Genomic DNA, 113,061 nt, shown 5'->3' on the forward strand with positions numbered 1-113,061 from the left:
CGACATTCGGCACCGCGCAGGGTGAGCCGTCTCCAAACCCTTGAAGGCCGCAGCGGCAGAACAAAGCGAATTCCCGTGGGACCGTGTCATGGCCATGGGTTTCGGCCTGCTGCGGCTTTCACCAAAGACATTCTGGTCGATGACGCCGCGAGAATTTGAACGCGCCTTGAGCGCGCTGTCTCCGGGTAGGAGCGACGCGCCGCGGCGCAACGATCTCGCTTCACTCATGCGCGCCTTTCCCGACAAAACCTTACAGGAGGAAGCATGGCCGAAGACGTGATCGTCTCGATAAATGCCGACACGGCGCCATTCCAGACGGCACTCGAGAATCTGGAGAAAATGTCGGATCGCTTCGGCACCCAGCTTACCGGTGCGCTGAAAAACGCCGCGATCAATGGCCGGGAGCTCGACGATGTGCTGCGGCGCGTCGGGTTGAACCTGGCGGGGATGGCGCTTGAGCAAGGACTGAAACCGCTTCAATCGCTGGCCGGATCGCTCTTTTCGGGATTGCTCGGCGGACTTGGCGGGATTTTGCCCTTCGCCAAGGGCGGTGTTACCGGTCATGTGGTGCCGTTCGCCAGCGGCGGCGTGGTTTCCACGCCCAGCTATTTTCCCATGGGTCGTAACATCGGCCTGATGGGAGAGGCGGGATCGGAAGCGATCCTGCCGCTGCAAAGATCGGCCGATGGCAGGTTGGGTGTCGCGGCTTCGGGAGGCGGCTCACCGGTCAACGTCGTGTTCAACGTCACCGCTCAGGACGCGGCCTCGTTCCGCAAATCCGAAGCGCAGATAACCGGCATGCTGGCGCGTGCCGTATCGCGCGGCACAAGAACCTTTTGAGGACGAGCATGACGGAACTTTCCGGTTTTCATGACGTGCGGTTTCCGCTTGCGATCTCCTTCGGTGCGACCGGCGGGCCCGAAAGACGAAACGAGATCGTCGCACTGACCTCCGGGCGCGAAAAACGCAATTCCCGGTTCTCGCAGTCACGGCATCACTATGACGCCGGGACCGGCGTAAGATCGCTGGAGGACCTTCACGACGTACTGGTGTTCTTCGAGGCCAGACGCGGGTCGCTGCATGGTTTTCGCTTTCGCGATCCCTTCGATATGAAGTCCTGCCGCCCGGCCGATACACCCTCAGTGCTGGACCAGGCGCTGGGAAGCGGCGACGGCGCGACGGCTCGATATGCGCTGGTAAAGCGATATGGGACCGGCAGCGAAGCTTATCTTCGCTTCGTGCGAAAGCCCGCGCCGGGCACGTTGAAGGTTGCCGTCGGTGGCGTCGAGGTATCGGCCGGATCCTTTATCTTCGATGACGAGACAGGCGAGATCGTCTTTGCTGCCAATGCAATACCGCCATTGGGTGCTACCGTTACAGCCGGCTACGAATTCGACGTTCCCGTGCGGTTCGACACGGAGCGCATGTCGATGAGCCTGACCGCCTTCAAGGCCGGGCAGATACCGTCCATTCCGTTGGTCGAGGTGCAGCTTTGAGCGCCTATCCGCAGGCTCTTGCCGAGCATCTGTCGCGTGATGTCACCACGGTCTGCAACTGCTGGCGGATGACGCGGGTCGACGGGCAGGTCACCGGCTATACGGATCATGACCGCACTCTGCGTTTCGATGGAACCTCGTTTGAACCGGAATCGGGCTTCAGCGCGAGCGAAGCGAGAAAGACGATCGGGCTGGCCGTCGACACCGTCGACATCGAGGGTGCGCTGTCGTCCGCGCTTATCAGCGATGATGATGTTGCCGCCGGGCTCTACGATCGTGCGAAAGTCGAGACTTTTCTTGTCGATTGGCGCGAGCCTGGCAATTTTGCCTGGTTGCGCACGGCGACGATCGGGAAGATCACGCGAAGCGACCAGCGTTTTGTCGCCGAGCTGGAAAGCATGACGCATGCACTGGATCAGCCGAACGGGCGCTACGTGACCCGTTCCTGCGACGCCGAGCTGGGCGATGCGCGCTGCAAATTTCTGCTCACCCGCCCCGGATACGGCGGAACAGGCACGGTGATGACCCTGGATGGTGCCGACACGATTGTCGTTTCCGGGCTTGAAGCATTCGAGGCCGGTTGGTTCTCCCATGGCGTCCTGACCTGGACGGGTGGCGCGCGAGCCGGACGAACCGATCGGGTGGACGATCATCGATGCGACATGCGCGGTATCGTGTTGATGCTACGCCCCGGAAACGGCGTTGCCATCGGTTCGGGTGACAGCTTTTCGATCAAGGCCGGCTGCGACAAGACCTTCGCGACCTGCAAGGCAAAGTTCTCGAATTCTCTGAATTTCCGTGGATTTCCGCATCTTCCTGGAAACGACGCCGCCTATGGCTATGTCACGGAGGGCGGCCAGTTCGATGGACGTCCAGTCGTACCATGAGCGCCGAAGAGATATCGGCGGCGATTTTGGCCGAGGCGCGAAGCTGGCTTGGTACGCCCTATCGCCATCAGGGCAGCCGCAAAGGCGTCGGTTGCGATTGCCTCGGCCTAGTGCTCGGGGTCTGGCGCGAGATTTATGGAACGGAGCCGGAATTGCCTGGTCCCTATGCTCCGGACTGGGCTGAGGCGGGCGAACAAGACCTGCTGCTCTCCGCGGCACGGCGGCATTGCTTCGAAAGAGCAGCGGATGAGCTTACGGCAGGCGACCTGATCCTGTTTCGCTGGCGTCCACACCTGCCGGCAAAGCATGCGGGAATTCTGCTCGAGCAGGATCGTTTCATTCACGCTTATCAAGGCAGCGCGGTGGTCGTTTCGGCACTGGTGCCGCAGTGGAGACGCCGCATCGCGGGCGTGTTCGCCTTCCCCGAGTATTCCAAGAAAAACTGACCTCCGGAGGCCTTTATGGCGACCATTCTGCTGCAAGCCGCCGGGGCGTTTCTTGGCGGTGTGCTCGGTCCTGTTGGAAGCGCGATTGGGTCGGCCGCCGGCGCTCTGGCCGGCTATGCCATCGACCGGGCCTTGATCGGCAGCACCCGCAACGTGGAAGGACCGCGCATGACGGGCGCTCGCCCCTTCACGGCGGAGGAGGGGGCTTCGATCCCGCGCGTCTATGGTGCGGCGCGCCTGGGCGGTACCTTGATCTGGGCAACCCATTTCGAGGAAACCCGCACCACGAAACGGCAAGGCTCCAAGGGCGGGGCACGCGTCACCGAGTACGCCTATTTCGCCAATGTCGCCTTTGCGCTGTGCGAAGGTGAAATCGCTGGCGTTCGCCGTATCTGGGCGGATGGCCGCGAAATCGACCGGAGCAATTTCGAGATCAGGATCTATCGCGGAACCGAAGATCAGCCTGTCGATCCGCTGATAGAAGCCAAGCAGGGCAGCGGCAATGCGCCGGCCTATCGCGGTCTTGCTTATGTCGTGATCGATCGCTTTGCGCTTGGCGAATACGGGAACCGGATACCGCAGTTCCAATTCGAAATCCTGCGGCCGGTTGGGAATACGACCAGAAACGTTCGGGCGATCTCGCTCATTCCCGGGGCAACCGAATACGGCCTTTCAGCGGAACTGGTGACGCGTCAGAAACGACCCGGTGAGACTGCGGCCGAGAACCGCCATGTTCTTCATGCCGGAACGGATCTGACGGCATCGCTCGATGAACTCCAGATGCTTTGCCCCAATCTCGAGCGCGTGGCTCTCGTCGCCACCTGGTATGGCGATGACCTGCGGGCCGGGAACTGCAAGGTTCGTCCGGGCGTAACCAGCAGGCTTTCTTCAGGCTTTTCGCAAAGCTGGAGAGCTTCGGGCGTCAGTCGCGACGCTGCGATGCTTGTGTCGTCGGTTGACGGGAGTGCTGCCTATGGCGGTACGCCATCCGACCGAAGCATCATCTCCGCGATCCGCGAGATCAAGGCGCGTGGCCTGAAAGTGACGCTCTATCCATTCATCATGATGGACATTGCGGCCGGAAACACCTTGCCGGACCCTTATGGAGGGACCTCGCAGGCCAGCTACCCATGGCGCGGCAGGATTACGGCCTACCCGGCGGCGATGCAGCCGGAGACCGCCGACAAGACAACGGCGGCGCGAACGCAGGTGTCGGCATTCTGCGGCAGCGCGCAAGGAAATCAGTTCACGGCTTCAGATGGGACGATCCTGTTTTCGGGATCGGCGGATGACTGGGGATATCGACGGTTCGTGCTTCACTTCGCGCATCTGGCACAGGCTGCCGGCGGGGTCGATGCCTTCCTGGTCGGAACCGAACTGCGCGGACTGACCGCGCTGCGCGACGGAGACGACCAATTCCCGTTCGTCGAGGCGCTGTGCGCGCTGGCCGCCGATACGCGCGAAATCCTGGGCCCTGATACCGCCATCACCTACGGCGCCGATTGGAGCGAATATTTTGGCCATCACCCGGCCGACGGCAGCGGTGACGTCTGCTTTCACCTCGACGCTCTGTGGGCGCATCCGGCCATCGATGCAATCGGCATAGACAACTATATGCCGCTCTCGGACTGGCATGATTCAGATTATTCTTCGCAAAATCCTGACAATTTTTCAGGACCTTACGACGTGGGCGGCATGAGTGGCGCGATAGCCGGCGGCGAAGGTTACGACTGGCATTATGCATCTGATGAGGCACGAAAGCTGCGCGCCCGCTCGCCGATCACCGACGGAGCTCATGGAAAGCCCTGGGTGTATCGATACAAGGATCTCGTAAACTGGTGGGGCAATCCGCATTACGGCCGCCTGGCCGGACAGGAGGTCCCGGCGCCGACCGATTGGGTGCCGTGTTCCAAGCCGATCTGGTTCACCGAACTCGGTTGCCCCGCAGTGGACAAGGGGCCGAACCAGCCAAATGTCTTTCCGGATCCGAAATCGGCTGAAACCGCGGAACCGTATTTTTCAAATGGCGGCCGTTCGGATATGGCGCAGCAACGGTTTCTGGACGCTCACTTTCAGCATTGGGACCCGGCGGGACCGGATTTCAATAATGACAGGAATCCTGTCTCTCCGGTCTATGGCGGGCGCATGGTCGATCCGTCGCGCATGTATCTATGGGCGTGGGATGCGCGGCCATTCCCGGCGTTCCCGCTTCGCACCGATATCTGGTCAGATGGCGACAACTGGCAGCGTGGCCATTGGCTGAACGGGCGGCTTCAAAGCCCCGGCGTTGGCGCTCTGGTGAACCAGATACTTAGGGATCATGGTCTCCCGCCTGCCGAAGTCTCAAATGCCGATGGCACTATTCACGGCTATGTCATCTCCGACCCGACTACGGCGCGTTCGGTGCTGGAGCCAATCGTCGAACTCTTTGATCTTTCCGTCAGCGAGGAGCCCGATCGGCTCGTCTTTCGCAATGCCGGCTCGCAGGCTTCCGAGCCGGTCGAGATCGAAGAATTGGTCTGGAACGACGGGGATGCCGTGGTTGAAACCGTTCGCGTGCCCGACCATGAACTGCCGGTAGAAGGCATCCTCGCGTTTCGAGATCCGCTGACGGAATACCAGGCGGCATCCGTCAGAACCACTCGCTTCGGGGCGCCGGGCAGCCGGCAGCAGACCGTTTCGTTTCCGGGCGTGCTGGAAAAGGGGCAGGGCCACGCGCTTCTGGCAGACTGGATGCGGCGTGTCTGGTGCGAACGTGAGACCGTGACTTTCGCGGTTGCCGCGCAGACGGTCGGCATTGTTCCCGGTGCGATCGTGCGTCTGCCGACGCTCGCCGGCGGTTCTGAATTTCTGGTCACCGGAATAGAGGAGGGGTTGGTCCGCAAGGTCGCTGCCCGGCAGATAGTGCGCTCGGTTCCAGCGCCATGGCAGTCAAGCAGGATCGAGGCGAAACCGGTGGCGGCGCAACTCGTCGGCCTGCCATATGTGGAATTTCTCGACTTGCCTGCCTTGTCCGGCGGCGGTCTGCCTCAAGATCAGTTCAAGGTCGCGATCTGGCAAAAGCCTTGGAAGAGCCAGTTACTCTTCGTATCCCCGGAAGAGACCGGCTTCGTGCAACGCGCATCGGTTTCCCGCCTGGCCGATGTCGGCCGTTTGGTCGAAGCACTAGCGCCGGGATTTGAGGGGCGCGTTGATCAGGTAGGCTCCATCGTCGTTGAATTGTTCGATGCGGAAGTGGCCAGCGTCAGCCGCCTTCAATATCTGAACGGCGCGAACGCGGCGGCAATCAGATCGATGACCGGCATCTGGGAAATCGTACAGTTCCGGACGGCAGAGGAGATAGCTCCCGATGTCTGGCGGCTTGGCGATCTGTTGCGTGGTCAGCTGGGAACGAACGACGCGATGAAAGCCGGCGCCGCTGCCGGCGCCAGTTTCGTCATGCTGGACGATGCGGTTCACGTAGCGGGTCTGTTGGCCAGCGAAATCGGCCTTCCTCTCAACTGGCGCGCCGGGCCCGTGGGAGCGGATTTTTCTAGTGCCAGTTTTGTAACGCAATCAGCAAGCGGAGGATTGCGCGCGCAGTTGCCGTTGTCGCCAGTCCATCTGCGAGCGACAAGACAGACGAACGGCGACCTCTCGATTTCCTGGGTGCGGCGGGGTCGCATCGATGCCGATAGCTGGTCGCCGAGCGAAATTCCGCTCGGCGAAGAACGCGAGGAGTATCAGATCGAGATCGCCCGGCCGAACGGGGTTGCGCTTCGCGCCGTGACCGTTTCCGAGCCGAGGTGGCTTTATCAGGCAACTTCCATCGCGTCGGATCTGGGTGCCGCGGTCGGAGAGATCGACGTCACCGTGAGGCAACTCAGCGTGGCCGTCGGTTGGGGCATCCCGGCCAGCCGGCGGTTTGCGCTGAACTAGAATTCCGTTTCTCCTGAAAAGAAAGAGGCAACTATGAACGAAAGCAAACCCTGGTATCTCTCGCGCACGATCTGGGCGTCGGTGATAACCGTCATGGCCGCAACGGCCGGACTGATTGGCCTTTCGGTCGACGATGCCGATCAGGTTGTCCTGACGGACACGATACTTCAGGTTGTTACAGGGCTGGCGGGCATTGTTGCCATTATTGCACGACTGTCGGCTAGGGACCGGATTGGCTGAAACGACAGGGATAGTCGCAGGCTTGCCAGCCTGCTCCAATACTGCTGATCTATCGTTCATTTCACGTTCAGCAGTCATTGGGTAGAACGACACGCATGAAAACGCTTCGCTCAAAATTCCGGTCTGCTGCCCTGGCGCTCAGCGCCTCAGGCGTATTGTTGTCGGCGGTTTCCTCGCTCCCGGCAAGAGCGGACGAAATTTCCGGCGATCAGCCGCTGATCGTGGCTGCTGCCGACTGCTATTCGATCGGCCAGCAGGTGGCGGCCCAGAATGGCGGCACGCTTGCCAAGGCAAGCTCGGCAACCCGTGGCGGTCAGGCCGTCTGCGTGATCGTTGTGCTGGTGCCCGGCAAGGATGGCGAGCGGCCGCGACGCTCCGAGTTCGTCGTTCCGCAGAACTGAGTTCCGGTTTGCGTTGTTTCCCCACAACTTGGAATCGGCCTATATCTGACCTCGGTTGCGGTAACAGGCGAATAAAATCATGCGCATACTGGTCGTAGAAGATGACAAGGACCTGAACCGACAGGTCTCCGAGGCGCTCAGTGACGCCGGATATGTCGTTGACACGGCATTCGACGGTGAGGAAGGGCATTTCCTCGGTGATACCGAACCCTACGACGCCGTCGTGCTCGATATCGGTCTGCCGCAGATGGATGGGATCAGCGTGGTCGAACGCTGGCGGCGCAATGGCCGCAAGATGCCTGTGCTCATTCTCACCGCGCGTGATCGCTGGAGCGACAAGGTTTCCGGCATCGATGCAGGCGCCGACGACTATGTGACGAAGCCCTTCCATATCGAGGAAATCCTGGCGCGTGTGCGTGCGCTCATTCGCAGGGCCGCGGGCCATGCTTCCTCGGAATTGACATGCGGCCCGTTGCGGCTCGATACGAAGGCCTCGAAAGCGGATGTGAACGGCGTGCCGCTCAAACTGACCTCCCACGAGTTCAGGCTGCTTGCCTATCTCATGCATCATATGGGCGAGGTCGTTTCTCGCACCGAACTGGTGGAGCATCTCTACGATCAGGATTTCGATCGGGATTCCAATACGATCGAGGTCTTCGTCGGCCGGCTTCGCAAGAAGATGGGCATCGACATGATCGAGACGGTGCGCGGTATGGGCTATCGCATGCGTGAGCCCAGCGTGTGAGGCCCGAACGTCTCCAGACATCGATTTTGTCCGGCGGACATATTAGATGACCGTCGGACCTCGCTCGCTGGCATTTCGCGTCGTCGCCTTTTCAACCATCTGGGCGGTTCTTGCTCTCATTGCCATCTACACGGTGATCGCCACGCTCTATCAGCAGACGAGCGAACGGGGTTTCGAGAGCCTTCTGTCTGCGCATCTCTTCAATCTGATCGGGTCTGTTGGCGTGTCGGAGCCCGGCGTTCTGACCGGTGGCCCTGATCTCGGCGATCTCCGGTTTTCCGAGCCGAATTCGGGCTGGTACTGGGTGGTCGAGCCAGCCTCGCCCGGCCTGAGCGGTTCGCTTCGTTCGCTGTCGATGACGGAGCCGATTCCGTCGCCGACGGCCGAAGAGGTTCCGTTCAATTCCAGCTTCCAGCGCAACTACGAAACCCAGGGCATCGCCGGCGAAGACCTCGAAGTGTTTGAAAGTGAGTTCGTGCTCGATGCGAAAAATCGGATTGCGCGCTTTCGAGTCATGGGTAACCGGACGGAACTGGAAAATGAAATCGGCGTCTTCGAACGGCGGCTCGTTACCTATCTCTCGGTATTTGGCGTGGGGATGATCGCCATCAATGCGATCGCAATTCTGTTGGGTCTGAGACCGCTTGGCCGTGTTCGCGAGGCGCTGGCTATGGTGCGCGAGGGGACCGCCCAAAGACTGGACGGCAAGTTCCCCGCCGAGATCGAACCGCTGGCCAACGAAACCAACGCGCTCATCGATAACAATAGGCGTATCGTCGAGCGATCGCGCACGCAGGTCGGAAACCTGGCGCATTCGCTGAAAACGCCACTTGCCGTGTTGATAAACGAGGGGCGTGCCCTTGGCGGCAAGAAGGGAAAGCTCATCTCCGACCAGGCAACAGCCATGCAAAGCCAGGTCGATCACTATCTCCAGCGCGCACGCGTGGCCGCGCAGCGCGATAGTGTCGTCTACCGGACGCCCATTTCCCCAGTTCTGCATCGGTTGGTGCGGGTGATGGAGAAGCTGAAGCCGGAAAACCAGCTTACGCTCGTCGAACCGCCATCCGAGATAGTATTCGGTGGCGAACGGGAAGACCTGGAGGAAATCGTCGGCAATCTGCTGGAAAATGCCATGAAATGGGCAAATAGCACTGTGCGCGTTTCGGTTGACCAGGCAGTCCACGGCGAGGATGCGGCGGGCATGTTCTCGATAACGATCGAGGACGATGGACCGGGTATACCCGAGGAAAAGGCACGCGAAGCGCTAAAACGCGGTCGGCGTCTCGACGAAACCAAGCCGGGCTCGGGTTTGGGCCTTGCGATCGTTGCGGATCTCGTCAACGAATACAGTGGCAAGCTCATGCTCGAACGGTCTGACATGGGTGGTCTTTGTGCCATTGTTCAACTTCGCAGTGTGCAATAGGAAGAATGCGCCATTCGGCCATAGGCAAGCGGCCAAATTTCGGCCAAATATCAACACTAACGCAACGTCCAAGCCCTTGATCATGGTTGCAAATTCGGAGCTGGTGGTAAGCATGAAATTTCGCGTGACACTGGTTGCCGGACTGCTTGCCGTCTCAGGGTGTACGACGACCGGTTTGTCCGACACGAAAGTGGGCGCTGCCGCCGGCGCCATCGTGGGCGGTGTAACCGGAAATCAAGCCAGTTCGGCAAATGGAAAAGTCGCCTCGACGATCCTCGCTGCGATGGGCAATGGGCTGATTGGCGGCTCGGCTGGCGCCGGTATGGACGACCGGGACCGTCGAAGCGCGCTCGAAGCCGAGTATAAGGCTCTCGAATATACGCAAAGCGGACAGCCCGTTTCATGGAAAAGCGAGCGGTCAGGTTTCTCCGGCCAGGTGGTCGCGGCGCAACCTTACCGCGTCGGATCCCAGGATTGCCGCCAGTATACCCATACCGTTTACGCTTCCGGGCAGACCCGAACCGCGCGTGGGACGGCCTGCCGAAACACCGACGGCAGCTGGACTCCGCTGACCTGACGCCCTTTCAGCGTGTTGGCATAAGGTAGGGTTGGACGCTAATCCGCCGCAGGCGGATGATGTTGGCATGGAATCTGGTGGCGTCTATTAAGAGTGCATGATGTTCTGGATCGTTGCAGCCCTGCTCACGCTCGGTGCGAGCCTCGCGGTTTTATTGCCGCTGGCCGGCCGGTCGAAAGGCGATTCCGCGGGTAACGAACATGATCTCGAAGTTTACCGGGATCAGCTCTCGGAACTTGACCGGGATATGGCGCGGGGTCTGATCGCGCCCTCGGATGCGGAACAGGCTCGCGCCGAGATTGCGCGCAGGATTATCCGGGCCGGCAGCAGTGATGACAGAAGCGTCTCCGGTTTGCGCTTTGCAGCGAGCGGTCGGATACTCGGTGGCATGGCCGTCCTTGCCATTCCATTGATAAGCTGGGGGCTCTATGCGGTTATCGGGTCGCCGGATCTCCCTTCTCAACCGCTTCGGGAAAGATTGGCGCAAAGCCCGGCCGACAGTTCGGTCGATGAGCTGATTGCTCGGGCGGAGGGCCATCTCGCTGCCAACCCACAGGACGGGCGTGGCTGGGATGTGCTGGCGCCGGTGTACCTGAGGCTGGGTCGTTTCGACGAAGCCGCCACGGCCTATCGCAATGCCATTCGGCTGGAGGGCTCCACCGCCGCGCGTGAAGCAGGCTTGGGCGAAGCGATTACCGATGCCGGTGAAGGAATTGTGTCTTCAGACGCACAGCGTGCTTTCGAAAGGGCGCTGAAGCTCGAGCCTATGCAACCGAAAGCAAGCTTTTATCTGGCCACTGCGCTGGTTCAGGATGGCAAGATGACCGAGGCCGCCAAGGCTTGGGAGGCCATGCTTGCGCTCCTTCCCGGTGATTCACCTTGGCGGGGCCCGACAGAACAGGCGCTGGCCGAGACCAGGAAGCGCCTTGCGGAAGTTGGCCCGCAAAAGCCCTCCGTCGGCCCTACCCAGACCGAGATCGATGCCGCGGCTTCAATGTCGCAGACGGACCGGAACGCCATGATTGAAACCATGGTGGCAGGGCTGGACGAAAAGCTGCGCGAGAATCCAAATGATCCGGAAGGCTGGATGCGGCTTGTTCGTTCATATCTCGTACTCGGCAAAAAGGACGATGCGCGCGCAGCGTTCAATCGCGGCCTGGCCGCTTTGGGCGCTTCGAGCGAGGACGGTCGGAAATTCGCCGGATTTGCGGCCACCCTTGGCCTTTCGGCCACGGAGTAGCTGGCATGACGCGCAAACAGAAGAGATTGTCGATCATCGCAGCGGGTGCCGGATTTCTGATCGCGGCGACCGGCCTGACATTCTATGCGCTCGGCCAGAAGGCATCCTATTTCTACATGCCCGCCGACCTTCAGACGGCCACACTTGAACCCGGTCAGCGTATTCGCCTCGGCGGCCTTGTCGAAAAAGGCACGATCATTCGAGGGCAGGGTACACAGGTCAGCTTTGGCGTAACCGACAAGGAAAATTCGGTTAAAGTGACCTACACCGGAATTCTTCCCGATCTCTTTCGGGAAGATCAGGGCGTGATCACCGAAGGTACCTTTGGCGCCGACGGCGTCTTTGTCGCCGACAGCGTGCTTGCCAAGCATGACGAGAACTACATGCCGAAGGAAGTCGCCGACAGCCTGAAAGCCAAGGGCGTCTGGCAGGATGAACAGGCAGGGGGCGGTTCGTAATGGTTGAAACCGGTCACTTTGCGCTCGTTCTGGCCTTCGCACTGGCCCTGGTCCAGTCGCTGGTTCCATTGTTTGGCGCGCGCACCGGCAATGAGCGGTTGATGGCTGTAGGCGGCCCGGTCGCGGTTACCGGTTTTGCACTGACGGCGCTTTCGTTCGCCGCTCTCACCATGGCCTATGTGCAATCAGATTTCTCGGTCGCCAATGTCTGGGAGAACTCGCATTCGCTCAAACCCATGCTGTTCAAGATCACCGGCACATGGGGCAACCACGAAGGCTCGATGCTGCTCTGGGTGCTGATTCTGACATTCTTCGGCGCGCTGGTCGCAGTGTTTGGCACCAACCTTCCAAACACGCTGCGTGCCAATGTTTTGGCCGTTCAGGGCTGGATCGGCGCGGCCTTCTTCCTGTTCATCTTGGCGACGTCCAATCCTTTTGCACGGCTGGTACCGGCGCCGATCGAAGGCCGGGACCTCAACCCGATACTGCAGGATATCGGCCTGGCCATACACCCGCCGCTCCTCTATCTCGGCTATGTCGGGTTCTCCGTCTGCTTTTCTTTCGCAGTTGCGGCCTTGATCGAAGGCAAGATCGACGCTGCATGGGCGCGATGGGTGCGTCCATGGACGCTGGCGGCGTGGCTGTTCCTGACCGGCGGCATCGCGATGGGATCGTATTGGGCTTATTACGAGCTCGGCTGGGGCGGCTTCTGGTTTTGGGACCCAGTCGAGAATGCGTCCTTCATGCCGTGGCTCGCCGGAACGGCGCTACTCCATTCGGCAATCGTCATGGAAAAGCGCTCGGCCCTGAAAATTTGGACGCTGCTTCTGGCGATCCTCACATTCTCGCTTTCGCTGCTGGGAACCTTCCTTGTTAGATCGGGGGTGCTGACTTCGGTTCATGCATTCGCCACCGATCCGAGCCGTGGTGTTTTCATCCTTTGCATCCTGATGCTGTTTATCGGTGGCTCGTTGGCGCTCTTTGCCCTGCGCGCCGGCAGCCTGACCACAGGCGGGATGTTCCAGCCGGTTTCCCGCGAAGGCGCTCTCGTCCTCAATAACCTTTTCCTGACGACGGCCGCTGCCACCGTGCTGATCGGAACGCTCTATCCGCTGGTCATTGAAGCGATCACCGGCGACAAGATTTCGGTCGGCGCGCCGTTCTTCAACCTTACCTTCGGCTCGCTGATGGTACCGTTGCTGATGCTTGTACCCTTCGGGCCGCTCCTGGCGTGGAAGCGCGGTGATATCTTCGGCGCGGCTCAAAGGCTGATGTTTGCCTTCGGCGGCGCGTTGCTGGCCGTGCTGGTCACGATGCTCGCTGTCGAAGGGGAAACGGTTTTCGCCGCCCTTGGCATCGGGCTGGCTTTCTGGCTCATTCTTGGTGCGCTCACGGACATTGTCCTGAAGTCCGGCTTCGGCAACGTTTCAGCGCGCGTTATGTTGAGCCGCTTTGTCGGCCTGCCGCGATCGGTGTTCGGCACCACTCTTGCCCATCTCGGTGTAGGGCTTTCGGTGCTTGGGATCGTCGGTGTCGTCTCGTTCGAGACTGAAAAGATACTGACCATGCGCGCTGGCGAGACCGTCGAGCTTTCCGGTCATACGGTGCGTTTCGAAGGCCTGCATCCGTTCCAGGGACCGAACTACACGGAAGATCAGGGGCGCTTCGTGCTTCTGGGTGCGAGCGGAAATTCAACGGGCGAAATCATCTCGGCCAAGCGCTTCTATCCTGCCCGCCGTATGCCGACGACGGAGGCCGGCATCAAGACGATGGGCTTCAGCCAGCTCTACATTTCCCTGGGCGACGAGACGACCGACGGTGCAGTTGTCGTGCGCATGTGGTGGAAGCCGATGGTCACGCTGATCTGGCTTGGCGGGCTGGTGATGATGATAGCGGGCGCCATATCGTTGACCGACCGGCGGCTGCGCGTAGGCGCACCGGCACGGCGGGCGAAACCTGCCAGGCCGAGCCCTGCAACCTCATGAAGCGCGCATCGCCTTTCGCCGCTGTCGCGCTGCTGCTGGCCATGGTCTGGAGCGGCGCGGCCTATGCCGTGCTGCCCAATGAAGTACTGCAGGACCCCGCGCTTGAGGCGCGTGCGCGCCTGCTTTCCGAAGAACTGCGCTGCATGGTCTGCCAGAACCAGTCCATAGATATGTCGGATGCCGAGCTTGCCCATGATCTGCGGGTGCTGGTGAGGGAACGCCTGGTTGCCGGCGACAACGACGTGCAGGTTCTGGATTATGTCGTTGCCCGCTATGGTGAGTTCGTCCTGCTGAAGCCGCGTTTCAGTTTGCGCAATGCGCTGCTGTGGGGCGCGCCGCTGATCCTTCTTCTGTGTGGCGGCCTGGTGATGTTTTACGCCGCCAGAAACCGGCGTGTTTCCGATGTGCCGGCGCTTTCGGCCAAGGAAAATGAAACGCTCGAAGAAATCCTGCGCAAGGACTGAAAGCCGTTGCGCTTCGACGAAACATTACGAAAGTTTCATCCGGCGGAAAGAGCGTTGTAATGTAGGTTTCTCTATCCATCTCTTGGAGGATGCGGTTCAGACGCATCCCTTTGAAGAGGATAGTTTCATGACCAACTCCCCCAAGCCCGTTTCGAAGACCCGCAGCCGGCTGTTGGCCGCCGCTGCTTCGCTCGCCATAGCCGGCGCGATCGGCATTGGCGCGGTCACCTCCGGCACCGCTCCGGTTTTTGCCGAAGCTGTGCGCGTCGATGCCCCCCAGGCCCCCGGTTTTGCTGATGTGGTCGAGCGTGTAACGCCCGCGGTCGTCAGCGTTCGCGTGAAGGCCAAAATCCAGCCAACCTTAGATGACGGCGGCGATTTTACCCCCGGTCAGCGCGGTTTCGACGATCTCCCTAACGATCATCCGATGAAGCGCTTCTTCCGCCAGTTCCGTGGCGATGGCGAAGGCGAGCAGCGTGGGCAGAGGCGCTTCAACCGCCCCGACCGTGAGCGTGGTCCGCGCCCGGTTTCGCAGGGATCAGGCTTCTTCATTTCCGAAGACGGCTATCTCGTCACCAACAATCACGTTGTCGACGGAGGTTCATCCTTCACCGTTGTCATGGATGACGGCAAGGAACTCGATGCCAAACTGATCGGCTCCGATCAGCGTACCGACCTTGCCGTTCTGAAGGTCGAAGGCGATGGCAAGTTCACCTATGTCGATTTTGCTGACGACTCCAAGGTTCGCGTTGGTGACTGGGTCGTGGCGATCGGCAATCCCTTCGGCCTGGGCGGCACGGTTACGGCAGGCATCGTCTCGGCGCGTGGCCGTGATATCGGCGCCGGCCCCTACGATGATTTCATCCAGATCGACGCGGCGGTGAACCGCGGCAATTCCGGCGGCCCAGCCTTCAATCTCAGCGGTCAGGTCGTCGGCATTAATACGGCCATCTTCTCGCCTTCGGGCGGCAATGTCGGTATCGCCTTTGCAATTCCCGCCTCCACCGCCAAGGTCGTGGTTCAGGATCTGATGAAGAACGGCTCCGTGCAGCGCGGTTGGCTTGGTGTCCAGATCCAACCGGTCAGCGCGGAAATCGCCGAGTCTCTCGGCCTGAGCGGCGCCAAGGGTGCGTTGGTCTCCGAGGCGCAGGACGACGGCCCTGCCAAGAAGGTGGGCATCGTAGCGGGCGACGTGATCACCCAGATCAACGGCAAGGATGTAGCTTCGCCCCGCGAGCTCGCCCGTCTCATCGGCGGCTTTGCGCCCGGCAGTTCGGTCGACGTTACGCTCTGGCGCAACGGCAAGTCGGACACCGTCAAGCTCGACCTTGGCGAATTGCCCGGCTCCGACAGGCAGGCGTCGAACGACCAGCAGTCCGCGCCTGAAGTGCCGGCGGATGCGCTTGCCGATCTCGGCCTGACCGTCACCGGTGCGGATAACGGCAAGGGTCTGGTCGTGACCGCCGTCGAACCGGACAGCGACGCTGCCGAGCGCGGCATCCAGGCTGGCGACGTCATCATGGCGGTGAATTCGATCGAGGTGAAGAGCGCCGACGATGTCACCAAGGCTATGTCCGATGCCTCCAAGGCCGGCCGCAAGGCGGTGCTGGTGCAGGTCTCTCGCGACGATGCCAATCGCTTCGTTACACTGCCGGTAGCAAAGGGCTGACCCGCAGATAGAGTTCCTTCGGCGCGGCGATTTCAACACCCCCCGGGCGCTGCGCCGGAGAAAAAGGGGCAGGCGCGATTTGTCAGTCCGCATCGGCTCCAGCGGCAACAGGCTCCCATCGGCCTGTTGCCGCGAACTTCCGGAGATCGCGAATGAACGCTAACATCATGGAACAGGCAGAAATCGCGTATAGTGGTGCGATGAAGATTCTCGTTATCGAAGACGACCGCGAGGCGGCGGAGTATCTGGAAAAGGCGCTTGCCGAGGCAGGGCACACGGCCCATGTCGCCGGCGATGGCGAAACAGGCTTCGCGCTGGCCGATTCCGGTGACTACGATGCCATGATCGTAGACCGCATGCTGCCGCGCCGTGACGGGCTTTCCGTGATCGCCGGGCTTAGATCGCGCGGCAACACCACGCCAGTGCTTATCCTATCAGCGCTGGGCGAAGTCGACGATCGGGTCACGGGCCTGCGCGCCGGCGGTGACGACTACCTGACAAAGCCTTACGCATTCTCCGAGTTGCTGGCGCGGATCGAAGTCCTCAACCGCCGCGCTGCCTCCCGCGAGGCGGAGACGGTCTATCGGACCGGCGATCTGGAGCTCGACCGTCTCTCCCACACCGTTCGCCGCGCTTCGCAGGACATTACGCTTCAACCGCGCGAATTCAGGTTGCTCGAATACCTCATGCGCCACGCCGGCCAAGTGGTTACGCGCACCATGCTGCTGGAAAATGTCTGGGACTATCACTTCGATCCGCAGACAAATGTCATCGACGTGCACGTCTCGCGATTACGCGGCAAGATCGAGAAGGGCTTCGACAGTCCGATACTGCATACGGTTCGTGGTGCGGGCTACATGCTCAAGGCCGGATAACACATGGCCTTGCGACTGCCTGCCATCATGAAGACGACGGCAGCCCGGCTGTCGGCACTTTATCTGATCCTTTTCACGTTATGTGCGGTTCTTCTGGTCTTCTACATGACATCCCTGTCTGCGCGCATGCTGACGGGGCAGACCATGGAGACGATCAACGAGGAAGTGCAGGGCCTTGGCAGCGCCTATCAACGCGGCGGGCTGCCGCTGCTGGTGCGCACGATCGAGAGGCGCTCGCGCCAGCCGGGCGCCAATCTCTATTTGATTGCCGACGCCAACGGCCGCATCCTCTCCGGCAATGTCCAGAGCCTGCAGCCGGGCGTGCTCAACACCGACGGCTGGACCGAGATACCGTTTTCCTATCAGCGGTTCGGCGAAGGTGCCGACCGGCGCAACACCAACTCGGCCGATCCCGAACCGGCCCAGATGGACGTTGAAGCCCGGCACAACGCGATCGCCGTCGTGCTCAGATTGCCCAACCAGATGATCGTGATGGTCGGCCGCGACCTTGGCGAACCGGAGCGCTTCCGGGCCGTCGTGCGTCGCGCCTTGATGGTCGCGCTCGGCATGATGGGACTTGGTGCGGCACTCATCTGGTATTTCGTTGGTCGCACCGCGCTGAGGCATATCGACAATGTCTCGGAGGCAAGCCGTCGCATCATGGGCGGCGATCTGTCGGGCCGTCTGCCAGTGACTGGCGCGGGCGATGAGTTCGATCGTCTGTCCGAAAACCTCAACACCATGCTGGCTCGCATCGCGAATCTGAACGAAGGGCTGAAACAGGTTTCGGACAATATCGCCCACGACCTGAAGACGCCACTGACCCGCCTGCGCAATCGCGCGGAGGCGGCGTTGTCCGGCCAGCAGAAGCCGGCCGAGTATCGTGCCGCGCTTGAAGGCACGATCGCCGAATCCGATCAGTTGATCCGAACCTTCAACGCCATCCTGATGATTTCGCGGCTGGAAGCGGGGTATTCAGCCGAGGCGGTTTCGAAAGTCGATCTTGCCGCCGCCGTCCGCGACGTGGTCGAGCTTTACGAACCGGTGGCCGAAGAAGCAGGCGTCGGGTTGGAAACAGCGGCCGCTGGTTCGTTCATTGTCGATGGAAACCGGGAATTGGTTGCGCAGGCGCTGTCCAACATCGTCGACAATGCTATGAAATATTCGGTGGATTCGACCGAAAAGCCCATGGTTCGGGTAACGCTTGAAAGAGTGGCCGGCGAAATCAGGCTCAGCGTCATCGACAACGGCCAGGGCATTCCCGACGATGGCGACCGCAAACGCGTCACCGAACGTTTCGTGCGGCTGGAAAAGAGCCGCTCGCAACCGGGCTCCGGCTTGGGGCTCAGCCTCGCCAAGGCAATCATGAAATTTCACCATGGCCGGCTCGAACTTTCGTCAGCCAATCCGGGATTATCTGTCATTATGACCTTCCCAGAGAGGGAGGCGGGTAAATGACGGCAGGTTCGGCGGCGAAGACGGTGAAAGCGGAAACCGGGAACTGGTTCAAAGGACCGGTTGCAAACTTGACGCCGTTGGATCGCGCGCGGGCCAGACGCGAACTTTCCGAGATTGCCTCTGCCGCCGAGGATGAAGGTTTTCCGCGGGTCGCAGAATTGCTGGCCGGGAAAAGCAAGCTGGCCTCATTCTTGGAAGCTGTGTTCGATCTTTCCAGTTTCATGCGCGATTGCGCCCGAAAGCGGCCGGACATCCTCGATGCGTTGTTCGACCAGACCATCGATGAGCGGTTGATCTCGATCCGCGCCTCTATCGCCGCCGCGGCGCGCGCCGAGGATGTCTCGGAAAAGACGCTGATGATGGCGCTGCGCAAGCTCAAGCTGGAAGCGCATTTCCTGATTGCGCTCGCCGATCTTGCGGTTGAAGCCGACACCGCGACCACCGTTCGTCGCCTGAGTGACCTTGCGGATGCGTGCACGAGCGCTGCTGTGGATTTTCTGCTTCGCGAGGCGCATTTCCAGGGCAAGCTGAAGCTGACTGATCCGGAAAACCCGTCCGAAGGGTCAGGCTGGATATTGCTCGGCATGGGCAAGCTCGGTGCGCACGAGCTGAATTTTTCATCCGATATCGATCTGGTCGTGTTCTTCGAGCCTGAGGCTCCGGCGGTCATCGATCCGCTCGACGCGTCCGAGCTTTTTGCGCGGCTTACGCGGCGTCTCGTGCGCATTCTTCAGGACCGAACCGAGCATGGTTATGTCTTCCGCACCGATTTGCGGCTGCGGCCGGACCCCGGCTCGACGCCGCTCGCAATCCCGGTTCAGGCGGCGCTGCTCTACTATGAGAGCCGCGGCCAGAACTGGGAGCGGGCCGCCATGATCAAGGCCCGCCCGGTCGCCGGCGATTTGAAAGCGGGTGCTGCCTTCCTTAGGGAATTGCAGCCCTATGTCTGGCGCAAATATATGGACTACGCCGCGATCGCCGATGTTCATTCAATCAAGCGTCAGATCCACGCCCACAAGGGTCACGGCGAAATCGCGGTGAAGGGGCACAACGTCAAACTCGGACGCGGCGGCATTCGCGAGATCGAATTTTTCGTCCAGACCCAGCAATTGATCGCGGGTGGGCGTTTTCCGGAACTGCGCGGGCGCGAGACTGTTCCCATGCTCGGCCAGCTTGCCGCGCGCGGCTGGATCACCGCCGAGGCAAGGGATGCGCTGACGCTCCAATACTGGTTCCTGCGCCGTGTCGAGCACGCGATCCAGATGGTGGCCGACGAGCAGTCGCATACCTTGCCCGAGGACAACGAAGGCCTGGAGCGCATCGCCCATATGCTGGGGTTTGCCGACGCCGAAGCGTTCTCAAAGGAGTTTCGGGCGTCACTTCAACAGGTCGAGCAGCACTATGCGGCTCTTTTCGAAACTGCCCCGGAATTGTCTTCGGGCATCGGCAATCTCGTCTTCACCGGAGATGTCGACGATCCAGACACGTTGCAAACCTTGCATCGGCTCGGCTTCGAGCGGCCCAGCGACATTTGCCGGGTGATCCGCACGTGGCATTTCGGGCGATATCGCGCCACGCAGTCTGCCGAAGCGCGCGAAAGGTTGACCGAGTTGACGCCAGCCCTGCTCGAAGCCTTCGGCAAGACTCGGCGCGCGGACGAAGCGTTGTTGCGCTTCAACGATTTTCTCGCCGGTTTGCCTGCCGGCATTCAGCTTTTCTCGCTATTGCAATCCAATCCGGCACTTTTGAAGCTGCTGGCGACGATCATGGGTGCTGCGCCTCGGCTGGCGGGCATCATAACGCGGCGGCCCCATGTTTTCGACGGTCTACTCGATCCGGCTCTTCTATCCGAATTGCCCGACAGGGCCTATCTGGCCGGTCGGCTTGCCGCTTTCCTGGAAGCCGCAAAAACCTATGAAGAAACACTCGACCGACTGCGCATCTTTGCCGCCGAGCAGAAATTCCTGATCGGCGTGCGCCTGCTGGCAGGTTCCATCGATGCCGGGAGGGCGGGCAAGGCCTTTTCTGATCTCGCCGATCTGACCATAGGCGCAGCACTCGATGCGGTGATCGAGGAGTTTTCGTCGCGTCATGGCAAGGTGAAAGGTGGTAAGACCGCAATTCTCGGCATGGGCAAGCTTGGCAGCCGCGAGCTGACCGCCGGATCGGACGTCGATCTCATCCTGCTCTATGACCATGATGCCGATGCGGAGGAATCCGACGGCGAAAAGCCGCTTGCACCCTCGCATTACTATACGCGCCTGACGCAAAGGCTGATTGCCGCCGTCTCCGCACCCACTGCCGAGGGCGTTCTTTACGAACTCGATCTGCGCCTGCGGCCTTCGGGCAATAAGGGGCCCGTGGCGACGTATATCGATGCATTCCGCAAGTATCAGCGCGGCGAGGCCTGGATCTGGGAACATATGGCCTTGACGCGCGCTCGTGCGGTCGCGGGCGACGAGACTCTTTGCTACGCGGCCGAAGCCGAGGTTGCCGAAATCATCGCCTTGCCGCGCGATGCAGCGAAAGTCGCCAAGGAAGCGGGCGACATGCGCAAGATGATCGAGGAGGAAAAGCCGCCACGAGACCTATGGGACATCAAGCTTATTCCCGGTGGGCTGATCGACCTTGAATTCATCGCGCAGGTCGCCGTTCTGACCGGTCAGGCGGAAGCCGGGGAACGCACCACCGGCACCGGGGAAATTCTTGCCCGGCTTGCGCCCGGCTTTGCCGACGCGCAGGTCCGGCAGGAACTCGGCGAGGCCTTTTCGCTCTATGTATCGCTGACGCAGATGATCCGGCTTTGCCTGACCGGCCATTTCGAGCGGCAGGATGTGCCGCCGGGCCTTTCGGACATGCTCTTGGCTATTACCGATCTTCCGGATTTCGGTGTGCTTGAAGCGCACGTCAGGGAGACGTCGCAGAGGGTCAGGAAACACTTCGACCTTCTGCTGCGGGCGAAACGAAAATGACGGCGATGGGAAGAGGACCGTTGCGGAAATCGAGCGCGAGGCGCAGCGCATCCGCGGCCTGATGTTTTAACGCTGTCAGGCGGCTTCCTTCATCACCTTCGGCTTGCGCATCGGAATGCGCACCGAAACGATGGTGCCGACGCCCTCGTTGGAGCGGATTTTCAGCGCGCCGCCGTGAAGCTCGGCGAGCGAGCGCGAAATGGCGAGCCCGAGACCTGACCCCGTGTGGTTCTTGGAAAACTGGTTCTGCACCTGCTCGAACGGCCGCCCGAGCTTGCTCAGTGCGCCCTTCGGAATGCCGCAGCCGGTGTCTTCGATGGTGATCATCAGAGCGCCCGAAACATTGCGCGCCCGCACCGATATATGCCCGCCCTGTCCTGTGAATTTCACCGCGTTCGACAGGAGGTTGATGACGATCTGCTTGATGGCGCGGCGATCGGCAAACAAGGTGAGTGAGTCCGCGATCTGCGTCTCCACCGTGATAGATTTCTGCGCCGCCTGCAGCGAGATGACCCGCACCGTTTCGCTGATCAGCGGGCAGAGATTGATCTCCTCGCTGTCGATCGAAAACTGTCCCGCCTCGATCTTCGACATGTCGAGGATGTCGTTGATAACACCGAGCAGATATTTGCCGCTGCTGAGGATGTCCTTCGCGTATTCCTCGTAGCGGTCCGAGCCGAGCGGCCCGAAAAGCCCGGATTCCATCAACTCCGAGAAACCGATTATCGCGTTCAATGGCGTGCGCAATTCGTGCGACATGTTCGCCAGGAATTCGGATTTGGCGCGATTGGCCGCCTCGGCGCGCTCGGTTTCCTTCATGTATTTCTTGTTGAGCTCGACCATTTCGCGCCCACGCTCCTGCTCGGCCCGCCGCGCTACGCTGAGATCGTGGATGGTCGCCATCAAGCGCCGTTCGCTGTCGACAAGCTTGTCCTGATGCTGCTTGATCGGCGTGATGTCGGAGCCGACGGACACGATGCCGCCGTCGCGGGTCCTGAGTTCGTTGACCTGAAGCCAGCGTCCGTCGTTCAACTGCCGCTCATAAGTCGCGCCGCCACGATTGCCGTTGGGAGAGGGGAGGCGGCGCTCGGAAGCAAATGCAGCCATCCGCTGTTCAAGCACATGGCGCGAAACACCCGGAACGACGTCACGATCGGACAGGCCGTTGTCCTGCTGGTATTTGCTGTTGCACATGATGAGACGCTGCTGGGCATCCCACAGCACGAAGGATTCGTTGATGTTTTCGATGGCCGTACGCAGGCGCATGTCGGCGGCTTCCGAGCGCAACGCCAGATGACGCTGCTCGGTCACGTCCACGGCAATGCCGATGAGCTGGATTTCCGGCGCGTCCGGATCGATGACCTGAGCGCGGGCCCGCATCCAGACCCAGCGCCCATCGGCGTGGCGCATGCGAAAGACCTGGTCGATATGGTCGATCTCGCGCGAAACGATCTGGTTGGCGAGCTGGAAAAGGTCGCCGTCTTCATGGTGGATGATGTCGTCGACCTCGCCGAAGGACAGCATCGTGTCGCAGGGCTCGTAGCCGAGCATGTCGTACATCGAGCGCGACCAGTACATCTTGCCGCGCACCATGTCCCAGTCCCACAGGCCGCAGCGGCCGCGCACCAGCGCAAGGTCTATCCGCTGATGAGCCTCGAGGTAGATGCGGTCCGCTTCCTGCGCCCGCGTCGCTTGGCTGAAATAAGCGTAGAGAATGATGATCAGCACGCCGGCCGTGAGCACGAACAGCGTGACATTGAGTGACACCGTCTTGCGCCACTCGGCAAACACGGCGTCCTGCGGAATCAATGCGGCAGCGGCTGCCTTGCGGTCGTTTGTCAGGCTGAGAGCGGCATACCAGTCCTCGCCGTTGACGCGAACCTCGATGACGCCGGCACGCTCGCCGAACATGAACAAGGGCTGTCCGCCCGAGACGATCCCGTCCAGCGCCCGGCCCTGCCAGCGCGTGGATTCCGGCGACACGGCAACGACGTTGAATTTTCCGTCCATGATTGCCAGCGCATGCCGGCTGCTCATGACGCCCTGCTGCATGGTGCGCTCGAGCAGGTCCTGGCTTTCCTGCGCGAAGGAGCCACCCATGCCGGGGATGGTGACCGAATTGGCGAGCTCCGCAGCGCCCAGTCCGAGTATGGCCTTGGCGTTGCGCTCCACGTCGTCATGCCACGCCATCAGCGACAGGAAGCGGGCAGCGGCCACGACAAGCAGGAAGATGACGATGAGGACGGGAATGGAGCGGCGCAACAGCGGCTCGGCGGCAAGCAGACGCCGGTAAGCCGGCTCTGCTATAATCCTCGCACTCCCTGCCAGGCTGCCGCTTTTGTTTTTGACAAAAGCGCTGCCTCCGGGCGCGCGCCACGCGTCCGTCTTCGCCATAAAAAGGCTCCCCGAAATCTTTCCCCTAAAACGATCCGGCTACACCGTACATCCGAATCATCCATAAGGAATCAGAGGTGATTCGCCTTGTCCAGAGGCCGGGTGTGAAAAGATCGTAAATAGCCTCTCACAAGCGCTATTTAGGCCAATGTCCGCTCGACGATGTCGCGCAGATCAGCGGATAGATTCTCCGCCGCGCTGATTGCCAGAAGAGCCTCTCGCGCCTTGGCCTGTCTTCCGGGTTCCAGCGAGCGCCATGACCGCAGGGCGGTCGCCAATCTGGCTGCGACCTGTGGGTTGCGCTTCTCTACCGCCAGAACAGTTTCCACGAAGAACTTGTAGCCTGTCCCGTCGGCACGGTGGAAGCCGGTCTGGTTGGCGCTGGCGAAGGTGCCGATCAGCGAGCGCACGCGATTGGGATTGGCCATCGAGAAGGCCGGGTGAGCCGTCAGCCTTCGCACCAGATCGACGGCATCCTGGCCGGGCATTGCCGCTTGGATCTGGAACCATTTGTCCATGACGAGCGCGTCGCTGCGATACTTTTCTTCGAATGCGGCCAGTGCATTCACGGCTTCCGCTGACTTTGGATGGCGATGTGCCAGCACCATCAGCGCGGCTGCGCGATCCGTCATGTTGGTCGCGGCAGAAAAGTGATCGGCTGCAAGCATCTCGCCGTGCGGCAGTATCGAGAGATAGTCGAGAAGCACGTTGCGCAACGCCCGGCGCCCGGCGCTGGTTGCATCGGGGCTGAATGAACCTGAAGCGCCAAGTTTTTCGTATAGCGCCTTGAAATGACTCTGGTTCGTCTCGGCGATCGCGCCGACAAGCGCCTCGCGGGCGGCGTGGATTGCGTCGGGGTCGATGTTCGCGCCGATGTCGCGGGCAATGTCGGCTTCACCCGGCAGGCTGATCGCCAGTGCTCGGAATGCGTGCTCAAGCGTTTCATCGCCGGCAATAATGCCGGCCAACTCGACAAGCTCCTTCGCGAATGCGGGCTTCTTGCCACCGAGCACGTTGCGCGTGGCGGCGATCAGCGCGTCCGTCAGAAGCGTGTTGAAAGCCTGCCAGCGCGAGAAGGCATCGCCATCGTGCCGTGCCAGAAACATCAGGTCTTCCGGCTTCTGCTCGATGGACAGGGTGATCGGCGCGGAAAAACCGCGGTTGAGCGAGATGGCCGGCCGCTCGGCAACGCCCGAGAACGTCACCACATGACGGCGTTTGCGCAGATGGATAACGCCATCCTCGACGCTTGCGCCATCGACCGCGGCATAGGCGATATCCTTGCCGTCCTGGCCGACCAAACCGAAAGCAAGCGGGATATGCATCAGACGCTTGCGGCTCTCGGATGGTGTCGGCGGCACCGACTGCTCGATCTCAAGTGTGAATTCATTCGACGCGGCATTGTGCGACGCGGCGACCGTCACATTCGGCGTTCCCGCCTGATGATACCAGAGCGCGAATTGCGACAGGTCGCGGCCGGAGGCATCCTCGAAGACCTGCAGGAAATCCTCGATGGTTGCGGCGTCGCCGTCATGGCGCTCGAAATAGAGATCCATGCCTTTGCGGAACATATCCGCGCCGAGGATGGTGCGGATCATCCGCACGACTTCCGAACCCTTCTCGTAGACGGTGGCCGTGTAGAAATTGTTGATCTCGCGGTAGCGTCGCGGCCGAACGGGATGCGCAAGCGGACCTTGATCCTCCGGAAACTGGTGCGCTCTCAGTGTGCGAACTTCCGCGATACGCTTCACCGCGCGCGAACGCTGGTCAGCGGAAAATTCATGATCGCGGAAGACGGTCAGGCCTTCCTTGAGACAAAGCTGGAACCAGTCGCGGCAAGTGATTCTGTTTCCTGTCCAATTGTGGAAATACTCATGCGCGATGATCGCCTCGATATTGGCGAAATCGGCGTCTGTCGCCGTCTCCTCGTCAGCAAGGACATATTTGTCGTTGAAGACGTTCAGGCCCTTGTTTTCCATCGCCCCCATATTGAAGTCGGACACGGCGACGATGTTGAAGACATCGAGATCGTATTCCCGCCCGAACACCTCCTCGTCCCATCGCATCGAGCGCTTCAGCGAGTCCATCGCATAGGTCGCCAGCCTTTCCTTGCCATGCTCGACATAGATGGCGAGCGCGACCTCGCGGCCGGATGCAGTGACAAAGCTATCGCTGACGAGACCGAGATCGCCGGCGACCAGCGCAAAGAGATAGGACGGCTTGGGGAAGGGGTCGTGCCAGACCGCAAAGTGCCGGCCGTCGCCAAGATCGCCCCGCTCGCCGGGATTGCCGTTCGCCAGAAGCAGCGGCGCTTCGTCCCGCTTTGCTTCGATGCGCACGGTGTAGACGGAAAGAATGTCGGGGCGGTCGAGAAAATAGGTGATGCGCCGAAAACCTTCCGCCTCGCACTGCGTGCAATAGACGCCGTTGGAGCGATAGAGGCCCATCAACGCCTGGTTCTGTGAAGGCGCGATTTCCGTTTCGATCAGCAGCCGAAAGCGCTTGCCCGCCGGTGGATTGGCGATCACAAGACTTTCCGGCGTGGCCTCATAGGCCGACGGCGCGAGTGCCTTTCCATCGAGCTCGACGCGCTTGAGAACAAGCCCGTCGCCATCGAGAACAAGTGGTGGCGTGCCGGAAATGCCGTCGCGGCGCTCGATCGTCAGCTCCGAAATCACCCGTGTGCTGTCCGGCGACAGTCGGAAGGTAAGGTCGGTCAGCGGAATGTGATAATCACTCGGGCGGTAATCCTCGAGGCGGAAGACCTGGCCGGTATCTGTGCGCATTTCGTTGACTTTCCTGTCGAAATTCCGGTGTTCTGGCGGACTGGGCGGCGAAATCTGGCCCAAAAAAATGAAGGCTGTGCTCTTTACACGAAAGGTCCCCTCGGCAAAACTATGAGGGAGCCTATTTCAGGCCGACATTCTCCACCGAACATTGCGGGGCAATCATGACCATCGTCACTCCGAAATTCGGGATGGGCGCATCTGTCTTGCGCGTCGAGGACCGGGCTTTCATCACCGGGGCAGGTCGCTACACCGACGACATCGCGCCGGAGGGCCTGCTGCATGGATACGTGCTGCGGTCGCCCACGGCCAAGGCGACGTTCACGATAGCGTCGGTGGAAGCTGCCAAAGCTGCGCTGGGCGTGCATCTCGTGCTGACCGGAGCAGACCTCGCCCATCTCGGCGATCTCAAATCCGGCGTCATGCAGCCGCAGCCGGATGGCACGCGCGCGCCGACCCGCGATATCCCGATCCTTTGCCGCGACCGGGTGAATTATGTCGGCGATGCCGTGGCCTTCGTCGTGGCCGACAGTCGGGCGCTGGCGCAGGATGCCGCCGAACTGATCGAAATCGACTATGACAGCGAGGATGCCGCCGGCGCGACGGCGACCGCGCTCGATCCCGAGACGCCGCTGGTTTGGCCCGAACTCGGCTCCAACCGGGCGTTCAGCTATCATATGGGTGACAAGGCCAAGGCGGATGCCGCTTTCGCCAAGGCGGCAAAAGTCACGCGCATCGACTTCGTCAACAACCGCCTCGTCTGCAATTACATGGAGCCGCGCTCTGCCATCGGCGAGTGGAACTCCGATGAAAACCGCTTCGTGCTGACCACGGGTTCGCAGGGCGTGCATTCGATGCAGTATATCCTCGCGAACCTCTTCGGCATCGAAAAGAAGCAGTTGCGCGTCATCACCCCGGATGTCGGGGGCGGGTTCGGCCCGAAGAGTTTCGTCTATCGTGAGCATGCGCTGGTGCTGGAAGCGGCAAAGCGGCTTGGCCGCCCGGTCAAATGGGCCGGCGACCGCACCGAGCATTTCCTCACTGACGCGCAAGGCCGCGACAATGTCGTAACCGCCGAAATGGCGATGGACAAGGATGGCCGCTTCCTCGGCCTGCGCGTCAATCTGCTAGCCAATATCGGCGCATACATTTCGCAATACGGCCCGTTCATTCCCTATGTCGGCATCACCATGTCGACCGGCGTCTACGACATTCAGGCGCTCGATGTTTCCGTGACAGGGCTCTATACCAACACCTGTCCTGTGGATGCCTACCGTGGTGCCGGCCGACCGGAGGCTGCGTTCCTTCTGGAAAAGCTGGTTTCGGCCTGCGCAAACGAAATGGGCCTTTCGTCCGATGAAATCCGCAGGCGCAACTTCATCCGCCCCGATCAGATGCCTTACCGCACGGCCACCGGCCGGCTTTATGATACCGGCGAGTTCGAAGGCCATATGAATGCTGCGATCGAGCGGGCCGGGTGGAAGACCTTTCCCAAGCGCCTCGAACAGTCGAAAGCGAACGGCAAGGTCCGCGGTATCGGCATGGCGACCTATATCGAGGCCTGCGCCTTTCCGGGCTCGGAACCGGCTTTCGTCGAACTGAACGGCGACGGCACGGTGACGTTGAAGATAGGCACCCAGACCAACGGGCAGGGCCATGCCACCGCTTACGCCCAGTTCATCTCCGAGAAACTGAACCTCGACATCGACAAGATCCATGTTCGGCAGGGCGATACCGACGAGTTGAAAGCGGGCGGCGGCACGGGCGGCTCGCGCTCCATTCCGCTCGGCGGCGTATCGGCCGCACGTGCGGGTGAGGATCTGGCCGAAAAGATCAAGCGCATCGCGGCGGACGAACTGGAAGCTTCGGCAGGCGACATAGAACTTTCCGATGGCGTCGCCCGCATCGTCGGCACCGATCGCGCGATCGATTTCTCCGCCGTCGCCAAGGCGGCGAAGAAGCCGGACGATCTCAAGGGTTTCGGCGAGTTCCTTCAGGACGAGTGCACTTATCCCAACGGCACGCATATCTGTGAGGTCGAGATCGATCCCGATACGGGCGCGACGGAAATCGTCGGCTACACAATCGTCGACGATTTCGGCGTCACCGTGAACCCGATCCTGCTTGCCGGCCAGGTCCATGGCGGCGTGGTCCAGGGCATCGGCCAGGCGTTGACCGAGAACACGGTCTACGGCGAGGACGGCCAGTTGCTGACCGCGAGCTTCATGGACTATGCCGTGCCGCGCGCAGACGATGTGCCGTCCTTCCATTTTGAGACCCGCAACGTGCCCTCGACCACAAATGCACTCGGCATCAAGGGGGCAGGGGAAGCCGGCACCATTGGCTCAACGCCGGCTGCGCTCAATGCCGTTGCAGATGCTCTCTACCGGGCTTATGGCATCGGTCATATCGAGATGCCGGCAACGCCTGTGCGTATCTGGGCAACAATTCAGGAAGCATCGGCTACAAAGTGAATTCATCTGGGGGGAGGCGGGCCACCAGCCCGCTGACCGGCATTGCCTTCAAGGTTTCGTCGGTCGCTGTCTTTGTGGCCATGTCGTCGCTGATCAAGGCGGCAGGGCCGTTGCCGAGCGGGCAGATCGTCTTCTTCCGCTCGTTCTTCGCCATGCTGCTGATCCTGGTTTTCCTAGGGTTTCGCGGCGAGTTGCGTACGGCCTTTCACACCGCGCGCCCTTTCAACCACATGGCACGGGGCATGGTCGGCGTTACGTCCATGGCACTGGGCTTCTTTGCTCTCACCCGCCTGCCGCTGCCGGAAGCGATCACGTTGAACTATGCGCAGCCATTGCTGGTTGTCGTGTTCAGCGCGATCTTCCTCCGCGAGACCATACGTGTTTTCCGATGGAGCGCGGTCGTCGTCGGCCTGGTCGGCGTGCTCATCATTTCCTGGCCCACGCTCACGCTTTTCAGCGGCGGTGGAGCCATGGGCAATGAAGAGGCGCTTGGCGTGATCGCGGCCCTTGCCGCCGCTGCAGTCTCGGCGGTGGCCTTGATCCTGGTGCGCAGCCTTGTCCACACCGAAAGAACCGGCACGATCGTGCTTTGGTTTTCGCTGACGGCCACGGTCATATCGCTTGTGACCTATCCTTTCGGCTGGGCATCGCTGACCGGTACACAGGCCGCGCTCCTGATCGGGTCAGGTCTTTGCGGCGGCCTGGCGCAGTTGCTCATGACCGAAGGCTATCGCCACGCCGAAGTCTCCACCGTCGCTCCGTTCGAATACACCTCGATGATCCTTGGCATCGCTGTCGGCTATTTCGCTTTCGGCGATGTTCCGACGATCCATATGCTGGTCGGCGGCCTGATCGTCGTCGGTGCCGGCATCTTCATCATCTGGCGCGAACAGCGGCTCGGTCTGGAGCGCAAGGCGGCAAGCAAGGCTGCGCCGCCGCCAGGCTGATTAATTCAGGAAGGCTTTGGCGCAGCTCCACGCTCTGCCGCCAGCCTCTGGAGGAGGACAGCGGTCTCCGCATCCGCCGGAAAGAAGGATTCGATCGCCAGTTCTGACAGCGTCACATCAAGCGGCGTGCCGAACACGGTGATCGTGCTGATGAAGGACAGGATATCCTTGCCCAGTCGCAGCCGCAACGGAAGAGCAATCGCTGCAATGTCGGGGTGGGTCGGCCGCGAATTCGGCGGGCCGCTTGGATAGGTCCGCAGTTCGCGCTCCAGTTCGGCCAGCGTCGCGTCGCCGGAAGCATCGACCTGATGCTTGAGACGCTCGATCAGATGCGACCGCCATTCGTGCAGATTGACGATGCGCGGCGCGAGACCCTTGGGATGAAGGCTGAGCCGCAGCACATTCACCGGTGGGGTCAGCAATGATTGATCGGCAATATCGGCTAGAAGCGGCGCGATGGCGGCATTGCTCGCGACCAGATTCCAGTTTCGGTCGACCGCTATCGCGGGAAAGGGCTCATGCCCTTTCAGCACCAGCTCCACTGCCGCCATTGCCGGGGCCAGTGAGGTGTCGCTCAGCGCCCTTTCGCTGAAGCTCGGTGCAAAGCCCGCGGCCAGCAGCAATTGGTTGCGCTGGCGCAGCGGAATATCGAGTTGCTCCGCCAGATGCAGCACCATCTCGCGCGAAGGCGCGGCCCGGCCGCTCTCCACAAAGCTCAGATGGCGTTGCGAAATGTCTGCCTCGGCAGCGAGATCGAGCTGGCTCATGCGGCGGCGGGTGCGCCATTCGCGAATGAGGGAGCCGGCGGTGGAAGGTTGTTGCGTTGTCATGGCGTCACCTTAGGCGAGGCGCGTTGGCAATTCTATTACCTCCAGCGTAATCGCCGGGCGGCTTTCCGGCAGGCATGGTTCGGTCAGCTCAGGGCGATGGACGTCCGAAGCACCAAGACTCTCAAAGCTGGAGAAGAACCATGACCATCACTGTTTCGCCCTTCCTTCGCAATGTCCTGCTGCTCGATGCGGTCGCCAGCGGCGCAACGGCCATTCTGGCAATGGGCGGTGCTTCCTTTCTCTCACCTTGGCTGGGCCTGCCAGCCGACCTGCTATTCTGGTCGGGCGCGGTGCTCGTGCCTTTCGTTGCCTTCCTCGTCGCGGCGTCCCGGCGCGAGACGCTGGCGCGAATGACCTTGATCGACATCATCGGCATCAATGTTTTGTGGGTTGTCGCCAGCTTTGGCCTGCTGGTGTCAGGCCTGGTGGCCCCCACGGCACTCGGCATAGCCTTCGTCAGTGCCCAGGCGGTTGCTGTGGCCCTGTTCGCCGAATTGCAATTCATCGCAATGCGCCGGGCGCGTATCCAGACAGCCTGACGATCAGGAAATCAGGTCAGGCTTCTGAGCTTGGCTTTCACTTCGAGAAAGTCCCGCCACGCAAGTTTCTTGTGGGCGGGATTTCTCAGGAGATAGGCCGGGTGCAGGGTCGGCATAGCGGGAATGACCGTCCCGGCTTTAGTCGTGTGCGAACGCCAGTTGCCGCGCAGCCGCAAGATGCCTTCGGTCGTATTGAGCAGTGTCTTCGCGGATGGGCCGCCGAGCGTCACCAGCAGTTTCGGATTTGCCAGTTCGATCTGCCGCTCGATGAAGGGGCGGCAGATTTCGGTTTCGTGCGGCGTCGGCGTGCGGTTGCCGGGTGGTCGCCATGGGATGACATTGGCGATGTATACCGTCGTCCGGTCGAGGCCGATTGCCGCCAGTATCCGGTCGAGCAACTGTCCCGAACGCCCAACGAAGGGCAGGCCCTCGATGTCCTCGTCGCGTCCCGGCGCCTCGCCGACGAGCATTACCGCGCCATCCGGGTTGCCATCGGCAAACACCATGCTCTTGGCGGTGAATTTCAGATTGCAGCCATCGAATGCAGCCATGTGCTGGCGCAATTCGTCGAGCGTGGCTGCATTGCCGGCGAGTTCACGGGCAAGTGCCGCCTGCGCCTCGTCAGGCACGGCGGCGGTCGCTGCCGGCCGGGGGGCCGGGCTTGCCTGCTGGTCGCGAAACGGTGCGCGCGGAGCAGCCGAGGGAGCGGGCTCGGAATCGGCAGCCTGCCGTGCGGCGGCTTGTGCCGGTGGCTGCGCGGCTTGCGCCGCCCGAGCGCCCTCCGCGAGGCGGTCAACGGGCTCTTCCGTCAGCGCGTCGTAAGCGCCTGCCTCCGCATAAAAGGCGAAAAGCTCGGCAAGTCCCGGCGGATCCTGTCTGGCGGTGGAAGTCATGTCCTACATTCTTCCGTGGCGGCTGCGAAAGCAAGTCAGGTCGAGGGAATGCGCGGGTCCTGTACCAGATAAAATTGCCGCTTCGGCGTGTAGTCGCTGATGAGGAAGCCGAATGAAGCAGATCGGCGCGGGTCGACCATGCCGTTCCGGTAAAGCAGCCTGTCATAAGGCTCGAAGTCCCGGCTGAAGTCGGCAAAGCTGTCCGAATAGATGTTCTTGGAATCGGTGCGCCTCTGATCGAAGGAGAGCCCGTCGCCGAACAGGCTCGCCTGACCGAGTATCTCCTGAAGTTCGAACTCGACCTCGATCCAGGCCTGCTCGCTGCCGTTCAGGATGATCAGTTTCAGGTGGATGAAGCCGTTGGCATATTTGCCGGAGAAGTCGAACGGGCGGATCGGCTTTGTCGTGCGGATGACCATCGTCACCGGACTCGCCGAGACCAGTTCCTCTTCGATGACGATCGGGTCTTCCCGGGTTCCCGTTCCGCCTATCGCCCGTATTTTGAACCCGCCGAGCTCGTCGGAGAAGGAATAAGCGCCGGCAAGCCAGCGCTTGGCTTCCGGTTTCTCCTCCTGCGCATCGGCCCCGATCGGGCAGACACACAACAACAGAAGCAGGGCAGGAGCGAGAATGCGCAGCAAATCACGGCAAGCCGCGCTCAGGAACCACGATACGGACCGGAAAATCTCAGCCTTCCGCATCCGGTCAGTATGACCGAGAACTGCGCCGACGAAAATCCATGAAAGCAGCGATGTTCAGTGCTTTGTTGCAAAGCATCTCGACGCAATAATTGACGTTTACGTTAACGTCATATAATTTGACTGCGGCAATCGCGACGCTTGGCAAAATCCGCAATGTGAATATGACAGTTGCGCGGTTTCGTGTTGCTATCGGATGCGCTAAGGGAACGCTGAAGCCAGCAAGAATTGCCTGATGGGCAAAAGCCAGTGCGGAGGTTTGGATGAGCGAGATCGAACGCGAAAGCATGGAATTCGATGTGGTCATCGTCGGCGCAGGGCCGGCTGGCCTTGCCGCTGCGATACGGCTGAAACAGATCAATCCAGAGCTTTCCGTCGTCGTTCTCGAAAAGGGCGGTGAGGTTGGCGCGCATATTCTTTCGGGCGCTGTCGTCGATCCGATCGGCATCGACCGCTTGCTGCCCGGTTGGCGCGAGGAAGAGGGCCATCCCTTCAAGACCGCAGTGACCGACGACCATTTCCTGGTGCTTGGACCTGCCGGGTCGGTCCGCCTGCCGAATTTCCTGATGCCGCCGCTGATGAACAATCACGGCAACTACATCGTCTCGCTCGGTAATGTCTGCCGCTGGCTGGCCGGTCATGCCGAAGCGCTGGGCGTCGAGATCTATCCGGGCTTTGCCGCTGCCAGCCTGACCTACAACGATGCCGGCGCGGTGACCGGCGTCATCACCGGCGACATGGGCGTCGAGCGCGATGGCTCGCATGGGCCTGCTTTTGCGCCCGGCATGGCGCTGCTCGGCAAATATGTGCTGCTGGGCGAGGGCGCGCGCGGATCGCTCTCCAAGCAGGTCATCGCCAAATACAAGCTTGATGAGGGCCGCGAGCCGGGCAAGTACGGCATCGGCCTCAAGGAACTGTGGCAGGTCAAGCCGGAGAACCACAAGCCCGGTCTGGTGCAGCACTCCTTCGGCTGGCCGCTCGACATGAAGACCGGCGGCGGTTCGTTCCTTTATCATCTGGAAGACAATCAGGTCGCCGTCGGCTTCGTCGTCCACCTGAATTACAAGAACCCCTATCTGTCACCCTTCGAGGAATTCCAGCGCTTCAAGACCCATCCGGCGATCCGGGGCGTCTTCGAAGGCGCCAAGCGCATTTCCTACGGCGCACGCGCCATCACCGAAGGCGGCTGGCAGTCGGTGCCAAAACTCTCTTTCCCAGGCGGCGCGCTGATCGGCTGTGCCGCAGGTTTCGTCAACGTGCCGCGCATCAAGGGTTCGCACAACGCCGTGCTTTCGGGCATGCAGGCGGCCGAACATGCGGCAGCCGCCATTGCCGAGGGCCGTACCAATGACGAACTCGTCGGCTATGAGAACGAGTGGCGCGCCTCCGACATCGGCAAGGATCTGAAGCGCGTGCGCAACGTCAAGCCGCTGTGGTCGAAGTTCGGCACCATCATCGGCGTTGGCATCGGCGGCCTCGACATGTGGCTGAACACGCTGTTCGGCGTCTCGCCTTTCGGCACGCTAAAGCATGGCAAGGCCGACTATGCCACCCTCGAGCCCGCTGCCAAGCACAAGAAGATTGCCTATCCCAAGCCGGACGGCGTCCTGACCTTCGACCGTCTGTCTTCCGTGTTCCTGTCCAGCACCAACCATGAGGAAGACCAGCCGGTCCATCTTCAGGTCAAGGACATGGCCTTGCAGGAGCGCTCGGAGCATGACGTTTTCGCCGGCCCGTCGACGCGCTACTGCCCGGCCGGCGTCTACGAATGGGTCGACAAGGATGGCAACGCTGCCGCCGACCCGGCGGAGAAGGATGTGCGCTTCGTCATCAACGCGCAGAACTGCGTCCACTGCAAGACCTGCGATATCAAGGACCCGAACCAGAACATCAACTGGGTGCCGCCGCAGGGCGGAGAGGGTCCGGTTTATACCAGCATGTGACGGTCATATTTCGGTGACTGTGGGAAACCGCCGTAAATGACGGCGGTGCGAACGGCGCAACATGAATTGTGCCGTTATGGTTCACAAATTGTTGAAATCGCCTTGGCGATGTGCTTGGCTTGGCTCCTTGCTGGAGCAAAGCCATGCGTTGTGTTGGAGTAGCAGTGCTTGCCGCCCTTTTCGGCCTCACCAATGCCGCCTCGGCGGGGTCGAACGTAGTCGTCATGAAGGAAAACTACACGATCACCGGCAAGACCGGGGAAGAATTGCTTGCAGCCATGAAGCGAACCGGTCCCAAGAAGGGCTATATGGTGCATGCCATGGCGCAGACACGCTACTCGCTTCGCTGGAACACCAGGTGGGATAAATCAGGCGGCGGATGCCGCGTGACGAACCCAGGCGCGACGCTTTACATCACGTATCGCTATCCCTGGGTGAAGGGCGGGATGTCGCCCGACCTGCAGAAACGCTGGGCGAGATTCATGGACAGCGTGCGCACGCATGAAGAAACGCACGGTCGCATCGCTCGCGAAATGGTCGATGCCGCGGAAAAAGCCGTGGCGGATATCGCCAACGACAATGATCCCGATTGTTCGAAATCCACTCTGGAGCAACTGCGCCGAGTTCGCGGCGTCCAGGCCGAGTACGAGGGCAGGCAACGGCAGTTCGACGCCAAAGAACATCACTATGGCGGCAATGTCGATGGCATGCTGGCATTGCTGACTGCCAAGCAGAAATAAGGTTCGGACGTCAGCCGTTCGGCAGGCCGGGCTTTCCGGCGGAGACTGTCGCGGTAACCGCCTCCTGCTCTTTTTCAGTCGGCTTGAGCGAGAATTCCACTAGCACGGGCAGGTGGTCCGAGCCCGCTTCTTCCAGCGTGTGGGCGGAATTCACGATCACGTCGCCCTTGTGAAAAACCTGATCAATTGGCAGTCCGGCAAAGCGGAGAAACTCCGGCAGCCGCCACGACTGCCATGTCGGCCCCACCGACGGCACCATGGTGAGATCGCCGAGTTTTCCGACGCGTGCGGTCGCGGCACTCCACGGCGTCGCGTTGAAATCCCCGGCTAGCAATGCGGTGCCGCCAAGCTGCGACAGCGGCTCGGCCACTGCCGTAATCTGCCGTGACTGTTCGAACGGCCACGGCCAGCCGAGGTGAAGTGCGGCCACCTCCACCGTCTTGCCGCCAAAATTGACCGGGGCGACGGCGAACGACCCGCGTTCGAAGCAATTCGCCTGGGCACCGTCGGCCATCGGCCGGCTCGACAGGATCGCGACGCCGAAGACGCGGTTGGGATAGGGGCAGATGATGCTGTAGGGATATGCCGACGACAGCAGCGCCAGCTTCTCCTTCCACATGTCGGAAACTTCTTCCAGCGTCACCACGTCCGGCCGGAGGCGTCCGATCAGCGACAGCACCTTGTTCGGCTCGGCATTGTTGTAGCGAAGATTGAGCTGCAGCAATTTATAGGTCGGCTGCTCGTCGCTCTTGGGCTGGAAGCCGCCGGCGTGCACCGTACCGAGACCGAGGGAACTCGATGTCGTCGCGAAAGCTGCAACCGCCAGCAGCAATGCTGCCCCGCCTTCCTTCCGATACGCGCTCGCAAGCAGGGGAAGTGCTGCAATCGCCATCAGTACGGCAAGATGAACGCGAAAATGAGCGAAGGAATCGAAAACCGGGTGCAACCTTCCGAAGAAGCCGGCAATCAGGGGCAGCGAAAGCACGAGGACGGCGACGAACGCCCCCGTGGCCAGCTTGTTTCGAATGTCGTTTGTGCTCATTCCCGTCCTTATCGACAAGAATGCGGCTCATTCAAGATATGCAATCGGGCGAGGCCCTTCGCCCGGGTGGATTATCGCAATTTTTCTTTAGGTGGCGTGGCCGAGACCTTCCGGTCTCAATTTCCTACTGAAATGCCGTCTCCGAAAAACTGCGAAGCTTGCGCGAATGCAGGCGATCCATCGGCATCTCGGCCAGCTTCTCCATCGCCCTGATGCCGATGGTGAGATGCTGGGCCACCTGCCGCTTGTAGAATTCGCTGGCCATGCCGGGAAGTTTCAATTCGCCATGCAGCGGCTTGTCGGAAACACAGAGCAGCGTTCCGTAGGGCACGCGGAACCGGAAGCCGTTCGCCGCGATCGTGGCCGATTCCATGTCCAGCGCGATCGCCCGTGACTGCGACAGCCGCTGAACCGGTCCGCGCTGGTCGCGCAGTTCCCAGTTGCGGTTGTCGATGGTCGCGACCGTGCCTGTGCGCATGATGCGCTTGAGTTCGTAGCCTGAAAGCCCGGTCACCTCGGCAACCGCTTCCTGCAACGCCACCTGGATTTCGGCCAATGGCGGAATGGGAACCCAGACCGGAAGGTCGTCGTCAAGCACGTGGTCCTCGCGCACATAGGCATGTGCGAGTACGTAGTCGCCCAGCGCCTGCGTGTTGCGCAGTCCAGCGCAGTGGCCGAGCATCAGCCAGGCATGCGGCCTCAGCACCGCGACATGATCGGTGATCGTCTTGGCGTTGGACGGGCCGACGCCGATATTGACCATGGTGATGCCGGCATGGCCGGCCTTCTTCAGGTGATATGCCGGCATTTGCGGCATGCGCGGGGGCGTCGCGCCCTCGGATGGCCTGTTTTCCCCGGCTTTGGTGATGACATGGCCGGGCTCCACGAATTCTTCGTAGCCGCCGCCACCGCTAGCCATCAGGTCCCGCGCGTAGACGCAGAACTCGTCGATGTAGAACTGGTAGTTCGTGAACAATACGAAATTCTGGAAATGGTTCGGTGCCGTCGCCGTGTAGTGCGACAGGCGGTGCAGCGAATAGTCGATGCGCTGCGCGGTGAATGGCGCGAGCGGCCGCGTATCGCCCGGCAAGGACTCGAAGGTGCCATTGGCGATATGGTCGTCGGTACCGTCGAGGTCCGGCACATCGAACAGGTCGCGGATCGGGCGTTTGATGCGGTCCGCAATCGATCCATCGACATGGGTGCCTTCAAGGAATGCAAAATGCAGCGGGATCGGTGTTCCCGATTCCGATACGGTGATCACCACGCCATGGTTTCGCATGATCATGCCAAGTTGCTCGAGGAGATAGCTTTCGAACAGGTCGGGGCGGGTGATGGTCGTCGCATAGTGGCCCGGCAAGGGCATATGTCCGTAGGCCTGGCGGGAATCGACCTGCGTGTAGGAAGCCGTCGTTACCCCGACTTCGGGGTAGAAGGCGCGATATCGCCTGTTTAGATCACCGCCATTTGCAAGGGCGGTGAAGGAGTCCCGCAAAAATGCGGTGTTTCGGCTGTAAAGGAATTGGAGTGCCGCAACGGCCTCGTTGGCATCGTTAAAGCTATGCAGCCCGTAAGGTTCCGGGCTGGCAATCAATTCAATGGGTTCTGGGTAGATTCTCTTTTCCATGACCCAATATAGAGAGTTCTTCCAACCTTGGGAGGGGGACGACTGGGTCAGCCTGCACTTTTTTATTGGTCAGCCGCGCTGCAGGCTCAGGAGCAGGACGAACCCAGCGCCGACCTTCTTGTGTGCCGGGGCTTCGATCGTCGTGCCGGTCGAGCCGCGGGCTGCAGGAACGGCCAGCACCGGGGCTGCCAGCATGGCCAGGATGAGCGCCGCCCGCGGCAGGAGCCGAAGGGTATTCATCGAGGTGGCGGCGATCTTGTTCATGGACGTGGCGCTTTTCTGGTGCGGTGGTCTGGTTACGGACGGAAGCTTGTGATGCAGGTCGGATCGTTCGAGCAGAGCCTGGTCATTCCCTGTTCCCAGGACCGGGTCGATCGGTTTGCCTGCGCAACCAGGATGGAAAAGGTCATTCCGAACAGGGTCATCAGCAGGCAGACTATGGTGAACCGGCGAGCAAGCATTGGGTGTCTCCTTCAATGACGCGGAGAATGCCCGAGCGCGGCTGAACGACCTCTGAGACGGGCGTTCATCTTCGGTTCAATTTTATTAATCGACGTGTTCGGTTTGTTGGCTTGTGTTTCGCCGCTGTCTGCCTATGTGCTGAAAGCATTCCCGAAACGGAGAACCCTCTCATGACGACGCAGACCAAGCCGATCGAACTCCACTATTGGCCGACACCCAACGGCTGGAAGATCACGATCATGCTTGAGGAACTCGGCGTTCCCTACACGGTCAAATATGTGAACATCGGCAAGGGCGAGCAGTTCGAGCCGTCATTCCTGAAAATCGCACCCAACAACCGCATGCCGGCCATCGTCGATCCCGAGGGACCCGGCGGCGAGCCGATCTCCGTCTTCGAGTCCGGCGCGATCCTGCAATATCTCGGCCGGAAATTCGGCAAGTTCTACCCCGCCGACGAGCGCCTGCGCGTCGAGGTCGATCAGTGGCTGTTCTGGCAGATGGGTGGTCTCGGGCCGATGGCAGGCCAGGCGCATCATTTCCGGCAATATGCACCGGAGAAGATCCAGTACGGCATCGACCGCTACACAAACGAAGTGAACCGGCTCTATGGTGTCATGAACAAGCGCCTTGCCGATCGCGAATTCCTCGCCGGCGATTACTCGATCGCGGACATGGCCAGCATCGGCTGGGTGAGGCCCTATAAGAACCAGGGCCAGGAGATCGAGGATTTCCCGAATCTGAAGCGCTGGTTTGATGCCATTCTGGCGCGGCCCGCCGTCCAGAAGGCGATAACTGTCGGTGAAGATCATCGGCGCAATCTCGCCGACGACAAGGAAGCTCAGAAGGTGCTTTTCGGGCAGAAAGCCCGCGCCTGACGTTTTCAGCACACCGGCGCAGGATACTCCCTGCGTCGGTGTGCAAAATCCTGGAAAAGCTTAAAGCTTCGACCAGACCTGCGTCTTGCAGAATATCTTGAGTGCGCAGCCGGTCATGTTGAGCTTCGCGCCTGAAAGCGTTCCCGATCCGGAATAGGTCTTGTCGTCAGCCGGGTCGGTGATCGAGCCGGAATATTGATTGCTGCCGCTGGCGCTCATCTTGCCGATCGACTTGCCGGCATATTTGCCTGTCTTCAACGTGATGCAGAAGCCGCCGCCGCAGCTGGCGATCGCCGCCGTGTCGCCGCTCTTTGTCTTCCAGTTGCCTTCGATCGGATCGGCATAGGCCGCACCGGCCATCAAAAGCGTCGCCGCAATTGCCATGCTCATCTTACGAAACATCGATGTCCTCCCTTTTTGAGCGTCTATCGGTCCGGCCTGCTCTCTCCCGCCATTCCGCCGTTTACGCAAACGTAAGCTAATCCAGTCGCTGGAAAAACAAAAGCGGTGTCCTTGCGGAAGGAAAGCAGGTTTTTTGCGGTGGCAAAACGGCCCCCAAGAGGTCGATTTTCATGTTCCTCTCTCATGCGACCGGTTTTCGTGGTTACGGAAGGGTTTCCGTCAACCGCTTGCATTTTCTTCAAATTTTCTGAGAAAGCCCGGAATTCCCGCATCCCTATCCTTAACAAATCCAGCCATTTACCTCTTGTTTGAACTTTGTTTGCGCCAAATTAAGCACGTGATTTAACGACGGATTCAAGGCTCAGGTTCATTCTTCGAAGCATCGGAAGAGCAGCCCAGGACGACAAAAGAGGCGGGCTTCCAGCAACGGACAGGGACCTTCGAAATGGCACGTTTTGAAATGCTTGAAGCCGGGTTCGGCACGATGGGAACAACCGCCCAGGCCGATATCCTTTTTGAACTGGGTATGATGTATGCGACCGGCCGCGACTGTGAAGTCGACACCATCGCCGCCCACAAATGGTTCAACATCGCCGCGATCAAGGGCTCGGCCCGCGCCGCGGAACTGCGCTCCGAACTTTCGTCTTCGATGTCGAAGCTCGAAATCGCCAGGGCCCTTCGCGAAGCTCGCGAATGGATGACCATGCACTGATCGTGCAGGCCAGGATATGAATTCAAGGGCTCAAGCCGCGCAGACGGCTGGGTCTCAATAGAAAGAACGCGGCAGCTTGGAGGCGGGCCAGCCGCGCATGTCGAAAACGGGCGACTACAGCGTTTTGCGGTAAAACAGGGACCGCAATGCGAAACCAGCAAAAGCCGTGACCGGTGGAAACACACTGGCGCGGCTTTTTCATTTTTCCACGATCTTTTCAACTGGCCTTGCCGGATCGCCGATCTGGCGAGTGGCCTTTGCCATTCGCCTGCGATATCAGATTGCCTTTCGGCGTCGAGGGCGACGCCGTGGAGGAAACGAAAATGATCAAGAAAACACTTCTGGGCGCGGTCTTTGCCGGCCTCATGATGTCAGCGTCGGCTTACGCTGACGACATCACCTTTGCTGTCGTCGGTCCGATGACCGGCCAGCTTGCCAATATCGGCGACCAGTTCCGGCAGGGTGCCGAAGCTGCAGCCAAGGCGATCAACGAAAAGGGCGGCGTTATGGGCCGCCAGATCAAGATCTCGGTCGAGGACGACGTCTGCGATCCGAAGCAGGCCGTGTCGGTGGCAAACCGCATCGTTGCCAACAGCATCATGTTCATCGATGGCCACGCCTGCTCCGGCTCCAGCATTCCGGCCTCGGCCGTCTATGCCGAAAGCGGCGCGCTGATGATGAGCCCGGCTTCGTCCAACCCGGTGCTGACTGACGACGCGGCAGCGAAGGGCTGGCCGACGATCATGCGTCTCTACACGCGTGACGACGCGCAGGGCGCCTTCATCGGCCCGTGGATTGCCAAGAAATACGCCGGCAAGAATGTCGTCATCCTGCACGACAAGAGCGCCTACGGTCAGGGCGTGGCGGATGCCGTCAAGGCGACCATGAACGAAGGCGGCCTCAAAGAGGTCATGTATGAAGGCATCAACGCCGGTGAGAAGGACTATTCCGCGCTGGTGACCAAGATGAAAGAACTGAAGGCCGACGTGGTCTATTTCGGCGGCTATCACCCCGAAGCAGGCCTGATGCTGCGCCAGTCGGCCGAGCAGGGCTTCAAGTTCCAGCTGATCATGCCGGACTCGATCGCCTCGCCGGAATTCTGGCAGATCGCCGGCCCGGCCGGTGAAGGTACCATGTTCGTCTTCCCGTCCGACCCGCAGGCAAAGCCCGAAGCCAAGGAAGCCGTCGAGAAGATCAAGGCCGGCGGCTTCGTGCCGGAAGGTTTCACCCTGTTCTCCTACGCGACCATCCAGGCGTTCGCGCAGGGCATCGAGCGTGCCGGCAGCGACGACCCGATGAAGGTCGCCGAAGCGCTGAAGAACGGCCAGCCGATCCAGACCGTGGTCGGCGACGTCACCTTCGACGAAAAGGGCGACCTCAAGAACGCCAGCTACGACATCAACCAGTGGCACGACGGGAAGTACGCGCCGATCGCGCAATAAATACCTATCGGACAGATGCAATGAAAATGGCCGGGGTTGTCCCGGCCATTTTTGTTTGAAGGACGCACAAAGGCTGAGACAGCTCTAAGCTCCTGCCTCTTCCAGAAATCGCACCAGCACGGTCCCATCAGTCACCTGCGAGCCTTCCTCCGCGATCTCTGCGATGATGCCGTCATGCGGTGCGGCGATGGTGTGCTCCATCTTCATCGCCTCCAGGATGAGCAGCGGCTGGCCTTTGATCACGGCATCATCCTTCCTCGCCCGAACCACCTTGACCAGACCAGGCATCGGCGCGCGCATGGAACCGCTGCTGCCGGCATCCGCTGCATGCGCGAAGGGGTCGGGAACGACGAAGGTGAAGGCGTGGCCAGCTTCGAAGACGGTGATGTGGCCGGGCCAGCGGGTGAAGGCGCGGCCTTTCTCCCCCCTTGAGGGGGAGATGTCGCCGAAGGCGACAGAGGGGGTTACATCAGAAGGCACCGCCCCAACGTCGAGCACTGCCGCAGCGACCCCACCCCGATCCGCTTCGCGGATCGACCCTCCCCTCAAGGGGGAGGGATGCGCCGGTGCGTCCAACTCCACCGCCACTCGCCCGTCCCGCTTCACCAAAACGCTCGCCGCAAACTCCTCCTCGCCAAACCGAAGCGTCGTCCGCCGCGCCAGCGGATGGAAATGCGAATAGCCCGCGAGTGCCGACCACGGATCGTCGGTCTGCTGCTGCTCGCCCATGCCGGACGCAGCGAGTGCCGCCAGCGCGATCGTGCGACTGTCCGGCACAGCCGTCACCGTCAATGCCGCCTGCTTGCGGTCGATCAGGCCGGTATCGACATCGCCGCTGGCAAAATCCGCATCCGCCGCCAGCGCCGCCAGAAACGCGACATTGGTGACCGAGCCGGCAATTTCCGTAGCCTTCAGCGTCTCGCCCAGCGCATCCAGCGCCGCCTTGCGGTCAGCTGCATGCACCACCAGCTTGGCTATCATCGGATCGTAGAAGGGCGAGATCGCATCGCCCTCACGCACGCCGGTCTCGACGCGCATTTCCGCACCCGCTGGTGCTGCCGCAGGAAAGCCGAGACGGTGCAGCGTGCCGATGGCCGGCAGAAAACCCTTGGCCGGGTCTTCGGCATAGATGCGCGCCTCGAAGGCATGGCCGTCGAGCTTGATCTCGGATTGCGTCTTCGGCAGCTTTTCGCCGGCCGCGACCCGCAACTGCCACTCGACCAGATCGACGTCGGTGATCATCTCGGTCACCGGATGCTCGACCTGCAGGCGCGTGTTCATCTCCATGAACCAGAAGCGGTCGGGCTTGAGCCCTTGCGAGGCATCGACGATGAACTCGATGGTGCCAGCACCCGAATAGCTGATCGCTTTTGCCGCCTTCACTGCCGCGTCGGTCATCGCCTTGCGCATCTCGGCGGTCATGCCGGGGGCAGGGGCTTCCTCGATAACCTTCTGGTGGCGGCGCTGGGCCGAGCAATCGCGTTCGAACAGGTGCACGGCATGGCCGTGATTGTCGCCGAACACCTGCACCTCGATGTGGCGCGGCTTGTCGACATATTTTTCCACCAGCACGCGGTCGTCGCCGAAGGCGGCCTTGGCCTCGCGCCGCGCGCCCGACAGCGCCTCGGCAAAGTCTTCCGGACGCTCGACCTTGCGCATGCCCTTGCCGCCACCGCCGGCACGCGCCTTGATCAGGACGGGATAGCCAATCTCGCGCGCCTTGGAGGCGAGGATGACGATTTCCTGGGCTTCGCCGTGATAGCCCGGAACGACCGGCACGCCGGCCTTTTCCATCAGCCGCTTGGCTGCGTCCTTCAGGCCCATCGCGCGGATCGACGCTGCCGATGGGCCGATGAAGACGAGGCCGGCCGCCGTCACCTGATCGACGAAAGCCGGGTTCTCCGAAAGAAAACCATAACCGGGGTGGATGGCCTCGGCGCCCGTCGCCATGGCGGCGGCGATGATCTTTTCGCCGCGCAGATAGCTTTCACCGACGGGCGAGGGGCCGATATGCACCGCCTCGTCCGCTTGCGAGACGTGAAGCGATCTGGCATCGGCGTCGGAATAGACCGCGACGGTGGCAATACCCATGCGCCGCGCCGTGCGGATGACCCGGCACGCGATCTCGCCGCGGTTGGCAATCAGGATTTTGGTGAACATGGCGATCCCTCGGAGCCGGCGTCTATGAACGGGGGGTTCCGCCGGCAAGAAAGTCCGTCTTGCCGAGTGGAACGCCCTTGTGCCGCAGAATGGCGTAGGCCGTCGTTACGTGGAAATAGAAGTTGGGCAGCGCAAAGCTCAGAATGTAGCTCGTGCCGGTGAAATCCAGTGTCCGTGTTCCGGCCTTGAAGCTCACCGCGGCGGCCTCGCGGCCATCCATGCTGTCGGGTGCGACAGCGCCGAGATAGTCGATCGTGGCCGCGATGCGGGCCTGAAGATCGGCGAGGGAAACTTCGTTGTCCGCCATCGGGCGCGGCTCAATCTGGCCTACGCGCACTGCCACGAAACGGGCCGTATCCGAGGCGCGCTGTATCTGGCCGGTTAGCGGCAGCATGTCGGGAAAGAGCCGGGCGGTGGTCAGCTCTTCTTCCGCGATTCCCTGCTCGGCAGCATAAGCTTCGCCTTTCCGCAGATTGTGCGACAGGTTTTTGAGCGCCGTGATGAAGACAGGTATCGAAATGTCGTAGAGAGAAAGGGACATGGTATCTCGCGGTTCTGTTGATGGTGTCGATGCTGCGGCGCGTGAGGCTGTCGTCACATCCTGAACACGCCGAATTTGGTGTCCGCCACCGGCGCATTGAGCGCAGCACTCAAGGATAGCGCCAGCACTTCGCGCGACCGCGCCGGGTCGATGATGCCGTCGTCCCACAGGCGCGCCGACGAATAGAGCGGCTGGCCTTCATGCTCGTATTTCATCAGGATCGGCTTGCGGAATTTCGCTTCTTCTTCCGCCGTCCATTCGCCGCCCTTGCGCTCGATGCCCTCGCGCTTGACCATGGCAAGCACGGTTGCCGCCTGCTCGCCGCCCATCACCGAAATGCGCGCGTTCGGCCACATCCACAGGAAGCGGGGCGAATAGGCGCGGCCGCACATGCCGTAGTTGCCGGCGCCGAACGAGCCGCCGATGATCATCGTCACCTTCGGCACCTGCGCGGTGGCGACCGCCGTCACCAGCTTGGCGCCGTCCTTGGCGATGCCGCCGGCCTCGTATTTGCGTCCGACCATGAAGCCGGTGATGTTCTGCAGGAAGATCAGCGGTATCTTGCGCTGGCAGCACAGCTCGATGAAATGCGCGCCCTTCAGCGCGCTTTCAGAAAACAGCACGCCATTGTTGGCGATGATGCCGACCGGCATACCGTAGAGATGGGCAAAGCCGGTGACCAGCGTCGTGCCGTAGTTCTGCTTGAACTCGTCGAACTCCGAGCCATCGACGATGCGGGCAATGACCTCGCGCACATCATAGGGCTGGCGGATATCGGCGGGAATGACGCCGTAGATCTCATGCGGATCGTGAAGCGGTTGAATCGGTTTCTGTAAGTTCAGGCTTACGTTCTTGTTTCGATTCAGGTTTTTGACGATGCGCCGCGTGATCGCCAGCGCGTGCTCGTCGTCCATGGCGTAGTGGTCGGCCACGCCCGACTGGCGCGTATGGACCTCGGCGCCGCCAAGGTCTTCGGCGCTCACATCCTCGCCGGTCGCAGCCTTCACCAGCGGCGGGCCGCCGAGAAAGATGGTGGCCTGGTTGCGCACCATGATGGTTTCGTCCGACATCGCCGGTACGTAAGCGCCGCCTGCCGTGCACGAGCCCATGACGCAGGCGATCTGCGGAATGCCGGCCGCCGACATGTTGGCCTGGTTATAGAAGATGCGGCCGAAGTGGTCGCGGTCGGGAAACACCTCGTCCTGGTTGGGCAGGTTGGCGCCGCCGCTGTCGACCAGATAGACGCAAGGGAGATTGTTCTGCATGGCGATTTCCTGCGCCCGCAGATGCTTCTTCACGGTAATCGGATAATAGGTGCCGCCCTTCACGGTGGCGTCGTTGACGACGATCATCACCTCGCGGCCCTCGACGCGGCCGATGCCGGCGATCATGCCGGCGGCCGAAATATCGCCGTCATACATGTTCCACGCGGCGAACTGGCCGACCTCGAGAAAGGGAGAGCCGGGATCGATCAACTGGGCGAGGCGCTGGCGCGGCAAAAGCTTGCCACGCGAGACATGGCGCTCCCGCGCTTCCTGCGAGCCGCCAAGTTCGACGGTTGCGGCCTTCTCGGCAATGTCGCCAACAAGCTCGCGCATGCGCGCGGCATTGGTTTTGAAGGCGTCGGAGGCGGGGGAGATGTTTGAGGTAAGGGCGGGCATGAAGACCTGCTTTATGAAAAATCTTGATCAGGCAAGGGAAAGCGTGTAGATGCCCGCTCCCCGCCCAGGCGGATCGTATCGTATCCTCGAGGAGATGACCAATGAGACGCATCCATATGCGCCCTCTGAAAAGTCTCCCTTCGGCAGAGGCCTAGAGCCGCCGAAGGCGGCATTTCTGCACCCTGAATATCTCGAAATTTGAGAGGAACGCGCTGCGCGTAAGCGGCGCGGCGATCACCATGTATGTGCGGTTCGTGACGCCGCTCATCCATCCGGCGAGCCGGGTGGAGGCCGGCTTTTTTCAGGCGTCCTGGTACCTCTACCGGAACGGCTGTCCTTATTGGATTCTGGACGAACTGGAGCATCAGTTCGATTGGTTCAACTTGCACTTGCCGGTGCCAAAGCAAATTGGCCGGCATTTCAAGCGGCGCAATTCGATCTGGGGTATTTGCTGGTTCGATCCGGATGCTGCGGAGGCGATTAGCCGGGCGCGTTATTGCGCATGGCTGATCGAGGAGGGCGGCTTGCCCGTTCGCAGCATCCGAACAGCCGGCGAACGTGAGCTCCTCTGGAAGGATTCGCACCAGATCGTCACCAAGCCAACTGTCGATCTGCCGAAGGCCTTTCAATGATCTGGCGGAGGGCGTCATCACGCGCCCTCCGCCATGATCTCCCGCCCGATCAGCCACCGTCGAATCTCGCTCGTCCCCGCGCCGATCTCGTAGAGCTTGGCGTCGCGCAGCAGGCGGCCGGTGGCGTAGTCATTGATGTAGCCATTGCCGCCAAGCAGTTGCAGCGCATCGAGCGCCATCAACGTCGCCTTTTCGGCGGCAAAGAGGATGCAGCCGGCCGCGTCCTTGCGGGTCGTCTTGCCGCGGTCGCAGGCGGAGGCCACGCCATAGACATAGGCACGAGCGGCGTTCATCGTCGTGTACATGTCGGCCAGCTTACCCTGGACGAGCTGGAAATCGCCGATAGCCTGCCCGAATTGACGCCTGGTCTGCACGTAAGGCACCGCGACATCTAGACATGCCGACATGATGCCGAGCGGGCCGCCGGCAAGCACCGTGCGTTCATAGTCCAGCCCCGACATCAGCACCTCGACGCCGCGTCCCTCCTGTCCGAGCACATTGTCGAACGGCACGTCCACATCCTCGAAAACGAGTTCGCCGGTGTTGGAGCCGCGCATGCCCAGCTTGTCCAGCTTCTGTGCCACGGAGAAGCCTTTCATCTTGCTCTCGATGATGAAGGCGGTGATGCCGCGTGAGCCCATTGTCGGTTCGGTCTTGGCGTAAACCACCAGCGTGTCGGCATCCGGCCCGTTGGTGATCCACATCTTGTTGCCGTTGAGCACGAAACGGTCGTTGCGCTTATCGGCCCGCAGGCGCATCGACACGACATCCGAACCCGCACCCGGCTCAGACATGGCAAGCGCGCCAACCTTCTCGCCGGAGCAAAGCGCAGGCAGGTATGTCTCCTTCTGCGCCGTGGTTCCCCAGCGATTGATCTGGTTGACGCAGAGATTGGAATGCGCGCCGTAGGACAGGCCGACCGAAGCGGAAGCGCGAGAAATCTCCTCCATGGCCACGACATGCGCCAGATAGCCCATGCCGGTGCCGCCGAAATCCGGGTCGGCGGTCATACCGAGCAAGCCGAGCGCGCCCATCTCTTCCCACAGATGCGCGGGAAACTCGTTGGAGCGGTCGATCTCGGCGGCTATCGGCGCGATCTGCTCCTGCGCGAAGCGGCGCACCATGTCGCGCAGCGCATCAATGTCCTCGCCGTGCCCGAAATCAAGCGTGTGCGCGTACATGGGTGTTCTCCCTGGCGTTTTCCGCGCCTGTCAGGCGCATTGTCATTGCGAGATAAGTCTCGGCTACTTCTTCCACCGAAAGCCGCTCGCCCGGGCGGAACCAGACGATCACGCCGGTGAGCATCTGGATGATGGCGATCGCCGTCAGTCCGGTGTCATCGATCACGAAGGTCCCGGCCTCCGCGCCGTCGCGCAGGATCTGGCGCAGCTCCTTTTCGTAAGCCGTGCGCAGGCGCAGGATTTGCGTGAGATTATCGCGCGAAAGGGCGCGCAGTTCCATGTTGGAGACATGGGTGGCGTGCCGGCGCGCGACATGAAAATGGATATGGTTGCGCACGAAAGCGGTAAGGCGCTCGCGTGGATCGGCGTTGGCCGGTCGCGCGGCCTCCCATGCGGAGAGCAGCCCGTCCATATGTTCGCATAGAAGCGTGAAGAGCAAATCCTCCTTGGTCGGGAAATAGCGGTAGAGCGCGGCAGCCTGCACGCCGACTTCTGCCGCAAGCTGGCGCATCGATACAGCCTCATAGCCGAAACGGGCCATGAGGCTGATTGCGGCCTCGCGTATTGCCGCTTCCGTCCTGCCGCCATCTGAACCAATCGTGCGGGCCATAGCTTTTTGCTTTTTCCAGCGTGAGAAGCCGATAATAAAACGAACGTTCAATTAATTCAAGGGGTGACGGCGGTCGAGGGTTTCTTTGTTCCTCTACCTGCTCAGGGAGGTGTTTTGGACGACTGTTGAATTACAGCCACACCAAGGATGCGGTTCGCCAGGAGAGGAATTCCAGGTACGGAATATTACTTGACTCTAACACTCATATTTGTGACCGGCTGACACGCGAATTTCGCGCATTGCTTAATTATGGAGTGTGAGTGTGCAGTTGGGGCCGAGAACATATCGTCTGAGAATGCTGCTTTTGGGAGGCGCAGCCATTTTCGTTTCAAATCAGGGCGCCTATGCGCAGGAGGATCAGAATGCGATCGTCCTCGACGCGGTGACGGTGGAGGCGCAGAGCAACGAGATACTGAAACAGGAAGGCTATGTCGCCAAGCAGGACCGTATCGGCACCAAGACGGATACGCCGATCGCCAAGATCCCGCAGGCCATTTCGACGGTTACGCAGAAGCAGATCGAGGATCAGGAGCCGCGCACGCTGAACGAGGCTCTGAGCTACACGGCCAGCGCCAACCCCAACAGCTTCGGCTATGATACGCGCAACGATGCTTTTTTCCTGCGCGGCTTTCCGGCCTACTACAACGGCATGTTCCGTGACGGCTTGCGCCAATACAATGCGCCGACGGCGATGTTCAAGACAGAGCCCTACGGCCTCGAGGGCATCACGATCCTCAAGGGACCGGCCTCCTCGCTCTACGGCGTCAGCGGCCCCGGCGGCATCGTCAACCTTGTCACCAAGCGGCCCAAGGAAGAAACCTTTCGCGAGGTCGAGGTTCTTCTCGGTGAGAACAATCGCTACCAGACCGGCTTTGATTTTTCCGGCAAGGCCAATGAGGATGGAACGCTTCTCTATCGCCTGACGGGTCTTGGCCGGGATTCCGATACCTTTCTTGAAGGTTACTCGGATGACAAGCTTTACATAGCTCCGGCGCTCACCTTCAAGCCGGATGAAGACACCAAGCTGACAATCCTCGGTGAACTATCGCGCACCAAGACGGGTGGAACCGCATTCTTCTACAATCCGGCTCCGGGCGAAGTTTCCGACCTCTATGAAGGCGACCCGGCTTACAACGACTACACTCAGGGGCAGGGCCGTATCGGATACGAATTCGAGCATCGGTTCAATGACCTGCTGACGGTGCGTCAGAACCTCCGTTATTCCAAGGCTGATGCGGATCTTGAGTACAGCGGACACTATCCAGTTGGAGCAGACCTCGCCCGCTACTGGGGCCACTACAAGGAGAACGTCGCAACCTTCACCGTCGACAATATGGCCCAGTTCACCTTTGATACCGGCCCTGTCAGTCATGTCGCGATTGCCGGCATCGATTACACCTATGCCGATTACGATTCTGCCGGCGCGGTCTCATATGTTTCTGCGGACGATATCAAGAACATGCCGCTGGCCTTCGCCGGCAGCCAGAAAATGAGCAATGTCGGTGTCTATGCCCAAGACCAGCTTACCTGGGACGCGCTTACGTTGTTCGGCAGCGCACGCTACGACTGGGTCGATACCAAGGCTGTTAACACGTCTGAAGTCGAGACCAGCCAAAAGGATGGACATTTCTCCGGCCGCATCGGCCTGTCCTATGAGACGCCGTGGGGCCTGATCCCCTATCTCAACTACTCAAGCTCTTTCGCACCCAATATCGGCTTCGTGTCGGCGGAAGGCACCAATATTCGTAGCGCTGCCAAGCCTACCGCGGCTGAGCAGAAGGAGATTGGCGTCAAGTACCAGATTCCGGACACCAACCTGCTGATCAGCGCCGCTCTGTTCGATATCAAGCAAAAGGACGGCGTTGTTTACGATGGAACTTTCGACGAGGATGGCCAGCAGCGTCAGCGCCAGCTCGACCTCCATTCGCGCGGCATCGAGCTTGAAGCCAACGCGTCCTTCGACAACGGCTTCGGCCTGATCGCCTCCTACACGCATCTCAAGATGACGATCGACAAAGGTTTGGCAGACACCGAGGGCAAGGAGCTTTCGGCGACGCCGAACGACATCTTCTCGCTCTGGGGCAACTACCAGTTCAATGACGGTCAGTTGGCCGGTCTCGGCCTGGGCGCTGGCGTGCGCTACGTCGGTGAGAGCTTCGGCAACGACCAGAACACGATCGACAATGAAGACCGTGTCTTTGTCGATGCGGCCCTGTCTTATGACTTCGGCAAGCGCTTCGACAATCTCGAGGGCGTAAAACTGCAGATCAATGCCAAGAACCTCTTCGACGAGCGCAAGGTGATCTGCAGCGCCGGCAACTGCTACCGTGACGAAGGGCGCTCGATCATGGGCAGCCTGCGCTACCGCTTCTGATGCTGAAAAAGACCGACACCGGTATCGCGTCGTCGTCCCCGGTCGCCATTTTCATGGCGATCGGTGGGCTCTACGTCGCGCAAAGCGTCATCGGCGGAATCACCTGGGCAGGCCTGCCGGCTGTAATGCGTGACCAGGGCATGCCGCTCGACCATATCGGGCTGCTGTCGCTGATCGCGCTGCCCTGGGCGTTGAAGTTCCTATGGTCGCCGGCGATCGAGCGGTTTCGCCTGCCGCCAGTGGGGCGCAATCGCTCCGGCACCATCGTCCTGATCGGCGGGCTTATCTCGGTGGCGGGTCTTTTTGCGGTTGGCGCGCTGGGGCCGGGAATGCTGTTTCCGGTATTGGCCTGCCTGACCGTGGTGGCTTTCGCCGCCTCGACGGTTGACATTGCCTGCGACGGCTATGCCGTCGAAAGCCTTTCGAGGGAAAATCACGGCTGGGGCAATGCCGCGCAGGTTGGCGGCGCTTATTTCGGTTCGGCGATAGGGGCTGGGCTGTTTCTCGTCATTGTCGACAGGTATGGCTGGCAGGCCGGTGTCTGGACGATGGCGGTGTTGCTGATCCTGCTTGGATTGCCGTTTATGCTGCGCGCCAGAAGAGCTACGCTGGTGGAAACGCGCGAGCATGTGCCGTCGCTTGGCTCCGCGCTGAAGCGGCCGGAAATACGCAAGGGCCTGCTGGCAGCGGCGGTCTATGTCATCGCGCAAAAGGCTGCGCTCGGCATGGTCGGCCCGTTCTTGATCGATGCCGGGCTGGATCTTACCACCGTCGGGCTGCTCAACAGCGTCGGCAGCATGTTCGTCGGCCTTGCGGCAGCACTCCTCGGCGGTGCGCTCATCAGGCTGTGGGGCATACGCGCCGTTCTGATCCTGGCGATTGTATTGCAGGCGGCGGCATTGTTCTTCTTTGCCGCTTTCCATCAGTTCGATGCCATGCCGAAGGCGGTGTTGATGGCCGTTTCGGTCGCCAGTTCGTCCGGCATCATGGCGCTGGGCTTCGTTGCGCTCTACGCGCAATTCATGCGCTGGTCCGATCCGAAACAGGCGGGCGTGGATTTCACGCTGTTCCAGTGCATGGATGCGCTGGTCAGCATGGTCGGCGGCATCGTCGCCGGCTATGTCGCACAATATCTCGGCTACGGCGTATTCTTCACCTGCGCCGGCGTTATCGCGATCGCCGCGATACCGGTCATCGCCATGGTTTCCGATCGCAACTAATTCGTCGGGATCATGCAGCGTCAGCTTTTCGCGGAGCGCTCCTTGGTGAGCGTCCCGGCGTCTGCGCTCTCATATTTCCAGCTTGTTTTCAGCCAGCCGGCGCGTCTCCAGCGCTCCGGCTGGCTGAACAACGCGCTGCGTCAACTGAACCGATATGCAATTCATTTGAGCCATTAACGAAACAAAAGCGAAAACGAATTGCAAAACGTTCGAAGATCAAACATGATCGAAAAATGGCCTGCCGCAGGGAGGAACGTGGCGACTATGCTTGAACTCAAAGGGGTAACGAAGGTCGTCGGCGCCGACACGCATATTAATGCGGTCGACCTGACGCTTCAGCATGCCTCCCTCAACGTGCTTCTCGGGCCGACGCTTTCGGGCAAGACCAGCCTGATGCGGCTGATGGCGGGTCTCGACGTGCCGACCTCCGGCTCGATCTGGTTCGACGGCGTGAACGTGACCGGAGTGCCGGTGCAGAAGCGCCGGATCGCCATGGTCTACCAGCAGTTCATCAATTACCCGGCGATGACCGTCTATGAGAACATCGCTTCGCCGCTGCGGGTTGCCGGTGTCGACAGCGCAAAGATCAACAAGGAGGTTCGCCGCGCGGCCGAGCTTCTCAAGCTCGCGCCCTATCTGGATCGCACGCCGCTTAACCTCTCAGGCGGCCAGCAGCAGCGCACCGCACTGGCGCGCGCCATCGTCAAGAATGCCGGGCTGGTGCTTCTCGACGAGCCGCTCGCCAATCTCGACTACAAGCTGCGCGAGGAACTGCGCGCCGAACTGCCCAAGATATTTGCCGAATCCGGCGCGATCTTCGTCTATGCAACGACGGAGCCGTCCGAAGCGCTGCTTCTCGGCGGCAACACCGCGACACTGTCGCAGGGCAGGGTGACGCAATTCGGCCCGACGATCGACGTGTTCCGCCGGCCGCGCGACCTGGTGACGGCCAGAACCTTTTCCGATCCACCGCTCAACACCATCGTACTGCGCAAGAGCGGAGCGAGCTTCCTGCTCGATGGCGGCGTCAACCTGCCGGTTCCCTCTGAGCTCAAGGGCATTGCCGACGCGACATACACAGTGGGCTTCCAGCCGCATCATCTGTCGCTGAAGCGTCCGAACCGCGAGGCGGTGTCGGTGACGGCCAAGGTGAAGGTGACGGAGGTGACCGGCTCGGAAAGCTTCATCCATCTCGACTTTGCCGACGTCCATTGGGTGATGCTGGCGCATGGCATCCAGGTGTTCGATCCGGACCAGACGATCGAGGTCTTCATCGATCCGCGTCATCTGATGGTGTTCGATGAGGCGGGCCGTTCTGCTGAAACGATACAAGCGCGGGCGGCTTAGGAGGGGTCATGGCAAGCATCGAACTCGACCATATCCGCCACGCCTACGCTGGGCCTTCGAAAGCAGCCACCGTCTACGCGCTGAAGGAAATCCACTACACATTCGAGGATGGCGGCGCTTATGCGCTGCTCGGGCCGTCCGGTTGCGGCAAGACGACCTTGCTCAACATCATCTCCGGGCTGCTGCACCCCTCGCATGGCCGCCTGCGTTTCGACGGCCGCGACGTGACCGAACTGTCGACGCAGGAGCGCAACATCGCGCAGGTGTTCCAGTTCCCGGTCATCTACGACACGATGACGGTCTACGACAATCTCGCCTTTCCGCTGCGCAACCGCGGAGTCACCGAGAGCGAAGTCGACAAGAAGGTTCGCGAGACGCTCAAGATGATCGATCTGGCGGATTGGGCGGACCGCAAGGCGCGCGGCCTGACTGCCGACCAGAAGCAGAAAATATCGCTCGGCCGCGGCCTCGTTCGCTCCGACGTCAACGCCATCCTGTTCGACGAGCCGCTCACCGTCATCGACCCGCATATGAAATGGGTGCTGCGCTCGCAGTTGAAGCAGCTTCACCAGCGCTTCGGCTACACCGAAATCTATGTCACGCACGACCAGACCGAAGCGCTGACCTTCGCACAGAAGGTGGTGGTGATGTTCGAGGGCGAGATCGTCCAGATCGGCACGCCGGCAGAACTGTTCGAGCGCCCGAAGCACACATTCGTCGGCTACTTCATCGGCTCGCCGGGCATGAATCTCATGCCGGTCGATATCCAGGGCAAGAATGCGCGGCTCGGCAGCCAGTCGATCGCGCTGCCGGGTGCGCCGAAGACCGCCGGAGAGAGCAAGCTCGAGCTCGGCATCCGCCCGGAATATGTACGGCTGGGCCGCGAGGGAATGCCGATATCGGTCACCAAGGTGGAGGACATCGGCCGTCACAAGATCGTGCGCGCTGAACTCGAAGGTCGCAGCTTGGCTGCGATCCTCGGCGAGGATGACGACATTCCGGCCGAGCCCAAGGTGCGCTTCGATCCGGCCGGGATAAACATCTACGCCGATTCCTGGCGCGTCGAGATGGGGGCATAGCCATGGAAAAGACCTTGAACAACAAGGCCTGGTTCCTGGTTCTGCCGGTGCTGGTGCTGGTGGCGTTTTCCGCGGTCATCCCGCTGATGACGGTCGTGAACTATTCCGTGCAGGACACCTTCGGCAACAACCAGTTCTTCTGGGCCGGAACCGAATGGTTCCAGGAATTGCTCGCATCGAGCCGGTTCTGGGCCGCGATTGGCCGCAACCTCGTATTTTCAGGGATCATCCTCGCAATCGAAGTGCCGCTCGGCATCCTCATTGCGCTGAACATGCCAAGGAAAGGCTGGGGCGTGCCGGTCTGCCTCGTGCTGATGGCGCTGCCGCTGCTGATCCCGTGGAACGTCGTCGGCACCATCTGGCAGGTCTTCGGGCGCACCGACATCGGCCTGATGGGCTACTATCTCAATGCGCTTGGCATCAATTACAATTACGTACAGAACCCGATCGACGCCTGGGTTACCGTCATCGTCATGGACGTCTGGCACTGGACGAGCCTCGTCGTGCTGCTCTGCTATGCCGGGCTGGTCTCGATCCCCGACGCCTTCTATCAGGCGGCAAAGATCGACGGCGCATCGCGCTGGGCGGTGTTCCGCTACATCCAGTTGCCCAAGATGCAGCGCGTGCTTCTGATCGCCGTGCTGCTGCGCTTCATGGACTCATTCATGATCTACACCGAGCCCTTCGTCGTCACCGGCGGCGGGCCCGGCAACTCCACGACCTTCCTGTCGATCGATCTGGTTAAGATGGCGCTCGGCCAGTTCGACCTAGGGCCGGCGGCGGCGATGTCGCTGGTCTACTTCCTGATCATCCTGCTTCTGTCATGGGTGTTCTACACCGTCATGACCAACTACGATTCGGGGCGCTGAGATGACGGGCGTGAACGAACGGACGACCAGCGCGCGGGAAAGCGTTGCCAGCGACAACGGCGCGGCAGGCGGGCTTTCCAGCAACCTGTCGAAGCAGGAGATCGAGCGCCGCATGCGTCGCCGGGGCGAGGAGTCGCGCTGGTGGTGGATCGTGCCGACGCTCTACATCATCTTTCTGCTGCTGCCGATCTACTGGCTCGTCAATATGAGCTTCAAGACCAACACCGAGATCGTGTCGTCGCTGACGCTCTATCCGCATGAGCCGACGCTACGGAATTACCGGATCATCTTCACCGATGCCTCCTGGTACTCCGGCTACATCAACTCGATCATCTATGTCGTCATGAACATGGTGATCTCGGTCGCGGTGGCTCTGCCGGCAGCTTACGCCTTCTCGCGCTATCGATTCCTGGGCGACAAGCACCTGTTCTTCTGGCTGCTCACCAACCGCATGGCGCCGCCGGCGGTGTTTGCGCTGCCCTTCTTCCAGCTCTATTCGGCTTTCGGGCTGATCGACACCCATATCGCGGTGGCACTGGCGCATTGCCTGTTCAACGTGCCGCTGGCGGTGTGGATCCTCGAAGGCTTCATGTCGGGCGTGCCGAAGGAGATCGACGAGACCGCCTATATCGACGGCTATTCCTTCCCGCGCTTCTTCGTGAAGATCTTCATGCCGCTGATCGCCAGCGGCATCGGCGTCGCCTGCTTCTTCTGCTTCATGTTCTCATGGGTGGAACTGCTGATCGCCCGCACGCTGACGACGACGGATGCCAAGCCGATCGCCGCCGTCATGACGCGCACCGTGTCGGCCTCGGGCATGGACTGGGGACTGCTCGCCGCCGCCGGCGTGCTGACGCTGATCCCCGGCGCGCTCGTCATCTGGTTCGTCCGCAATTACATCGCCAAGGGCTTTGCCCTGGGGAGGGTGTGATGAATTTGGAAAACACAGATAGCGAGTTGCAGATGGCTGGGCAAAGGCCCGGGCGCAATTGGTTGCTGTCAACGATAGGAGTGTCCTTGTTGCCTGCTGTTGTGCTTTTCGGAAGGCAGCTTGTCTCATCTGGCTCGATCGATAGTGCCGCCGCGCCAGCGTTCGTATTGGCTTCGGTGGGAACGTTTGTCGTAGGTGGCATCTTGTTTCCAATCGTCGCAGCGTTCCTATTCTTTGACATATTTACGGCCGAGGATTCCGTTGTTCCGCTATTCGCACATGGCGGCATTTTTGCCATCGTCATACTGACGCTTGCCTTCGCCGGGCGTATCAAGCTGCGGAGCAGCCCATTCGTCGTTGCGGGTGTGACCGCAGGCCTTTGGGGTGCAATCATTTCTCTCAATTGGGCTGTCATCCATGCCCTGGGGAGGGTGTGATGGACGCCATGAAACCAAACGAAAAGTCGATTGAGTTGAGCGAGTTGAAGGCGCTGACCAACCGGCTTTTTGAATCGCTCGAGCATGCCGGCGTCGATCGCATCCCGGTGACGCAAAATCAGTATTGGACGGTCTTTGTCTCAGAAGCATTCGGATCGGCTGAGCCACCACAGGCAACCATGAGCGATGTTCTCGATGATCTGGCCGATCTGAGGTCGGAGGTCACGGACGAAGACCAGGAAACGACACTCATCGCATGGCATGCGTTCGAGCACCTGTCTGGATTGATGAAGTTCGTCGCTCACGCCGATCTTGACGGCAGCTTGACCGCGCCTCTGGCTAATTCGGGGGTGCCGCGCCCATGAACGTCGATTTCTCATGGATGGCCTGGACCTGGCCGACCGCTGCGTTCTTCGCAACGATCTTCCTGATGCTCGTCGGCATGGGCGTCTGGGAATATGTTTTGCCCGGCGGCAATCCGCGCGTCGGCATTCTGCGCTTCGAGACGACGCGCGGTGACCGCCTCTTCGTTTCGCTGCTTGGCAGCGCATTTATCCATATCGCATGGCTGGGCCTTGTTGGTCCCAACCTGTGGTGGGCTCTCGCTCTCTCCGTAGTCTACGCCGTGGGGGTGTTCCGCTACGTATAGAGGGGGAAATAGTCGGAACGACCGTATTCAGGCGGCCGCTCCAGGGAACTTTGAAACCTGTTTTGTGGAGGAAACACATGCGACGGCACTTACTGACATCTACGACCGCCATTGTCCTCTTGTTCGGCGCAGGCAATGCCTATGCCGGCATGGACGAGGCCAAGACCTTCCTGGACAAGGAAATCGGCGATCTCTCGTCGCTTTCGCGCGCCGACCAGGAAAAGGAAATGCAGTGGTTCGTTGACGCTGCCAAGCCTTTTGCCGGCATGGAGATCAAGGTCGTCTCCGAAACCATCACCACCCATTCTTACGAATCCGAAGTGCTGGCTCCGGCCTTCTCGGCCATCACCGGCATCAAGGTGACGCACGACCTGATCCAGGAAGGCGATGTCGTCGAGAAGATCCAGACGCAGATGCAGACCGGCCAAAACCTCTATGACGGCTGGGTCAACGACTCCGACCTGATCGGCACGCACTGGCGCTATCAGCAGGTGCGCAACCTGACCGACTTCATGGCCAATGAAGGCAAGGATGTCACCAATCCAGGCCTCGATCTTGCCGACTTCATCGGCACATCCTTCACCACAGCACCCGACAAGAAGCTCTACCAGCTTCCCGACCAGCAGTTCGCCAACCTTTATTGGTTCCGCTACGACTGGTTCAACGACGAGAAGAACAAGGCTGACTTCAAGGCCAAATATGGCTACGACCTCGGCGTGCCGGTCAACTGGTCGGCCTATGAGGACATCGCCGAATTCTTCACCGGCCGTGACGTCGACGGCAAGAAGGTCTTCGGCCACATGGACTACGGCAAGAAAGACCCGTCGCTCGGCTGGCGGTTCACCGACGCCTGGCTGTCCATGGCCGGCAACGGCGACAAGGGTATTCCGAACGGCCTGCCGGTCGACGAATGGGGCATCAAGGTCGACGAAAACTCGCGCCCGGTCGGCTCCTGCGTCGCCCGCGGCGGCGACACCAATGGCCCGGCGGCTGTCTATTCGATCCAGAAATATCTCGACTGGCTGAAGGCCTATGCACCGGCCGAAGCCCAGGGCATGACCTTCTCGGAATCCGGCCCTGTGCCGGCGCAGGGCAACATCGCCCAGCAGATATTCTGGTACACCGCCTTCACCGCCGACATGGTCAAGCCCGGCCTGCCGGTGATGAACGAGGACGGCACGCCGAAATGGCGCATGGCTCCGAGCCCGCATGGCGTCTACTGGAAGGACGGCATGAAGCTCGGCTACCAGGACGTCGGTTCCTGGACGCTGATGAAGTCGACGCCTGACGACCGCGCCAAGGCCGCATGGCTCTACGCGCAGTTCGTTACCTCCAAGACCGTGGACGTGAAGAAGGCCCATGTCGGCCTCACCTTCATCCGCGAGAGCACCATCCAGGACAAGAGCTTCACCGAACGCGCTCCGCAACTCGGCGGCCTGATCGAGTTCTATCGTTCGCCGGCACGCGTCCAGTGGTCGCCGACGGGCACCAACGTGCCGGACTATCCGAAGCTGGCGCAGCTCTGGTGGCAGGCGATCGGCGACGCTTCGTCGGGCGCAAAGACGGCGCAGGAAGCCATGGACTCGCTTTGCGGCGAGCAGGAAAAGGTGATGGAGCGCCTCGAACGCGCAGGCGTTCAGGGCGATATCGGACCCAAGATGGCCGAGGAGCACGATCTCGACTTCTGGAACAAGGATGCCGTTTCCAAGGGCAACCTCGCGCCGCAGCTCAAGATCGAAAACGAGAAGGAAAAGCCCCAGACCATCAACTACGACGAACTGGTCAAGAGCTGGCAGAAGTAAGGACTGAAGCTCCAACGCTCACGCCTCCTTCTCCCCGTTCTTCACGGGGAGAAGGTAAGGGTGAGGGGCTGTTTACACTGAGATATGAAACGAGGCGGCTTCGGTCGCCTCTCTTTCTTTGAGAAGAACTTACCCGTTTCGCGCTGCCGCCAGCGCCTTCGGCAGTTCTTCCGCAAACACATCAAGTTCATGGTCCAAGCCGACGCTGACCCTGATGCAGCGGTTCAGCACAGGCGCCATCGGCTTGCGGATGAAGATGTCGCGGGCGAGAAGGTTCTGCATGACGCGCAGGGCGAAATCCGCATCTGCCTTGCAATCGATAGTCACGAAATTGGTCGCGGAAGCTATCGGCGCCAGCCCGTTGTCGCGGGCGATAATGGAAATCCGCTCGCGCCCCGCCGCGACTTTGCCCGCAACCGACTTAAGATAATCCTGATCGGCAAGTGCCGCCACGCCGGCGATCTGGGCCATGCGGCTGACCCCGTAATGATCGCGGATCTTTTCGAAATCGGAAATGATTTCTTCCTCGCCGACGGCATAGCCGCAGCGCAGGCCGGCAAGGCCGTAAGCCTTGGAGAATGTGCGCATTCTCAGAACGTTGGGGCGCGACACGTCGATCGGCGGCAGTGCCGAAGCCGGACCGGTCTCGCCATAGGCCTCGTCGAGGATGAGCATCGTCGTTTCAGGCAATGCCTCGATGAAGCGCTCGATTTCGGCAGCCTCCCACCACGTCCCCATCGGGTTGTCGGGATTGGAGAGGTAAACCATTGGCGCTTTTTCGCGGCGCACTGCTTCCAGCAGGCCATCGAGGCTTTCGCGATCGTTCTCGTAAGGCACGGTCACCAGACGCCCGCCGCTGGCCGCGACATGGAAGTTGAAGGTCGGGTAAGCGCCAAGCGAGGTGACTACGGCATCACCCACCGAGATGTAGAGCCGCACGACGATGTTGAGCAGCCCGTCAATGCCCTGGCCGACGACGACATTCTTCTGCTCGACGCCGAGATGCTTTGCCAGCGCGACCTTCAGATCGTGATTGTCGGGATCGCAATACATCCACATGTCCGGCGCGGCCTCGTCCATCGCCGCGATGACGCTGGGTGCGGGACCAAAACTGCTTTCATTGGCGCCGATGCGGGCACGGAAATTGCGCCCGCTGGCGCGCTGCTGCGCCTCCGGTCCGACGAATGGAACGGTGGAGGGCAGGGCGGCAATGAGCGGGGTGAGCGGCGGGCGTTTCGGCATGGCGATACTCTTGAATTTCAGGCGTCAATCCGAGCAATTCCAGGAAAAGTGTGTAGCGGTTTTCCGTCCGGAATTGCGTCTAAAAAGATATTTGCCGCCACATAGCAAAAATCCGCGGACTTGCCGCGGATTTTTTATTGGGCCTGCCTGTGCCTATTGATCAGGCGTGCGGCACCGGTTCGGCGGCGGGGGCGTGTTCCAGGCCGTCGCGGTGAACGACGTCCTTCGCCGACAGGAAGGTGTAGAACATCGGCACCACGAACAGGGTGAAGGTCGTGCCGATGAGGATGCCGGAGAAGATCACCAGGCCCATCGAGTAGCGTGCGGCAGCACCCGCGCCTGCGGCGAGGATCAGCGGCACGACGCCGAGTGCCATGGCGGCCGTGGTCATCAGGATCGGGCGCAGGCGCACCTTGGCCGAGGCGATGATCGCAGCACTACGCGACAGCCCATGCTCTTCCCGCTGCTGGTTGGCAAACTCCACCAGCAGGATGCCGTGCTTGGTTATCAGGCCGATCAGCGTGATCAGTCCGACCTGCGTGTAGATGTTCAGCGTGCCAAGCCCGAGATTGAGCGGGATGATGGCGCCGAAGATCGACAGCGGCACCGACATCATGATGATCAGCGGATCGCGGAAACTCTCGAACTGCGCCGCCAGAACCAGATAGATCACGACGACGGCCAGCGCGAAGGCGATGATGATCGTGCTGCCTTGCTCCTTCTCGAGGCGGGACTGGCCGGAATAGTCGGTGAAGAAGCCGGTCGGCAGCAGCGGCCGGGCGATATCCTCGATCGTCTGCAGGCCCGTGCCCGTCGTAACGCCGGGCACCGGCAGCGCCGAAATCGTCGCCGAGTTCAACTGGTTGAACTGATCGATCGATGACGGGGAGGCGTTGGTCGTGATCTTCACCACCGCCGAAAGCGGCACCATCTCGCCCGACATGCTGCGAATGTAGAACTCGCCGAGCTTTTCGGGATTGTTGCGGTACTTGTCCGGCACCTGCGGGATGATGTCGTAGCTGTTGGAATCGCGGTCGAACTGGGCGATCTTCGCGCCGCCGACAAGCAGGCCGAGCGTCGTGCCGATATCGCTGATCGGCACATTGAGTGCCGCCGCCCGGTCACGGTCGACGGTAACGGTCACCTGCGGTGCGTCGAAGTTCAGCGAGTTCTGGACGACGATGAAGCGGCCGGATGCTTGCGCCTTCTGCTTGATCTGTTCGGCGATCTCGTAGACCTGGCTCGGATCGCCGGTCGACTGGATCACCATCGAGATCGGCAGGCCGCCGCCAGCGCCCGGAAGCGACGGCGGTGCAAAGACGAGCGCTTCGACACCAGCCACCTTCGTCAGGCGATTCTGGATATCGGCCTTGATCTCGTTCTGCGACCGGTCTCGGTCGGCCCAGTCCTTCAGGCCCCAGATGGAGAAGGCGCTGTTGGTGGCGCCGCCAAGACCGACGATCGAGAAGTTCACCCGCACTTCGGGCAGATCCTTGGTCAGGTCGCGGATTTGGTCGGTGTAGAGGCTGGTGTATTCCGTCGTCGCATAGCGCGGTGCGGTGACGAGCGAGAACAGCGCGCCTGAATCCTCTTCCGGCGCCAGTTCGCTGGATGTCTTCATGAACATGAAGCCGGTTACAGCGACCAGTGCGATGACGATCATCAAGGTCACCGGACGGTATTTCAGCGAACCGGAAACCAGCCGCTCGTAGCGATTGGCGATGTTTTCGAACGTTCCGTCAACCCAACCCTGGAAACGGCTGTGGCCCGGTTTCAGGATGCGCGCCGCCATCATCGGCGTGATAGTGACGGCAACGAAGCCGGAAATAACCACAGCGCCCGCAAGCGTGACCGCGAATTCGCGGAACAGCGAGCCGGTCAGGCCGCCGGTGAAGGCGAGCGGCGCGAACACGGCGGCAAGCGTGATGGTCATGGCGACCACCGGCGAGAAAATCTCGCGCATGCCTTTGAATGCCGCGTCCATGGGCGACAGGCCTTCTTCCATGTGCCGGTGGATGTTTTCCACAACGACGATGGCGTCATCGACCACGAGGCCGATGGCGAGAACCATGGCCAGGAGAGACAGAAGGTTGATGGAATAGCCCATTGCCAGAAGGATGGCGCACACGCCGATCAGCGAGAGCGGAATGGTGACCACCGGCATCAGCACGGAGCGGAACGAGCCGAGGAAGAGCAGGATGACGACGATGACGATGAGAACCGCTTCGCCGATGGTCTTGAACACTTCCTCGATCGAGGCGCTGATGGTCTGGGTGGCATCGTAGACCATCGTGACGGTCATGCCCTGCGGCAGGCTCGCCTGAAGTGCCGGCAGTTCCTTGGTGACGGCTGCCGCCGTGTCGAGCGGATTTGCCGCCGGCGTCGGGAAGATGCCGATGAAGGTGCCGGGCTTGCCATCGAAATTGACGACGGTGTCGGTGCTTTCCGCGCCCAGTTCAACGTCGGCAACGTCACGCAGACGCACCACGCTGCTGCTATCAGAACGCAGGGGCAGGGCGCCGAAGGCCTCCGGCGTCTGCAGCGTCGACTTCATGGTGATCGAATAGGCGACGTACTCGTTCTTGGTCTTGCCGGGCGCGGCAAGGAAGTTCGAGGAGTTGACGGCGCTCAGCACTTCCGCAGCCGTCAGTCCGCGTGCGGCCAGCTTGATCGGGTCGATCCAGATGCGCATCGAATAGTTCGCCGCGCCCAGAACCTGCACTTCGGCAACGCCCTGGATGGTCGAAACGCGGGGGCGGATAACGCGCTCGATGTATTCGGTGAGCTGTTCCGATGTCATGTTCGGGTTCTGCAGCGCCAGATACATGATGGCGAACTGCTGGCCGGTTCCCTTGACGATCGTCGGGTCTTCGGCAGCTGACGGAAGCTGGCTCTTGACCTGCTGGACCTTGGACATGACCTCGGTGAGCGCCACGTCAGGGTTGGAACCGAGCTTCATCTGCACGGTTACGACGCTGGCCGAGGGGCGGCTCTGCGAGGTGACGTAATCGATGTTTTCCGTCGTCGAGACGGCAGAAGCGATCGGCGCGGTGATGAAGCCCTGGATGAGATCGGCGCTGGCGCCAGCATAGGGCGTCGTGATGGTGATCACGGTTTCCTCGACCTCCGGATACTCGCGCACCGAGAGGTTGAAGATGCCCTGGAAGCCGAGCAGCAGGATCATGAAGGCAACCACCGTCGACAGGACGGGGCGGCGGATGAAGATGTCTGAGAAGCTCATTTTGCGGCCGGCTGAGGTTGCGCCGGATTGGCGGGGTTGATCGTATTGTCGATCGTCACGGGCGTGCCGTTCGAAAGACGGTTCTGGCCGGCGGTCACGATCTGGTCGCCGGCGGCGATGCCGTCGAGAATCTCGACGAGGCCATTGGAACGCCGGCCCGTCTTGATGAAGACCTGATGAACCTCAAGAGCCTCGGTGGTCTCGGCTTCTGCCGCGGGTTTGGCCGCGTCGGTTGCTGCCGCGTCATCGGCTTTTGCCGGCTTTGCAGCCTCTGCCGGGGCATCTGCCTTCTTGGCGGGACGCACGACATAGACATAGTCGCCATAAAGGCTCGCAATCACCGATGTCTGCGCAATTGCCAGGACATCCTTTTCCTCAGGCAGAACAACCTGCGCCTGAATGAATTGGCCGGGGCTGAGCTTGCCTTCGGGATTGGTGATCTCGGCGCGGACAGCGACCAGACGCGAGGTCGGGTCGACCTTGGGTTCGATGCCGGTGATCGTGCCTTTGAAAGGCATATCGTCCGAATTGACGCCGAACTTGACGGGCTCGCCGATCTTCAGCAGATCCAGCTGCTGTTCGGGGATCGAGAAATCCGCACGCATGGTCTGAAGATCCTGGATCGTCGCGACGATCGTTCCCGGCGCGAGATACTGTCCGATATCGATCTTGGGGATGCCCATCGTGCCGGCAAATGGCGCCCGCAATTGCTTCTGGTCTACCACGGCCTGGAGCTTGGCGACCTGCGAAGCCGAGGCCTCTGCGGCGGCGCGGGCAGAATCGACATTGACGTCCGTGCCGACACCGCGCTTCTGCAACTCGGCGGCGCGATTGAGCGTCACCTTGTCGAGCGCTGCTTGAGTCTTGCCAGCTGCAAGATCAGCCTGCTGGACGGCATCATCGAGCTGAATGAGGACTGCGCCGGCCTTGGTCTGCTCGTTGGCCTTGAACAGGATTTCCTTGATGATGCCGGCGGCTTCCACGGTCAGGTCTACGCCTTGCGAGGCGTTGACGGTGCCGATGGCCTCTATGCCGGGCGTCCAGTCGATCGGTTCCACCGTCGAGGAGGAGACGGTGACCTTGGCAACCGGCATATTGGCGAAAAACTGCTGGATCGCGTGATCCCGGAAAAGATTCCAACCGACGATGCCGCCGCAGACCAGCACAAGGAGTATGAATGCAATAATGAAGCGCTTGATCATGGATGGCACCAGGCGTGAGATGAGCGTGACGTTTAAAAATTCCGTTTCAACCAACGCGCTAAACCAAAATGCGAAGTTTGAAAACTGCGGGCTGTTTACTGTACCGTCTGGACGGTATTGTCAATTGCGTTATATGGACCCTCGGAGAGGATTTCCCAGATGACGAACGGCAAAATGAATTCCCGACAAAAGATATTGGCTGCGGCCGCGGAGCTGGCAGGTGAAGTGGGGCCGGGCCATCTGTCGCTGGACGCGGTTGCGCAGCGTGCGGGGGTCTCAAAAGGCGGACTTCTCTACAATTTCCCCAGCAAGGCCAAGCTGCTCGAAGCTCTGGTGGAGCAGCATCTGAGCGAGTTCAATGCCGCCCTGGAGGCGAAGGAAAAGCAGTGGGAGGGGCGGCCCAACAGTCTGGGGGCTGCCTATCTTGAACTTTTCGTGACCGACCTGGAACAGCGCCAGCCGCCGCCGTCGGGCTTGCTCGCAGCGATGGCGGAGGATCCCGGTTTCCTGACGCCGATAAAGCGCTTCAATCGCACGTTGCTCGACCGGCTCAAGGCAAGCTCAAGAAATGAAGCCAACGCGCTGATCCTCTTTCTTGCACTCGAAGGGATGAGAAGCCTCAGGCTTTTCGATATCGATGTCTTGTCGCCCGTCGAGCAAGACGCAGTGATTGCGTCGTTGGGGGCAACTTTGGAGAAGGGCGATTGATTTGGGGGCAGGGCTGACACCGCATGCCCGAACATAAAAGAATGCGGAGGGCCAAACGCCCGCTGTCGTCGTCCTTCATCGTTTTCTGATTATCCGCCGACATTGCAGCCCAGACCGCCTTGATCTCGTCGTCCGAGCGCATGGTCGTCATGGTTTCATCGCTATAGAACAGCTTCATCATCATTTCATAGGAAATGACGAGCGATGCTGAAAAGGCACGGCTAAACGGGCTCGCTATCTGCGGCAAGCAGTGGCTCTACCGCCTGACAACGATCAACGCGTCAGTATGTCAGGCGCTAAAGGCAGATTGGCCTATTTCCCTGCGGCCTTGGTCTTGCGCGGACGAAGGCGATCACGGTCGAGTACGACCACGCAGGAATCCAGATCGTTCGTCGCGAGATGCGCATAACGCATTGTCATCTGCAGGGTCTGGTGACCAAGCCACATTTGTACGCGGCGGATATCGATACCGCCCTGCACGAGGCGCGACGCGCATGTGTGGCGCAGGATATGCGGCACGACCTGTGTGTCGGTTCCGAGGCCGACTTCCGCCTTCGCATCATTCCATATGGCGCGGTAGCGAACGCCGGTAAGCATGGAGAAGGGGCCTTTCAGGCCCTCGGCGCTGACGTTGACCGATTCTTCGGCGCGGATGGTCATGGGGATGGTGCGGCTGCGTCCGGATTTGGTGATCCAGAAGCTTACCCGGTGTTCCTGGATGTCGTTCCAGATCAGGCCGAGGGCTTCGCCCAGGCGGCAGCCGCTGTCGACCAGAAACAGGCTGAGCCGGTAGCTGTCTTCGCAGCGTGCCTTGATGGCGCCGAACAAGCGATCTTCCTCGTCGTGTTCGAGGAAGCGGATGCGTCCAGCCCGCTCTTTCTGCCGCCGAAACTCCGGCAGGCTGTGGATATCCCCCATCTGACTCGCCTTTCGCAGCAATTTGCTGAGCGCAGCCATCTTCCTGTTGATGGTTGCGTTGCTGTTGCCACGCTCGCGTAGCTTGCCGACAAGGTCATCGAGAGTGCTTTGGTCGAAGGTGCTGAAGCGCTCCCCGAGCAAAATCTCATTCAACTCGCCTATGAAGAAGGTGACGTTGTATTTGTGGTTTCCGTCTTCCCACAGAATATTTTTGTATTTTTCGAAAAGCTCGGCGAGCGAAAAGGTGCTCACGACATTGAAAGGATTGGCATTAAAGGTCGGACTCCCTCCATAACTCGTCGAATACGAGACGACATGGCTGGAGAATTCGCTTTTCGCGCTTTCCTGTGTGCTCACTTTTCAGTCCCCAAGTCGATAGTGACCTATGGTCAATATCCCGCCCATATGCTGCTAAACATATTTCGCGGGACGTTGGAAACCCTATTTCTCGAAACGGAACGAAATTCCGGAAATTCATACCGGTGAATTTCTCCGATCCTTACGTCAACCCCTTGCGATAGTGCAGTTGTCTCCCCTGTCTTCCGGCCGCCCGCCAACGCTTCATTTCAAGAAAAAAACGGCCCGGGACCGAAAGACCCCAGGCCGTCTACTAGGTTTTTAAACCAGTCGCATTAGAAGTTGCGCTGGAAGCGGATCATGCCGCCGAAGCCGTCGCCGAGCTTCGTGCCGTTGTAGCTGTGCCAGGAATTCCAGGCGATTTCCGGGGTGATCTTGAAGCCCGGAACGAGCTCGTAAGCCACGTTGGCAACGATCGCGGTATCCTTGTTGTCGGCATAAGAAGCCTGCAGATTAAGGGTAGCCTTTTCGTTCAGCTTGGCCGACGCACCGCCCCAGACTGCCCACTTGCCACCCCAAGGCTTGTAGAAGTTCTGGCGCAGAGTAGCTGCGTCGTCAGTGCCGTAGCCGGCCATCACGAAGAGCGAGATGGTCTCGGTTGCGTTGACGTCCAAACGAACCTTGCCGGCCCATTCTTCATAGACCGAGTCGTAACCGACGACGCCGGACACGCCACCCCAGCCCTGCGTGTAAGCAGCGCCGACGACCACATGCGGAACGTAGGAGTCGATCGTGTAGCCACCATTGCCTTCTTCGAGAGCTACAGCAGCCGAGAAGCCGTTGCTGCCCTTGTAGGTGTATGAAATCTGGTGCGTATCATAAGGACCAGACATGATGATGTCGTCCTCGATCACGCCGCCGGCATAACCAACGAGCGTCGTGAACAGCGAATCGGTCTTACCGATGCGGAAGCCACCGAGTTCGATGTAGGCGTGGTTCATCTTGGCAACGGTGCCACCAGCAGTGGTGAAGCCGCCCGGAGCCGAGGTATCGTAGTCGAAGTTCAGGTGGAAATAGCCGCGCAGGGTGCCGAGTTCGGTTTCCGAACGGGCGTCGAGCTGCAGAGCAGCGCGGGCGCGCTTGTAGTAGGTGTCGTTGAAGCCGTCGCCCTGCTTGTCACGCACGTCGATCAGGCCGCCGTAGCCGCCTTCACCAGCGCGGATGTCGTAACGGACATAGCCGCCGACGCGCAGGCAGGTTTCGGTGCCCGGGATGTAATAGAAGCCGGCGCCGTAAACGTCGCAGACGCGGACATATTCCATGGGTTCCGGCTCGGCGACGACGACAGCGTCGGCCGCGCGGGCACCGGATACTGCAGCGAGGGCCGCAGCGGAGCCGAGAAGCAGGCTCTTAATGTTCATTTTCTGACCTCCAGTCAGAATCGAAAAAGGAGGTCGAAAAAGAACGCTCACGCCGAAGCTTGAATCTTCTAATCAACTGAAAGGATTGGGGAAATTTGAGAGCAGTGCTGAGCACTGGCGGAGAGGATGGGATTCGAACCCACGAGAAGCTTTTGACCTCTACTCCCTTAGCAGGGGAGCGCCTTCGACCACTCGGCCACCTCTCCGTTGGGTCGCTGGATAAAGAAAAGGACGCGCGCACGCAATAAGGAGAGACGCTGTTTGATGAAATAAAGACCGGCAATCGGAAAACGGCCCGCCTTTATATATGCAAGAGACGGGTGATCAGCTTCGGCATGCCCCGTCGCGGTGTTTTGCGAATCGTGACGAAGCCTCGGCATGGCGTTTCCCTGGATTCCCATGGTTCCCTGGCCTTCCACGGAGTTGAGAAGTTAATGAGACCTTTCCGTGGGGTATCAAATCGTGTCATTTGTGCCACAGCGTTACGGGATCACACGCCAGGAGCTGTTGCAGGCATACGATCGTGGTTGAACGGCGGCGCACGGTGGGTAATGTCAGATTCGAGGAAGGGGCGAACGTTCGTGTCTTTTTCAGTATTGGGGATGGGGCAGGGAAGCTGTCCTTCAGCAAATAAAACCCAGACCCGTTTTTTAACTTTGACTGGAGGTCAGAAAATGAACATTAAGAGCCTGCTTCTCGGCTCCGCTGCGGCCCTCGCTGCAGTATCCGGTGCCCGCGCGGCCGACGCTGTCGTCGTCGCCGAGCCGGAACCCATGGAATATGTCCGCGTCTGCGACGTTTACGGCGCCGGCTTCTATTACATCCCGGGCACCGAAACCTGCCTGCGCGTCGGCGGCTATGTCCGTTACGACATCGGCATCGGTGAAGGCGGCTACGGCGGCCTGATCGATGTCAATGACAAGCTTGATGCGCTGAACGGCGAGACGAACTTCAACGACACCTACTACAAGCGTGCTCGCGCTGCGCTGCAGCTCGACGCCCGTTCGGAAACCGAACTCGGTACCCTGCGCGCCTACATGCACCTCAACTTCGATTGGGATAGCTTCATCGACGGCAACAACGACAGCAACGCTGGCGGTACGACGGCCAAGATGAACCACGCCTACATCGAACTCGGTGGCTTCCGCATCGGTAAGACCGATTCGCTCTTCACCACGATGACCAACTATGCCGGCGGCGTGATCGAAGACGATCTGAACGGCGGTTATGGTCCGTTCGACACCCACCAGATCGCTTACACCTACACCGGTGGCAACGGCTTCTCGGCTGGCGTGGCTCTCGAAGAAGGCACGGGCGACTACACGATCGACTCCTACGTTCCGCACGTGGTCGTCGGCGCTGCTTACACGCAGGGCTGGGGCGGCGTGTCCGGCGTCGTCGGTTACGACTCGGTCTATGAAGAATGGACCGGCAAGGCTCGCCTGGACATCAATGCGACCGACACCATCTCGCTCTTCATCATGGCTGGTTACGGTTCGGACGACAACGTCACCCGCAGCTTCTACAAGACCTGGGGTGGTAGCTGGGCTGTCTGGGGCGGTGGTACTGTCAAGCTGAACGAGAAGGCTGCGTTCAACCTTCAGGCACAGTATGCCGACAACAAGGACGCTGCTGTAATCGCCAACGTGGCTTACGAGCTCGTTCCGGGCCTGAAGATCACGCCGGAAGTGGCCTGGAATTCCTGGCACGATGACGACGGCAACAAGCTTGGCGACGGCTTCGGCGGTTTCCTCCGCTTCCAGCGCAACTTCTAATCGGCTCCAAAGCTGATTTGAGGAAAACCCGGCGGGCAACCGCCGGGTTTTCTTTTTGTGGAACATCTTAAGTCGGATATCGAATCGCCGGCTGCTTCCATTGCGCAGTTGCCAGATGTTCGCTCGATGATGAAATTGCGGGCATTTGCCTGCATGCCGGGCTTCATCCGTTAACAGAAGATGAATCTCATCCCCGATTTTGTGTCTTTTCCATCACAGCGGCGAATCTCAATTCGCCTCCGCCAGCTAAAATCTTGAGTCGCAGTTGAATGCCGGACGAAGTTGCGCGAAAGCTGACTGCAACAGGCGTGTTATTCCTGTCGACTCCGTCCGGGTGGGCTCCCAACGAAACCCGGGCTGGACTTAATGATTTTGATTGGAGAGCGGAAAATGAACATCAAGGGCCTTCTTCTCGGCTCCGCTGCAGCCCTCGCAGCAGTCTCTGGCGCCCGTGCGGCTGACGCTGTCGTCGTCGCCGAGCCGGAACCCATGGAATATGTCCGCGTCTGCGACGTTTACGGCGCCGGCTTCTACTACATCCCGGGTACCGAGACCTGCCTGCGCGTCGGCGGCTATGTCCGTTACGACATCGGCATCGGCGAGGGCGGTTACGGCGGCCTCAACAACGTAAACGACAAGATGGGCGATGGCCTGAACGACACCTATTACAAGCGCGCCCGCGCCTCGTTGGAACTGGACGCCCGTTCGGAAACCGAACTCGGCACCCTGCGCGCCTACTTCCAAGTTCATTTCAATTGGGACAATGGTGTCAACGACGCGAACGATAGCGTGGCTGGCGGCACCGATGTCGAAATGGAGCATGCCTATATCGAACTCGGCGGCTTCCGCATCGGTAAGACCGACTCGCTGTTCTCGACCTTCACCAACTACGGTGCGGACGTGATCGAGGACGATCTGAACGGCGGCTACGGTCCCTTCGACACCCACCAGATCGTCTACACCTACACCGGCACCAATGGCTTCTCGGCGGCGGTCGGCCTCGAAGAAGGCACGGACGACTACACGATCGACTCCTACGTTCCGCACGTGGTCGTCGGCGCTGGCTACACCCAGGGCTGGGGCGGCATCACAGGCGTCGTCGGCTACGACTCGGTCTATGAAGAATGGGCCGGCAAGGTTCGCCTGGACGTCAATGCAACTGATACCATCTCGCTCTTCATCATGGCTGGCTACGGCACTGACGACAATGTCACCCGCAGCTTCTACAAGACCTGGGGCGGCAACTGGGGTGTCTGGGGCGGCGGTTCAGCCAAGTTGAACGAGAAGGCTACCTTCAACCTGCAGGCACAGTATGCCGACAACAAGGACGTGGCGATTGTCGCCAACGTGGCTTACGAGCTCGTTCCGGGCCTGAAGATCACCCCGGAAGTGGCCTGGAATTCCTGGCATGACGACGTCACCAAGGAAAAGCTCGGCGATGGCTTCGGTGGCTTCCTGCGCTTCCAGCGCAATTTCTGATCGGCTTCAAAGCTGAACGCGAAAAACCCGGCGAGCAATCGCCGGGTTTTTTGTTGGATAAAAATATGTTGCAATAGCAATAGTTTACGTGTCCAGCGCATTAAGCGCCGTGGTCTGCTTTCTCCAAAAACGTAGCGATCTGCCTGGGCAGTTTGCCGGTCTCCAGCAGCGGTGCGTGGCCCTGGCCTTCGACGGTAATGGTTTTGATCGCAGGATGACGCGCAGCCATTTCCTTGAGCGTCTCTGCTGATAGAAGTTTTGAGTTCTCGCCGCGGATGGCGAGCATCGGCACGCTCTTCAGACCCTCGAATTGCGGCCAGAGAACCGGAAGCGGCACGCTGAGATCCATGCCGGTGACGGTCTTCAGCAATGCTGGGTCGAAATCCGCGACTGGTGCAGCGCCATTGATGCGATAGAGCGCGCCGACAAAGCGTTCCCAATCCGTGTCGGTCAGCGCCGAAAAGGCCTGGCCATGCGTTGCGCGCTGGATGGCAATCGCATCAGCGAGGCTTTTCGGCTTCGGCGCGCGTTCGAGATAGGCGCGTATGTGCGCAAGGCCGGCACCTTCAAGGACCGGGCCGATATCGTTGAGAACGACCGCTTTCAAAACCGTCGGCCGCATCGCGGCTAATACATGGATGATCAACCCGCCGCGGGACGTGCCAATGAAGGCACCGTGTTCGATGCCGAGTGCAACAAGTCCGGCAAGGATGTCGCCAGCCTCGACGGCGACGTTGTAGTTCTGCCAGTCCTTGTCATAAGCCGACTCACCGCGACCGCGGTAATCGAACGCTACAACTTTGCGTCGTGTTTTTGCCTTGCGTGAGAAAAACAGCGCCAGTTCATGGAAATCACGGGCGTTGCGCGTCAGGCCGGGAAGGCAGATCACCGGCGTCGATCCGGTGATGTCTTCGCCATAGATTCGAGCATGAAGCCGAAGCCCATCCGGCGCGGAATAGAAGAAGTCAGAAAAATCGGGAGAGGAATTCAATTGGCACCTGTCGGAAACACGCAGCGTGAGGGCCGCGCCGGCAGGATTACCCGCCACGAGGCATGATGCAAGCCGTGCGCGGCGGGCAACTCTCAATCTACGCTTGTGCGAAGTCAGTCGCGTCCGTTCACCAGATCCGCGACAATGTCGAATTTGCCCGAGAGGCGCATCTTGTAGACCTGATAATTCTCCATCACGCGCTGGACGTAGCTGCGCGTTTCGGAGAAGGGGATGCGCTCGATCCAGTCGACGACGGTGTCCACATCCTTGCCGCGCGGATCGCCGTAGCGGGTAATCCAATCTTGAGCGCGGCGCGGGCCGGCATTGTAGCCGGCGAAGGTCAGCACATAAGAGCCGTTGAAGCGGCCAAGCTGTTCGCCAAGGAATGCCGCGCCTAGTGCTGCGTTGTAACCGGCGTCCGTGGTCAGGCGCGCCTGCGAATAGGGCAGGCCGTTCTTTCTCGCCAAATCCTTGGCCGTGCCGGGCATCAATTGCAGCAGGCCGAGCGCGCCCACCCTTGAAACCGCCGCGACATTGAACTCGCTTTCCTGCCGGGCAATGGCATAGGCAAGCGCCTTGCCCGAGCCGGAAATATTTGCATTCGCCGGTATCACGCCGATCGGATGCGACAGCGCACCGATTTCGATGCCGCGTGCGGCGGCGATCTTGCCGACCTTCAGCGCGAGGAAATGGTTATCGCGCTTTTCCGCCATGACCGCGAGCAGCGCCAGTTCACCCGGGCTGGTCAACTGACCGGCCAGATCGCGGTAGAGTGTGTCGGCTAGGCTTGCATAGCCGGCGTCTTCCAGCCGCTTGATGGCATTGACGGCTTCGCGCTGGGCAAAATCGCGCCGGTCGGCTGCGGTCGGCGAAGGATAGGCAATTTTGATTGCGCTTTGTCCGATGCGTTCGGCTGCAAGCTGACCGTAGAAGGTGGTGCCGTAGCCCGCCGCACGTTCGAAATAGGCTTTCGAGCTTCCTGGCCCGCCGGCTTCGGCAGCGCGGCCGAGCCAGTAATAGGCGCGCGACTTCGAAATCGATCCCTCAGCGAGCTCCGCGATGCGGGTAAAATGCTTTGCCGCCGTCTTGGCATCGTTCAGGCCGCGCAGGGCATACCAGCCGGCGTGGAACTCGGCATCGGCGGCATTGGTCGGGCTTTCCGCCGCATGCGCTGCGACGATGCGATAGGCGGTCTTCATGTCGCCCTTGTCGACGAGTTCGCGCGACAGAGACCGCCGTTCTATCCACCAGGCGTCCGGATCGACGAGCGAAGCCCTGTCGGTGGGTGCCTTGAGCATCACGGCGGCGGCCTGCGCAAAATTTTCGCCGCGCCGCAGATATCGCGCCTGCGCAAACATGTAGCCGGCGGAGCGTTGCGCCGCAGGTACCGCGTCGAGCAGCTTTTGTGCGCCCTTGTCGCCCTTGATCACCGCGCTCCAGGCGTCGGTCAGCGCCTGCGCGCCGGCAAAACCCGCCACGCGCTTGGCCGAATTGACGCGTTCGGCGTAAAGCATGCGCTCCATGCGGAAGCGATGGTCCGCCGCCGGGATGAGGCTGCCGAATTCGTTGATGATTGAGACTTCATCCTTGGCTTCGAGCTTCTCGACCCGCCAGAAAGGCGACAGGACCGAGCGAGCGGCATCGCGGTTTCCCAGTGCTACATAGGCTCGCGAAAGCAGAATGACGCCTTCGAGCGTTTGCGGCTGCGAGCCGCCAAAGGCGCGCACGACCGTTTGCGGGGCGGGGTTCTCGCGAAACAGCGCTTTTTCGCTGTTGCGGCGCAGGGCGGCCATGCCGGGCCAGCCAGGCAGCGCTTGTGCCGCCGCGGCAATATCGCCGCTCGGCACGAGATCGCCGCCGCGAAGTGCGATGGCCCAGGCGAGGATGTGCCGGTCGAGTGAGTTTTCCGCAAGGCTGTCGCGCACGGCGCGTGCACGGCCGACCTCCTGTGCCGACAGCGCATCAAGCCCACTCTTCAGGTTGGCGATGCTTCCCGCCGGCATGGAGCCGGCGTTCACGAAATTTCCCGGCTGCGCGGGAATCGCTGCGGTGGTCTGCGCGTCGACGCTCGCGCCGATCGCGAGAGCGGGCGTCAATGCGAAAATCGCGCCGATCAGCGCGAAACGGTGTTGCCTGTTGCCTGGCATGCTCTTTTTCTATTCCCTGTCCATACAGGATACAAATGGGGTCGGGTTACAAAAAGCCTAGTCGCCGGTGGTGAAGGGCGGGTTAACGAAAGGTTATCGCAGCTCCTTGATTTGTCCGCTTTCTGCTTTGCTCGATCCTTGCCGCAAGCTGATGTCAAGACTATGGTGCCCGGCCTTGCTTTCGGTTAGAAAGCCGGCGTCAATCACACTATTGCGGAACCGGGTGGTTCCAGGGAGTAGAATGAAATGCTGAGAGGCTCGCTTACCGCGCTCGTTACACCGTTCGAAAAGAGCGGGCGTTTCGACGAGAAAGCCTTTCGTGCATTCGTCGAATGGCAGATAGCCGAAGGCACGACCGGCCTCGTTCCGGTCGGCACCACGGGCGAGTCGCCCACACTTTCCCATGACGAGCATCGCCTGGTCGTGAAGGCCTGCGTCGAAGTCGCAAAGGGCAGGGTGCCGGTGGTTGCCGGTGCTGGTTCGAACAACACGGCGGAAGCCGTCGGACTGGTCGAGCACGCCGAGAAGGTTGGTGCGGATGCCGTTCTGGTGGTCACGCCCTATTACAACAGGCCGACCCAGCGCGGTCTCTATGCGCATTTCGCGGCGGTCGCCAAGTCGACCAGCCTGCCGATCATCATCTACAACATCCCACCGCGCTCGGTGATCGACATGACGCCGGAGACGATGGGACGGCTGGCCCACGACTTCAAGAACATCGTCGGCGTCAAGGATGCCACCGGCAAGGTCGAGCGGGTTTCCGAACAGCGCATCACCTGCGGAAAGGATTTCATCCAGCTTTCGGGCGAGGATGCTTCCGCCCTCGGCTTCAACGCGCATGGCGGTGTCGGCGCGATTTCGGTGACGTCCAATGTCGCGCCGCGGCTTTGCGCCGAATTCCAGGAAGCGACGCTCAATGGCGACAAGGAGCGTGCGATCGAGCTTCAGGACAGGCTGATGCCGCTGCATAAGGCGATCTTCCTTGAGCCCGGTGTTTCTGGCGCGAAATACGCGCTGTCGCGGCTGGGCAAGATGGAAAACGTGCTGCGTTCGCCGCTGATGACCGTCGAAGACTCGACCGCCGAAAAGATCGAAGCAGCCATGAAGCACGCCGGATTGCTCAACTAAGCCATTAGAGCTCTTGCGGAATTTGGTTCGCAGGGCCATTTGAGTGCGTCCTTCGCGGCTTCCCTTCGACAAGCTCAGGGTCGCCTCGAAGAACCACCAGATAGCTATGTGATGCCATGAACCAGAAGAAATCCGACCCCAACAACAAGATCGCCGCGGAAAACCGCAAGGCGCGGTTTTCCTATGAGGTCCTCGACACCGTCGAGGCCGGCATCGTGCTGACTGGAACCGAGGTCAAGTCACTGCGGCAGGGGCATGCCAATATTCAGGAATCCTACGCCTCGGTGGAGGGTGGCGAGTTCTGGCTGATCAATTCCTATCTGCCTGAATATCTGCAGGGCAATCGCTTCAACCATGAGCCGCGCCGTCGCCGCAAGCTTCTGCTCAACAAGCGCGAAATGGCGCGCATGAGCCAGAGCGTCGATCGCGAAGGCATGACCATGGTGCCGTTGAAGATCTATTTCAACGACCAGGGCCGCGCCAAACTCCTGCTGGCGATCGCCCGCGGCAAAAAACTGCACGACAAGCGCGAGACCGAAAAACAGCGCGACTGGAACCGCGAGAAGGGACGCCTGCTCAAGGAGCGGGGGTGAGGGCGCTGCTCGCGTAGTGGCAAAGGCCGACGGTGCTTTCCAAACGATAAGAAGGTATTTTTCGAGTCGCAGTTTTTGCAACCGAAGCGAGAAATTCCATTCAAAGATAGGCTCACACTGGTTGACGACCTTGGCTCCTTCCGCTTGTTTGGTGGTGGGGGTGCATCATGAGATTCTTTCTGGTTTTTGCTTTCTTGTTGACGAGTTCGGTTCCTTCCTTCGCAGAGGAATCCATAGGGGCGTTTTCAAAACGATTGTCCCGGCATGTCGACATGATCCGTCACAACCCGTCGGTACAACAGGCAGCGCAACGTTTCGATCCGAGACGCCTGAGTGTTGCTTTCAGGCTTGCTCCGGATGGATCGATCAAAGACGTTCGCGTTGTGAGGACGACGGTTTCAAAGCCGCTCAGCGCGGCGATCGGGCGCGCTTTTTATGATCTTCCGCCCATAAGCAACCCGCATCATTTGGCGGCGTCCCGACCTTTCGGCGTTGAAATCATGTTGGGCGGAGCGAGATATTAAGATCTGGCCGTCCGGTCGCGTGACAGTGACGGTCGCCGGAAAGGGCTGGCGGCCGCATGAATCTACTTGGCCAAAAACTCCGCTACCTCACTGAAAACACTCACGAACATCTCGGTCGTCAGCCGTCCTGTATTGGTGTTGTAGCGTGAGCAGTGGTAACTCGAAAACACGGTGACGCCGCCGATTTCCTGCCGCCCGCCATGTCTGAAGGGATGCGCGGCGACGCGTCCACCGAGCGCGCGCACGGTGGATTGATGGGCAATGGTGCCCAAGGTCAGCACCGCCTGAAGATTCTTGAAACGTCCAATCGTCGGCTTCAGGAACGTCCGGCAGGTGTTGATCTCGGCGCCGACCGGTTTGTTTTCGGGTGGCACGCATCTGACTGCGTTGGTGATCGCGGTCTGGATCAGTTCGAGGCTGTCATCGGGCCTCGCCTCAAAACGCCCGCGCGCCAGCCCGAAACGGATCAGCGTCTCGTACAACAGGTCGCCGGCATAGTCGCCAGTGAAGGGGCGGCCGGTGCGGTTTGCGCCGCGCAGGCCGGGCGCCAGCCCGACGATCAGGAAGCGCACGGCGTCTTCGCCCTCGGGCGGCAGGAATGTCGGCACCGGCGCGTTGAACCAGCTCGGCTCGCGCTCCCGCCACAAGGCAATAAAATCATGAAGGCGCGGACAGAGCGAGCAGTCGCGCGACGGTTCGACAGCTGTTGTCTGCATCAATAATCGTCGTCGTCAGTGTCGGTTTCGGCGGGTTCCGGACGGCGAACCGGTCTTTCGGACGGGTCACGGCCGATCTCGTTCTTCAGCGTCATCAGGTCGATGAAATGGTCGGCCTGCCGGCGCAGATCGTCGGAGATCATCGGCGGCTGCGACGCCATGGTGGAGACCACGCTGACTTTTCGTCCACGCCGCTGCAGCGCTTCCACGAGCGTGCGGAAATCGCCGTCGCCGGAAAAAATCACATAGTGGTCGACGACATCGGAAAGCTCCAGTGCATCGACGGTCAGTTCGATATCCATGTTGCCCTTGATCTTGCGGCGGCCGGTCGAGTCGGTGAACTCCTTGGCCGGCTTGGTCACGACCTTGAAGCCGTTATAGTCGAGCCAGTCGATCAGCGGGCGGATCGAGGAATATTCCTGATCCTCCACCAGCGCGGTGTAATAGTAGGCGCGCAGCAGATAGCCGCGTTTCTGAAAACTCGAAAGCAGCTTGCGATAGTCGATATCGAAGCCGAGCGAGCGTGATGTCGCATAAAGATTGGCGCCGTCTATGAAGAGCGCAATTTTTTCACGGGGATCAAACATGTGAAATATCCTTTGGAAAAATAGGCAATCTCATAAAATACGCGGATGATGCCCGCTGGGTTGCGTTGGAAAATCACTTCACAAGCCATTACTTCAGAAAATATCGCTCGACTGCGGCCATTCCAAGGGGCCGGGACGTTATCGCAAGAAAATGTGATATTATCTTTGGGACAAAAGAATGGTGGACAGTGCGTGCTATCGCGGTCTTACTGGTTCGGCTACTCTCTCGACACAGGCTTCGCCCTTGTATTTCGTGGGCTTTCAGGTTAATGAGCGCGCCTGTTTTCCATCACATCCACGTATGAAAGGGGCAATCCATGGCCCGCGTAACCGTTGAAGACTGCATCGACAAGGTCGACAACCGCTTCGAACTGGTGCTCCTGGCCGGTCATCGCGCCCGTCAGATATCGCAGGGTGCGGCGATCACCATCAACCGCGACAACGACAAGAACCCGGTCGTGGCGCTGCGCGAGATCGCTGATGAGACCCTGTCGCCCGACGACCTGAAGGAAGATCTGATCCACTCGCTGCAGAAGCATGTCGAGGTCGATGAGCCGGAATCGGACGGTCAGGAATTGATCGACCAGGCCGACGCCACCGCGGCCACCGCCGAGGAAGATCGCGAAGAAGACAACGTCACTTTCGACCGCATGACCGAAGAAGATCTGCTGGCCGGCATCGAAGGTCTCGTCGCCCCGGAAAAAAGCGACGATTACTGACCCTTAGAGGTACTGTCGGCACTTTCGCGCCGGCCGTTTCGTGGCTATCTATCATGCGCCGTATCGACCGATGCGGCGCATGATTTTTATCGATTTGTGAGATTTGGCCCATGATGCGTCAATATGAGCTTGTCGAGCGCGTTCAGCGCTACAAGCCCGACGTGAACGAGGCGCTTCTCAACAAGGCATATGTCTACGCCATGCAGAAGCATGGTCATCAGAAGCGGGCTTCCGGCGATCCTTATTTCTCACATCCGCTTGAGGTCGCCGCGATCCTGACCGACATGCATATGGACGAGGCGACGATCGCGGTTGCGCTCCTGCATGACACGATCGAGGACACGACCGCCACCCGCCAGGAAATCGACGAACTCTTCGGGCCCGACCTCGGTAAGCTTGTCGAGGGTCTGACCAAACTCAAGAAGCTCGATCTCGTCTCGAAAAAGGCCGAGCAGGCCGAGAATCTGCGCAAGCTGCTGCTGGCGATCTCGGAGGATGTCCGCGTCCTTCTGGTCAAGCTCGCCGACCGGCTGCACAACATGCGCACGCTGGACCATATGCGCGACGACAAGCGCCTGCGCATCGCCGAAGAGACGATGGAGATCTATGCGCCGCTGGCCGGTCGCATGGGCATGCAGGGCATGCGCGAAGAGCTTGAGGAACTGGCGTTCCGCTATATCAACCCGGAAGCCTACCGCACGGTTACGGCGCGCCTGGCCGACATTTCCGAGCGCAATCGCGGCGTCATTGTCGAGATCGAGAATTCCTTGTCGGGGCTTTTCGAGAAATACGCCCTGAACGCGACGGTCAAGAGCCGCCAGAAGAAGCCATGGTCGGTCTTCCGCAAGATGGAAGCCAAGGCTCTTTCCTTCGAGCAGCTTTCCGACATTTTCGGCTTCCGCGTGGTCGTGGAGAGCGTCGAGGATTGCTACCGCGCGCTCGGCGCGATCCACACGACGTGGTCGATGGTGCCGGGCCGCTTCAAGGATTATATCTCGACGCCGAAGCAGAACGACTACCGCTCGATCCACACCACGATCGTCGGTCCGTCGCGCCAGCGCATCGAATTGCAGATCCGCACGCGAGAGATGAACAAGATCGCCGAGTATGGCGTGGCCGTGCATGCGCTCTACAAGGACACCGGCGGCAAGGTGAACGCCAGCCACACCATCTCGAAGGAAACCAACGCCTACGCCTGGCTGCGGCGCACCATCGAGCAGCTTTCCGAGGGCGACAATCCCGAGGATTTCCTGGAAAACACCAAGCTGGAGCTGTTCCAGGACCAGGTGTTCTGCTTCACGCCGAAGGGCATGCTGATCGCGCTGCCGCGCGGTGCGACGCCCATCGATTTCGCCTATGCCGTGCACACCGATGTCGGCGACACTTGCGTCGGCGCCAAGGTCAATGGCCGCATCATGCCGCTGATGACCGAATTGAAGAATGGCGACGAGGTCGAGATCATCCGCTCCAAGGCGCAGGTGCCGCCGGCGGCGTGGGAATCGGTTGTCGTCACAGGCAAGGCGCGCGCAGCCATCCGCCGCGCGACCAAGAACGCCATCCGCAAGCAATATTCCGGCCTTGGCGTTCGCATTCTCGAGCGCGCCTTCGAGCGCTCGGGAAAGACCTTTTCCAAGGACAGCCTGAAGTCGGTGCTGCACAGGCTTGCCCGCAAGGATATCGAGGATGTGCTGTCCTCCGTCGGCCGCGGCGAGTTGTCTTCGACGGACGTGATGAAGGCCGTCTATCCCGATTTCAAGGAAGAGCGCGTCACGCTGCCGCCGAAGCCGCGCGAAGAGGGCTGGTCGAAAATCCGCAACGCGGCTGGCATGCTGTTCCAGATTCCGGGCCGGGCCTCGCGCAAGGAGAGGCAGGCAGCCAAGGAAAGCGGCGCTGTTCCCATTCGCGGCGTGCGCGGCGACCTGCCGGTGCGTTTTGCGCCGGAAGGGGCAGTGCCCGGCGATCGCATCATCGGCATCGTGCAGCCCGGTTCCGGCATCACCATCTATCCGATCCAGTCGCCGTCGCTTACAGCGTTCGACGATCAGCCCGAGCGCTGGATCGACGTGCGCTGGGATATCGACGAGGCGACGAAGGAACGCTTTCCGGCGCGCATCTCGGTCGTGGCGATCAACGCACCGGGATCGCTTGCCGAGATCGCGCAGGTGATTGCCGAAAACGATGCCAACATCCATACGCTTTCCATGGTGCGCACTGCGCCAGACTTCACCGAGATGCTGATCGACCTGGAAGTCTGGGATCTGAAGCATCTCAACCGGCTGATCTCTCAGCTCAAGGAAAACTCGAGCGTCAGCGATGCGCGGCGCGTCAATGGCTGATTATTCTAAAGACGGGAACGGCATGAATACGAACCAGGTACTGGACATTTTTCGCGAAGCCGGCGCAGTGCTGGAAGGCCACTTCATCCTGACCTCCGGCCTGCGCAGTCCGGTTTTCCTGCAGAAGGCGCGCGTCTTCATGCATGCCGACAAGACAGAGCGGCTGTGCCGGGCTCTGGCTGCAAAAATCCGCGCCGAGGTGCCGGGAAAGATCGACTATGTCGTCGGCCCGGCGATCGGCGGCATCATTCCGGCCTATGAGACATCGCGCCATCTCGGCGTGCCGGCGGTCTGGGTCGAGCGCGAAAACGGCGTCTTCCGCCTGCGCCGTTTCGAACTGGAGAAGGGCGCACGCGTCGTCATCGTGGAAGACATCGTCACCACCGGCCTGTCGATCCGCGAGACCATCGACTGCCTGCGCGCGCTGGGCGCCGAGGTTGTCGCTGCCGCCTGCATCGTCGATCGCTCTGCGGGCAAGACGGATGTCGGCGTGCCGCTGGTCGCGCTCGCCGAATATGAGGTTCCGGCCTATCCGGTCGACCAGCTTCCGCCAGAACTTGCGGCCATTCCGGCGACCAAGCCCGGAAGCCGGAACATTTGAGGACAGTCGTTCGATGATCATCGGCATCGGCAGTGACCTGATCGACATCCGGCGCATCGAAAAATCGCTGGAGCGCTACGGCGAGCGCTTCACGGCCCGCATCTTCACCGAGGTCGAGCAGGAAAAGTCCGATCGCCGCAAGCAGCGCGCCGCATCCTATGCCAAGCGCTTCGCCGCCAAGGAGGCCTGCTCCAAGGCGCTGGGCACCGGCATTTCGCATAGCGTTTTCTGGCGCGACATGGGCGTGGTCAACCTGCCGGGCGGCAAGCCGACCATGCATCTGACTGGTGGAGCCGCAGCAAGACTGGCCGAGATGCTGCCGGCGGGCCATCGCGCGGCGATTCATCTGACGATCACCGATGATTTTCCGCTCGCGCAAGCGTTTGTGATCATAGAAGCCTTGCCTGCCGAATAACCGCCATTTTCATGGCGCTCGTGGCGTTTTTTCGATCAGGGCAAAGATTGCCCCGCGCGCGTCGAGCCCTTATACCAACCCGACGCAGAAACTGAGGACGACATGAGCGTGGCTGATAAATCCGAGAAGAAATCCGGCGGGCTTAGCGAGACCGTCAGCGTCATCGTTCAGGCGCTGCTGCTTGCGCTGGTCATCCGCACGTTTCTGTTTCAGCCTTTTTCGATTCCCTCAGGTTCGATGCGGCCGACACTTCTGGAAGGCGACTATCTGTTCGTGACCAAATGGTCATACGGTTTCTCGCGCTATTCGCTACCCTTCGGGCCGGACCTGTTTTCGGGCCGCATCTGGGGCAGCGATCCCGCACGCGGCGATGTCGTGGTCTTCAAGTTCCCGCCGAACCCATCATTGGATTACATCAAGCGCGTGATCGGCCTGCCGGGTGACAAGGTCCAGATGAAGGACGGCCAGCTCTTCATCAACGGCACGGCCGTGCCGCGCGAGAAGGTCGGCGAGATCGACAATCCCGACATCACCGAGGTCAACCGCCCGGTCGACGTCTATCGCGAGACGCTGCCGAACGGCGTTTCCTATGACACGCTCGACCTGACGCCGAATTCCATCGGCGACAACACCCGCGAATTCGTCGTGCCGGAAGGCCACTTCTTCATGATGGGCGACAACCGCGACAACTCGACCGACAGCCGATTCAATGTCGGCTACGTGCCGGCCGAAAATCTCGTCGGCAAAGCCAACATCATCTTCTTCTCGATAGCCGATGGCGCAAGCCCGCTCGAAATCTGGAAGTGGCCGTCCGAGATGCGCGCCTCGCGCCTGTTCAACTTCGTTCGATAGGATGGCGTTCAAACGGCTGACCGGAAAAGACATTGCCGAGGCGTTGAAGGAACGCACCGGCCATGTGTTCCGCGACCATGAGCGGCTTCAGCGTGCGCTGACGCATGCAAGCGCGCGCGGCGCCAGGGCCGGCACGGACTATGAGCGCTTCGAGTTTCTCGGCGACCGCGTTCTCGGCCTGATCATTGCCGACATGCTGTTCCATGCCTTTCCCAACGCTGCCGAAGGGGAACTCTCCGTGCGGCTCAACGCATTGGTCAACGCCGAGGCGCTGGCCGAAATCGCCGACGAGATCGGCCTGCCGGACCTGATCCGCGCCGGCAGCGAGGTCAAGACGCTGGCCGGGCGCAAGCGCGTGAACATCCGCGCCGACGCGCTGGAATCGCTGATCGCCGCGCTTTATCTCGACGGCGGCATGGAAGCGGCAAAACGCTTCGTCCTGCGCTATTGGGAGCCGCGCTCCAAGGTTACCGGTGCGGCCCGCCGCGACCCGAAGACCGAATTGCAGGAATGGGCACATCAGGCTGCAAGTGCTACACCTGCCTATCAGATCGAAAGCCGCGAAGGCCCCGACCACGATCCGCTGTTCACGGTGAGCGTGCGTGTCGGTGATTTCGAACCGGCGACCGCCACAGGCCGCTCCAAGCGCGAGGCCGAGCAGGCCGCCGCAGCGGCAATCCTCCAGCGCGAAGGCGTCTGGGGCCAGGAAGGAAACGAACAGTGAGCGAAGACGCGCCCGCAACCCACTCCGGCTTTGTCGCCCTTATCGGCGCTCCGAATGCCGGCAAGTCGACGCTGGTCAACCAGCTCGTCGGCGCCAAAGTGTCGATCGTCACCCACAAGGTACAGACGACGCGCGCCATCGTGCGCGGCATCGCCACCCACAACAATGCGCAGATCGTCTTCATTGACACGCCCGGCATCTTCAAGCCGCGCCGCCGGCTCGACAAGGCCATGGTCACGACTGCCTGGGGCGGGGCCAAGGATGCCGACATGGTCATGGTGCTGATCGACGCCGAGCGCGGCATCAAGGGCGATGCCGACGCGATGCTGACCAATCTCGAAGGCGTTCGCCAGCCGAAAATCCTGATCCTGAACAAGCTCGACCGGGTCAAGCCGGAAAGCCTGCTGGCGCTTGCCGCCACCTGCAACGAGCGGGTCAAGTTCGAACGCACTTTCATGGTCTCGGCGCTGACCGGGGCAGGGTGCCAGGCGATCCTCGATCATCTCGCCGAAGCCTTGCCGGCCGGCCCATGGTACTATCCGGAAGACCAGATTTCGGACCTGCCGATGCGCCAGCTTGCAGCCGAGATCACCCGCGAAAAGCTCTATCTGCGCCTGCATCAGGAATTGCCCTATTCGTCCCATGTCGAGACCGAAAAGTGGGAAGAAAAGCCCGATGGCTCGGTGCGCATCGAACAGGTCATCTATGTCGAGCGCGACAGCCAGAAGAAGATCGTGCTTGGCCACAAAGGCGAGACGATCCGTTCCATCGGCCAGTCCTCCCGCAAGGATATCGGCGATATCCTCGAGCAGAAGGTGCATCTCTTCCTGTTCGTGAAGGTGCGCGAGAACTGGGGCGATGACCCCGAACGCTACCGCGAAATGGGTCTTGAATTCCCGCACTGAGCGGCCGAAGCTCCAGCCATGGAATGGCGCGACGAGGGCATAATCCTTGGAACCCGCAAGCATGGCGAAACCAGCGTCATACTTGAGGTGATGACGCGCGCCCATGGGCGCCATCTCGGCATGGTGCGCGGCGGGCGCTCGCGCAAGGCCCAGCCGCTGCTTCAGGCGGGCAACCGCGTCGATCTCATCTGGCGCGCGCGGCTCGACGAGCATCTCGGCATGTTCCAGGCCGAGGCGCTGGAACTCAACGCCGCGCGCCTGTTCGAAAGCGCCTGCGCCGTCTACGGCTTGCAGACGCTGGCCGCCCATCTGCGGCTCTTGCCCGAGCGCGACCCGCATGGCGGGCTTTACGAGATGCTGGGGCTGCTGATCGAGCATCTGGACGACGCCACCGCTGCCGGCGAGCTTGTCGTGCGGTTCGAGCTGATGGTGCTGGAGGAGCTTGGCTTCGGCCTCGATCTCACCCAATGCGCGGCCACCGGCCGGCGCGACGATCTTACTTACGTCTCGCCGAAGTCCGGCCGCGCCGTGTCGCGCGAGGCGGGTCTGCCGTGGCACGACAAGATGCTGGCGCTGCCGGCCTTCCTTCTGCGCGGTTCCAGCCCACAGGTTGATATCACGACGATCGAACAGGCCTTCCGCCTGACGGACTTCTTTTTCGCCCGCCATGTCTACGAGCCGCGCGGAATGCAGGCTCCCGACGCGCGCGCCGGCTTCCTCAATGCACTGAGGAAACGCAACGCCGCTGCGCAAGACGTTCCGGGCGATACGGCGGCCTGAGATTACTCAGCCGGCACCAGTGTGGGCCGGTCGACCGGGCGTTCCTTGATCGGCCAATGCACCGCAGCCGCAAACAGGCCGAGCGCCACGCCCAGCCACCACACTGGATCGTAGGAGCCGAATTGGTCGTAGAGATAGCCGCCCAGCCAGACGCCGAGGAACGAGCCGATCTGGTGGGACAGGAAGACAACGCCGCCGAGCATTCCGAGATGGCGGGTGCCGAACATGATGGCGACCAGCGAATTGGTTGGCGGGACGGTCGATAACCACAGCAGCCCCATGACGATGGCGAAGATCACAACGCTGGTCGGTGTCTGTGGCAGCAGCAGGAAGGCGGCGACAGCGATGGAGCGGCCGATATAGATCCAGGCCAGGAAGATCGGCTTGGAGTATTTCTGGCCGATGACGCCGGAGGCCAGCGAGCCGATGATGTTGAAGAAGCCGATCAGTGCCAGCCCGATGACCGCGTAGCGCGCGTCGATGCCGATATCGGCAATGTAAGCGGGGAAATGCGCGGTGATGAAAGCGACCTGGAAGCCGCAGACGAAGAAGCCGGAAACCAGGAGCACGTAGCTGCGGTGGCCAAGCGCTTCACGCAATGCCGCGCCGACCGACTGGTGATCGATGGCGGCGGCGGAGTTCGGGTTGTGCGAACTGCCGACCAGCGGGATCGCCAGAACCGGGATGATGAGCATCATCATGCTCATATAGACCAGTGTATCAGACCAGCCATAGGCGGTGATCAGGCCCTGGCTGAGCGGTGCAAAGAGGAACATGCCGGCTGACCCGGCAGCGGTGCCGATGCCGAAGACGATGGAGCGGCGTTCAGGCGGGGTGTGGCGCGCGAAGGCGGCAAGCACGATGCTGAAGGAACCGGCGGCCACGCCTAGCCCGACCAGTATGCCGCCGCCGATATGCAGCATGCCGACCGAGGTAGCCGTCGCCATCATGTAGAGGCCGGCGGCATAGATGAGGCCGCCGAGCGCCAGCACGCGCCAGGTGCCGTAGCGGTCGGCGATGGCTCCGAAGAAAGGCAGGCCGAGGCCCCAGAACAGGTTCTGCAGCGCCATGGCGAGGCCGAAGGTGGTGCGATCCCAACCTTTTTCCGCAAGCATCGGCAGCTGGAAGAAACCCATCGCCGAGCGCGGGCCGAAGGTGAGGGCGGCAATCAGGCAGCCGCATATGATGATCAGCCACGGAACGGTTGCCCGCGCGCTGGTATTTGCCGTTGCAGCCGTCATTGCCGTGTCTCCCGAGTCATTTTCCGTTTTTATCGGATCGACAGGTTTTCGCAAAATGAATTGGTCGCATCGAAGGTTCAGCGATGCTGATGGATCGGCGGGAATAAAGGCGCGGTTCCGAACGTTCTTATAGGACTGAAGCAATTGTACGAACGGTTCGGTTCCGCCTTGTCGGGCTCGCTGAACAGGAGTTCAATCGGACTGGAACGAAGGCAATACCGGCCGCATCATGGACCAGAGAAGGGCAGCGATACTCGCCGAAATACCGCGCCTGCGCCGCTATGCGCGCGCACTGCTGCGCAACCGCGATTCCGCCGACGATCTTGTCCAGGACTGCCTCGAGCGCGCGCTGGGCAAGCTCGAGGGCTGGCGAACCGGGGACAATCCGAGGCGGTGGCTGTTTACGATTATGCATCATCTTTTTGTCGACCAGATGCGAAGGGAAAAACGGCGCGGCGAGACTGCCATGCTGCCGATCGAGACGAGTGAGGCTATGGCGGTTCCGGCCTATCAGGCCGAAAGCGTCGCCTCGCATGAGATACTCGATGCGCTTCAGGCGATCAGCCCGGATCGCCGCGCAGCGCTGCTGATGGTTGCGGTCGAAGGCTTCTCATACGCCGAAGCTGCCAATGTGCTGGGCGTGCCTGCCGGCACGCTGATGTCGCGCATCGCGCGCGGCCGTGAAGAATTGCGCACGATACTGGAGGACGGATCGCGGCGCCGGGCAATAAGGGTCATCGAGAAATGACCGCACGCGATTTCACCGAACGCGATATCCACATGGCACTCGACGGCGAGTTGCCGGCCGAGGAACGCGCGGCTTACGAACTCTGGCTGGAAGCCAATCCCGACATGAAGGCACGCAGCCAGCGCTTCGCGACCGATCTTGCCGCTTTGCAAAACTCCGTTGCCGGCGTGCTGACCGAGCCGGTTCCGGAGCGTTTCGAGAGGTTGCTATCAGGCGAGAAGCAACCCCGTAGCGATGCTCCCCCGCGTTGGCGCATGGCTGCTGCTGCGGCAATTTTCGTGGCCGGTGGGCTTGGCGGCTATCTGCTCGGCATTTCCGGCTGGGGTTCGATCGATGCGGCCGCCAGCCAGTTGGCCGAGGGTGCGATTGCCGCGCATACGCTCTACGCGGCCGAAAAATTGCACGTAGTCGAGGTTGGGGCCGACCAGAAGGATCATCTTGTCGGCTGGCTGTCCAAGCGCGTCGGCGTGAAGCTGGTAGCGCCCGACCTGACCGCGCAGGGTTTCGAGCTTGTCGGCGGGCGGCTGCTGCCGGCCGAAAGCAAGGCGGCAGCGCAATTCATGTATCAGGACCACACCGGAAACCGTGTGTCGCTTTATATCATCAGCGACGCGACGACCAAGGAAACCGGCTTCCGGCTGCTGGAAGAGGGCGGCACCCGCTCGCTCTACTGGCTCGATGACGGCTACGGTTGCGCTGTGACCGGCACGCTTCCGCAGGAAGCGCTGATGACGATTGCGAACTCGGCCTACCGTCAGCTTCTCGACGGCATGAAGGGGTGATTCTCTCCGTGGCAGGATGAAGAACGGCCATCCGTGTCATCAAAGTTTCCGCGCTTCGCCATACGTTGCAAGGAGTCACAATTCGGCCCAATTCGAGGAGCGATAGCGCTTTCGATGCCGTCGCGCCAATGCCTCGGTCAGAGACGTTCTGCCCACCTTCGAGCACGCTTTCGATCGAGGTTTCCCGGCTGCCATGAACGCAGACATTCGCCCGGCCCGCGCCTCTGACATCGGCGCACTCGTGGCGCTCGAAAACGCGGTTTTCGAGACCGATCGCATGTCCAGAAACGCCTTCCGCCGCATGATCGTCAGCAAGAGCGCCTCGATCCTGATTGCCGAGCGCGACGGCTTGCTCGCCGGCCACTGCGTCGTGCTGCTGCGCGCCGGAAGCAACAAGGCGCGGCTCTATTCGCTGGCCGTCGCGCCCAACAGCGGTGGCGGATTGGGGCGTGCTTTGCTGGAGGCAGCAGAAAACGCCGCTGCCGCCAAACGCCGGAAGGCCATGCGCCTGGAAGTGCGCGAGGACAATCTCCGCGCGATCGATCTTTATGAAAAGAACGGCTACCGGCAGATAGGGCACAAGCCCGCCTATTATGCCGATGGAGCGGATGCCTTGCGCTATGAAAAGCCTCTGGTCCGGTCTGCCTCCGACGACGACCAACCTCTGCCTAAAAAAGCCGGAACCGGTTAGCCATGAGTTCATTGTCCTTGGCCCGGCGGGAAGCCGGACGCCGCCAACATCACCATCCGGAAAAAGCGTGAGAGAAAATGACCTGGGTCATTCTTACAGGCAGGCAAAGCGATCTCGACCAGGTGGCGACACCGCACAAGATCATCACCAACCGCGATTATCTGGCGCATCCAGCGCTGTTTCGCGGGCAGCGCCCCAAGGTCATCAACCTGTCGAACAGCTACAGCTATCAGAGCCGCGGCTATTACGCTTCGTTGCTGGCCAGTTCGCGCGGCCACAAGGTCATCCCGACGGTCGAGACGATGATCGACCTGTCCGAGCACAAGCTCTACGAACACGCACTGCCCGAACTGGAACTTGCGCTCAACAAATGCCGCAAGGACCTTGGCGGCGCCTTTCCCGCGAAAGCCGTGTTCTTCTTCGGCATCGGCCCGTCCAAGGCGTGGGACCGTTTTGCCAAGCTGCTATTCGACTGGTTCCGCGCGCCGGCGCTGGAAGTGTCGATCAAGGATAGCCAGCAATGGGCTACAATCCATAAGATCGGTTTTCACCCGCTGGCGCGCATGAGCCCGGAGGAAAAGCCGCGCTTCCTCGAAAGCCTGGCCACCTACACCAACCGTGAATGGCGCGACACCAAGGCGCGCACGCCGGCGCGTTTCACCTTCGCGACGCTGATAGATCCGCATGAGGAACTGCCGCCGTCCGAGATCAGTTCGCTGCGTCATTGGGCGAAGATCGCGGAGAAGATGGGCGTCGAGGTCGAGCCCATCACCAAGAAGGATCTGGCCAAGCTAGCCAACTACGACGCGCTGTTCATCCGCGAAACCACGTCGATTTCCAACCATACCTATCGCTTCGCCCGTCGCGCCCAGCAGGAGGGCATGCCGGTTATCGACGACCCGCTGTCGATGATCCGCTGCACCAACAAGGTCTATCTCAACGAGCTGATGACCTACAACAACGTGCCCGTGCCGCCGACGGTGATGATCGCAGGACCCGCCGATCTCGAACTGGCGGCGCAGACGCTCGGCTTCCCGCTGGTGCTGAAAATCCCGGACAGTTCGTTTTCGCGAGGCGTGAAGAAGGCGTCGAATTTCGAAGAACTGAAGCAGCTTGCCACGCTGTGGCTGGAAGATTCGGACCTGCTGATAGCCCAGAAATTCATCCCGACCGACTACGATTGGCGCATCGGCGTGCTCGGAGGCCAGCCGCTGTTTGCGGTCCACTACCTGATGGCCAAGAAGCATTGGCAGATCGTCAACCACAAGGCCAATGGCAAGCCCGATCAGGGCGGCTTCAAGTCATTCACATTGAAGGACGCACCCGCCCACGTCGTCGAGACGGCGGTGCGCGCCGCACGCTGCATCGGCGACGGCCTCTACGGCGTAGACATCAAGGAAACCCGCGACGGCGTCTTCGTCATCGAGGTCAACGACAATCCCAATCTCGACCATGGCTGCGAGGATACCGGCGAGAAGGACGAAGTCTGGACACGGCTGACGCAGTGGTTCCTGGATCGTCTGGAACGGCCGGCCGTCAACCATTCGATGAATGAACGGCTTATCCTGCCTGACGCAAACGCTCGATTGCGGAAAAACGCTTGAGAAAGGCGCTCTGCATGGCCTTTGCCGGGCGGCAGGACAGATCGAAACCGTCGGCTGAAATCCCGCGGGGCCGGCCGAAGAACTGCGTCGCCTCCGAGATCGTGAAGCCGGCGAGAACAGTGGCCTCGAAATAAGCGGCGACCTGATCGGCGCGTTTGATTTCTTTCTTGAGCTTTTCGCTGATATCGGCGGGCAGCGAAAAGCGCAGATGGATCGCCCGCTGCAGCCGCTGCTCGACGGCCTTGTAGCCACCGCCGACCACCGACTTGAATGGCGAGATCATGTCGCCGATCACATATTCCGGGGCGTCGTGAAGCAGGGCGGCAAGCCGCGCATCGGGCGAGGGGTCTTTTACCTGCTGGGCAAAGATTTCCTCGACCAGCAGCGAGTGCTGGGCCACCGAGAATGCATGATCGCCGCCGGTCTGGCCGTTCCAGCGCGCAACACGCGCAAGGCCGTGGGCGATATCGGAAATCTCGACATCGAGCGGAGACGGGTCGAGCAGGTCCAGCCTGCGGCCCGACAGCATGCGCTGCCAGGCACGGGCCGGCGCACCGGCCTTGTCGGCCATTATGCGTCCTCCGCAGCAGCCGGCTCCTGCGGGAAGGTGAATTTCGCCCAGCCTGGAATGGTCAGCGAGACCGCAACCTCGCCAACGGCTATTTCGATACCGGCGTCTATCGCGTCCTTGACCCGGTCAATGCGAACGATCGCCAGACCCTTGTTGCCCGAAACACTGCCGAGCGTACCGATGGTCTTTCCGGCAGCTTTGATATCAGTACCGCTCGGCGGCAGCGGTTCTTCTGCCGAAACCAGCAGCACGCGCCGGCGCGCCGTGCCGCGATGGTGCATGCGCGAAACGACTTCCTGCCCGACATAGCAGCCCTTGCCGAAACCGACGCCGCCAGTCTGATCCAGCAGAACGTCGTGCGGGAAGGCGTCACTCAACGCATAATCAGACCCGCTCTCGGCGATGCCATGGGCGAGACGAAAATCCTCCCAAGCCTGCATCTGGTCGCCTTCCGGCACGGTTTGGCCATAAATGCGGAACACGCGGGCCGGTTCGACAAAACGCCGATCGTGCCTCACGGTTGAATCAGTTTCTGAGGCACTTGAATCAGAAACTGAAGCGTCTGAATCAAGATTCCATGAGACGGAGACAAGCGATTGTTCCTGCTTGGAAATATCGACTTTGGCGCGAAGCTTGTAGAGCGTCAGCCGGCGGATGAAATCGTCGGCGATCTCAGTGCGGCACTCCAGCAGCAAACCGCCATTGCCGTCGCGCGAGACGAGGAAATCGAACAGGATCTTGCCTTGCGGCGTCAGCAGCGCCCCCGGTTTCGCGTCTTCCGGGGAGAGCGCGTCGAGATCGGTGGTAAGAATGTTCTGCAGGAAATGCTCGGCATCCGGGCCGGAGACGGAAATCAAAATACGGTCGGGAAGTTGAACTGCGGGCATTCGGACGTGACCTGATCTTGCAAATCTGTTGGCCATTACGTAAGCCGCACGCATCGCAGGGGCAAGAGCTGGAAGAGACGCTGATGACAACGACGTTCGACCTCATCCTCAAGGGCGGCACGGTCGTCAATCATGATGGCACCGGCCTGCGCGACATCGGCGAGCGCGCCGGGCGCATCGCGGCGATCGGCGATCTCGGCCAGGCTTCCGCCGGCGAAGTCATCGACTGCGCCGGCCTGCATATCCTTCCCGGCGTCGTCGACAGCCAGGTCCATTTCCGCGAGCCGGGGCTGGAGCACAAGGAAGATCTGGAGACGGGTTCGCGCGCTGCGGTGCTTGGCGGCGTCACTGCCGTCTTCGAGATGCCCAACACCAACCCGCTGACGACCAGCGAAGCAGCTCTTGCCGACAAGGTGTCGCGCGCGACGAACCGCATGCATTGCGATTTCGCCTTCTGGGTCGGCGGCACGCGCGAGAATGCCGGGGATGTCGCCGAGCTCGAGCGCCTGCCGGGTGCGGCTGGCATCAAGGTCTTCATGGGTTCCTCCACTGGCAATCTGCTGGTCGAGGATGACGATGGCGTCTTTTCCATCTTGAAGAACACCCGCCGCCGCGCCGCCTTCCACTCGGAAGACGAGTTTCGCCTGCGCGAACGTCTTGGCGAGCGCGTCGAGGGCGATCCGTCCTCGCATCCGGTCTGGCGCGACGAGATCGCGGCGCTGCAATGCACGGAGAGGCTGGTGCGGATTGCGCGGGCCGCCCGTGCCCGCATCCACGTCCTGCACATCTCGACGGCCGAGGAAATCGCATTCCTTGAAAACCACAAGGATGTCGCCACTTGCGAGGCGACGCCGCATCATCTCACCCTTTCCGCTGACGACTATGCGACGCTCGGCACTTTGATCCAGATGAACCCGCCGGTTCGCGTCGCACGCCATCGCGACGGCGTCTGGCATGGCATCTCGCAAGGCGTCGTCGATGTACTCGGCTCCGACCATGCCCCGCATACGCTGGAAGAAAAGGCAAAGCCCTATCCGGCCTCGCCCTCGGGCATGACCGGCGTGCAGACGCTGGTTCCGATCATGCTCGACCACGTCAACGCCGGAAGGCTTTCGCTGGAAAGGCTGGTCGATCTCACCAGCCACGGCCCGCAGCGCCTGTTCGGCATGGCGCGCAAGGGGCGCATCGCGGCGGGCTACGAGGCCGATTTCACCGTGGTCGACCTCAAGCGCCGCGAAACCATCACCAACGCGCAGGCCGGCTCGAAAGCCGGCTGGACGCCTTATGACGGCAAGCAAGTCACTGGCTGGCCGGTCGGCACCATCATCCGCGGCAACCGCGTGATGTGGGAAGGCGAGATCGTGACACCGGGGCAGGGGCAGGCTGTTGCCTTCTCTGAGGCTTTGCCCGCCTGAGTCTGATCAGAATTCGTTCCGAAAACGAAAACACCCGCCAAAGCAGATGCTTGGCGGGTGTTTTTGATTCAGCTCGATATGAGCGCCTATCGGCCGGTCACTCGCCCGCGACGAAGAAAGCCCACTTGCCTTCCGGCGTGATGCCGAGGCGGTAGAAATTGTAGACGCCGTAGCTCTTCATGTCTTCGTAGTCACCGGCGGTGACGATCTTGAAGAGCTCGACACGCTGGCGTTGCGTCAGCTTTTCGAGCGGCATGGCGAAGAAATAGGGCCAGGCGTAGAGTTCCTCGGGCTTGCCCGCATCGACGTGGACGTAGCCGCCATTGAGGATGTTTTCCATGATGGCGAGCAGCTCCTCGCCGTTCTTGTCGCCGGAGAGGTCCTTCAGATAGGTGATCGGATCGTCTTCCAGGTCGCTGAGCGATAATTGCGTCGCTTCGTCGCCGGTGCCGATCAGCGGGCGCAATTTCTCTATGTCGCCGCCCGCTGCCACGTCCAGCAACAATTGGCGCATGCGCTTCACCGGTTCGGGCAGCGACTGGACGTCGTAAAGAATCTCCGGCAGCGGCGCGTTGGGGTCTTCGCTCGTATGCGTCGAGCCGTTGGGTGCGGCCGGGCCTTCGTCGGGCTCGGCCTGGTCATCCTGCGGCTGCACGTCCGGCAGCGGTGTTTTCTGTATGGGATCAGGCGAGGGGACGGTATTTTCCGGCGCGGCCTCGTCCTGTGACGGGGTGGCCGGGGTTTCTTCGCGCTTGATTTCGCTGAGGGCCGAGGCGGGAACAGTTCCGAAAAGCACTGTAGTGGGCAGCGCCACGCCGACTGCCGCAAGCCACAGCAAAGCCGCCATATGCGCACTTCTGCGGCTTTGCGATTTCGCCTGCGTCGATACCTGCATGTCCCGTCCTCTCCGTAGGCATCGCGACAGATTCGATGCCCGTCAGTTTCTTACACTGAAAAAGAGGGTTTGGGGACGTGTCAATGTCGCAGGCGAACAGGCTCGAATTCGCCAGCGATAACTTTTTCGCGCATCTCATCCAGCAGAGCCAAGGCTGCGGCTTCGCCGTTGGTGCGCAAAATCTCGACAAACGCTGTGGAAAGGGCAGCTTCCGCGATGATGTCGGCCTCGATGCCGGCCGACAAACCTTCGGCCCAGGCTTCGTTGTGACACTCCACCGCGGTCAGGCGCTTTTCTTCCCTGACCAGCGCGTCGATATCGCTGATCGTGTGCTCCATACTCATCTTCCACCCTTTCAAGTCATGGTCCCGGTAGGCCGGACCACCTTGAGCTGTCCCTTGCGAAGTCCCGATAGAAAGGGACAAAATTGACCACTGCAAATGCGATGTTTCTACTGTCTGCGCCTTGCAAATGGCCGATAGATCAAAAACCCCGAGTCATTTGACGGCTACCGTAACGCAAACGTCACGGTGCCGACAGGAATAACTAAAACTTAAGTTAACCCACAAAATGGCGGTTAAACTTTGATTTAGAAGTGTGGCGAATCCGCCACGATTCAACCTGCCACCAACAAAAGGATTAGAACGGCATAAGTCACTTGGGCCGAATGTCGGCGATGTCCAGTACGGACCGATAGCCCCCGGCCTTTCTATCCAGCCAGTTGATCTGCGTTTTCCCCAGATTCCTGAGATATCCGAATGCTTCGACAAACAATGGCTCGCGCAAATCGCGGGTAGTGAGCAGACGTTCTTCCGACCCGAGGCCACATTTCAGGAAATGCACTTCAGCCGGTGTGTCGACATAGGATCGGGCGACGAACGCCGATTGCTCGTTTGAAAATCGATAGATGTCGTATTCGTAGAAATAGTCGTAGTAGCCGTTCTCGTCCGGGTCCGACGCATCGATGTGGTGGGTTGTTTCGACGTTCATTGCAAAGTGTACGCGGCTAGTTTCCATAACGGGCGGCGACGTCGCGCGTCAGCGTCTCGCCTTCCTTCATGTAGCGGGCGATGGCTTCCGTCGCGGACGGGGTGCAGCTCAAATAACTGCCCTGGAACGAACGATAGCCGCGGTTGAAGCTGGCGATGAATTTGGCGCGTCGCGCGGCGTCGGGCTTTTCGGCCTCCAGAAGCTTCTCCATCTGGTCGCGCCACTGGGTTCCTTCCTCGCCGCACAGGTTGCGCAGGAAGTGCAGTGAGCCGAGCACTTCGGACAGGCGCATCAGGCTGCCTTCGAAGGGCGCTTCGACCGCGCGCGCGGGCACCGTCGCGACCGAGGAGGCAACGGCGAGAAATACGGTGAAAAACAGCGTGGCGCGGCTCATAAGCCCTTGTGACGAAACAATTTGACGGCTGCAAGGCGGCTTGCCGCTCTATTCCCCGCTTATTGCTACGTCGGCCAGCAATGCACGGGAAACCTCCATCACCGAATCGGTCACCGGCATGGCCTCCATCTGCGCCAGCGTGAAGAAGCCAGCCTCCGCCGCGTCGCTGTCAGGATGCGGCTCGCCGCCGGCATCCTCGCCGGTGAAGACCTGAAGCCGGTAGGTGATCGCTTTGCCATCGCGCTCGGCATCGATCATGAAAACTTCGAGCGGCTGGAGATTATGCGCCCGCAAGCCCGTTTCCTCGAAAAGCTCACGCGCGGCAGCTTCGATCTCTGTCTCGTCGGCTTCGACACGTCCACCCGGAAAGGCATAAAGGCCGAGAGAGGGCGCTTGCCCCCGTTTCACCAGCAGCACCCGGTCGCCGCGCAGGAGCGCGACCGAAACTGCCGGTATTGTCAGCCTTTCCTGCATATTTGCTGCTTTCCCGTGGTTGCCATTTGCCTGGGGATCGGCCGGATGGCCCAATCGATACAGGTTGCGGCAAAGGATTTCCACCGCCACAGTGATTTCACAAGATCAACGGTACCAAGCCAAGAATGTGCGGACGTTTCGCGCTCACTTCCAGCCCGAAAGAGGTGGACGAGGCCTTCTCGCTCCCGGAGCTTGAGGCTTTTCCGCCGCGTTACAACATTGCGCCGACACAGCCGATCCTGATGGTCATGGCCGGGGAACCGCGCCAGCCGGGTTCCAATTTGCCGGACCGGACCTCGCTGCTGGTGCGCTGGGGCCTGATCCCGACCTGGGTCAAGGATACGCGGAGCTTTCCGCTACTGTTCAATGCGCGCTCTGAAAGTGCTTCCGAAAAAGCTTCGTTCCGCACCGCCATGCGCCATCGTCGCGCACTCATCCCGGCTTCCGGTTTTTACGAATGGCGCCAGGACGGCAAGAAAAAGGGCCAGCCTTTTTGGATACGGCCAAGAGACGGCGGCCTAATTGCTTTTGCGGGGTTGATGGAGACTTATGCCGAACCCGGCGGCTCGGAAATGGACACCGGCGCGATCCTGACCACGCAGGCCAACAGCGACATAGCCCATATCCATGAGCGCATGCCGATCGTCATCCACGCGCAGGATTTTTCGCGCTGGCTCGATTGCCGGTTCCAGGAACCACGCGACGTCGCCGATCTGTTGCGGCCGGCCGAGCAGGGGTTCTTCGAGGCGATCCCGGTGTCGGATCTCGTCAACAAGGTCGCCAACACCGGCCCGGAAATCCAGGATCGCATCGATCCGGCGCTGGTGCAGGAACAGCCCAGGTCTGAAAAGAAGAAAAACCCGCCCAACGACGACCAGATGTCACTTTTCTAGACGGATTTCCTGATGTCATCAGCTCTTTGGCCGGCCGCGCTGTCGGGATTTCTTCTCGGCGCCTCGCTCATCATGGCGATCGGCGCGCAGAATGCCTTCATCCTGCGGCAAGGCCTGCTGCGCCAGCATGTCTTCGTGCTGAGCCTGATCTGCGCGCTGTCGGACGCCTTGCTGATCGCGGCGGGCGTCGCCGGCCTTGGCACGCTGATCGCGACCTCGCCGATGCTGATCAATGCCGTGACGATCGGCGGCGCGATTTTCCTGTTTTCCTATGCCGTCATCGCCTTCCGGCGAGCGATGAAGCCGGAAGCGCTGCATGCGGCGAAAAAGGGCGAGGGTAGCCTGAAGGCGGCGATCGCGGCCTGCCTGGCCTTCACCTTCCTCAACCCGCATGTCTATCTCGACACGGTTGTGCTTCTGGGATCGCTATCGGCCAGATATGAAGGCTCGGCCCGCGCCGCTTACGGCGCAGGTGCGGTTGTCGCTTCCTTCGTCTGGTTTTTCGGGCTGGGCTACGGCGCCCGCCTGCTTGAGCCAGTATTTGCGCGCCCGGCTGCATGGCGCGTACTCGACGTACTGATCGGCCTCGTCATGGCCGGCATAGGGCTGAGCCTGTTAGGCCGCCTTGCCTACGGCTGACTTGGCCGGCTTGCGCTTCTTGGCTGCAAGCACGGCTGCCAGGATCGCCGCCGGACCGATGGCGCGATAGTGGCTGGTGAGCGTGGCATATTGAGCGCGGATACGCTCGGCTTCGCTCTTCGTGGTGGCTGACATTGTCATCTTCCCCAAGGTTATGTCCCGTCAAGGCACTGCAATGATGGTGCAATGGGACGAAATCGTGACGCGTGCCGTGATTTCGAGCCAGCTAACCAATTTCATGTATAGACATGTTTAATAAAAACTTACGATGCGCCCCGGCATCGAAAAGACGACGCGTTTCCCGCGAAGATGCGACTTGACGGCAACACTATCGGGCGCGATAAAGCCTTCCATGAAAACGCCTTACGCCATTTGTGGCATTTGCATTATCGGCTAGCGCTCGCGCTGGTCAGGACGTTTTCGCCTTTTCTCCCCAGACAGGACAAACGCCCCGGCCAGCAGGCTGGAGTCTTTTTTCGCCTTGCGGCGATCTTCTTGTGGACTGGGATTTCGAATGTCGGACGGATTTAAAGGCCTGCGTATCTACAACACGCTGACGCGCACGAAGGAAGACTTCGTGCCGATCGCTGCGAACAATGTGCGCATGTATGTCTGCGGACCGACCGTCTACGACTTCGCCCATATCGGCAATGCGCGGCCCGTCATCGTCTTCGACGTGCTCTACCGGCTGCTGCGTCACCTCTACGGCGCCGACCATGTCATCTATGCCCGCAACATCACCGACGTGGACGATAAGATCAACGCGCGTGCGCTGCGCGACTTCCCGAACCTGCCGCTCAACGAGGCGATCGGCAAGGTGACCAAGAAGACCGCCGACCAGTTCCACGCCGATGTCGCGACGCTGGGCTGCCTGCCGCCGACCTTCGAGCCGCGCGCCACCGAGTTCGTGGAACCGCGCGCCGACGGCAAGGCCGATATGATCACGTTGATTCAACGCCTGATCGAACGCGGCCATGCCTATGAAGCGCAAGGTGAAGTCCTGTTCGACACGGCTTCGATGCCGGACTATGGACAGTTGTCGAAGCGCCCGCTGGACGAACAACAGGCCGGTGCGCGCGTGGCGGTCGATGCCCACAAGAAGAGCCCCGGCGACTTCGTGCTGTGGAAGCTGTCTTCGCACAACGAACCGGGCTGGGAGAGCCCATGGGGCAGGGGCCGGCCGGGCTGGCATATCGAGTGCTCGGCCATGAGTGCGGCCTATCTCGGCGAGGTCTTCGATATCCACGGCGGCGGGCTCGACCTCATCTTCCCGCATCACGAAAACGAGATCGCGCAATCCCGTTGCGCCCACGGCACCGATGTCATGGCCAACTACTGGATGCACAACGGCTTCCTGCAGGTCGAAGGCCGCAAGATGTCGAAAAGCGACGGCAATTTCGTCACCATCAACGATCTGCTGGAGACGGAGAAGTTCGGTGGGCGCAAATGGCCAGGGGAGGTGCTGCGCCTGGCTATGCTGATGACGCATTATCGGCAGCCAATTGATTTTACAGTCTCCAAGCTCACGGAAGCTGAGCGGACACTGCAGCGTTGGGCTGATCTGCGTAAAGTTGCCTCAGATATCAATTGGATCGCGGTCAGCAACCGTATGGTTGAGCCTTTTCCGAGCTCGGCTTTTGTAGGCGCGCTCACAGACGATCTAAATACCGTTTCGGCCATCGTGGAACTTCACAGTTTGGCTAAAGACGCACAGGAAGGGAATGAGGAGGCCGCCTTTCAACTGCTGAGTGGATGGAGCATCTTGGGCTTTGAACTCGATGATTTTGTTGCGAAGGCGGATTTGCAAGCCGTAACTAGCGCGTTGGACGGCTCAAACATCACGGCCGCAATCAATGAGCGCCTCGCCGTAATCGCCGCCAAGAACTGGGCCGAAGCCGACCGCATTCGCGACGAACTTCTGGCACAGGGCATCCAACTCAAGGACGGCAAGGACCCCGCCACCGGCGAGCGCGTGACGACCTGGGAGGTGAAGCGGTGAGGCTTGCGGAGGAGATGTTGGCGGGCAAGGTCGCGGGACAGCGCCCCCCTCTGTCCTGCCGGACATCTCCCCCACAAGGGGGGAGATCAGCAGCTTCACCTAACCCGCTCGTCCTGCAACGCTTGCGATTGGCGAAAGGCAAGCGGCCGGCTGATCTCCCCACCTGTGGGGGAGATGTCCGGCAGGACAGAGGGGGGCAACGTAGAGCGCTTACTTTGCCGTTAGTCTCGACAAACGGGGATGCATAGCCATGCCCCATACACCGATCCCACGGAAAAACCGCAACAACGCGAAGTCCATGCGCCGGGTAATGACCGATGCGGAGCTAAAACTCTGGAATGAGTTGCGAGCGCATCGTCTTATGGGATTGGGATTTCGCAGACAGTTTCCGATTGCAGGCTACATCGTTGATTTAGCCTGCCCGGAAAAGAAGATCGTTGTGGAAGTTGATGGCAGTCAGCATGCCGACGACGCTGCCGCATTGCATGACAACGTTAGAACCAAACGTCTTGAGCAAGACGGCTGGACCATCCTCCGCTTCTGGAACGACGACATCCTGCGCGACATCGACAATGTCTGCCAGCACATCGTAATTTCGGCCGGTCTGAACCAGCCCGCCACCGGCGAGCGCATTACAACCTGGGAGGTAAGGCGATGATCGATCATCTTGGCATAAGCGTCAGCAATTTCGACGCCTCGAAAACCTTCTACGATCAGGCGTTTGCACCGCTTGGCGCATCGCTGCTCTACGTGGTGCCGCCCGAATACACCGGCGGCAAGAAGGTCGGCGGTTATGGACGCGAGCGGCCGGTGTTCTGGTTGCATGAGGCCTCGCCCACCGGACCGGGCCGGCACTACGCCTTCACCGCGCGCTCGCGTGCCGAGGTTGATGCCTTTCACAAGGCAGCGCTCGCAGCCGGCGGCAAGGACAACGGCGCGCCGGGCCTGCGCCCGCATTATCATGCGGACTATTACGGCGCTTTCGTCTTCGACCCCGACGGCAACAATGTCGAGGCCGTCTGTCACGCGCCCGAGTAGCGGAGGATTAGCATGAGCCTCGACAACAGGCCGGGCTATAGCGGTGGCTGCCAGTGCGGCGCGGTGCGTTTTCATGTCGAAGGCACGCTGGGCGATGCCTCGATCTGCCATTGCCGCATGTGCCAGAAGGCGAGCGGCAATTTTTATCTTCCTCTCGTCTCGGTGCGTCAGGCAAAACTCACATGGACGCGCGGCGAGCCGAAAAGGTTCAAGTCGTCGAACTTCGCCCATCGCGGCTTTTGCGGCGATTGCGGCACGCCGCTCACCTATGAAGCGCCCGATGGCGTCGCTTTGGCGATTGCGGCCTTTGATGATCCCGCGAGCATCCCGCCGACCATCCAGTGGGGCACGGAGGCGAAGCTGCCTTATGTCGACGCCATACCGCAATTGCCGGGTGAAGCTACGATGGCGGACATAGAGTCGGCGCCCTTCCTTGCCGATCTCGTTTCCTATCAACATCCCGATCATGACACCGAAACCTGGCCGCCGGAGAAACAATCATGACTGAATCTGTTCGAACCGGCGGCTGCCAGTGCGGCGCGGTGCGTTTTCGCATTCACGGTGCGCTTGGGCGCGCCTCGATCTGCCATTGCCGCATGTGCCAGAAGGCGTTCGGCGGGTTTTTCGGTCCGCTGGTCGGCGCTCCGAAGGACGGCGTCGAATGGACCCGCGAGGAGCCGAGCTATTTCCAGTCCTCGGTCAATATCGACCGCGGTTTCTGCGCACGCTGCGGAACGCCGCTGACCTATCGCCATCCGGATGGACTGGAGATCGCCATCGGCGCCTTCGACGACCGTTCCGACCTCGACCCGAAAATCCAGGTCAATTTCGGCTCGCGCCTGCCGTGGGTCGAGACGATCTTCGACCAGCCGAAACGTACGGGCAACGATGACGCGATGCATCAGGAAAACATCATCTCCTTCCAGCATCCGGACCATGAAACGCCTGCCTGGCCAGCACAGGGTTTGAAACTATGATGCATGAACTGCGCACGCTCTATCCCGAGATCGAGCCCTTCGACAGCGGCATGCTCGACGTCGGCGATGGCCACCGGATTTACTGGGAGCGTTCCGGCACGCGCGGGGCAAAGCCGGCGGTGTTCCTGCATGGCGGTCCAGGCGGAACGATCTCGCCAAAGCATCGGCGGCTGTTCGACCCGAAGCTGTACGACGTCATCCTGTTCGACCAGCGCGGCTGCGGAAAATCCACCCCGCACGCCAGCCTCGACAACAATACCACCTGGGATCTGGTGGCCGATATGGAGCGGCTGCGCGAAATGGCCGGCTTCGACGAATGGCTGGTTTTTGGCGGTTCATGGGGCTCGACGCTGGCGCTGGCCTATGCCGAGACACATCCCGAACGTGTCAGCGAAATGGTGCTGCGCGGTATCTTCACGCTGCGCCGCGCCGAGCTTGAATGGTATTATCAGCACGGCGCCTCGCAGTTCTTCCCCGACAAGTGGGAGCGTCTTCTCGCTCCGATCCCCGAGGCCGAACGCGGCGACATGATGGCCGCTTACCGCAAGCGCCTCACCGGCGACGATTATGCGGCCAAGGTCGAGGCTGCCAAGGCGTGGAGCATCTGGGAAGGCCAGACGATCACGCTTATGCCCGACACCTCGGTAAGCGCGCAGCACGCGGGTGACGATTATGCATTGGCCTTCGCTCGCATCGAGAACCATTATTTCGTCCATGGCGGCTGGGTCGAAGACGGGCAACTCATCCGCGATGCCGGTAAGCTCAAAGACATCCCGGGCGTTATCGTCCAGGGGCGCTATGACATGGCATGTCCGCCGGCAACCGCCTGGGAACTGCACAAGGCCTGGCCGCAGTCTGAATTTCATCTGGTCGAGGGGGCAGGGCATGCCTTCTCCGAACCGGGCATCCTCGACCGGTTGATCCGGGCGACGGATGGGTTTGCGGGGAAGTAATTATGAGCGGTTCTGCCCTACGTTGCCCCCCTCTGTCCTGCCGGACATCTCCCCCACAGGTGGGGAGATCAGCCTTCATTTGCGCTTTCGCCAATCATCAGCGTCGCAGAACAAGCGGGACGAACAACGCTGCTAATCTCCCCACCTGTGGGGGAGATGTCCGGCAGGACAGAGGGGGGCGCGAAGGAACGCGACCTCTATCGGTGCTCTCATGACCAAACAACGCATCTATCTCTTCGACACGACCTTGCGCGACGGCCAGCAGACGCCGGGCATCGACTTTTCCGTCGAGGACAAGATTGCGATCGCAAAGATGTTGGACGAATTCGGCATCGACTATGTCGAGGGCGGCTATCCCGGCGCGAACCCGACCGACACCGCGTTTTTCAGCCAGAAGCGGACGGCGCGCGCAAAATTCGTCGCTTTCGGCATGACCAAGCGTGTCGGCGTTTCGAGGTCCAACGATCCGGGGTTGGCCGCTCTGGTTCAGTCGAAGTCGGATGCGGTGTGCTTCGTCGCCAAGAGTTGGGACTATCATGTCCGCGTCGCACTCGGCTGCACCAATGAAGAAAACCTCGCCGCCATCGCCGCATCCGTCGAGGCGGCACGCGCTGCCGGCAAGGAAGCGCTGGTCGATTGCGAGCACTTCTTCGACGGTTTCAAAGCCAATCCCGACTACGCGCTGGCCTGCGCCAGGACGGCATTCGATGCCGGCGCGCGCTGGGTGGTGCTGTGCGACACGAATGGCGGCACCCAGCCCTCGGAAGTGCGCGCCATCGTTGAAAAGGTCATCGCCAGTGGGATTCCGGGCGAGAATCTCGGCATCCATGCCCATGACGACACGGGCCAAGCGGTCGCAAATTCACTCGCCGCGGTCGATGCCGGCGTGCGCCAGATCCAGGGCACGCTGAACGGCATCGGCGAGCGCTGCGGCAACGCAAACCTGATAACGCTGATCCCGACGTTGATGTTGAAGCCGGCCTTTGCCGACCGCTTCGAGACCGGCATCTCCGCGGAAGCGCTGTCCGGCATTTCCCGCCTGTCGCGCAATTTCGACGAATTGCTCAACCGCGCGCCGGAAGCGCAGGCGCCCTATGTCGGCGCATCGGCCTTCGCCACCAAGGCCGGCATTCATGCCTCCGCCTTGGCTAAAGACCCAGCCACCTACGAGCATATCCCACCGGAAGCCGTCGGCAACCGGCGCAAGGTCATGGTGTCGGATCAGGGCGGCAAGGCCAATTTCGTCGCCGAACTCAAGCGGCGCGGCATCGACGTGCCGCGGGACGACAATCGCCTCGATGCGCTGATCGCCGTGGTCAAGGAGCGCGAGGCGGAGGGTTATGCCTATGAGGGCGCCGACGCCAGCTTCGAGCTTCTGGCGCGCAAGATGCTGCACACCGTGCCGGAATTCTTTCGCGTTACCTCCTTCCGCTGCATGATCGAGCGCCGTTTCGACGCCAATGGCGAGTTGAAGACGGTCTCCGAGGCGATCGTGAAGGTGCTGGTCGACGGCGAGGAAAAAATGTCGGTCGCCGAAGGCCATGGCCCGGTCAACGCACTCGACATCGCGCTGCGCAAGGACCTGGGCAAATTCCAGCACGAGATCGGCGATCTCGAGCTTGCCGATTTCAAGGTGCGTATCCTCAATGGCGGCACGGAAGCGATCACCCGCGTGCTGATCGAATCGCATGATGCCACCGGCGCGCGCTGGTGGACGGTGGGCGTGTCCGACAACATCATTGACGCCTCCTTCCAGGCGCTCATGGACTCGATCGTCTACAAGCTGATGAAAAACCGCGAGATGGCCGGGCTGGTGGCGGCGGAATAGCTGCCGCCTGGCATAAGCGAAACTGAAGCGATCATCATAAGTTTACGATGGTGCCGGGCGCTCCGGGGGCGCATAGAGGCCGCATGACCACGCAGACTTCGGATTCGGAAAACGCAGCCACGCGCGGCTTTGCCTTCGCGCTCTCGGCGTATCTGCTGTGGGGCCTGCTGCCTCTCTACATGAAAGCCGTTGCTTACATTCCGGCAGTGGAGGTGGTCGCACATCGCATCATCTGGTCGCTGCCGATTGCCGGCGTCGTGCTTCTGCTGCTTGGCCGCACGGCGGATGTGAAAACCGCGCTTCGTTCGCCCCGTACAATCATGATGGCGGCACTGACTGCGACCATCATCACCTGCAACTGGGGCATCTATGTCTGGGCGATCGCGTCCGACAGGGCTGTGGAAACGGCGCTCGGCTACTACATCAACCCGTTGGTCAGCGTGGTCATGGGCGCGGTGCTGCTTGGCGAAAAGCTCAACCGTTTCCAGATCGCCGCCGTCGGGCTGGCGGTTTTGGCCGTGGTTATTCTGGCGGTGGATTCCGGTGGCCTGCCATGGGTTTCGCTCGCGCTCGCAATCAGCTTTGCGCTCTATGGCTATCTGCGCAAGACCTTGCCGATCGGCCCGAGCCAGGGCTTTTTCCTCGAAATCCTGATCCTGTTCGTGCCCGCACTTGCTTATATTTTCTGGCTGCAGGCGCGTGGCGAGGGGCATTTCCTGGCCTCGAACCCTTACGATATCGCCCTGCTGCTCGGCTGCGGCCCCGTCACGGCAGTGCCGTTGCTGCTTTACGCGTTTGGCGCCAAGCTGCTCAGGCTCTCCACCATCGGCCTGATGCAATATATCGCGCCGACCATCGTCTTCCTGATTGCCGTATTCATTTTCGGCGAACCCTTCAGCGGCGTGCGCATCGTCGCATTCCTGCTGATATGGGCGGCATTGGCGATCTACACCTGGTCGATGTTCTTCCGGCGGGCTGAACCGGTAACCGAGCCGGTTTAGTTTCGCCCGCCAATCCGCCTGACCGCGAAATAGACGATCGCCGCGATCAGGCCCGAGCCGATGGCCACCAGCCAGAAGCCTTCGGGATTTTCCATGAAGGGCAGCCCGCCGACATTCATGCCGAACAGGCCGGAGATGATCGTCATCGGGAGCAGAACAGCCGTCATCACCGAAAGCACGTAGAGAAGCCGGTTCGATTCCGCACCGAGCTTGGCGATCAGCTCATCCTGCAACAGGCGGGCGCGGGACTGCACCTGCTCGCTGTCGTGCAGGAGTGCTATCGAGCGCTGCGCCAGCCGTGAGACGGTGTTGGACAGGGCAGGCGGCAATTCGTCGTCATGCATGTGCTCGACATGCCGCAGCAGGCCGGAGACGGTCGCGACATGGCGGTGGATGAAGACGAGTTGCCGTCTGACCGCCGTCAGGCGCTCGCGCTCGCCATGCCAGGCGTCGCCGACGATGCTGTCCTCGATCGAATCCAACTCGTCGCCAATCTTGATCAATTCGCCCGAAAGCCTGTTCACGCTGTTGACGATGATTGCTTCCATAAGCTCGCTTGGCGAGCGAAATGGCTTTTTGCGCTGTTCGACGACGCGGCGAACATCGTCGACGGACTGCAACGGGTGCCGGCGGGCGCTGATGAGCAGGGTTTCGTTGAAGGCGAAGCGCAACTGGCCGATTTCACGCGCGTCGGTATAGTGCTTGTGACGCGTGTCGGTGATGGCGCCGTGCAGCCAGCCCTCGTCGTAGTCGATGTGCAGCGTGTCGTCGCCGGCAAGCAGAGTGGCGCGGACGATTGCCGGCAGGTTCTCCAGCGCCTCGATCTTGCGCCTGCCGCGCGCATCGGTCAGCGAATAGTTCTTCCAGTTCCAGCTTGCGTTGCCGGCATCCTCGGTTTGATAGCCGTCTGCCGCAAAATCGAAGGCGAGCACGAGACCTTCGTCGTCAAGCTCCGGCGTCTTGGCGGTTTCGGACGATTGCGCGCGATCCGCCATTGGTTTTCTTGCGGGTCAGAGCTTGTCGATGACCGATTGCAGGCCGGTCGTCGGCGAATCGACCGCAGCACCTTCGGCGAGGATGGCGGCAACGATCGCTTCGACCCGGTCCACGACCAGCGGATTGACCAGATGAGTCGTGTGGACGAAGCCCTCGGCCTTCATATGGTCGATCAGCGCCAGCATCGGGTTCCAGAAACCCTCGATATTGCCGAAGACGATCGGCTTGCGATGATGGCCGAGCTGCGCCCAGGTCATGATCTCGACGATCTCTTCCACCGTACCGATGCCGCCGGGCAGTGCCACAAATGCGTCCGATTTTTCGAACATGATGTGCTTTCGCTCATGCATGTTCTCGGTGATGAGCAGTTCATCGAGACGGCCCAGAGCGTTTTCCGTCGCTTCCTTGTTGATGAGGAAACGCGGAATGATGCCGGTGACCTTGCCGCCGGCCCGGATAGCGCCATCGGCCACAGCTCCCATGATGCCCTTGGTGCCGCCGCCATAAACGAGGCGCAGGCCCGCTTCAGCAATTGAGCGTCCAAGCGTGTGACCGGCCTTGAGGTAAACGTCGCTGCGGCCCGGCGATGAGCCACAATAAACGCAAATGGATCGAATCGGGTTCATGCAACTGATTGGTGATTGCCTGCGTAACTTAGGTCAAGACCTTCTTAGGGCTTTTTCTTGTCGGCTTCGCGAAAACAGAGTAGACCCGCCTTAGGTGGCTAAAGGGTAGGGAAACATGGCAGTTACAGCGATCAGGGCATTATTGTTTTTGGCCGGCGGCACGGCCGCTGCGGTCGGAACGGCCTATGTGTCTGGCGCGCTGGATCCCTATCTGGGCAAGACGCCGCCGATGGCTGCCTCCCTGAGCGACACAAAAGCGCCGGAGGCCGATACCAAGGCGGCAAGATTGCCGTCTCAGCCGGCAGCTCCCGAGACGCAAACTCCGAAGGCTGAACAGCCCGCTGCCGAAGCGCCTTCCGCTGGCGCAGGTGCTGTGGTCGCGCCTGGAGTTAGCGTGCCGTCCTTCGACGTCGTGCGCGCCGAGCCGGATGGCTCGGTTGTGATCGCCGGCAAGGCTGCGCCCAATTCGAAAGTGGAAATCGTCATCGGTTCCAAGATCATCGGCAACGGTATCGCCGGGCCGGAAGGCGATTTCGCCGTCGTGGTCGAAGAGCCGTTGAAGCCCGGCGATCATCAGATCGTGCTTCGCTCGACCACGCCTGACAATGTCGTGGCGACGTCGCCCGAAACCGCGGTCGTTTCCATCCCTGAGAACAAGAGCGGCCAGGTTCTGGCGCTTGTCGAGCAGCCGGGTGCCGCGAGCAAGCTGATCTCGATTCCTGAACCCGAGCCGGCGGCGAAACCCACGGAATCCGCCAGCACCTCGACGGAAAATGCGCCGACGCCACCCGCAACAGCGCCGGCAGGGCAAACCGCCGCCGCGCCTACCACCGAGCAGCCAGCCAGCCAGCAGGCGGCAGCTGCGCCCCAGCCGGAAAAGCCGGCAGCGGCTCCCGCACCAGCAAGCGGGCCGACGGTGAAGGTTGAAGCCGTGGAGATCGAGGGCCGCAAGGTCTTCATCGCCGGCGCTGCCGATCCGGGACGCAAGGTGCGCGCCTATGCCAACGACATTCTGCTGGGCGAAGTGATTACGTCGCCGGGCGGACGCTTCCTGATCGAAACCGAGCGCGATCTGCCGGTCGGCGATTACATCGTCCGTGTCGACGGGCTTGAGCCGGACGGCGTCAAGGTTGCGGCGCGTGCGGCCGTGCCGTTCACGCGTGAGCCTGGAGAGGCGGTTGCGGCCGTCGCCCCCGCCGATTCCGCCGAGCAGCCGAAACCGGCACAGTCCGAAACGGCAGCAGCGCCCGCACAGCCTGGTGCGCCGGCTGCTACCGCCGAGGCTTCGCCAACCACGCCGCCGCCCGCCGGTTCCGGCGAGATCGCCGCTGTCGCACCGGAAGCGCTCTCGCCAAAACTCCAGAGTGTCGACAGCGCGGTCATCATCCGCCGCGGCGATTCGCTCTGGCGCATCTCGCGCCGCGTCTATGGCCTCGGCGTGCGCTACTCGACGATTTATCTTGCCAACCAGGAACAGATCCGCGACCCCAATCGCATCTGGCCGGGTCAGGTCTTCAAGGTGCCTGAAAAGACCGACAAGGGCGAAGCCGCCGACATGAAGACCATCGGCGATCAGGCAACGACCACCACGCAGTAAAAACCACCTTCTCCGGGAAAAGCCTTGCGAGGACAACGTTCATCGTTTATCGACGATGAACGATGAACGCTCCTCTTGCTTCCGATTTCCAGACCTGCAGCTCTGCCGCCACAAAAGCCGTGGCGCTGCGGTTCGCGGCGCTGTCACATCCGACGCGCATAGAAATCCTGCGCTACCTCTCGGGCAGCGACGCATGCTGCTGCAAGGATGTAGTCAAACAGCTCGATCTGGCGCAGTCGACGGTGTCGCAGCATCTGAAAATACTGGTCGAGGCGGGGCTGGTGCGGTTTTCGCCCGAAAAGCAGCGGTCGCGCTATGAGATCGACCGGCAGGCACTGGCCGGATTTTCCGGGCTTGTGACTGCTCTGGTTGAAGATTGCTGCGCCAGTCGCGAAGACCGAAATTCAAAGGCGTAAAACTCTTGGCCGACAAGACAGTCTCTGCCGACAACGGCAGCACGTTCAAAACATTGCTCAATCTGTGGCCCTATATGTGGCCGGCCGGCCGCGCTGATCTCAAGGCTCGCGTGGTCTGGGCGACATTCTACCTGTTCGTCGCCAAATTCGTGCTGATCGCCGTGCCCTATTTCTTCAAATGGGCGACCAACGCACTCGCCGGCGACCACGCGCCGGCTCCGCCACTGCCGGATTTCCTGCTGGCGCCGGTCATGCTGGTCATCGCCTACAATGTGGTGAAGCTCGTGCAGGTCGGCTTCAACCAGTTGCGCGACGCTCTGTTTGCCAGCGTTGGCCAGCATGCGGTGCGCCAGCTTGCCTTCCGCACCTTCGTGCACATGCACAATCTGTCGCTGCGCTTCCATCTGGAGCGGCGCACCGGCGGCCTGTCGCGCATCATCGAGCGCGGCACCAAGGGCATCGAGACGATTGTCCGCTTCACCATCCTCAACACGCTGCCGACCATTCTCGAATTCGCGCTGACGGCAATCATCTTCGCCGTCGCCTATGGCTGGCTCTATGTGGTGGTCGTTGCCGTCACCGTGATGCTCTACACATGGTTCACGGTGTGGGCGAGCGACTGGCGCATTTCGATCCGCCGCGAGATGAACGATTCCGACACCGACGCCAACACCAAGGCGATCGACTCCCTGCTCAATTTCGAAACGGTCAAATATTTCAACAATGAGCGCATGGAAGCCGAGCGTTTCGACCGCTCGATGGCGCGCTACGAGAGTGCCGCAACCAAGACCTGGACCTCGCTCGGCTGGCTGAACTTCGGGCAGGGCGTCATCTTCGGCGTCGGCATGGCGATCGCGATGTGGATGTCGGCGCGCGAGGTGATGGCCGGCACGCAGACGATCGGCGATTTCGTGTTCATCAACGCCATGCTGATGCAGCTTTCGGTACCGCTGAATTTTATCGGCTTCATCTATCGCGAAATTCGCCAGGGCCTGACCGATATCGAGCAGATGTTTGATCTTCTCGACGTCAAGCAGGAAGTGCTCGACCGGCCCGACGCGAAACCGCTGGCTGTCGGGGCGGGCAAGGTCGAGTTCCGCGATGTGCATTTTGCCTATGATCCGGCCCGTCCGATTCTGAAGGGCGTCAGCTTCGACGTTCCGGCCGGCAAGACAGTCGCAATCGTCGGGCCCTCGGGGGCCGGCAAATCGACGATTTCGCGGCTTCTGTTCCGCTTCTACGACATCCAGCAAGGCGCAATCCTGATCGACGGGCAGGATATTCGTGACGTGACCCAGGAGAGCCTGCGCGCCGCTATTGGCATGGTGCCGCAGGACACCGTGCTGTTCAACGACACCATCGCCTACAACATCCGCTATGGCCGCACCGACGCCAGCGACGAGGAAGTCTTCAAGGCTGCCGAACTGGCGCAGATCGGACCTTTCATCGAGCATCTGCCTGATGGCTACAAGGCCATGGTCGGCGAGCGTGGGCTGAAGCTTTCCGGCGGCGAAAAGCAGCGCGTGGCGATTGCCCGCACCATCCTCAAGGCGCCGCCGATCCTGATGCTGGACGAGGCGACCTCCGCGCTCGACACGCACACGGAGCAGGAAATTCAGGCAGCACTCGATCTCGTCAGCCGTGGCCGCACGACGATTGTCATCGCACACCGGCTTTCGACGGTTATCACTGCCGACGAGATCATCGTGCTAAAGGGCGGGCAGATCGCCGAGCGCGGAACGCATCTGTCACTGCTGCGCAAGGACGGTCTCTACGCTTCGATGTGGGCGCGCCAGCGCGAGGCGACGGAGGCCGAGGAGCGGCTGCGCATTGCTCGTGAAACCGACGAACTCGGCGTCGTCGTGCGCCGCAGAACCGCCGAAGTCTGATCACGCGAAGTCGCATCACTGCAATGTTGCGTTGCGGCGGGCTGCCGTTTCCGGTAAGCAGGCCGGCAATCCAATTGGAGCCGCCCCCGCCCGATGAGCCTCGTCGATACCGTCAAGAACGCGTTCGTGCCCATTCATCGCGAGGGCTATCCCTTCATTGGCGCATTTGCCGCCGCCACACTGATTCTCGGCTATTTTTCGCTCAACCTGTTCTGGATCGGGCTGATCCTGACGGCCTGGTGCGCTTATTTCTTCCGCGACCCGGTGCGCGTCACGCCGGTGGACGACAAACTGGTCGTGAGCCCCGCCGACGGCGTGGTCTCGGCTGTCGGGCCTGCGGTCCCGCCGCGTGAACTCGGCCTCGGCACGGCCGAAATGACCCGCATCTCGGTTTTCATGAACGTCTTTTCCTGCCACGTGAACCGTTCGCCGGTGCGCGGCCGCATCACCCGCATCGAGCATCGCCCCGGCAAGTTCCTCAACGCCGAGCTCGACAAGGCCAGCAGCGAGAACGAGCGCAACGGCCTCGTCATCGAAAGCCCCCATGGCACGGTCGCAGCCGTGCAGATCGCGGGACTGGTGGCGCGGCGCATCGTCTGCTGGGCAGATACCGACAGCAACATTGCCGTCGGCGAGCGTTTCGGGCTGATCCGCTTCGGCTCGCGCGTCGACGTGTTCCTGCCGCTCGGCGCCACGGCGCGCGTTTCGGTCGGCCAGACCGCCGTTGCCGGTGAAACCATCCTGGCCGAATTCGGCGGCGGGGCCGCGACCCCGCTCGTGCGGGTCTCGTAACGGTGCCCGCACCCTTCCAGCATTTCGAGCCACACGGCCGAGGCGGACCGCGCATCCGGGAGATTCCGCTGCGCATGGTCCTGCCGAACCTGATCACGGTTCTGGCGATCTGCGCCGGCCTGTCCGGCATCCGTCTCGCATTCGAAGCGCGGTTCGAGACGGCCGTCGTCATGGTGCTGATCGCGGCTTTCCTCGACGGCATCGACGGCCGCATCGCGCGGGCACTCAAGGCGACCTCCAAGTTCGGCGCGCAGATGGATTCGCTGGCCGACATCGTCAATTTCGGCGTGGCACCCGCATTGGTGCTCTACGCCTACCTGCTCGACCGCGCCGGGTCGTTCGGCTGGATCGCAGCGCTTCTGTTTGCGATCGCCTGCGGTCTGCGGCTGGCGCGGTTCAATGTGCTGGACGAGGATCAGGACCGGCCCGCATGGCAGGCCGAGTATTTCGTCGGCGTGCCGGCACCCGCGGGGGCGGCCATCGTCATGCTGCCGATCTATCTGGTGTTCATCGGGGCGATTGCCCCGGACCGAACCTTCGGCTTCATCTGCTCGGGCTATACGGTGCTGATCGCCTTCCTGCTGGTCAGCCGCTGGCCGGTCTATTCGGGCAAGAAATGGCGGGTGCCGGGCGACAAGGTGCTGCCGCTGATCCTCGGTGTCGTGCTTTACGTGCTGCTGCTGGTGACGTTCCCGTGGCAGACGCTGTCGGTTTCGGTGATCGCCTATCTCTGCTTCCTGCCGCTCAGCGCCAGCGCCTATTCGCGCCGCTCGAGGCTCGAGGAGGCGAAGGCCAAGGAAGCCGCTGCAGCCACACCGCCCAAGGCGGAATAAGGCTTTACGCCGCTGCTTCCAGTCCGAGCCGCTCGATC

General features: G+C 61.0%; 108 protein-coding genes, 1 tRNA gene and 1 pseudogene (2 of these 110 cut by a window edge). 73 read left to right on the top strand and 37 right to left on the bottom strand.

Annotated elements, in window-relative coordinates; translation table 11 throughout:
• From G6N74_RS06000 to G6N74_RS06095, 20 genes are all read left to right on the top strand, one after another.
• Positions 1-44 carry the 3' portion of a gene transfer agent family protein gene (locus G6N74_RS06000; RefSeq protein ID WP_165115345.1) on the top strand. The gene continues 295 nt to the left of window position 1, outside the view, so the window shows 44 of its 339 coding nt (coding positions 296-339); the start codon falls outside the window, past its left edge; the stop codon is at positions 42-44.
• Positions 41-280 carry a rcc01693 family protein gene (locus G6N74_RS06005; protein ID WP_165115347.1) on the top strand — a complete coding sequence of 80 codons (240 nt, stop codon included), beginning with the start codon at positions 41-43 and terminating at the stop codon, positions 278-280. Before G6N74_RS06000 ends, G6N74_RS06005 begins: the two co-directional genes overlap by 4 nt.
• A complete protein-coding gene (locus G6N74_RS06010) occupies positions 265-840 on the top strand; it encodes a phage tail tape measure protein (RefSeq protein WP_165115349.1) in 576 nt (191 codons plus the stop codon). Before G6N74_RS06005 ends, G6N74_RS06010 begins: the two co-directional genes overlap by 16 nt.
• An 8-nt stretch (positions 841-848) precedes the next feature.
• Positions 849-1,496, top strand: a complete 648-nt coding sequence (locus G6N74_RS06015; protein WP_165115351.1) for a DUF2460 domain-containing protein — start codon at positions 849-851, stop codon at positions 1,494-1,496.
• Positions 1,493-2,383, top strand: coding sequence for a phage/gene transfer agent baseplate hub protein (locus G6N74_RS06020; RefSeq protein ID WP_165115353.1), 891 nt, complete (start codon positions 1,493-1,495; stop codon positions 2,381-2,383). The genes G6N74_RS06015 and G6N74_RS06020 overlap by 4 nt, the downstream gene beginning before the upstream one ends.
• A complete protein-coding gene (locus G6N74_RS06025) occupies positions 2,380-2,829 on the top strand; it encodes an NlpC/P60 family protein (protein ID WP_165115355.1) in 450 nt (149 codons plus the stop codon). Before G6N74_RS06020 ends, G6N74_RS06025 begins: the two co-directional genes overlap by 4 nt.
• Positions 2,830-2,844: 15 nt before the next feature.
• The gene (locus G6N74_RS06030; RefSeq protein WP_165115357.1) at positions 2,845-6,747 is read left to right on the top strand and encodes a baseplate multidomain protein megatron; all 3,903 of its coding nucleotides are present in this window, start codon (positions 2,845-2,847) and stop codon (positions 6,745-6,747) included.
• A 33-nt stretch (positions 6,748-6,780) separates the two neighbouring features.
• Positions 6,781-6,987: a hypothetical protein gene (locus tag G6N74_RS06035; RefSeq protein ID WP_165115359.1), complete on the top strand. Its 207-nt coding sequence runs from the start codon at positions 6,781-6,783 to the stop codon at positions 6,985-6,987.
• 95 nt (positions 6,988-7,082) lie between these two features.
• Positions 7,083-7,388 (top strand): hypothetical protein, encoded by a 306-nt coding sequence (locus G6N74_RS06040; RefSeq protein ID WP_165115361.1) that lies wholly within the window; start codon positions 7,083-7,085, stop codon positions 7,386-7,388.
• Between the two features lie 79 nt (positions 7,389-7,467).
• Entirely contained in the window at positions 7,468-8,133 is a 666-nt protein-coding gene (locus tag G6N74_RS06045; protein WP_091913898.1) for a response regulator transcription factor, read from the top strand.
• Between the two features lie 46 nt (positions 8,134-8,179).
• A complete protein-coding gene (locus tag G6N74_RS06050; protein WP_165115363.1) occupies positions 8,180-9,556 on the top strand; it encodes an ATP-binding protein in 1,377 nt (458 codons plus the stop codon).
• A 112-nt stretch (positions 9,557-9,668) separates the two neighbouring features.
• Positions 9,669-10,133: an RT0821/Lpp0805 family surface protein gene (locus tag G6N74_RS06055; protein WP_165115365.1), complete on the top strand. Its 465-nt coding sequence runs from the start codon at positions 9,669-9,671 to the stop codon at positions 10,131-10,133.
• 97 nt (positions 10,134-10,230) lie between these two features.
• Positions 10,231-11,373 carry a c-type cytochrome biogenesis protein CcmI gene (gene ccmI, locus G6N74_RS06060; RefSeq protein ID WP_165115367.1) on the top strand — a complete coding sequence of 381 codons (1,143 nt, stop codon included), beginning with the start codon at positions 10,231-10,233 and terminating at the stop codon, positions 11,371-11,373.
• 5 nt (positions 11,374-11,378) lie between these two features.
• Complete coding sequence (gene ccmE / locus G6N74_RS06065; protein ID WP_165115369.1) at positions 11,379-11,831, top strand: cytochrome c maturation protein CcmE; 453 nt, start codon at positions 11,379-11,381, stop codon at positions 11,829-11,831.
• Positions 11,831-13,816 carry a heme lyase CcmF/NrfE family subunit gene (locus tag G6N74_RS06070; RefSeq protein ID WP_165115371.1) on the top strand — a complete coding sequence of 662 codons (1,986 nt, stop codon included), beginning with the start codon at positions 11,831-11,833 and terminating at the stop codon, positions 13,814-13,816. Before ccmE ends, G6N74_RS06070 begins: the two co-directional genes overlap by 1 nt.
• On the top strand, positions 13,813-14,280 hold the full coding sequence (locus G6N74_RS06075; RefSeq protein ID WP_165115373.1) for a cytochrome c-type biogenesis protein: 468 nt from the start codon (positions 13,813-13,815) through the stop codon (positions 14,278-14,280). Before G6N74_RS06070 ends, G6N74_RS06075 begins: the two co-directional genes overlap by 4 nt.
• Before the next feature lie 127 nt (positions 14,281-14,407).
• Complete coding sequence (locus G6N74_RS06080) at positions 14,408-15,949, top strand: Do family serine endopeptidase (protein WP_165115375.1); 1,542 nt, start codon at positions 14,408-14,410, stop codon at positions 15,947-15,949.
• Between the two features lie 200 nt (positions 15,950-16,149).
• Positions 16,150-16,824, top strand: coding sequence for a response regulator transcription factor (locus tag G6N74_RS06085; RefSeq protein ID WP_091914086.1), 675 nt, complete (start codon positions 16,150-16,152; stop codon positions 16,822-16,824).
• A gap of 3 nt (positions 16,825-16,827) precedes the next feature.
• On the top strand, positions 16,828-18,282 hold the full coding sequence (locus G6N74_RS06090) for an ATP-binding protein (protein ID WP_165115377.1): 1,455 nt from the start codon (positions 16,828-16,830) through the stop codon (positions 18,280-18,282).
• Positions 18,279-21,254: a bifunctional [glutamine synthetase] adenylyltransferase/[glutamine synthetase]-adenylyl-L-tyrosine phosphorylase gene (locus G6N74_RS06095; protein WP_165115379.1), complete on the top strand. Its 2,976-nt coding sequence runs from the start codon at positions 18,279-18,281 to the stop codon at positions 21,252-21,254. The genes G6N74_RS06090 and G6N74_RS06095 overlap by 4 nt, the downstream gene beginning before the upstream one ends.
• A gap of 75 nt (positions 21,255-21,329) precedes the next feature.
• Here G6N74_RS06095 and G6N74_RS06100 read toward each other — a convergent pair whose 3' ends face one another.
• Together G6N74_RS06100 and pepN are read right to left on the bottom strand one after the other, a co-directional pair.
• Positions 21,330-23,648, bottom strand: a complete 2,319-nt coding sequence (locus G6N74_RS06100) for a PAS domain-containing sensor histidine kinase (protein WP_165115381.1) — start codon at positions 23,646-23,648, stop codon at positions 21,330-21,332.
• A 140-nt stretch (positions 23,649-23,788) separates the two neighbouring features.
• Positions 23,789-26,434: an aminopeptidase N gene (gene pepN, locus G6N74_RS06105; protein ID WP_165115383.1), complete on the bottom strand. Its 2,646-nt coding sequence runs from the start codon at positions 26,432-26,434 to the stop codon at positions 23,789-23,791.
• Positions 26,435-26,598: 164 nt separating this feature from the next.
• On the opposite strand from pepN, the gene G6N74_RS06110 reads away from it, so the two are divergent.
• Positions 26,599-28,908 carry a xanthine dehydrogenase family protein molybdopterin-binding subunit gene (locus G6N74_RS06110; protein ID WP_165115385.1) on the top strand — a complete coding sequence of 770 codons (2,310 nt, stop codon included), beginning with the start codon at positions 26,599-26,601 and terminating at the stop codon, positions 28,906-28,908.
• Positions 28,905-29,855, top strand: coding sequence for a DMT family transporter (locus G6N74_RS06115; RefSeq protein ID WP_312857837.1), 951 nt, complete (start codon positions 28,905-28,907; stop codon positions 29,853-29,855). The genes G6N74_RS06110 and G6N74_RS06115 overlap by 4 nt, the downstream gene beginning before the upstream one ends.
• 5 nt (positions 29,856-29,860) lie before the next feature.
• Here the strand turns inward: G6N74_RS06115 and G6N74_RS06120 are convergent, their stop codons facing one another.
• Positions 29,861-30,685 carry a helix-turn-helix domain-containing protein gene (locus G6N74_RS06120; RefSeq protein WP_165115387.1) on the bottom strand — a complete coding sequence of 275 codons (825 nt, stop codon included), beginning with the start codon at positions 30,683-30,685 and terminating at the stop codon, positions 29,861-29,863.
• Between the two features lie 140 nt (positions 30,686-30,825).
• On the opposite strand from G6N74_RS06120, the gene G6N74_RS06125 reads away from it, so the two are divergent.
• A complete protein-coding gene (locus G6N74_RS06125) occupies positions 30,826-31,224 on the top strand; it encodes a hypothetical protein (protein ID WP_165115389.1) in 399 nt (132 codons plus the stop codon).
• An 11-nt stretch (positions 31,225-31,235) separates the two neighbouring features.
• Here G6N74_RS06125 and G6N74_RS06130 read toward each other — a convergent pair whose 3' ends face one another.
• Both G6N74_RS06130 and G6N74_RS06135 read right to left on the bottom strand, forming a co-directional pair.
• Positions 31,236-32,117, bottom strand: coding sequence for a uracil-DNA glycosylase (locus G6N74_RS06130; protein ID WP_165115391.1), 882 nt, complete (start codon positions 32,115-32,117; stop codon positions 31,236-31,238).
• Between the two features lie 35 nt (positions 32,118-32,152).
• On the bottom strand, positions 32,153-32,758 hold the full coding sequence (locus G6N74_RS06135; RefSeq protein ID WP_246245656.1) for a hypothetical protein: 606 nt from the start codon (positions 32,756-32,758) through the stop codon (positions 32,153-32,155).
• Between the two features lie 320 nt (positions 32,759-33,078).
• On the opposite strand from G6N74_RS06135, the gene G6N74_RS06140 reads away from it, so the two are divergent.
• Complete coding sequence (locus tag G6N74_RS06140) at positions 33,079-34,758, top strand: electron transfer flavoprotein-ubiquinone oxidoreductase (protein ID WP_165115393.1); 1,680 nt, start codon at positions 33,079-33,081, stop codon at positions 34,756-34,758.
• 143 nt (positions 34,759-34,901) lie between these two features.
• The gene (locus tag G6N74_RS06145; RefSeq protein ID WP_246245657.1) at positions 34,902-35,498 is read left to right on the top strand and encodes a DUF922 domain-containing protein; all 597 of its coding nucleotides are present in this window, start codon (positions 34,902-34,904) and stop codon (positions 35,496-35,498) included.
• A gap of 10 nt (positions 35,499-35,508) precedes the next feature.
• Here G6N74_RS06145 and G6N74_RS06150 read toward each other — a convergent pair whose 3' ends face one another.
• From G6N74_RS06150 to G6N74_RS06165, 4 genes are all read right to left on the bottom strand, one after another.
• On the bottom strand, positions 35,509-36,540 hold the full coding sequence (locus tag G6N74_RS06150) for an endonuclease/exonuclease/phosphatase family protein (RefSeq protein WP_165115395.1): 1,032 nt from the start codon (positions 36,538-36,540) through the stop codon (positions 35,509-35,511).
• A gap of 124 nt (positions 36,541-36,664) precedes the next feature.
• The gene (locus tag G6N74_RS06155; RefSeq protein WP_165115396.1) at positions 36,665-38,167 is read right to left on the bottom strand and encodes an AMP nucleosidase; all 1,503 of its coding nucleotides are present in this window, start codon (positions 38,165-38,167) and stop codon (positions 36,665-36,667) included.
• A 69-nt stretch (positions 38,168-38,236) separates the two neighbouring features.
• A complete protein-coding gene (locus G6N74_RS06160; protein WP_165115397.1) occupies positions 38,237-38,431 on the bottom strand; it encodes a hypothetical protein in 195 nt (64 codons plus the stop codon).
• A 32-nt stretch (positions 38,432-38,463) separates the two neighbouring features.
• Positions 38,464-38,628, bottom strand: a complete 165-nt coding sequence (locus tag G6N74_RS06165; protein WP_162931644.1) for a hypothetical protein — start codon at positions 38,626-38,628, stop codon at positions 38,464-38,466.
• Positions 38,629-38,799: 171 nt separating this feature from the next.
• Here G6N74_RS06165 and G6N74_RS06170 point away from each other — a divergent pair, with 171 nt between their 5' ends.
• On the top strand, positions 38,800-39,504 hold the full coding sequence (locus tag G6N74_RS06170) for a glutathione S-transferase family protein (RefSeq protein ID WP_119819058.1): 705 nt from the start codon (positions 38,800-38,802) through the stop codon (positions 39,502-39,504).
• A 60-nt stretch (positions 39,505-39,564) separates the two neighbouring features.
• Here G6N74_RS06170 and G6N74_RS06175 read toward each other — a convergent pair whose 3' ends face one another.
• On the bottom strand, positions 39,565-39,906 hold the full coding sequence (locus G6N74_RS06175; RefSeq protein ID WP_165115398.1) for a DUF2147 domain-containing protein: 342 nt from the start codon (positions 39,904-39,906) through the stop codon (positions 39,565-39,567).
• Positions 39,907-40,351: 445 nt separating this feature from the next.
• Here G6N74_RS06175 and G6N74_RS06180 point away from each other — a divergent pair, with 445 nt between their 5' ends.
• Positions 40,352-40,618, top strand: coding sequence for an SEL1-like repeat protein (locus tag G6N74_RS06180; protein WP_165115399.1), 267 nt, complete (start codon positions 40,352-40,354; stop codon positions 40,616-40,618).
• A gap of 323 nt (positions 40,619-40,941) precedes the next feature.
• On the top strand, positions 40,942-42,060 hold the full coding sequence (locus G6N74_RS06185; RefSeq protein WP_165115400.1) for an ABC transporter substrate-binding protein: 1,119 nt from the start codon (positions 40,942-40,944) through the stop codon (positions 42,058-42,060).
• Positions 42,061-42,144: 84 nt separating this feature from the next.
• On the opposite strand, the gene G6N74_RS06190 is transcribed toward G6N74_RS06185, so the two are convergent.
• From G6N74_RS06190 to G6N74_RS06200, 3 genes are read right to left on the bottom strand one after another with little or no spacing between them, the layout of a single operon-like run.
• Entirely contained in the window at positions 42,145-44,220 is a 2,076-nt protein-coding gene (locus G6N74_RS06190) for an acetyl/propionyl/methylcrotonyl-CoA carboxylase subunit alpha (protein ID WP_165115401.1), read from the bottom strand.
• 22 nt (positions 44,221-44,242) lie between these two features.
• Positions 44,243-44,761 (bottom strand): DUF1993 domain-containing protein, encoded by a 519-nt coding sequence (locus tag G6N74_RS06195; protein ID WP_165115402.1) that lies wholly within the window; start codon positions 44,759-44,761, stop codon positions 44,243-44,245.
• Positions 44,762-44,814: 53 nt separating this feature from the next.
• Positions 44,815-46,422 (bottom strand): carboxyl transferase domain-containing protein, encoded by a 1,608-nt coding sequence (locus G6N74_RS06200; protein ID WP_165115403.1) that lies wholly within the window; start codon positions 46,420-46,422, stop codon positions 44,815-44,817.
• Between the two features lie 239 nt (positions 46,423-46,661).
• Between G6N74_RS06200 and G6N74_RS06205 the strand changes: the two genes are divergently transcribed.
• Positions 46,662-47,054, top strand: a complete 393-nt coding sequence (locus tag G6N74_RS06205) for a hypothetical protein (protein ID WP_165115404.1) — start codon at positions 46,662-46,664, stop codon at positions 47,052-47,054.
• A gap of 17 nt (positions 47,055-47,071) precedes the next feature.
• On the opposite strand, the gene G6N74_RS06210 is transcribed toward G6N74_RS06205, so the two are convergent.
• Both G6N74_RS06210 and G6N74_RS06215 read right to left on the bottom strand, forming a co-directional pair.
• Positions 47,072-48,235 carry an isovaleryl-CoA dehydrogenase gene (locus tag G6N74_RS06210; RefSeq protein ID WP_165115405.1) on the bottom strand — a complete coding sequence of 388 codons (1,164 nt, stop codon included), beginning with the start codon at positions 48,233-48,235 and terminating at the stop codon, positions 47,072-47,074.
• Positions 48,216-48,845: a TetR/AcrR family transcriptional regulator gene (locus G6N74_RS06215; protein WP_165115407.1), complete on the bottom strand. Its 630-nt coding sequence runs from the start codon at positions 48,843-48,845 to the stop codon at positions 48,216-48,218. Before G6N74_RS06215 ends, G6N74_RS06210 begins: the two co-directional genes overlap by 20 nt.
• Before the next feature lie 295 nt (positions 48,846-49,140).
• Here G6N74_RS06215 and G6N74_RS06220 point away from each other — a divergent pair, with 295 nt between their 5' ends.
• The 10 genes from G6N74_RS06220 (at position 49,141) to G6N74_RS06265 (ending at position 59,553) form a co-directional block, all read left to right on the top strand.
• Positions 49,141-51,219 carry a TonB-dependent siderophore receptor gene (locus G6N74_RS06220; RefSeq protein WP_165115409.1) on the top strand — a complete coding sequence of 693 codons (2,079 nt, stop codon included), beginning with the start codon at positions 49,141-49,143 and terminating at the stop codon, positions 51,217-51,219.
• Positions 51,219-52,439, top strand: coding sequence for an MFS transporter (locus tag G6N74_RS06225; protein WP_246245658.1), 1,221 nt, complete (start codon positions 51,219-51,221; stop codon positions 52,437-52,439). The genes G6N74_RS06220 and G6N74_RS06225 overlap by 1 nt, the downstream gene beginning before the upstream one ends.
• Before the next feature lie 264 nt (positions 52,440-52,703).
• Positions 52,704-53,786 carry an ABC transporter ATP-binding protein gene (locus tag G6N74_RS06230; RefSeq protein WP_165115411.1) on the top strand — a complete coding sequence of 361 codons (1,083 nt, stop codon included), beginning with the start codon at positions 52,704-52,706 and terminating at the stop codon, positions 53,784-53,786.
• Between the two features lie 8 nt (positions 53,787-53,794).
• Positions 53,795-54,865 carry an ABC transporter ATP-binding protein gene (locus G6N74_RS06235; RefSeq protein ID WP_165115413.1) on the top strand — a complete coding sequence of 357 codons (1,071 nt, stop codon included), beginning with the start codon at positions 53,795-53,797 and terminating at the stop codon, positions 54,863-54,865.
• A gap of 2 nt (positions 54,866-54,867) precedes the next feature.
• Positions 54,868-55,734, top strand: coding sequence for a carbohydrate ABC transporter permease (locus tag G6N74_RS06240; protein WP_165115415.1), 867 nt, complete (start codon positions 54,868-54,870; stop codon positions 55,732-55,734).
• Between the two features lies 1 nt (position 55,735).
• Positions 55,736-56,665, top strand: coding sequence for a carbohydrate ABC transporter permease (locus G6N74_RS06245; protein ID WP_165115417.1), 930 nt, complete (start codon positions 55,736-55,738; stop codon positions 56,663-56,665).
• Positions 56,665-57,102 (top strand): hypothetical protein, encoded by a 438-nt coding sequence (locus G6N74_RS06250; RefSeq protein WP_165115419.1) that lies wholly within the window; start codon positions 56,665-56,667, stop codon positions 57,100-57,102. The genes G6N74_RS06245 and G6N74_RS06250 overlap by 1 nt, the downstream gene beginning before the upstream one ends.
• Positions 57,102-57,467 carry a hypothetical protein gene (locus tag G6N74_RS06255; RefSeq protein ID WP_165115421.1) on the top strand — a complete coding sequence of 122 codons (366 nt, stop codon included), beginning with the start codon at positions 57,102-57,104 and terminating at the stop codon, positions 57,465-57,467. Before G6N74_RS06250 ends, G6N74_RS06255 begins: the two co-directional genes overlap by 1 nt.
• Complete coding sequence (locus tag G6N74_RS06260; RefSeq protein ID WP_165115423.1) at positions 57,464-57,751, top strand: DUF2160 domain-containing protein; 288 nt, start codon at positions 57,464-57,466, stop codon at positions 57,749-57,751. The genes G6N74_RS06255 and G6N74_RS06260 overlap by 4 nt, the downstream gene beginning before the upstream one ends.
• A gap of 77 nt (positions 57,752-57,828) precedes the next feature.
• On the top strand, positions 57,829-59,553 hold the full coding sequence (locus tag G6N74_RS06265; protein ID WP_165115425.1) for an ABC transporter substrate-binding protein: 1,725 nt from the start codon (positions 57,829-57,831) through the stop codon (positions 59,551-59,553).
• Between the two features lie 129 nt (positions 59,554-59,682).
• Here G6N74_RS06265 and G6N74_RS06270 read toward each other — a convergent pair whose 3' ends face one another.
• The 3 genes from G6N74_RS06270 to G6N74_RS06280 form a co-directional block, all read right to left on the bottom strand.
• A complete protein-coding gene (locus G6N74_RS06270; RefSeq protein WP_165115427.1) occupies positions 59,683-60,795 on the bottom strand; it encodes a pyridoxal phosphate-dependent aminotransferase in 1,113 nt (370 codons plus the stop codon).
• A gap of 160 nt (positions 60,796-60,955) precedes the next feature.
• Positions 60,956-64,036, bottom strand: coding sequence for an efflux RND transporter permease subunit (locus tag G6N74_RS06275; protein WP_165115429.1), 3,081 nt, complete (start codon positions 64,034-64,036; stop codon positions 60,956-60,958).
• Positions 64,033-65,238 carry an efflux RND transporter periplasmic adaptor subunit gene (locus G6N74_RS06280; RefSeq protein WP_165115431.1) on the bottom strand — a complete coding sequence of 402 codons (1,206 nt, stop codon included), beginning with the start codon at positions 65,236-65,238 and terminating at the stop codon, positions 64,033-64,035. Before G6N74_RS06280 ends, G6N74_RS06275 begins: the two co-directional genes overlap by 4 nt.
• 159 nt (positions 65,239-65,397) lie before the next feature.
• On the opposite strand from G6N74_RS06280, the gene G6N74_RS06285 reads away from it, so the two are divergent.
• Positions 65,398-65,946, top strand: coding sequence for a TetR/AcrR family transcriptional regulator (locus G6N74_RS06285; protein ID WP_165115433.1), 549 nt, complete (start codon positions 65,398-65,400; stop codon positions 65,944-65,946).
• 312 nt (positions 65,947-66,258) lie between these two features.
• Here G6N74_RS06285 and G6N74_RS06290 read toward each other — a convergent pair whose 3' ends face one another.
• The 3 genes from G6N74_RS06290 to G6N74_RS06300 all read right to left on the bottom strand — a co-directional run bounded on the left by G6N74_RS06290 (position 66,259) and on the right by G6N74_RS06300 (position 68,788).
• Positions 66,259-67,221 (bottom strand): tyrosine-type recombinase/integrase, encoded by a 963-nt coding sequence (locus G6N74_RS06290; RefSeq protein ID WP_165115435.1) that lies wholly within the window; start codon positions 67,219-67,221, stop codon positions 66,259-66,261.
• Between the two features lie 275 nt (positions 67,222-67,496).
• On the bottom strand, positions 67,497-68,582 hold the full coding sequence (locus G6N74_RS06295) for a porin (RefSeq protein WP_165115437.1): 1,086 nt from the start codon (positions 68,580-68,582) through the stop codon (positions 67,497-67,499).
• A gap of 115 nt (positions 68,583-68,697) precedes the next feature.
• Positions 68,698-68,788: transfer RNA gene (locus G6N74_RS06300), tRNA-Ser, on the bottom strand.
• Positions 68,789-69,256: 468 nt separating this feature from the next.
• On the opposite strand from G6N74_RS06300, the gene G6N74_RS06305 reads away from it, so the two are divergent.
• Together G6N74_RS06305 and G6N74_RS06310 are read left to right on the top strand one after the other, a co-directional pair.
• Positions 69,257-70,357 (top strand): porin, encoded by a 1,101-nt coding sequence (locus G6N74_RS06305; RefSeq protein WP_165115439.1) that lies wholly within the window; start codon positions 69,257-69,259, stop codon positions 70,355-70,357.
• A gap of 390 nt (positions 70,358-70,747) precedes the next feature.
• Positions 70,748-71,836: a porin gene (locus G6N74_RS06310; RefSeq protein ID WP_165115441.1), complete on the top strand. Its 1,089-nt coding sequence runs from the start codon at positions 70,748-70,750 to the stop codon at positions 71,834-71,836.
• A gap of 100 nt (positions 71,837-71,936) precedes the next feature.
• Here the strand turns inward: G6N74_RS06310 and G6N74_RS06315 are convergent, their stop codons facing one another.
• Together G6N74_RS06315 and G6N74_RS06320 are read right to left on the bottom strand one after the other, a co-directional pair.
• Entirely contained in the window at positions 71,937-72,827 is an 891-nt protein-coding gene (locus G6N74_RS06315) for an alpha/beta fold hydrolase (RefSeq protein WP_165115443.1), read from the bottom strand.
• Between the two features lie 113 nt (positions 72,828-72,940).
• Positions 72,941-74,974: a lytic transglycosylase domain-containing protein gene (locus tag G6N74_RS06320; protein WP_165115445.1), complete on the bottom strand. Its 2,034-nt coding sequence runs from the start codon at positions 74,972-74,974 to the stop codon at positions 72,941-72,943.
• Between the two features lie 246 nt (positions 74,975-75,220).
• Here G6N74_RS06320 and dapA point away from each other — a divergent pair, with 246 nt between their 5' ends.
• From dapA to G6N74_RS06335, 3 genes are all read left to right on the top strand, one after another.
• Positions 75,221-76,102, top strand: coding sequence for a 4-hydroxy-tetrahydrodipicolinate synthase (gene dapA, locus G6N74_RS06325; RefSeq protein ID WP_165115447.1), 882 nt, complete (start codon positions 75,221-75,223; stop codon positions 76,100-76,102).
• 116 nt (positions 76,103-76,218) lie between these two features.
• Complete coding sequence (gene smpB, locus G6N74_RS06330) at positions 76,219-76,695, top strand: SsrA-binding protein SmpB (protein WP_091913982.1); 477 nt, start codon at positions 76,219-76,221, stop codon at positions 76,693-76,695.
• 167 nt (positions 76,696-76,862) lie between these two features.
• Positions 76,863-77,219, top strand: a complete 357-nt coding sequence (locus G6N74_RS06335; RefSeq protein ID WP_165115449.1) for a hypothetical protein — start codon at positions 76,863-76,865, stop codon at positions 77,217-77,219.
• Between the two features lie 62 nt (positions 77,220-77,281).
• Here G6N74_RS06335 and G6N74_RS06340 read toward each other — a convergent pair whose 3' ends face one another.
• On the bottom strand, positions 77,282-77,935 hold the full coding sequence (locus G6N74_RS06340) for a uracil-DNA glycosylase (protein WP_165115451.1): 654 nt from the start codon (positions 77,933-77,935) through the stop codon (positions 77,282-77,284).
• Positions 77,935-78,522 carry a LabA-like NYN domain-containing protein gene (locus G6N74_RS06345; RefSeq protein ID WP_119818996.1) on the bottom strand — a complete coding sequence of 196 codons (588 nt, stop codon included), beginning with the start codon at positions 78,520-78,522 and terminating at the stop codon, positions 77,935-77,937. Before G6N74_RS06345 ends, G6N74_RS06340 begins: the two co-directional genes overlap by 1 nt.
• Before the next feature lie 317 nt (positions 78,523-78,839).
• Here G6N74_RS06345 and rpoZ point away from each other — a divergent pair, with 317 nt between their 5' ends.
• The 8 genes from rpoZ to recO all read left to right on the top strand — a co-directional run bounded on the left by rpoZ (position 78,840) and on the right by recO (position 85,854).
• Entirely contained in the window at positions 78,840-79,241 is a 402-nt protein-coding gene (gene rpoZ, locus G6N74_RS06350) for a DNA-directed RNA polymerase subunit omega (protein WP_165115453.1), read from the top strand.
• Between the two features lie 110 nt (positions 79,242-79,351).
• The gene (locus G6N74_RS06355; protein WP_165115455.1) at positions 79,352-81,577 is read left to right on the top strand and encodes a RelA/SpoT family protein; all 2,226 of its coding nucleotides are present in this window, start codon (positions 79,352-79,354) and stop codon (positions 81,575-81,577) included.
• Positions 81,578-81,599: 22 nt separating this feature from the next.
• A complete protein-coding gene (pyrE, locus tag G6N74_RS06360) occupies positions 81,600-82,178 on the top strand; it encodes an orotate phosphoribosyltransferase (RefSeq protein ID WP_165115457.1) in 579 nt (192 codons plus the stop codon).
• A 13-nt stretch (positions 82,179-82,191) separates the two neighbouring features.
• Positions 82,192-82,593, top strand: coding sequence for a holo-ACP synthase (gene acpS / locus G6N74_RS06365; protein ID WP_165115459.1), 402 nt, complete (start codon positions 82,192-82,194; stop codon positions 82,591-82,593).
• A 102-nt stretch (positions 82,594-82,695) separates the two neighbouring features.
• On the top strand, positions 82,696-83,445 hold the full coding sequence (gene lepB / locus G6N74_RS06370) for a signal peptidase I (RefSeq protein ID WP_165115461.1): 750 nt from the start codon (positions 82,696-82,698) through the stop codon (positions 83,443-83,445).
• A gap of 1 nt (position 83,446) precedes the next feature.
• The gene (gene rnc / locus G6N74_RS06375) at positions 83,447-84,169 is read left to right on the top strand and encodes a ribonuclease III (protein WP_165115463.1); all 723 of its coding nucleotides are present in this window, start codon (positions 83,447-83,449) and stop codon (positions 84,167-84,169) included.
• On the top strand, positions 84,166-85,074 hold the full coding sequence (gene era, locus G6N74_RS06380; protein ID WP_091913998.1) for a GTPase Era: 909 nt from the start codon (positions 84,166-84,168) through the stop codon (positions 85,072-85,074). The genes rnc and era overlap by 4 nt, the downstream gene beginning before the upstream one ends.
• An 18-nt stretch (positions 85,075-85,092) precedes the next feature.
• Positions 85,093-85,854 carry a DNA repair protein RecO gene (gene recO, locus G6N74_RS06385; protein WP_165115465.1) on the top strand — a complete coding sequence of 254 codons (762 nt, stop codon included), beginning with the start codon at positions 85,093-85,095 and terminating at the stop codon, positions 85,852-85,854.
• A 2-nt stretch (positions 85,855-85,856) separates the two neighbouring features.
• Here the strand turns inward: recO and G6N74_RS06390 are convergent, their stop codons facing one another.
• Positions 85,857-87,095 carry an MFS transporter gene (locus tag G6N74_RS06390; RefSeq protein ID WP_165115466.1) on the bottom strand — a complete coding sequence of 413 codons (1,239 nt, stop codon included), beginning with the start codon at positions 87,093-87,095 and terminating at the stop codon, positions 85,857-85,859.
• A gap of 229 nt (positions 87,096-87,324) precedes the next feature.
• Between G6N74_RS06390 and G6N74_RS06395 the strand changes: the two genes are divergently transcribed.
• The 4 genes from G6N74_RS06395 to G6N74_RS06410 all read left to right on the top strand — a co-directional run bounded on the left by G6N74_RS06395 (position 87,325) and on the right by G6N74_RS06410 (position 90,920).
• Positions 87,325-87,843 carry a sigma-70 family RNA polymerase sigma factor gene (locus tag G6N74_RS06395; RefSeq protein ID WP_165115468.1) on the top strand — a complete coding sequence of 173 codons (519 nt, stop codon included), beginning with the start codon at positions 87,325-87,327 and terminating at the stop codon, positions 87,841-87,843.
• A complete protein-coding gene (locus G6N74_RS06400; RefSeq protein WP_165115470.1) occupies positions 87,840-88,625 on the top strand; it encodes an anti-sigma factor family protein in 786 nt (261 codons plus the stop codon). The genes G6N74_RS06395 and G6N74_RS06400 overlap by 4 nt, the downstream gene beginning before the upstream one ends.
• A gap of 193 nt (positions 88,626-88,818) precedes the next feature.
• Positions 88,819-89,316 carry a GNAT family N-acetyltransferase gene (locus G6N74_RS06405; RefSeq protein ID WP_165115472.1) on the top strand — a complete coding sequence of 166 codons (498 nt, stop codon included), beginning with the start codon at positions 88,819-88,821 and terminating at the stop codon, positions 89,314-89,316.
• A gap of 77 nt (positions 89,317-89,393) precedes the next feature.
• On the top strand, positions 89,394-90,920 hold the full coding sequence (locus G6N74_RS06410) for a RimK family ATP-grasp domain-containing protein (RefSeq protein WP_246245659.1): 1,527 nt from the start codon (positions 89,394-89,396) through the stop codon (positions 90,918-90,920).
• Here the strand turns inward: G6N74_RS06410 and G6N74_RS06415 are convergent.
• Together G6N74_RS06415 and ygfZ are read right to left on the bottom strand one after the other, a co-directional pair.
• The gene (locus G6N74_RS06415; RefSeq protein ID WP_165115474.1) at positions 90,877-91,491 is read right to left on the bottom strand and encodes a YfbR-like 5'-deoxynucleotidase; all 615 of its coding nucleotides are present in this window, start codon (positions 91,489-91,491) and stop codon (positions 90,877-90,879) included. The genes G6N74_RS06410 and G6N74_RS06415 overlap by 44 nt on opposite strands.
• Complete coding sequence (ygfZ, locus tag G6N74_RS06420; protein ID WP_165115476.1) at positions 91,491-92,378, bottom strand: CAF17-like 4Fe-4S cluster assembly/insertion protein YgfZ; 888 nt, start codon at positions 92,376-92,378, stop codon at positions 91,491-91,493. Before ygfZ ends, G6N74_RS06415 begins: the two co-directional genes overlap by 1 nt.
• A gap of 83 nt (positions 92,379-92,461) precedes the next feature.
• On the opposite strand from ygfZ, the gene G6N74_RS06425 reads away from it, so the two are divergent.
• Positions 92,462-93,793, top strand: coding sequence for a dihydroorotase (locus tag G6N74_RS06425; RefSeq protein ID WP_165115478.1), 1,332 nt, complete (start codon positions 92,462-92,464; stop codon positions 93,791-93,793).
• A 97-nt stretch (positions 93,794-93,890) separates the two neighbouring features.
• Here G6N74_RS06425 and G6N74_RS06430 read toward each other — a convergent pair whose 3' ends face one another.
• The 5 genes from G6N74_RS06430 to G6N74_RS06450 all read right to left on the bottom strand — a co-directional run bounded on the left by G6N74_RS06430 (position 93,891) and on the right by G6N74_RS06450 (position 96,546).
• Entirely contained in the window at positions 93,891-94,688 is a 798-nt protein-coding gene (locus tag G6N74_RS06430) for an APA family fibronectin-binding glycoprotein (RefSeq protein ID WP_165115480.1), read from the bottom strand.
• An 80-nt stretch (positions 94,689-94,768) separates the two neighbouring features.
• Positions 94,769-95,026, bottom strand: coding sequence for a hypothetical protein (locus G6N74_RS06435; RefSeq protein ID WP_091914014.1), 258 nt, complete (start codon positions 95,024-95,026; stop codon positions 94,769-94,771).
• A gap of 316 nt (positions 95,027-95,342) precedes the next feature.
• Positions 95,343-95,678 carry a hypothetical protein gene (locus tag G6N74_RS06440; protein WP_165115482.1) on the bottom strand — a complete coding sequence of 112 codons (336 nt, stop codon included), beginning with the start codon at positions 95,676-95,678 and terminating at the stop codon, positions 95,343-95,345.
• A gap of 16 nt (positions 95,679-95,694) precedes the next feature.
• The gene (locus G6N74_RS06445; RefSeq protein ID WP_165115484.1) at positions 95,695-96,072 is read right to left on the bottom strand and encodes a TIGR02301 family protein; all 378 of its coding nucleotides are present in this window, start codon (positions 96,070-96,072) and stop codon (positions 95,695-95,697) included.
• A gap of 48 nt (positions 96,073-96,120) precedes the next feature.
• On the bottom strand, positions 96,121-96,546 hold the full coding sequence (locus tag G6N74_RS06450; protein ID WP_165115486.1) for an NUDIX hydrolase: 426 nt from the start codon (positions 96,544-96,546) through the stop codon (positions 96,121-96,123).
• 125 nt (positions 96,547-96,671) lie between these two features.
• Between G6N74_RS06450 and G6N74_RS06455 the strand changes: the two genes are divergently transcribed.
• Positions 96,672-97,439 (top strand): SOS response-associated peptidase, encoded by a 768-nt coding sequence (locus tag G6N74_RS06455; protein ID WP_165115488.1) that lies wholly within the window; start codon positions 96,672-96,674, stop codon positions 97,437-97,439.
• Between the two features lie 12 nt (positions 97,440-97,451).
• Positions 97,452-98,078 carry a LysE/ArgO family amino acid transporter gene (locus tag G6N74_RS06460; RefSeq protein ID WP_165115490.1) on the top strand — a complete coding sequence of 209 codons (627 nt, stop codon included), beginning with the start codon at positions 97,452-97,454 and terminating at the stop codon, positions 98,076-98,078.
• On the opposite strand, the gene G6N74_RS06465 is transcribed toward G6N74_RS06460, so the two are convergent.
• The gene (locus G6N74_RS06465) at positions 98,055-98,213 is read right to left on the bottom strand and encodes a transcriptional regulator (protein WP_165115492.1); all 159 of its coding nucleotides are present in this window, start codon (positions 98,211-98,213) and stop codon (positions 98,055-98,057) included. The two genes, G6N74_RS06460 and G6N74_RS06465, sit on opposite strands and share 24 nt — an antisense overlap.
• A gap of 379 nt (positions 98,214-98,592) precedes the next feature.
• Here G6N74_RS06465 and cysS point away from each other — a divergent pair, with 379 nt between their 5' ends.
• The 8 genes from cysS to rarD all read left to right on the top strand — a co-directional run bounded on the left by cysS (position 98,593) and on the right by rarD (position 105,874).
• Positions 98,593-100,077 carry a cysteine--tRNA ligase gene (cysS, locus tag G6N74_RS06470; protein WP_165115494.1) on the top strand — a complete coding sequence of 495 codons (1,485 nt, stop codon included), beginning with the start codon at positions 98,593-98,595 and terminating at the stop codon, positions 100,075-100,077.
• Positions 100,078-100,327: 250 nt separating this feature from the next.
• On the top strand, positions 100,328-100,735 hold the full coding sequence (locus tag G6N74_RS06475; RefSeq protein WP_165115496.1) for an endonuclease domain-containing protein: 408 nt from the start codon (positions 100,328-100,330) through the stop codon (positions 100,733-100,735).
• Positions 100,732-101,115 carry a VOC family protein gene (locus tag G6N74_RS06480; RefSeq protein ID WP_165115498.1) on the top strand — a complete coding sequence of 128 codons (384 nt, stop codon included), beginning with the start codon at positions 100,732-100,734 and terminating at the stop codon, positions 101,113-101,115. Before G6N74_RS06475 ends, G6N74_RS06480 begins: the two co-directional genes overlap by 4 nt.
• 12 nt (positions 101,116-101,127) lie before the next feature.
• Entirely contained in the window at positions 101,128-101,619 is a 492-nt protein-coding gene (locus G6N74_RS06485; RefSeq protein WP_165115500.1) for a GFA family protein, read from the top strand.
• Positions 101,616-102,092 (top strand): GFA family protein, encoded by a 477-nt coding sequence (locus G6N74_RS06490; protein ID WP_205826543.1) that lies wholly within the window; start codon positions 101,616-101,618, stop codon positions 102,090-102,092. Before G6N74_RS06485 ends, G6N74_RS06490 begins: the two co-directional genes overlap by 4 nt.
• On the top strand, positions 102,089-103,045 hold the full coding sequence (gene pip / locus G6N74_RS06495) for a prolyl aminopeptidase (RefSeq protein ID WP_165115502.1): 957 nt from the start codon (positions 102,089-102,091) through the stop codon (positions 103,043-103,045). Before G6N74_RS06490 ends, pip begins: the two co-directional genes overlap by 4 nt.
• 211 nt (positions 103,046-103,256) lie before the next feature.
• Entirely contained in the window at positions 103,257-104,873 is a 1,617-nt protein-coding gene (cimA, locus tag G6N74_RS06500; RefSeq protein WP_165115504.1) for a citramalate synthase, read from the top strand.
• 83 nt (positions 104,874-104,956) lie between these two features.
• Complete coding sequence (rarD, locus tag G6N74_RS06505; RefSeq protein ID WP_165115506.1) at positions 104,957-105,874, top strand: EamA family transporter RarD; 918 nt, start codon at positions 104,957-104,959, stop codon at positions 105,872-105,874.
• On the opposite strand, the gene G6N74_RS06510 is transcribed toward rarD, so the two are convergent.
• Together G6N74_RS06510 and G6N74_RS06515 are read right to left on the bottom strand one after the other, a co-directional pair.
• A complete protein-coding gene (locus G6N74_RS06510) occupies positions 105,871-106,869 on the bottom strand; it encodes a CorA family divalent cation transporter (RefSeq protein WP_165115508.1) in 999 nt (332 codons plus the stop codon). The genes rarD and G6N74_RS06510 overlap by 4 nt on opposite strands.
• A gap of 15 nt (positions 106,870-106,884) precedes the next feature.
• Entirely contained in the window at positions 106,885-107,496 is a 612-nt protein-coding gene (locus tag G6N74_RS06515) for an LOG family protein (protein ID WP_165115510.1), read from the bottom strand.
• 115 nt (positions 107,497-107,611) lie between these two features.
• Between G6N74_RS06515 and G6N74_RS06520 the strand changes: the two genes are divergently transcribed.
• The 5 genes and pseudogenes from G6N74_RS06520 to G6N74_RS06540 all read left to right on the top strand — a co-directional run bounded on the left by G6N74_RS06520 (position 107,612) and on the right by G6N74_RS06540 (position 113,023).
• Positions 107,612-109,093, top strand: coding sequence for a LysM peptidoglycan-binding domain-containing protein (locus G6N74_RS06520; RefSeq protein ID WP_165115512.1), 1,482 nt, complete (start codon positions 107,612-107,614; stop codon positions 109,091-109,093).
• Positions 109,094-109,155: 62 nt separating this feature from the next.
• Positions 109,156-109,509, top strand: a complete 354-nt coding sequence (locus G6N74_RS06525) for an ArsR/SmtB family transcription factor (RefSeq protein WP_165115514.1) — start codon at positions 109,156-109,158, stop codon at positions 109,507-109,509.
• Positions 109,510-109,514: 5 nt separating this feature from the next.
• On the top strand, positions 109,515-111,398 hold the full coding sequence (locus tag G6N74_RS06530) for an ABCB family ABC transporter ATP-binding protein/permease (protein WP_165115516.1): 1,884 nt from the start codon (positions 109,515-109,517) through the stop codon (positions 111,396-111,398).
• Positions 111,399-111,488: 90 nt separating this feature from the next.
• Positions 111,489-112,190 (top strand): annotated as a pseudogene (locus tag G6N74_RS06535) (phosphatidylserine decarboxylase); the annotation flags it as partial.
• Positions 112,191-112,264: 74 nt separating this feature from the next.
• On the top strand, positions 112,265-113,023 hold the full coding sequence (locus G6N74_RS06540) for a CDP-alcohol phosphatidyltransferase family protein (RefSeq protein ID WP_205826544.1): 759 nt from the start codon (positions 112,265-112,267) through the stop codon (positions 113,021-113,023).
• A 4-nt stretch (positions 113,024-113,027) separates the two neighbouring features.
• Here the strand turns inward: G6N74_RS06540 and G6N74_RS06545 are convergent, their stop codons facing one another.
• Positions 113,028-113,061, bottom strand: the end of a protein-coding gene (locus G6N74_RS06545) for an AMP-binding protein (RefSeq protein ID WP_165115519.1). 2,186 nt of this gene lie beyond the right edge of the window; only the last 34 of its 2,220 coding nucleotides appear in the window; the start codon falls outside the window, past its right edge; it ends in the stop codon at positions 113,028-113,030.

It is taken from the genome of Mesorhizobium zhangyense, from assembly GCF_011045115.1.
Classification (GTDB): domain Bacteria; phylum Pseudomonadota; class Alphaproteobacteria; order Rhizobiales; family Rhizobiaceae; genus Mesorhizobium_M; species Mesorhizobium_M zhangyense.

Excerpts from the sequence above, each read along its gene's own strand:
- G6N74_RS06130 (WP_165115391.1), bottom strand. The coding sequence starts at position 32,117 with ATGACTTCCACCGCCAGACAGGATCCGCCGGGACTTGCCGAGCTTTTC.
- cimA (WP_165115504.1), top strand. The coding sequence starts at position 103,257 with ATGACCAAACAACGCATCTATCTCTTCGACACGACCTTGCGCGACGGC.
- G6N74_RS06440 (WP_165115482.1), bottom strand. The coding sequence starts at position 95,678 with ATGAACGTCGAAACAACCCACCACATCGATGCGTCGGACCCGGACGAG.
- G6N74_RS06125 (WP_165115389.1), top strand. The coding sequence starts at position 30,826 with ATGACCATCACTGTTTCGCCCTTCCTTCGCAATGTCCTGCTGCTCGAT.
- G6N74_RS06340 (WP_165115451.1), bottom strand. The coding sequence starts at position 77,935 with ATGCAGACAACAGCTGTCGAACCGTCGCGCGACTGCTCGCTCTGTCCG.
- G6N74_RS06430 (WP_165115480.1), bottom strand. The coding sequence starts at position 94,688 with ATGCAGGTATCGACGCAGGCGAAATCGCAAAGCCGCAGAAGTGCGCAT.
- G6N74_RS06030 (WP_165115357.1), top strand. The coding sequence starts at position 2,845 with ATGGCGACCATTCTGCTGCAAGCCGCCGGGGCGTTTCTTGGCGGTGTG.
- G6N74_RS06320 (WP_165115445.1), bottom strand. The coding sequence starts at position 74,974 with ATGCCAGGCAACAGGCAACACCGTTTCGCGCTGATCGGCGCGATTTTC.
- G6N74_RS06270 (WP_165115427.1), bottom strand. The coding sequence starts at position 60,795 with ATGCCGAAACGCCCGCCGCTCACCCCGCTCATTGCCGCCCTGCCCTCC.
- G6N74_RS06245 (WP_165115417.1), top strand. The coding sequence starts at position 55,736 with ATGACGGGCGTGAACGAACGGACGACCAGCGCGCGGGAAAGCGTTGCC.
- ygfZ (WP_165115476.1), bottom strand. The coding sequence starts at position 92,378 with ATGCCCGCAGTTCAACTTCCCGACCGTATTTTGATTTCCGTCTCCGGC.
- dapA (WP_165115447.1), top strand. The coding sequence starts at position 75,221 with ATGCTGAGAGGCTCGCTTACCGCGCTCGTTACACCGTTCGAAAAGAGC.
- acpS (WP_165115459.1), top strand. The coding sequence starts at position 82,192 with ATGATCATCGGCATCGGCAGTGACCTGATCGACATCCGGCGCATCGAA.
- G6N74_RS06415 (WP_165115474.1), bottom strand. The coding sequence starts at position 91,491 with ATGGCCGACAAGGCCGGTGCGCCGGCCCGTGCCTGGCAGCGCATGCTG.
- lepB (WP_165115461.1), top strand. The coding sequence starts at position 82,696 with ATGAGCGTGGCTGATAAATCCGAGAAGAAATCCGGCGGGCTTAGCGAG.
- G6N74_RS06120 (WP_165115387.1), bottom strand. The coding sequence starts at position 30,685 with ATGACAACGCAACAACCTTCCACCGCCGGCTCCCTCATTCGCGAATGG.
- G6N74_RS06230 (WP_165115411.1), top strand. The coding sequence starts at position 52,704 with ATGCTTGAACTCAAAGGGGTAACGAAGGTCGTCGGCGCCGACACGCAT.
- G6N74_RS06520 (WP_165115512.1), top strand. The coding sequence starts at position 107,612 with ATGGCAGTTACAGCGATCAGGGCATTATTGTTTTTGGCCGGCGGCACG.
- G6N74_RS06345 (WP_119818996.1), bottom strand. The coding sequence starts at position 78,522 with ATGTTTGATCCCCGTGAAAAAATTGCGCTCTTCATAGACGGCGCCAAT.
- G6N74_RS06400 (WP_165115470.1), top strand. The coding sequence starts at position 87,840 with ATGACCGCACGCGATTTCACCGAACGCGATATCCACATGGCACTCGAC.
- pip (WP_165115502.1), top strand. The coding sequence starts at position 102,089 with ATGATGCATGAACTGCGCACGCTCTATCCCGAGATCGAGCCCTTCGAC.
- G6N74_RS06200 (WP_165115403.1), bottom strand. The coding sequence starts at position 46,422 with ATGCCCGCCCTTACCTCAAACATCTCCCCCGCCTCCGACGCCTTCAAA.
- G6N74_RS06410 (WP_246245659.1), top strand. The coding sequence starts at position 89,394 with ATGACCTGGGTCATTCTTACAGGCAGGCAAAGCGATCTCGACCAGGTG.
- G6N74_RS06250 (WP_165115419.1), top strand. The coding sequence starts at position 56,665 with ATGAATTTGGAAAACACAGATAGCGAGTTGCAGATGGCTGGGCAAAGG.
- G6N74_RS06180 (WP_165115399.1), top strand. The coding sequence starts at position 40,352 with ATGGCACGTTTTGAAATGCTTGAAGCCGGGTTCGGCACGATGGGAACA.
- G6N74_RS06025 (WP_165115355.1), top strand. The coding sequence starts at position 2,380 with ATGAGCGCCGAAGAGATATCGGCGGCGATTTTGGCCGAGGCGCGAAGC.
- G6N74_RS06085 (WP_091914086.1), top strand. The coding sequence starts at position 16,150 with ATGAAGATTCTCGTTATCGAAGACGACCGCGAGGCGGCGGAGTATCTG.
- G6N74_RS06355 (WP_165115455.1), top strand. The coding sequence starts at position 79,352 with ATGATGCGTCAATATGAGCTTGTCGAGCGCGTTCAGCGCTACAAGCCC.
- G6N74_RS06080 (WP_165115375.1), top strand. The coding sequence starts at position 14,408 with ATGACCAACTCCCCCAAGCCCGTTTCGAAGACCCGCAGCCGGCTGTTG.
- G6N74_RS06395 (WP_165115468.1), top strand. The coding sequence starts at position 87,325 with ATGGACCAGAGAAGGGCAGCGATACTCGCCGAAATACCGCGCCTGCGC.
- G6N74_RS06455 (WP_165115488.1), top strand. The coding sequence starts at position 96,672 with ATGTGCGGACGTTTCGCGCTCACTTCCAGCCCGAAAGAGGTGGACGAG.
- G6N74_RS06075 (WP_165115373.1), top strand. The coding sequence starts at position 13,813 with ATGAAGCGCGCATCGCCTTTCGCCGCTGTCGCGCTGCTGCTGGCCATG.
- ccmE (WP_165115369.1), top strand. The coding sequence starts at position 11,379 with ATGACGCGCAAACAGAAGAGATTGTCGATCATCGCAGCGGGTGCCGGA.
- G6N74_RS06485 (WP_165115500.1), top strand. The coding sequence starts at position 101,128 with ATGAGCCTCGACAACAGGCCGGGCTATAGCGGTGGCTGCCAGTGCGGC.
- ccmI (WP_165115367.1), top strand. The coding sequence starts at position 10,231 with ATGATGTTCTGGATCGTTGCAGCCCTGCTCACGCTCGGTGCGAGCCTC.
- G6N74_RS06140 (WP_165115393.1), top strand. The coding sequence starts at position 33,079 with ATGAGCGAGATCGAACGCGAAAGCATGGAATTCGATGTGGTCATCGTC.
- G6N74_RS06260 (WP_165115423.1), top strand. The coding sequence starts at position 57,464 with ATGAACGTCGATTTCTCATGGATGGCCTGGACCTGGCCGACCGCTGCG.
- G6N74_RS06435 (WP_091914014.1), bottom strand. The coding sequence starts at position 95,026 with ATGGAGCACACGATCAGCGATATCGACGCGCTGGTCAGGGAAGAAAAG.
- G6N74_RS06015 (WP_165115351.1), top strand. The coding sequence starts at position 849 with ATGACGGAACTTTCCGGTTTTCATGACGTGCGGTTTCCGCTTGCGATC.
- rpoZ (WP_165115453.1), top strand. The coding sequence starts at position 78,840 with ATGGCCCGCGTAACCGTTGAAGACTGCATCGACAAGGTCGACAACCGC.
- G6N74_RS06480 (WP_165115498.1), top strand. The coding sequence starts at position 100,732 with ATGATCGATCATCTTGGCATAAGCGTCAGCAATTTCGACGCCTCGAAA.
- G6N74_RS06185 (WP_165115400.1), top strand. The coding sequence starts at position 40,942 with ATGATCAAGAAAACACTTCTGGGCGCGGTCTTTGCCGGCCTCATGATG.
- G6N74_RS06095 (WP_165115379.1), top strand. The coding sequence starts at position 18,279 with ATGACGGCAGGTTCGGCGGCGAAGACGGTGAAAGCGGAAACCGGGAAC.
- G6N74_RS06310 (WP_165115441.1), top strand. The coding sequence starts at position 70,748 with ATGAACATCAAGGGCCTTCTTCTCGGCTCCGCTGCAGCCCTCGCAGCA.
- G6N74_RS06150 (WP_165115395.1), bottom strand. The coding sequence starts at position 36,540 with ATGAGCACAAACGACATTCGAAACAAGCTGGCCACGGGGGCGTTCGTC.
- pepN (WP_165115383.1), bottom strand. The coding sequence starts at position 26,434 with ATGCGCACAGATACCGGCCAGGTCTTCCGCCTCGAGGATTACCGCCCG.
- G6N74_RS06040 (WP_165115361.1), top strand. The coding sequence starts at position 7,083 with ATGAAAACGCTTCGCTCAAAATTCCGGTCTGCTGCCCTGGCGCTCAGC.
- G6N74_RS06165 (WP_162931644.1), bottom strand. The coding sequence starts at position 38,628 with ATGCTTGCTCGCCGGTTCACCATAGTCTGCCTGCTGATGACCCTGTTC.
- G6N74_RS06205 (WP_165115404.1), top strand. The coding sequence starts at position 46,662 with ATGTATGTGCGGTTCGTGACGCCGCTCATCCATCCGGCGAGCCGGGTG.
- recO (WP_165115465.1), top strand. The coding sequence starts at position 85,093 with ATGGAATGGCGCGACGAGGGCATAATCCTTGGAACCCGCAAGCATGGC.
- G6N74_RS06525 (WP_165115514.1), top strand. The coding sequence starts at position 109,156 with ATGAACGCTCCTCTTGCTTCCGATTTCCAGACCTGCAGCTCTGCCGCC.
- G6N74_RS06450 (WP_165115486.1), bottom strand. The coding sequence starts at position 96,546 with ATGCAGGAAAGGCTGACAATACCGGCAGTTTCGGTCGCGCTCCTGCGC.
- G6N74_RS06465 (WP_165115492.1), bottom strand. The coding sequence starts at position 98,213 with ATGTCAGCCACCACGAAGAGCGAAGCCGAGCGTATCCGCGCTCAATAT.
- G6N74_RS06055 (WP_165115365.1), top strand. The coding sequence starts at position 9,669 with ATGAAATTTCGCGTGACACTGGTTGCCGGACTGCTTGCCGTCTCAGGG.
- G6N74_RS06445 (WP_165115484.1), bottom strand. The coding sequence starts at position 96,072 with ATGAGCCGCGCCACGCTGTTTTTCACCGTATTTCTCGCCGTTGCCTCC.
- G6N74_RS06305 (WP_165115439.1), top strand. The coding sequence starts at position 69,257 with ATGAACATTAAGAGCCTGCTTCTCGGCTCCGCTGCGGCCCTCGCTGCA.
- G6N74_RS06490 (WP_205826543.1), top strand. The coding sequence starts at position 101,616 with ATGACTGAATCTGTTCGAACCGGCGGCTGCCAGTGCGGCGCGGTGCGT.
- G6N74_RS06050 (WP_165115363.1), top strand. The coding sequence starts at position 8,180 with ATGACCGTCGGACCTCGCTCGCTGGCATTTCGCGTCGTCGCCTTTTCA.
- G6N74_RS06475 (WP_165115496.1), top strand. The coding sequence starts at position 100,328 with ATGCCCCATACACCGATCCCACGGAAAAACCGCAACAACGCGAAGTCC.
- G6N74_RS06035 (WP_165115359.1), top strand. The coding sequence starts at position 6,781 with ATGAACGAAAGCAAACCCTGGTATCTCTCGCGCACGATCTGGGCGTCG.
- G6N74_RS06215 (WP_165115407.1), bottom strand. The coding sequence starts at position 48,845 with ATGGCCCGCACGATTGGTTCAGATGGCGGCAGGACGGAAGCGGCAATA.
- G6N74_RS06240 (WP_165115415.1), top strand. The coding sequence starts at position 54,868 with ATGGAAAAGACCTTGAACAACAAGGCCTGGTTCCTGGTTCTGCCGGTG.
- G6N74_RS06175 (WP_165115398.1), bottom strand. The coding sequence starts at position 39,906 with ATGTTTCGTAAGATGAGCATGGCAATTGCGGCGACGCTTTTGATGGCC.
- G6N74_RS06220 (WP_165115409.1), top strand. The coding sequence starts at position 49,141 with ATGCTGCTTTTGGGAGGCGCAGCCATTTTCGTTTCAAATCAGGGCGCC.
- G6N74_RS06460 (WP_165115490.1), top strand. The coding sequence starts at position 97,452 with ATGTCATCAGCTCTTTGGCCGGCCGCGCTGTCGGGATTTCTTCTCGGC.
- pyrE (WP_165115457.1), top strand. The coding sequence starts at position 81,600 with ATGAATACGAACCAGGTACTGGACATTTTTCGCGAAGCCGGCGCAGTG.
- G6N74_RS06265 (WP_165115425.1), top strand. The coding sequence starts at position 57,829 with ATGCGACGGCACTTACTGACATCTACGACCGCCATTGTCCTCTTGTTC.
- G6N74_RS06515 (WP_165115510.1), bottom strand. The coding sequence starts at position 107,496 with ATGAACCCGATTCGATCCATTTGCGTTTATTGTGGCTCATCGCCGGGC.
- G6N74_RS06190 (WP_165115401.1), bottom strand. The coding sequence starts at position 44,220 with ATGTTCACCAAAATCCTGATTGCCAACCGCGGCGAGATCGCGTGCCGG.
- G6N74_RS06425 (WP_165115478.1), top strand. The coding sequence starts at position 92,462 with ATGACAACGACGTTCGACCTCATCCTCAAGGGCGGCACGGTCGTCAAT.
- G6N74_RS06090 (WP_165115377.1), top strand. The coding sequence starts at position 16,828 with ATGGCCTTGCGACTGCCTGCCATCATGAAGACGACGGCAGCCCGGCTG.
- G6N74_RS06285 (WP_165115433.1), top strand. The coding sequence starts at position 65,398 with ATGACGAACGGCAAAATGAATTCCCGACAAAAGATATTGGCTGCGGCC.
- G6N74_RS06010 (WP_165115349.1), top strand. The coding sequence starts at position 265 with ATGGCCGAAGACGTGATCGTCTCGATAAATGCCGACACGGCGCCATTC.
- G6N74_RS06155 (WP_165115396.1), bottom strand. The coding sequence starts at position 38,167 with ATGGAAAAGAGAATCTACCCAGAACCCATTGAATTGATTGCCAGCCCG.
- G6N74_RS06335 (WP_165115449.1), top strand. The coding sequence starts at position 76,863 with ATGAGATTCTTTCTGGTTTTTGCTTTCTTGTTGACGAGTTCGGTTCCT.
- G6N74_RS06225 (WP_246245658.1), top strand. The coding sequence starts at position 51,219 with ATGCTGAAAAAGACCGACACCGGTATCGCGTCGTCGTCCCCGGTCGCC.
- rnc (WP_165115463.1), top strand. The coding sequence starts at position 83,447 with ATGGCGTTCAAACGGCTGACCGGAAAAGACATTGCCGAGGCGTTGAAG.
- G6N74_RS06255 (WP_165115421.1), top strand. The coding sequence starts at position 57,102 with ATGGACGCCATGAAACCAAACGAAAAGTCGATTGAGTTGAGCGAGTTG.
- G6N74_RS06275 (WP_165115429.1), bottom strand. The coding sequence starts at position 64,036 with ATGAGCTTCTCAGACATCTTCATCCGCCGCCCCGTCCTGTCGACGGTG.
- G6N74_RS06100 (WP_165115381.1), bottom strand. The coding sequence starts at position 23,648 with ATGGCGAAGACGGACGCGTGGCGCGCGCCCGGAGGCAGCGCTTTTGTC.
- G6N74_RS06390 (WP_165115466.1), bottom strand. The coding sequence starts at position 87,095 with ATGACGGCTGCAACGGCAAATACCAGCGCGCGGGCAACCGTTCCGTGG.
- rarD (WP_165115506.1), top strand. The coding sequence starts at position 104,957 with ATGACCACGCAGACTTCGGATTCGGAAAACGCAGCCACGCGCGGCTTT.
- G6N74_RS06210 (WP_165115405.1), bottom strand. The coding sequence starts at position 48,235 with ATGTACGCGCACACGCTTGATTTCGGGCACGGCGAGGACATTGATGCG.
- G6N74_RS06235 (WP_165115413.1), top strand. The coding sequence starts at position 53,795 with ATGGCAAGCATCGAACTCGACCATATCCGCCACGCCTACGCTGGGCCT.
- G6N74_RS06045 (WP_091913898.1), top strand. The coding sequence starts at position 7,468 with ATGCGCATACTGGTCGTAGAAGATGACAAGGACCTGAACCGACAGGTC.
- smpB (WP_091913982.1), top strand. The coding sequence starts at position 76,219 with ATGAACCAGAAGAAATCCGACCCCAACAACAAGATCGCCGCGGAAAAC.
- G6N74_RS06195 (WP_165115402.1), bottom strand. The coding sequence starts at position 44,761 with ATGTCCCTTTCTCTCTACGACATTTCGATACCTGTCTTCATCACGGCG.
- cysS (WP_165115494.1), top strand. The coding sequence starts at position 98,593 with ATGTCGGACGGATTTAAAGGCCTGCGTATCTACAACACGCTGACGCGC.
- G6N74_RS06280 (WP_165115431.1), bottom strand. The coding sequence starts at position 65,238 with ATGATCAAGCGCTTCATTATTGCATTCATACTCCTTGTGCTGGTCTGC.
- G6N74_RS06160 (WP_165115397.1), bottom strand. The coding sequence starts at position 38,431 with ATGAACAAGATCGCCGCCACCTCGATGAATACCCTTCGGCTCCTGCCG.
- G6N74_RS06145 (WP_246245657.1), top strand. The coding sequence starts at position 34,902 with ATGCGTTGTGTTGGAGTAGCAGTGCTTGCCGCCCTTTTCGGCCTCACC.
- G6N74_RS06110 (WP_165115385.1), top strand. The coding sequence starts at position 26,599 with ATGACCATCGTCACTCCGAAATTCGGGATGGGCGCATCTGTCTTGCGC.
- G6N74_RS06070 (WP_165115371.1), top strand. The coding sequence starts at position 11,831 with ATGGTTGAAACCGGTCACTTTGCGCTCGTTCTGGCCTTCGCACTGGCC.
- G6N74_RS06170 (WP_119819058.1), top strand. The coding sequence starts at position 38,800 with ATGACGACGCAGACCAAGCCGATCGAACTCCACTATTGGCCGACACCC.
- G6N74_RS06540 (WP_205826544.1), top strand. The coding sequence starts at position 112,265 with ATGGTCCTGCCGAACCTGATCACGGTTCTGGCGATCTGCGCCGGCCTG.
- G6N74_RS06295 (WP_165115437.1), bottom strand. The coding sequence starts at position 68,582 with ATGAACATTAAGAGCCTGCTTCTCGGCTCCGCTGCGGCCCTCGCTGCA.
- G6N74_RS06405 (WP_165115472.1), top strand. The coding sequence starts at position 88,819 with ATGAACGCAGACATTCGCCCGGCCCGCGCCTCTGACATCGGCGCACTC.
- G6N74_RS06510 (WP_165115508.1), bottom strand. The coding sequence starts at position 106,869 with ATGGCGGATCGCGCGCAATCGTCCGAAACCGCCAAGACGCCGGAGCTT.